This is a genomic window from Thermodesulfovibrio sp. 3462-1 (assembly GCF_040451425.1).
In the GTDB taxonomy this organism is placed as follows: domain Bacteria; phylum Nitrospirota; class Thermodesulfovibrionia; order Thermodesulfovibrionales; family Thermodesulfovibrionaceae; genus Thermodesulfovibrio; species Thermodesulfovibrio obliviosus.
In genome coordinates, this window is sequence record NZ_CP144374.1 from 634387 (window position 1) to 749729 (window position 115343).

The 115343-nt window shown below is 34.5% G+C and carries 116 protein-coding genes, 1 tRNA gene and 1 pseudogene (2 of these 118 only partly in view); 85 read left to right on the forward strand and 33 right to left on the reverse strand.

Annotation, left to right across the window (positions count from 1 at the left end; genetic code table 11):
* The 7 genes in view from V4D31_RS03195 to V4D31_RS03225 are tightly spaced (at most 21 nt apart) and all read left to right on the forward strand, a layout consistent with a single transcriptional unit that may run on beyond the window.
* Positions 1 to 307, forward strand: partial view of a molybdopterin-guanine dinucleotide biosynthesis protein MobB gene (locus V4D31_RS03195; protein WP_353686802.1) — the final stretch only. It extends 380 nt beyond the left edge of the window; the window shows 307 of its 687 coding nt (coding positions 381-687); its start codon lies beyond the left edge, outside the window; it ends in the stop codon at positions 305 to 307.
* Positions 307 to 1113, forward strand: coding sequence for a cytochrome c biogenesis protein (locus V4D31_RS03200; protein ID WP_353686803.1), 807 nt, complete (start codon positions 307 to 309; stop codon positions 1111 to 1113). The genes V4D31_RS03195 and V4D31_RS03200 overlap by 1 nt, the downstream gene beginning before the upstream one ends.
* Complete coding sequence (hemA, locus tag V4D31_RS03205) at positions 1110 to 2384, forward strand: glutamyl-tRNA reductase (RefSeq protein ID WP_353686804.1); 1275 nt, start codon at positions 1110 to 1112, stop codon at positions 2382 to 2384. Before V4D31_RS03200 ends, hemA begins: the two co-directional genes overlap by 4 nt.
* On the forward strand, positions 2371 to 3318 hold the full coding sequence (gene hemC, locus V4D31_RS03210; protein WP_353687077.1) for a hydroxymethylbilane synthase: 948 nt from the start codon (positions 2371 to 2373) through the stop codon (positions 3316 to 3318). Before hemA ends, hemC begins: the two co-directional genes overlap by 14 nt.
* Before the next feature lie 21 nt (positions 3319 to 3339).
* Positions 3340 to 4863 carry a uroporphyrinogen-III C-methyltransferase gene (gene cobA / locus V4D31_RS03215; protein WP_353686805.1) on the forward strand — a complete coding sequence of 508 codons (1524 nt, stop codon included), beginning with the start codon at positions 3340 to 3342 and terminating at the stop codon, positions 4861 to 4863.
* The gene (gene hemG, locus V4D31_RS03220; RefSeq protein WP_353686806.1) at positions 4845 to 6188 is read left to right on the forward strand and encodes a protoporphyrinogen oxidase; all 1344 of its coding nucleotides are present in this window, start codon (positions 4845 to 4847) and stop codon (positions 6186 to 6188) included. Before cobA ends, hemG begins: the two co-directional genes overlap by 19 nt.
* A 20-nt stretch (positions 6189 to 6208) precedes the next feature.
* Positions 6209 to 7129 carry an AEC family transporter gene (locus V4D31_RS03225; protein WP_353686807.1) on the forward strand — a complete coding sequence of 307 codons (921 nt, stop codon included), beginning with the start codon at positions 6209 to 6211 and terminating at the stop codon, positions 7127 to 7129.
* 1 nt (position 7130) lies between these two features.
* Here V4D31_RS03225 and V4D31_RS03230 read toward each other — a convergent pair whose 3' ends face one another.
* Both V4D31_RS03230 and V4D31_RS03235 read right to left on the reverse strand, forming a co-directional pair.
* The gene (locus tag V4D31_RS03230; RefSeq protein WP_353686808.1) at positions 7131 to 7625 is read right to left on the reverse strand and encodes a hypothetical protein; all 495 of its coding nucleotides are present in this window, start codon (positions 7623 to 7625) and stop codon (positions 7131 to 7133) included.
* The gene (locus tag V4D31_RS03235; RefSeq protein ID WP_353686809.1) at positions 7626 to 9695 is read right to left on the reverse strand and encodes a PEP/pyruvate-binding domain-containing protein; all 2070 of its coding nucleotides are present in this window, start codon (positions 9693 to 9695) and stop codon (positions 7626 to 7628) included.
* A gap of 279 nt (positions 9696 to 9974) precedes the next feature.
* Here V4D31_RS03235 and V4D31_RS03240 point away from each other — a divergent pair, with 279 nt between their 5' ends.
* The 3 genes from V4D31_RS03240 (at position 9975) to V4D31_RS03250 (ending at position 13256) form a co-directional block, all read left to right on the forward strand.
* Positions 9975 to 10493 carry a CBS domain-containing protein gene (locus V4D31_RS03240; protein WP_353686810.1) on the forward strand — a complete coding sequence of 173 codons (519 nt, stop codon included), beginning with the start codon at positions 9975 to 9977 and terminating at the stop codon, positions 10491 to 10493.
* 18 nt (positions 10494 to 10511) lie between these two features.
* Positions 10512 to 12236 (forward strand): ArsB/NhaD family transporter, encoded by a 1725-nt coding sequence (locus tag V4D31_RS03245; RefSeq protein WP_353686811.1) that lies wholly within the window; start codon positions 10512 to 10514, stop codon positions 12234 to 12236.
* 84 nt (positions 12237 to 12320) lie between these two features.
* Positions 12321 to 13256, forward strand: a complete 936-nt coding sequence (locus tag V4D31_RS03250; protein ID WP_353686812.1) for a universal stress protein — start codon at positions 12321 to 12323, stop codon at positions 13254 to 13256.
* A gap of 12 nt (positions 13257 to 13268) precedes the next feature.
* On the opposite strand, the gene V4D31_RS03255 is transcribed toward V4D31_RS03250, so the two are convergent.
* The 8 genes and pseudogenes from V4D31_RS03255 to V4D31_RS03290 all read right to left on the reverse strand — a co-directional run bounded on the left by V4D31_RS03255 (position 13269) and on the right by V4D31_RS03290 (position 19791).
* Positions 13269 to 13685 (reverse strand): hypothetical protein, encoded by a 417-nt coding sequence (locus V4D31_RS03255; protein WP_353686813.1) that lies wholly within the window; start codon positions 13683 to 13685, stop codon positions 13269 to 13271.
* 21 nt (positions 13686 to 13706) lie between these two features.
* The gene (locus V4D31_RS03260) at positions 13707 to 14651 is read right to left on the reverse strand and encodes a sulfite exporter TauE/SafE family protein (protein WP_353686814.1); all 945 of its coding nucleotides are present in this window, start codon (positions 14649 to 14651) and stop codon (positions 13707 to 13709) included.
* 84 nt (positions 14652 to 14735) lie between these two features.
* Positions 14736 to 14885: a hypothetical protein gene (locus V4D31_RS03265; RefSeq protein ID WP_353686815.1), complete on the reverse strand. Its 150-nt coding sequence runs from the start codon at positions 14883 to 14885 to the stop codon at positions 14736 to 14738.
* Positions 14882 to 15154: pseudogene (locus V4D31_RS03270) on the reverse strand (response regulator); the annotation flags it as partial. The gene V4D31_RS03265 and the pseudogene V4D31_RS03270, both read right to left, overlap by 4 nt.
* Positions 15155 to 15255: 101 nt before the next feature.
* Positions 15256 to 16359 carry an ATP-binding protein gene (locus V4D31_RS03275; RefSeq protein ID WP_353686816.1) on the reverse strand — a complete coding sequence of 368 codons (1104 nt, stop codon included), beginning with the start codon at positions 16357 to 16359 and terminating at the stop codon, positions 15256 to 15258.
* On the reverse strand, positions 16349 to 16960 hold the full coding sequence (locus V4D31_RS03280; protein ID WP_353686817.1) for a cache domain-containing protein: 612 nt from the start codon (positions 16958 to 16960) through the stop codon (positions 16349 to 16351). The genes V4D31_RS03275 and V4D31_RS03280 overlap by 11 nt, the downstream gene beginning before the upstream one ends.
* Before the next feature lie 25 nt (positions 16961 to 16985).
* Positions 16986 to 18329 carry a sigma-54 dependent transcriptional regulator gene (locus V4D31_RS03285; RefSeq protein ID WP_353686818.1) on the reverse strand — a complete coding sequence of 448 codons (1344 nt, stop codon included), beginning with the start codon at positions 18327 to 18329 and terminating at the stop codon, positions 16986 to 16988.
* 1 nt (position 18330) lies between these two features.
* Entirely contained in the window at positions 18331 to 19791 is a 1461-nt protein-coding gene (locus tag V4D31_RS03290) for an ATP-binding protein (protein ID WP_353686819.1), read from the reverse strand.
* 165 nt (positions 19792 to 19956) lie between these two features.
* On the opposite strand from V4D31_RS03290, the gene V4D31_RS03295 reads away from it, so the two are divergent.
* Positions 19957 to 20124 carry a hypothetical protein gene (locus V4D31_RS03295; RefSeq protein WP_353686820.1) on the forward strand — a complete coding sequence of 56 codons (168 nt, stop codon included), beginning with the start codon at positions 19957 to 19959 and terminating at the stop codon, positions 20122 to 20124.
* 23 nt (positions 20125 to 20147) lie between these two features.
* Here the strand turns inward: V4D31_RS03295 and lon are convergent, their stop codons facing one another.
* The gene (gene lon, locus V4D31_RS03300; protein WP_353686821.1) at positions 20148 to 22151 is read right to left on the reverse strand and encodes an endopeptidase La; all 2004 of its coding nucleotides are present in this window, start codon (positions 22149 to 22151) and stop codon (positions 20148 to 20150) included.
* 154 nt (positions 22152 to 22305) lie between these two features.
* Between lon and V4D31_RS03305 the strand changes: the two genes are divergently transcribed.
* The 5 genes from V4D31_RS03305 to V4D31_RS03325 all read left to right on the forward strand — a co-directional run bounded on the left by V4D31_RS03305 (position 22306) and on the right by V4D31_RS03325 (position 25657).
* Complete coding sequence (locus V4D31_RS03305) at positions 22306 to 22728, forward strand: hypothetical protein (protein ID WP_353686822.1); 423 nt, start codon at positions 22306 to 22308, stop codon at positions 22726 to 22728.
* A gap of 1 nt (position 22729) precedes the next feature.
* Entirely contained in the window at positions 22730 to 23023 is a 294-nt protein-coding gene (locus tag V4D31_RS03310; protein WP_353686823.1) for a hypothetical protein, read from the forward strand.
* Positions 23024 to 23047: 24 nt separating this feature from the next.
* On the forward strand, positions 23048 to 24133 hold the full coding sequence (locus tag V4D31_RS03315) for a sulfite exporter TauE/SafE family protein (protein WP_353686824.1): 1086 nt from the start codon (positions 23048 to 23050) through the stop codon (positions 24131 to 24133).
* Positions 24134 to 24211: 78 nt separating this feature from the next.
* Positions 24212 to 25066, forward strand: a complete 855-nt coding sequence (locus V4D31_RS03320) for a universal stress protein (RefSeq protein WP_353686825.1) — start codon at positions 24212 to 24214, stop codon at positions 25064 to 25066.
* Positions 25067 to 25657: a hypothetical protein gene (locus V4D31_RS03325; RefSeq protein ID WP_353686826.1), complete on the forward strand. Its 591-nt coding sequence runs from the start codon at positions 25067 to 25069 to the stop codon at positions 25655 to 25657.
* Here V4D31_RS03325 and V4D31_RS03330 read toward each other — a convergent pair.
* From V4D31_RS03330 to V4D31_RS03355, 6 genes are read right to left on the reverse strand one after another with little or no spacing between them, the layout of a single operon-like run.
* Complete coding sequence (locus tag V4D31_RS03330; protein WP_353686827.1) at positions 25646 to 26350, reverse strand: ABC transporter ATP-binding protein; 705 nt, start codon at positions 26348 to 26350, stop codon at positions 25646 to 25648. The genes V4D31_RS03325 and V4D31_RS03330 overlap by 12 nt on opposite strands.
* A complete protein-coding gene (locus V4D31_RS03335; RefSeq protein WP_353686828.1) occupies positions 26350 to 27093 on the reverse strand; it encodes an ABC transporter ATP-binding protein in 744 nt (247 codons plus the stop codon). Before V4D31_RS03335 ends, V4D31_RS03330 begins: the two co-directional genes overlap by 1 nt.
* 11 nt (positions 27094 to 27104) lie before the next feature.
* Positions 27105 to 28061, reverse strand: coding sequence for a branched-chain amino acid ABC transporter permease (locus V4D31_RS03340; RefSeq protein ID WP_353686829.1), 957 nt, complete (start codon positions 28059 to 28061; stop codon positions 27105 to 27107).
* A gap of 1 nt (position 28062) precedes the next feature.
* On the reverse strand, positions 28063 to 28941 hold the full coding sequence (locus V4D31_RS03345) for a branched-chain amino acid ABC transporter permease (protein ID WP_353686830.1): 879 nt from the start codon (positions 28939 to 28941) through the stop codon (positions 28063 to 28065).
* Between the two features lie 60 nt (positions 28942 to 29001).
* Entirely contained in the window at positions 29002 to 30204 is a 1203-nt protein-coding gene (locus V4D31_RS03350) for an amino acid ABC transporter substrate-binding protein (protein ID WP_353686831.1), read from the reverse strand.
* A 60-nt stretch (positions 30205 to 30264) separates the two neighbouring features.
* Positions 30265 to 31668 (reverse strand): NAD-dependent malic enzyme, encoded by a 1404-nt coding sequence (locus tag V4D31_RS03355; protein WP_353686832.1) that lies wholly within the window; start codon positions 31666 to 31668, stop codon positions 30265 to 30267.
* Between the two features lie 77 nt (positions 31669 to 31745).
* Here V4D31_RS03355 and sdhA point away from each other — a divergent pair, with 77 nt between their 5' ends.
* The 5 genes from sdhA to V4D31_RS03380 are packed head-to-tail and all read left to right on the forward strand — an operon-like array spanning position 31746 to position 36084.
* Positions 31746 to 33479: a succinate dehydrogenase flavoprotein subunit gene (sdhA, locus tag V4D31_RS03360; protein WP_353686833.1), complete on the forward strand. Its 1734-nt coding sequence runs from the start codon at positions 31746 to 31748 to the stop codon at positions 33477 to 33479.
* Entirely contained in the window at positions 33479 to 34198 is a 720-nt protein-coding gene (locus V4D31_RS03365; protein WP_353686834.1) for a succinate dehydrogenase iron-sulfur subunit, read from the forward strand. The genes sdhA and V4D31_RS03365 overlap by 1 nt, the downstream gene beginning before the upstream one ends.
* Complete coding sequence (sdhC, locus tag V4D31_RS03370; protein WP_353686835.1) at positions 34195 to 34539, forward strand: succinate dehydrogenase, cytochrome b556 subunit; 345 nt, start codon at positions 34195 to 34197, stop codon at positions 34537 to 34539. The genes V4D31_RS03365 and sdhC overlap by 4 nt, the downstream gene beginning before the upstream one ends.
* Positions 34539 to 34853 carry a succinate dehydrogenase, hydrophobic membrane anchor protein gene (gene sdhD, locus V4D31_RS03375; RefSeq protein ID WP_353686836.1) on the forward strand — a complete coding sequence of 105 codons (315 nt, stop codon included), beginning with the start codon at positions 34539 to 34541 and terminating at the stop codon, positions 34851 to 34853. Before sdhC ends, sdhD begins: the two co-directional genes overlap by 1 nt.
* Before the next feature lie 19 nt (positions 34854 to 34872).
* Positions 34873 to 36084: a type II secretion system F family protein gene (locus V4D31_RS03380; RefSeq protein ID WP_353686837.1), complete on the forward strand. Its 1212-nt coding sequence runs from the start codon at positions 34873 to 34875 to the stop codon at positions 36082 to 36084.
* Here V4D31_RS03380 and bioF read toward each other — a convergent pair.
* Entirely contained in the window at positions 36050 to 37225 is a 1176-nt protein-coding gene (gene bioF / locus V4D31_RS03385) for an 8-amino-7-oxononanoate synthase (RefSeq protein ID WP_353686838.1), read from the reverse strand. The genes V4D31_RS03380 and bioF overlap by 35 nt on opposite strands.
* Positions 37226 to 37295: 70 nt before the next feature.
* Here bioF and mraZ point away from each other — a divergent pair, with 70 nt between their 5' ends.
* Genes mraZ through V4D31_RS03475 form a run of 18 tightly spaced genes read left to right on the forward strand, consistent with a single transcriptional unit; the run spans position 37296 to position 57367 of the window.
* Positions 37296 to 37751, forward strand: a complete 456-nt coding sequence (mraZ, locus tag V4D31_RS03390) for a division/cell wall cluster transcriptional repressor MraZ (protein WP_353686839.1) — start codon at positions 37296 to 37298, stop codon at positions 37749 to 37751.
* On the forward strand, positions 37741 to 38619 hold the full coding sequence (rsmH, locus tag V4D31_RS03395) for a 16S rRNA (cytosine(1402)-N(4))-methyltransferase RsmH (protein WP_353686840.1): 879 nt from the start codon (positions 37741 to 37743) through the stop codon (positions 38617 to 38619). Before mraZ ends, rsmH begins: the two co-directional genes overlap by 11 nt.
* Positions 38616 to 38909, forward strand: a complete 294-nt coding sequence (locus V4D31_RS03400) for a hypothetical protein (protein WP_353686841.1) — start codon at positions 38616 to 38618, stop codon at positions 38907 to 38909. The genes rsmH and V4D31_RS03400 overlap by 4 nt, the downstream gene beginning before the upstream one ends.
* A 2-nt stretch (positions 38910 to 38911) precedes the next feature.
* Positions 38912 to 40642: a penicillin-binding protein 2 gene (locus tag V4D31_RS03405; RefSeq protein ID WP_353686842.1), complete on the forward strand. Its 1731-nt coding sequence runs from the start codon at positions 38912 to 38914 to the stop codon at positions 40640 to 40642.
* Positions 40639 to 42111 carry a UDP-N-acetylmuramoyl-L-alanyl-D-glutamate--2,6-diaminopimelate ligase gene (locus V4D31_RS03410; protein WP_353686843.1) on the forward strand — a complete coding sequence of 491 codons (1473 nt, stop codon included), beginning with the start codon at positions 40639 to 40641 and terminating at the stop codon, positions 42109 to 42111. Before V4D31_RS03405 ends, V4D31_RS03410 begins: the two co-directional genes overlap by 4 nt.
* Positions 42112 to 42114: 3 nt before the next feature.
* Positions 42115 to 43467: a UDP-N-acetylmuramoyl-tripeptide--D-alanyl-D-alanine ligase gene (gene murF, locus V4D31_RS03415; RefSeq protein WP_353686844.1), complete on the forward strand. Its 1353-nt coding sequence runs from the start codon at positions 42115 to 42117 to the stop codon at positions 43465 to 43467.
* Entirely contained in the window at positions 43467 to 44552 is a 1086-nt protein-coding gene (gene mraY / locus V4D31_RS03420) for a phospho-N-acetylmuramoyl-pentapeptide-transferase (RefSeq protein ID WP_353686845.1), read from the forward strand. Before murF ends, mraY begins: the two co-directional genes overlap by 1 nt.
* 4 nt (positions 44553 to 44556) lie before the next feature.
* The gene (locus V4D31_RS03425; RefSeq protein WP_353686846.1) at positions 44557 to 45546 is read left to right on the forward strand and encodes a D-alanyl-D-alanine carboxypeptidase family protein; all 990 of its coding nucleotides are present in this window, start codon (positions 44557 to 44559) and stop codon (positions 45544 to 45546) included.
* Positions 45518 to 46978, forward strand: coding sequence for a UDP-N-acetylmuramoyl-L-alanine--D-glutamate ligase (gene murD / locus V4D31_RS03430; RefSeq protein WP_353686847.1), 1461 nt, complete (start codon positions 45518 to 45520; stop codon positions 46976 to 46978). Before V4D31_RS03425 ends, murD begins: the two co-directional genes overlap by 29 nt.
* Positions 46975 to 48150, forward strand: coding sequence for a putative lipid II flippase FtsW (ftsW, locus tag V4D31_RS03435; protein ID WP_353686848.1), 1176 nt, complete (start codon positions 46975 to 46977; stop codon positions 48148 to 48150). Before murD ends, ftsW begins: the two co-directional genes overlap by 4 nt.
* A complete protein-coding gene (gene murG / locus V4D31_RS03440; RefSeq protein WP_353686849.1) occupies positions 48147 to 49256 on the forward strand; it encodes an undecaprenyldiphospho-muramoylpentapeptide beta-N-acetylglucosaminyltransferase in 1110 nt (369 codons plus the stop codon). Before ftsW ends, murG begins: the two co-directional genes overlap by 4 nt.
* The gene (gene murC / locus V4D31_RS03445; RefSeq protein WP_353686850.1) at positions 49243 to 50613 is read left to right on the forward strand and encodes a UDP-N-acetylmuramate--L-alanine ligase; all 1371 of its coding nucleotides are present in this window, start codon (positions 49243 to 49245) and stop codon (positions 50611 to 50613) included. Before murG ends, murC begins: the two co-directional genes overlap by 14 nt.
* Complete coding sequence (gene murB, locus V4D31_RS03450) at positions 50610 to 51497, forward strand: UDP-N-acetylmuramate dehydrogenase (protein WP_353686851.1); 888 nt, start codon at positions 50610 to 50612, stop codon at positions 51495 to 51497. Before murC ends, murB begins: the two co-directional genes overlap by 4 nt.
* Positions 51494 to 52405, forward strand: coding sequence for a D-alanine--D-alanine ligase (locus tag V4D31_RS03455; RefSeq protein WP_353686852.1), 912 nt, complete (start codon positions 51494 to 51496; stop codon positions 52403 to 52405). The genes murB and V4D31_RS03455 overlap by 4 nt, the downstream gene beginning before the upstream one ends.
* Positions 52395 to 53120 carry an FtsQ-type POTRA domain-containing protein gene (locus V4D31_RS03460; RefSeq protein ID WP_353686853.1) on the forward strand — a complete coding sequence of 242 codons (726 nt, stop codon included), beginning with the start codon at positions 52395 to 52397 and terminating at the stop codon, positions 53118 to 53120. The genes V4D31_RS03455 and V4D31_RS03460 overlap by 11 nt, the downstream gene beginning before the upstream one ends.
* Entirely contained in the window at positions 53113 to 54387 is a 1275-nt protein-coding gene (gene ftsA / locus V4D31_RS03465; RefSeq protein ID WP_353686854.1) for a cell division protein FtsA, read from the forward strand. Before V4D31_RS03460 ends, ftsA begins: the two co-directional genes overlap by 8 nt.
* Positions 54388 to 54408: 21 nt before the next feature.
* Complete coding sequence (ftsZ, locus tag V4D31_RS03470; RefSeq protein ID WP_353686855.1) at positions 54409 to 55743, forward strand: cell division protein FtsZ; 1335 nt, start codon at positions 54409 to 54411, stop codon at positions 55741 to 55743.
* Positions 55727 to 57367 carry a radical SAM protein gene (locus V4D31_RS03475; protein WP_353686856.1) on the forward strand — a complete coding sequence of 547 codons (1641 nt, stop codon included), beginning with the start codon at positions 55727 to 55729 and terminating at the stop codon, positions 57365 to 57367. Before ftsZ ends, V4D31_RS03475 begins: the two co-directional genes overlap by 17 nt.
* Here V4D31_RS03475 and V4D31_RS03480 read toward each other — a convergent pair.
* The 4 genes from V4D31_RS03480 to dapA form a co-directional block, all read right to left on the reverse strand.
* Complete coding sequence (locus V4D31_RS03480) at positions 57333 to 58502, reverse strand: radical SAM protein (RefSeq protein WP_353686857.1); 1170 nt, start codon at positions 58500 to 58502, stop codon at positions 57333 to 57335. The genes V4D31_RS03475 and V4D31_RS03480 overlap by 35 nt on opposite strands.
* Entirely contained in the window at positions 58492 to 59817 is a 1326-nt protein-coding gene (locus V4D31_RS03485; protein WP_353686858.1) for an MBL fold metallo-hydrolase, read from the reverse strand. Before V4D31_RS03485 ends, V4D31_RS03480 begins: the two co-directional genes overlap by 11 nt.
* 62 nt (positions 59818 to 59879) lie before the next feature.
* Positions 59880 to 61514: a DNA repair protein RecN gene (gene recN / locus V4D31_RS03490; RefSeq protein WP_353686859.1), complete on the reverse strand. Its 1635-nt coding sequence runs from the start codon at positions 61512 to 61514 to the stop codon at positions 59880 to 59882.
* Positions 61511 to 62386, reverse strand: coding sequence for a 4-hydroxy-tetrahydrodipicolinate synthase (gene dapA, locus V4D31_RS03495; protein WP_353686860.1), 876 nt, complete (start codon positions 62384 to 62386; stop codon positions 61511 to 61513). The genes recN and dapA overlap by 4 nt, the downstream gene beginning before the upstream one ends.
* A gap of 283 nt (positions 62387 to 62669) precedes the next feature.
* Between dapA and thrS the strand changes: the two genes are divergently transcribed.
* From thrS to mnmE, 7 genes are read left to right on the forward strand one after another with little or no spacing between them, the layout of a single operon-like run.
* Positions 62670 to 64559, forward strand: a complete 1890-nt coding sequence (thrS, locus tag V4D31_RS03500; RefSeq protein WP_353687078.1) for a threonine--tRNA ligase — start codon at positions 62670 to 62672, stop codon at positions 64557 to 64559.
* Positions 64560 to 64591: 32 nt separating this feature from the next.
* Positions 64592 to 65083 carry a translation initiation factor IF-3 gene (infC, locus tag V4D31_RS03505; protein ID WP_353687079.1) on the forward strand — a complete coding sequence of 164 codons (492 nt, stop codon included), beginning with the start codon at positions 64592 to 64594 and terminating at the stop codon, positions 65081 to 65083.
* A 59-nt stretch (positions 65084 to 65142) separates the two neighbouring features.
* Positions 65143 to 65343 (forward strand): 50S ribosomal protein L35, encoded by a 201-nt coding sequence (gene rpmI / locus V4D31_RS03510; protein ID WP_353686861.1) that lies wholly within the window; start codon positions 65143 to 65145, stop codon positions 65341 to 65343.
* Positions 65344 to 65358: 15 nt separating this feature from the next.
* A complete protein-coding gene (gene rpmH / locus V4D31_RS03515) occupies positions 65359 to 65499 on the forward strand; it encodes a 50S ribosomal protein L34 (protein ID WP_012545609.1) in 141 nt (46 codons plus the stop codon).
* Positions 65481 to 65705 (forward strand): membrane protein insertion efficiency factor YidD, encoded by a 225-nt coding sequence (gene yidD, locus V4D31_RS03520; RefSeq protein WP_353686862.1) that lies wholly within the window; start codon positions 65481 to 65483, stop codon positions 65703 to 65705. The genes rpmH and yidD overlap by 19 nt, the downstream gene beginning before the upstream one ends.
* A gap of 4 nt (positions 65706 to 65709) precedes the next feature.
* Positions 65710 to 67254 (forward strand): membrane protein insertase YidC, encoded by a 1545-nt coding sequence (gene yidC, locus V4D31_RS03525; RefSeq protein ID WP_353686863.1) that lies wholly within the window; start codon positions 65710 to 65712, stop codon positions 67252 to 67254.
* Positions 67251 to 68633 (forward strand): tRNA uridine-5-carboxymethylaminomethyl(34) synthesis GTPase MnmE, encoded by a 1383-nt coding sequence (gene mnmE / locus V4D31_RS03530; protein WP_353686864.1) that lies wholly within the window; start codon positions 67251 to 67253, stop codon positions 68631 to 68633. Before yidC ends, mnmE begins: the two co-directional genes overlap by 4 nt.
* Here the strand turns inward: mnmE and V4D31_RS03535 are convergent, their stop codons facing one another.
* Complete coding sequence (locus V4D31_RS03535) at positions 68634 to 69506, reverse strand: peptidyl-prolyl cis-trans isomerase (RefSeq protein ID WP_353686865.1); 873 nt, start codon at positions 69504 to 69506, stop codon at positions 68634 to 68636.
* Positions 69507 to 69607: 101 nt separating this feature from the next.
* On the opposite strand from V4D31_RS03535, the gene V4D31_RS03540 reads away from it, so the two are divergent.
* The 14 genes from V4D31_RS03540 (at position 69608) to V4D31_RS03605 (ending at position 85801) form a co-directional block, all read left to right on the forward strand.
* Positions 69608 to 70378, forward strand: coding sequence for an MlaE family lipid ABC transporter permease subunit (locus tag V4D31_RS03540; protein ID WP_353686866.1), 771 nt, complete (start codon positions 69608 to 69610; stop codon positions 70376 to 70378).
* Complete coding sequence (locus tag V4D31_RS03545) at positions 70375 to 71130, forward strand: ABC transporter ATP-binding protein (RefSeq protein ID WP_353687080.1); 756 nt, start codon at positions 70375 to 70377, stop codon at positions 71128 to 71130. The genes V4D31_RS03540 and V4D31_RS03545 overlap by 4 nt, the downstream gene beginning before the upstream one ends.
* On the forward strand, positions 71111 to 71554 hold the full coding sequence (gene mlaD / locus V4D31_RS03550; RefSeq protein WP_353686867.1) for an outer membrane lipid asymmetry maintenance protein MlaD: 444 nt from the start codon (positions 71111 to 71113) through the stop codon (positions 71552 to 71554). Before V4D31_RS03545 ends, mlaD begins: the two co-directional genes overlap by 20 nt.
* Positions 71535 to 72896: a TolC family protein gene (locus V4D31_RS03555; RefSeq protein WP_353686868.1), complete on the forward strand. Its 1362-nt coding sequence runs from the start codon at positions 71535 to 71537 to the stop codon at positions 72894 to 72896. The genes mlaD and V4D31_RS03555 overlap by 20 nt, the downstream gene beginning before the upstream one ends.
* Positions 72896 to 73501, forward strand: coding sequence for an ABC transporter substrate-binding protein (locus V4D31_RS03560; RefSeq protein ID WP_353686869.1), 606 nt, complete (start codon positions 72896 to 72898; stop codon positions 73499 to 73501). The genes V4D31_RS03555 and V4D31_RS03560 overlap by 1 nt, the downstream gene beginning before the upstream one ends.
* 1 nt (position 73502) lies before the next feature.
* The gene (locus V4D31_RS03565; RefSeq protein WP_353686870.1) at positions 73503 to 73979 is read left to right on the forward strand and encodes a hypothetical protein; all 477 of its coding nucleotides are present in this window, start codon (positions 73503 to 73505) and stop codon (positions 73977 to 73979) included.
* Positions 73980 to 73983: 4 nt separating this feature from the next.
* Positions 73984 to 76809, forward strand: coding sequence for a valine--tRNA ligase (locus tag V4D31_RS03570; RefSeq protein WP_353686871.1), 2826 nt, complete (start codon positions 73984 to 73986; stop codon positions 76807 to 76809).
* 9 nt (positions 76810 to 76818) lie between these two features.
* Positions 76819 to 77298 carry a hypothetical protein gene (locus tag V4D31_RS03575; RefSeq protein WP_353686872.1) on the forward strand — a complete coding sequence of 160 codons (480 nt, stop codon included), beginning with the start codon at positions 76819 to 76821 and terminating at the stop codon, positions 77296 to 77298.
* Positions 77299 to 78156: a carboxylating nicotinate-nucleotide diphosphorylase gene (gene nadC, locus V4D31_RS03580; protein ID WP_353686873.1), complete on the forward strand. Its 858-nt coding sequence runs from the start codon at positions 77299 to 77301 to the stop codon at positions 78154 to 78156.
* Positions 78153 to 79181, forward strand: a complete 1029-nt coding sequence (gene purM, locus V4D31_RS03585; RefSeq protein ID WP_353686874.1) for a phosphoribosylformylglycinamidine cyclo-ligase — start codon at positions 78153 to 78155, stop codon at positions 79179 to 79181. Before nadC ends, purM begins: the two co-directional genes overlap by 4 nt.
* Positions 79178 to 80341: a PAS domain-containing sensor histidine kinase gene (locus V4D31_RS03590; protein WP_353686875.1), complete on the forward strand. Its 1164-nt coding sequence runs from the start codon at positions 79178 to 79180 to the stop codon at positions 80339 to 80341. Before purM ends, V4D31_RS03590 begins: the two co-directional genes overlap by 4 nt.
* Positions 80319 to 81737 (forward strand): sigma-54 dependent transcriptional regulator, encoded by a 1419-nt coding sequence (locus V4D31_RS03595; RefSeq protein ID WP_353686876.1) that lies wholly within the window; start codon positions 80319 to 80321, stop codon positions 81735 to 81737. Before V4D31_RS03590 ends, V4D31_RS03595 begins: the two co-directional genes overlap by 23 nt.
* A 247-nt stretch (positions 81738 to 81984) precedes the next feature.
* Positions 81985 to 85047: a formate dehydrogenase-N subunit alpha gene (fdnG, locus tag V4D31_RS03600; RefSeq protein WP_353686877.1), complete on the forward strand. Its 3063-nt coding sequence runs from the start codon at positions 81985 to 81987 to the stop codon at positions 85045 to 85047.
* A 10-nt stretch (positions 85048 to 85057) separates the two neighbouring features.
* Positions 85058 to 85801: a 4Fe-4S dicluster domain-containing protein gene (locus tag V4D31_RS03605; RefSeq protein WP_353686878.1), complete on the forward strand. Its 744-nt coding sequence runs from the start codon at positions 85058 to 85060 to the stop codon at positions 85799 to 85801.
* Positions 85802 to 85839: 38 nt separating this feature from the next.
* On the opposite strand, the gene V4D31_RS03610 is transcribed toward V4D31_RS03605, so the two are convergent.
* The gene (locus V4D31_RS03610) at positions 85840 to 86814 is read right to left on the reverse strand and encodes a radical SAM protein (RefSeq protein ID WP_353686879.1); all 975 of its coding nucleotides are present in this window, start codon (positions 86812 to 86814) and stop codon (positions 85840 to 85842) included.
* A 17-nt stretch (positions 86815 to 86831) separates the two neighbouring features.
* Between V4D31_RS03610 and hemW the strand changes: the two genes are divergently transcribed.
* A complete protein-coding gene (gene hemW, locus V4D31_RS03615; RefSeq protein ID WP_353686880.1) occupies positions 86832 to 87971 on the forward strand; it encodes a radical SAM family heme chaperone HemW in 1140 nt (379 codons plus the stop codon).
* Here hemW and V4D31_RS03620 read toward each other — a convergent pair.
* On the reverse strand, positions 87907 to 89076 hold the full coding sequence (locus tag V4D31_RS03620; protein ID WP_353686881.1) for a PDZ domain-containing protein: 1170 nt from the start codon (positions 89074 to 89076) through the stop codon (positions 87907 to 87909). The two genes, hemW and V4D31_RS03620, sit on opposite strands and share 65 nt — an antisense overlap.
* Complete coding sequence (gene tilS, locus V4D31_RS03625) at positions 89043 to 90425, reverse strand: tRNA lysidine(34) synthetase TilS (RefSeq protein WP_353686882.1); 1383 nt, start codon at positions 90423 to 90425, stop codon at positions 89043 to 89045. Before tilS ends, V4D31_RS03620 begins: the two co-directional genes overlap by 34 nt.
* Before the next feature lie 102 nt (positions 90426 to 90527).
* On the opposite strand from tilS, the gene V4D31_RS03630 reads away from it, so the two are divergent.
* On the forward strand, positions 90528 to 91241 hold the full coding sequence (locus tag V4D31_RS03630; RefSeq protein ID WP_353686883.1) for a thioredoxin fold domain-containing protein: 714 nt from the start codon (positions 90528 to 90530) through the stop codon (positions 91239 to 91241).
* Here the strand turns inward: V4D31_RS03630 and V4D31_RS03635 are convergent.
* Positions 91231 to 92121 carry a selenium metabolism-associated LysR family transcriptional regulator gene (locus V4D31_RS03635; protein WP_353686884.1) on the reverse strand — a complete coding sequence of 297 codons (891 nt, stop codon included), beginning with the start codon at positions 92119 to 92121 and terminating at the stop codon, positions 91231 to 91233. The genes V4D31_RS03630 and V4D31_RS03635 overlap by 11 nt on opposite strands.
* Positions 92122 to 92187: 66 nt before the next feature.
* Here V4D31_RS03635 and V4D31_RS03640 point away from each other — a divergent pair, with 66 nt between their 5' ends.
* The 23 genes from V4D31_RS03640 (at position 92188) to V4D31_RS03750 (ending at position 110916) form a co-directional block, all read left to right on the forward strand.
* The gene (locus tag V4D31_RS03640; protein WP_353686885.1) at positions 92188 to 92979 is read left to right on the forward strand and encodes a hypothetical protein; all 792 of its coding nucleotides are present in this window, start codon (positions 92188 to 92190) and stop codon (positions 92977 to 92979) included.
* Between the two features lie 15 nt (positions 92980 to 92994).
* A complete protein-coding gene (tatB, locus tag V4D31_RS03645; protein ID WP_353686886.1) occupies positions 92995 to 93315 on the forward strand; it encodes a Sec-independent protein translocase protein TatB in 321 nt (106 codons plus the stop codon).
* 6 nt (positions 93316 to 93321) lie between these two features.
* Positions 93322 to 94113, forward strand: a complete 792-nt coding sequence (gene tatC / locus V4D31_RS03650; RefSeq protein ID WP_353686887.1) for a twin-arginine translocase subunit TatC — start codon at positions 93322 to 93324, stop codon at positions 94111 to 94113.
* Positions 94097 to 94360 carry a hypothetical protein gene (locus tag V4D31_RS03655; RefSeq protein WP_353686888.1) on the forward strand — a complete coding sequence of 88 codons (264 nt, stop codon included), beginning with the start codon at positions 94097 to 94099 and terminating at the stop codon, positions 94358 to 94360. The genes tatC and V4D31_RS03655 overlap by 17 nt, the downstream gene beginning before the upstream one ends.
* Entirely contained in the window at positions 94357 to 95406 is a 1050-nt protein-coding gene (gene ychF, locus V4D31_RS03660) for a redox-regulated ATPase YchF (protein WP_353686889.1), read from the forward strand. Before V4D31_RS03655 ends, ychF begins: the two co-directional genes overlap by 4 nt.
* Before the next feature lie 16 nt (positions 95407 to 95422).
* Complete coding sequence (locus V4D31_RS03665) at positions 95423 to 97057, forward strand: methyl-accepting chemotaxis protein (protein ID WP_353686890.1); 1635 nt, start codon at positions 95423 to 95425, stop codon at positions 97055 to 97057.
* Between the two features lie 24 nt (positions 97058 to 97081).
* A tRNA-Ser gene (locus V4D31_RS03670) sits at positions 97082 to 97173 on the forward strand.
* Positions 97174 to 97184: 11 nt separating this feature from the next.
* Positions 97185 to 97799 (forward strand): DedA family protein, encoded by a 615-nt coding sequence (locus tag V4D31_RS03675; protein ID WP_353686891.1) that lies wholly within the window; start codon positions 97185 to 97187, stop codon positions 97797 to 97799.
* 51 nt (positions 97800 to 97850) lie between these two features.
* The gene (locus V4D31_RS03680; RefSeq protein ID WP_353686892.1) at positions 97851 to 98423 is read left to right on the forward strand and encodes a 2-oxoacid:acceptor oxidoreductase family protein; all 573 of its coding nucleotides are present in this window, start codon (positions 97851 to 97853) and stop codon (positions 98421 to 98423) included.
* Positions 98420 to 98707 (forward strand): 4Fe-4S binding protein, encoded by a 288-nt coding sequence (locus tag V4D31_RS03685; RefSeq protein WP_353686893.1) that lies wholly within the window; start codon positions 98420 to 98422, stop codon positions 98705 to 98707. The genes V4D31_RS03680 and V4D31_RS03685 overlap by 4 nt, the downstream gene beginning before the upstream one ends.
* The gene (gene porA, locus V4D31_RS03690) at positions 98707 to 99888 is read left to right on the forward strand and encodes a pyruvate ferredoxin oxidoreductase (RefSeq protein ID WP_353686894.1); all 1182 of its coding nucleotides are present in this window, start codon (positions 98707 to 98709) and stop codon (positions 99886 to 99888) included. The genes V4D31_RS03685 and porA overlap by 1 nt, the downstream gene beginning before the upstream one ends.
* A 1-nt stretch (position 99889) precedes the next feature.
* Positions 99890 to 100846 (forward strand): thiamine pyrophosphate-dependent enzyme, encoded by a 957-nt coding sequence (locus V4D31_RS03695; protein ID WP_353686895.1) that lies wholly within the window; start codon positions 99890 to 99892, stop codon positions 100844 to 100846.
* Between the two features lie 97 nt (positions 100847 to 100943).
* On the forward strand, positions 100944 to 101321 hold the full coding sequence (locus V4D31_RS03700; RefSeq protein ID WP_353686896.1) for an NADH-quinone oxidoreductase subunit A: 378 nt from the start codon (positions 100944 to 100946) through the stop codon (positions 101319 to 101321).
* Positions 101318 to 101917: an NADH-quinone oxidoreductase subunit B family protein gene (locus V4D31_RS03705; protein WP_353686897.1), complete on the forward strand. Its 600-nt coding sequence runs from the start codon at positions 101318 to 101320 to the stop codon at positions 101915 to 101917. The genes V4D31_RS03700 and V4D31_RS03705 overlap by 4 nt, the downstream gene beginning before the upstream one ends.
* A complete protein-coding gene (locus tag V4D31_RS03710) occupies positions 101886 to 102425 on the forward strand; it encodes an NADH-quinone oxidoreductase subunit C (RefSeq protein WP_353686898.1) in 540 nt (179 codons plus the stop codon). Before V4D31_RS03705 ends, V4D31_RS03710 begins: the two co-directional genes overlap by 32 nt.
* Positions 102409 to 103602 (forward strand): NADH dehydrogenase (quinone) subunit D, encoded by a 1194-nt coding sequence (gene nuoD / locus V4D31_RS03715; RefSeq protein WP_353686899.1) that lies wholly within the window; start codon positions 102409 to 102411, stop codon positions 103600 to 103602. Before V4D31_RS03710 ends, nuoD begins: the two co-directional genes overlap by 17 nt.
* Positions 103602 to 104603: an NADH-quinone oxidoreductase subunit NuoH gene (gene nuoH, locus V4D31_RS03720; protein WP_353686900.1), complete on the forward strand. Its 1002-nt coding sequence runs from the start codon at positions 103602 to 103604 to the stop codon at positions 104601 to 104603. Before nuoD ends, nuoH begins: the two co-directional genes overlap by 1 nt.
* A gap of 7 nt (positions 104604 to 104610) precedes the next feature.
* Complete coding sequence (locus tag V4D31_RS03725) at positions 104611 to 105207, forward strand: NADH-quinone oxidoreductase subunit I (protein ID WP_353686901.1); 597 nt, start codon at positions 104611 to 104613, stop codon at positions 105205 to 105207.
* Complete coding sequence (locus V4D31_RS03730; RefSeq protein WP_353686902.1) at positions 105191 to 105703, forward strand: NADH-quinone oxidoreductase subunit J; 513 nt, start codon at positions 105191 to 105193, stop codon at positions 105701 to 105703. The genes V4D31_RS03725 and V4D31_RS03730 overlap by 17 nt, the downstream gene beginning before the upstream one ends.
* Positions 105700 to 106002, forward strand: coding sequence for an NADH-quinone oxidoreductase subunit NuoK (gene nuoK, locus V4D31_RS03735; RefSeq protein WP_353686903.1), 303 nt, complete (start codon positions 105700 to 105702; stop codon positions 106000 to 106002). Before V4D31_RS03730 ends, nuoK begins: the two co-directional genes overlap by 4 nt.
* Before the next feature lies 1 nt (position 106003).
* Positions 106004 to 107905, forward strand: coding sequence for an NADH-quinone oxidoreductase subunit L (nuoL, locus tag V4D31_RS03740; RefSeq protein ID WP_353686904.1), 1902 nt, complete (start codon positions 106004 to 106006; stop codon positions 107903 to 107905).
* Between the two features lie 24 nt (positions 107906 to 107929).
* Positions 107930 to 109543, forward strand: coding sequence for an NADH-quinone oxidoreductase subunit M (locus V4D31_RS03745; protein ID WP_353686905.1), 1614 nt, complete (start codon positions 107930 to 107932; stop codon positions 109541 to 109543).
* Positions 109540 to 110916: an NADH-quinone oxidoreductase subunit N gene (locus V4D31_RS03750; RefSeq protein WP_353686906.1), complete on the forward strand. Its 1377-nt coding sequence runs from the start codon at positions 109540 to 109542 to the stop codon at positions 110914 to 110916. Before V4D31_RS03745 ends, V4D31_RS03750 begins: the two co-directional genes overlap by 4 nt.
* 31 nt (positions 110917 to 110947) lie before the next feature.
* Here the strand turns inward: V4D31_RS03750 and V4D31_RS03755 are convergent, their stop codons facing one another.
* From V4D31_RS03755 to V4D31_RS03780, 6 genes are all read right to left on the reverse strand, one after another.
* Positions 110948 to 111364: a universal stress protein gene (locus V4D31_RS03755; RefSeq protein ID WP_353686907.1), complete on the reverse strand. Its 417-nt coding sequence runs from the start codon at positions 111362 to 111364 to the stop codon at positions 110948 to 110950.
* Complete coding sequence (locus V4D31_RS03760) at positions 111361 to 112218, reverse strand: universal stress protein (protein WP_353686908.1); 858 nt, start codon at positions 112216 to 112218, stop codon at positions 111361 to 111363. Before V4D31_RS03760 ends, V4D31_RS03755 begins: the two co-directional genes overlap by 4 nt.
* A gap of 17 nt (positions 112219 to 112235) precedes the next feature.
* On the reverse strand, positions 112236 to 113000 hold the full coding sequence (locus V4D31_RS03765) for a TIGR02186 family protein (RefSeq protein ID WP_353686909.1): 765 nt from the start codon (positions 112998 to 113000) through the stop codon (positions 112236 to 112238).
* A gap of 1 nt (position 113001) precedes the next feature.
* Positions 113002 to 113922 (reverse strand): sulfite exporter TauE/SafE family protein, encoded by a 921-nt coding sequence (locus V4D31_RS03770; RefSeq protein ID WP_353686910.1) that lies wholly within the window; start codon positions 113920 to 113922, stop codon positions 113002 to 113004.
* Between the two features lie 14 nt (positions 113923 to 113936).
* On the reverse strand, positions 113937 to 114356 hold the full coding sequence (locus V4D31_RS03775) for a hypothetical protein (protein ID WP_353686911.1): 420 nt from the start codon (positions 114354 to 114356) through the stop codon (positions 113937 to 113939).
* Between the two features lie 166 nt (positions 114357 to 114522).
* A protein-coding gene (locus V4D31_RS03780; protein WP_353686912.1) for a sigma-54 dependent transcriptional regulator crosses the window boundary here: on the reverse strand, positions 114523 to 115343 show its 3' portion. 517 nt of this gene lie beyond the right edge of the window; 821 of the gene's 1338 nt are visible here — the last part of the coding sequence; its start codon lies off the right edge, out of view; the stop codon is at positions 114523 to 114525.

Consider the following 115343-nt stretch of genomic DNA (forward strand, 5'->3'; position numbering starts at 1 on the left):
TGTTATAATATTTCTTAAAGGTCAAAATGATGAGCACATAAAACCTTCAGGTAAAGCTATTTTAGAGATAGCTGATATAGTTATTGAAGGAAAATACTCTATGGAGGAAGTTATGGAAGAGATTGAAACAATTCAGCAAAGAAAACTCATTGAAAAGCTTCTTAAAGAAAGAAGCAATAGCGGAAAGATTACATGTGCAGAAGCAAGAAAGATTGCTGAAGAAATAGGAGTTCCCTATATTGAAGTTGGAAGAGCAGCGAATGAACTCAATATAAAAATCCGTAAGTGTGAGCTTGGCTGTTTCTGATGGGAACAGTATTTTTTGAACTCGCTCTCACTTTTTATTTCGCTGGCTTTCTTTTAAGTCTTGCCGGAATTATTAGAAAAAAGGACGACCTTGACAGAGCTGTTTTTTTACTGAGCATGGGAGGTTTCACTCTTCATACGGTTTATTTTGCTATAAGATACATAAAATCAGGACAAGCGCCTGTTTTTTCAATGCATGAGGCGATCTCATTTTTTGCATGGAGCATTCTTTTAATATCTCTCTGCATTAGATTTTCATACAAAGCAAGGGTTTTAAATTTTGGAGTGATTCTGATTTTTACCTTCATGTTTGTAAGTGCTTTTTTCCCGAGAAACATTCCTTTTATTAAGCCTGAGTTAAAAAGTCTTTTAATTGATATTCATGCTTTGATGGCTGTTTTTGGCATAGCTTTATTCAGCATGGCATTTGTTTTCAGCGTTCTTTATCTTATTCAGGAAAGAGCAATAAAATTCAAAAAATTTGGAGGGCTTGATAGAATTCTTCCAAGTCTTGAGGTTCTTGACAAAATAAACTATCGTCTTATATTCTGGGGATTTCCCATTTATACCTTTGCCATTGTCTTAGGTATGATTAAATATATCAATTTACTTGGTTTTCATTTTGATCCGAAGGAAATATGGAGTTTCTTGATATGGATTGTTTATCTTACTATTTTTTATTTTAGAGTAAAAGAAGACTGGAGAAAGAAAAAAGCAGCCTATCTTACAATAATAGGTTTTCTTCTTGTTATATTTGGCTTTTTTGGTATAAATCTTTTAACAGAGAGTTTTCATAAAAGGCTATGAACCTGATAGTTTTAGGATTGAATCATAAGACAGCCCCTGTTGAGATAAGAGAAAAGCTTGCCTTTAATACACAGGAAAGTATCAGAGAAGGATTAAAGAGATTAATTCAGACTGAGGGTATTAATGAGGCTGTAATCTTTTCAACATGTAACAGGGTTGAAGTTTATGCTTACTCTAACGAGGGAAATGAAAAAATTATAGAAAACATTAAGCATTTTCTTTCAGTGTTTCACCATATTCCAGTAAAAGATTTTGAAAAGTATCTTTACATTTACACTGACAGAGATGCAGTAAGTCATCTTTTCAAGGTTGCATCAAGCCTCGACTCAATGATTGTTGGAGAACCCCAGATTACAGGACAGGTGAAAGACTCTTATGAGATAGCACTTTCAGAGAGGGCTACTTCTTTAATACTCAATCATTTAATGAATAGGGCACTTTTTACTGCTAAAAGGGTGAGAAATGAAACGAGAATTGGAGAAAATCCTGTTTCTGTAAGCTATGCAGCAGTAGGACTTATTAAGAAAGTTTTTGATGAGCTTTCAAAGAAATCCATTCTTCTTGTGGGAGCTGGTGAGATGGCAGAGCTTGCAATGCGTCATCTCATAGGAAGCGGAATAAAAAATGTTTATGTTACAAACAGAACATATGCCCGTGCAGAAGAGCTTGCAAGAGAGTTCAGTGGCAGTGCAGTTGCATTTGAAAACCTTAAAGAGCAGATTGCGAGGTGTGACATTATCATATGTTCCACTGGTGCTCCCAATTATGTCATAACAGAGCAGATGATTAAAGAAGTTATGCCTTTAAGGAAGTATAAACCTTTGTTTTTAATTGACATATCAGTGCCAAGAAATATTGACCCTGCCTGCAATAATCTGGACAATGTTTATCTTTACAACATAGACGACCTTCAGGATGTGGTGGACTCTAACATTCTTGAAAGAAAAAGAGAGGCAGAGAAAGCTTTAAATATTGTAGATGAAGAAACAGAAAAGTTCTTTCAGTGGCTTAATTCACTTCAAAGCGTGCCAGTTATTGTTTCAATCAGAAATAAGGCTGAACAGATAAGGCAGGAAGAGCTTAAAAAATTCAAATCCCGTTTTAAAGAGCTTCCGCCAGAGGTTTTATCTTCTGTGGATTATCTCACTCAAAGTATAATAAACAAGATAATGCATTCTCCAACAGTGGCATTGAAAAATAACTGTGATAGCAATGAAATTCTTATTTTTGCAGCAAGGAGGTTATTTGGACTTGACAGTGACGAGGAATAAGTTAGTCATTGGAACACGGGGCAGTAAACTTGCACTCTGGCAGGCAAACTGGGTTAAGGAAAAGCTTGAAAATCTTTATCCAGAATTAAGGATTGAGATAGAAAAGATTAAAACAACAGGAGATAAAATTCTTGATGCATCTCTGGCAAAAATTGGTGGCAAAGGCTTGTTTGTAAAGGAGATAGAAGAGGCATTGCTTTCAGGTAGAGTTGACATCGCAGTTCACAGCATGAAAGATGTTCCAGTAGAGATTCCAGAAGGATTACATATTTCTGCCATATGTGAAAGAGAAGACCCCAAAGATGCCTTTATAAGCATTAATGGGAAATCTTTAAAAGAGCTTGAGAAAGGAGCTGTTGTTGGAACAAGCAGTCTCAGAAGAAGTGTTCAGCTTAAAGCATTAAGAGGTGATTTAAATATAGCTTCCCTGAGAGGCAATGTGGATACAAGATTAAGAAAGCTTAAAGAAGGCAAATTTCATGCAGTTGTCCTTGCAATGGCTGGATTAAAAAGAATGGGTTTTGAGCACATGGTTACAGAGCCTCTTTCAGAGGATTTAATGATTCCTGCCGTAGGTCAGGGAGCAATCGGTATTGAAACAAGAATTGATGATGATTTTGTAAATGAAATTATAAAACCCCTTAATCATGAAGAGACAGCAATCTGTGTTCTTGCAGAGAGAGCATTTTTATCTGTTGTGGGAGGAGGATGTCAGGTTCCTCTTGCCTGTCATGCAAGAATAGAGAAACTTCAGTCTTCAGCCTTAAGCCTGAAAATAACTGCAATGATAGGTGATCCTGAAGGTAAAATGCCTATAATAAGAGGCTTTCGTCAAGGAAACATGTCTCAGGCTCAAAATCTTGGAGTAGAACTCGCAAAAGAACTACTTGAAAGGGGCGGAAGCAGGATACTTGAGAAAATAGGAGTTTCATGAAACTTATACGGAGAGAAAAAGATGAATAAAGGTAAAGTTTATCTTGTTGGTGCAGGCCCTGGAGATGCTGGCTTGATTACCCTGAAAGGTATCAGGGTAATTCAGCAGGCAGACTGTATTGTTTATGATTTTCATATAAATCCAAGACTTTTAACCTATGCAAAAAAAGATGCTGAACTGATATATGCTGGTAAAAGAGGTGGACATCATGAGATGACTCAGGATGAGATAAATAGAGTTCTTGTTGAAAAGGCAAAGGAAGGTAAGATTGTATGCAGACTTAAAGGAGGAGATCCTTTTGTATTTGGTAGAGGAGGTGAAGAGATTGAAGTTCTTGCAGATGAAGGAATTGATTTTGAGATAATTCCAGGGATAAGCTCTGTTATTGCAGTTCCAGCATATGCAGGAATTCCTGTTACCCATCGCAGAGTTGCTTCAGCATTTACAGTTATTACAGGTAATGAAGACCTTTCAAAACAAGAAAGGATTTTTACTCATATAAGGGCATCAAATCAGGCTGAAACAATGATTTTTCTTATGTGCGTGAGAAATCTTGATACGATTACAAACAAATTAATTGATGAGGGATTGTCTACAGAGACACCTTCAGCAATCATCCGCTGGGGAACAAGAGCTGAACAAAAAGTTATCACTGGAACAATCTCAGAGATTGCATCACTTGCAAAGGAGCACAAAATTTCACCACCTGCAATTCTTGTTATTGGCGATGTTGTAAGGCTCAGAGAGAAACTCGCCTGGTATGAAAAAAAGCCCCTTCATGGTCATAGAATTCTCATTACAAGGCAACTGTCCGATGAATATCTGAAACTTGAAGACCTTGGAGCAGAATTGTTTGTTTTTCCTACAATTGATTTTTTACCACCTGAGGATTTTAAAGAACTTGACAGAGCTATAAAAGAGATAGAGCATTACACCTTCATAGTGTTTCCTTCACCACGGGCAGTTAAATTTTTCTTTGAAAGATTCTTAACTCTTGGCAGAGATATGAGAGATTTAAAGGGAATTACAGTCTGTGCAATTGGGAAAGAAACTTCAAAGAGCTTAAGAACTTACGGGATAAATGCTGACCTGGTTCCTGATGAATATAATTCAGAGGCTCTAACAAAAATGTTTAAGGAAAAAATTTTAAATCTTCAACCTTCAGCCTGCCGAATCCTCTATCCTCGCTCTAATATTGCCCTTAAAGGCTTTGTTGAGACAATGCAATCACTTGGGATAAAAGTGGATGCACCAATTACATACAAAACAGTAAAACCATTTGAACATGGGAAAAGGCTTGTGAAATTCCTTAGAGAAGGCAGAATAACAATTGCCACATTTACATCTCCTTCAAGTTTTTTGAACTTGATTGATATCCTCAAGGACGATGTAAAGGAGATGCTTAAAGATGTAACGATTGTAGCAATTGGAAAAACAACAGCAAAGGCAATTGAAGATGCTGGCTACAGAGTCAGCATAATACCTGAAAAATCAACAATAAAAGACATGGTGGAGGCAATAATTAAATGGGTAAAGCAGAAGTAGTTATAGTTGGTGGAGGCATTTCAGGATTAAGCCTTGCATACTTTTTACTGAAAAGAAACCCTCAACTTGATATAAAAATAATTGAAGCAGAAAAAAGAGCAGGTGGAAAAATAGTTACTGAAAATGTATCAGGTTTTTTATGTGAAGGTGGAGTTAATGGATTTTTAAACAATAAGCCTTCAACAATTTGTCTTGCAAAGCAGCTGGGTATTGAACCATTAAAGGGAAGTGAGGATTCACAGGTCAGATACATCCTGATAAATGGCAGACTTGTAAAAGTTTTTCAGAATCCTGTTAAGTTTTTCCTTTCTCCGCTTCTTTCTTTTTCAGGGAAATTAAGAATGATAGGAGAGTATTTTATCCCTCCATTAAAAGAAGAAATTGATGAAACAGTTGAAAGCTTTGTATCCCGTAGAGTTGGAAGAGAGTTTTACGAAAAGCTCATTGATGCTATGTCAACTGGAATATATGCTGGAGATCCTTCACGAATGAGCATGAAAAGCTGTTTTCCTAAAGTTTACTATCTTGAAAAAAAATATGGTGGTCTTATAAAGGGCTTGCTTGCCTTAAAAAAAGAAAAGAAAGATGTAAAGGCTCAGCCTGAAGCTGTTTTAATGTCCTTTAAAGGCGGGATGTCAGATTTAATAAATGCTCTTGAAATTAAACTTTCATCAAAAATTATAAAGGCTAAAAAGGTTGTAAACATAAGCAAAAATAACAGCTTTTACACTGTTTATTTTAATGATGGACAGATTGATGCAGAAAAGGTTATTTTCGCATGTCCTGCTTATGAATCAGCAGAGATATTGAAAGAGCTTGACTGGGAAATTTCAGATATTTTAAAAACAATTCCCTATCCACCTTTAAGCGTTGTTGCCTTTGGTTTTAAAAAGCAACAAATAGGATTTGGCACATCCTTATATGGATTTTTAATTCCTTACAGAGAAAAAAGAAAGATTCTTGGCACACTTTTTGATTCAAGCATTTTCCCTAACAGGGCACCTGATGGTTATGTTTTATTAAGAAGCATGATAGGAGGAAGAAGATCACCAGAGCTTGCAATGCTAAATGATGAAAAACTTATTGATACAGCTTTGACAGAATTAAGAGATATCTTACAAATCAAAGGAGAGCCTTATTTTATAAAAATATTCCGATGGCAAAAAGCTATTCCTCAGTATGAACTGGGTCATGAAGAAAAACTTATGAAGATTGAGCAGAGACTTCAAAAATTTCCAGGGCTTTATCTTACAGGTAATGCTTACAGAGGAGTGAGCGTTAATGACTGCATAGAAAACTCTCTTAAGCTTTCTGAAAGAATTTAACTTCAGTTCTGCTAAAAAATATGCTTTTTGATATTTTTCTGTTTATACTGACAGGTTTAGCCCTGAGATTTCTTTTTACAGCCTTAGGTATTTGTCCTGAAAAAATTGATTCAATCCGTGATAGAATCAACTACTTTGTTTTTTATTACATTATCCCTCTTGTGTGTTTTAAAACCGCATATACAATGCCATTCAGTTTGAGTCATTTAAAGATTTCCCTGGTTGCAAATCTTACAATATTGAGTTGCGTTGCTTTATCGTGGCTGATTTACCGGAGGATTGCTTTAAAAAGAGCTATTAAGCCTGAAGTAATGGGTTCGCTCATTATGTGTTCTGCATTTGGAAATGTTCTTTACATAGGGCTTCCAATTTTAACAAAGCTTTATGGAGCAGAAGGCATGAGTTATGCCTTTACCTACGATTTTTTAGCAAGCACTCCTCTTACATGGACAGTTGCTGTTGCAGTTTGCATGAAGTATGGAAAGGCAAAGAGTTTTAAACTGAAAGATTCCTTCTTAACAATTCTTAAGATTCCGCCTATCTGGGGATTGCTACTCGGGCTCAGCTTGAGAGAGTTAAACATCCCGTTACAGGATTTATTAATCATTACTTTAAAAGCGATTTCAAGCTATGTTACTTATTTAATGCTCGTAATAGTTGGTATTTCAATTAAAGCAGTTTCACCTCAAAAGTTTGCTCTACTTTTGCCTGCTATAATAATTAAGATAATAATATCACCCTTTCTTGCGTTTTCTTTTGGCAGTCTTACAGGACTTTCAGGTGTACCATTTAATGTTTGTATTATAGATGCAGCAATGCCTTCAATGATTCTCAGTATGATTTTTGCGACAGCCTTTGGTGTGGATTTAAGAACTGCGATTGAGATGATTTTTCTTACCACCGTTAGTTTTTTATCATTGTTTGTAATATTTGCAATTTAACTTATTCATCCTGCATGTGTTTTTTTATAAATTCATCTATATACATCTGAGTAACTATGTCATTGAATAGTACCATATCAAGCTGTTTTGTGTAAGCTGTTAATTTTCCAAGTATTTCAAGTTTTCTTTCAATTGTTGGTATATCGTATTTTGTTAATATGGCGTCTATAAAATCTTCTTTTGTAGAAACTCTAAAACCCATTTTTTTAAGGATTTCAGTTATCAATTTTACTCTTCTTAGTCTTCTGTCAATGCCTGAACCTCCACCTTTAAAGAAAAATTTAATATAATTATCGTTTATATTTTCTCCTGCGTAAGCCTCAATCATTGAAAAGTGATAGCCAAGACGAATGCTGAAGTTCATATAATTTTTTGTAACAATGCAAAAACTTTTTTTACCTGTCTCTTTTAATTCATCTTCAGGGATGGAAACTGTATGAGCAACCATCTCAAGAAATCCTTTTGCATCTACAGGAGGAGGTCCTGGCCATTGCATTTAGCGCATTCCTTTTAGGATGGCTTTTAAGGGGATTGAATATATATCATTTGGAGTAGCCTTTTTTATTCCTTCTTTTAATCCTCCTTCAATGTCAAGCACTAAAACTCCGATAGGAATATCAGCTATAAGTGGGACAGCATGAACCTCACTTTCTTCATATTGATTCCACATTGTAAACATTTCATGCATAACCATTTCATGGCAGAATCTTGTAATGTCATGGAAAGTCTTACAATTTTCAGGTTTGAAATCTTCACTTGTAGGATCAACAAGATAAAGAGGTACAATAAATTTTAGGACTTTTTCAAGAGTTTTATAAATCAATGTTTCTTTAAATGGTTGTTTTTGTTCTTTAAAAAATTCAATGAGTTTTTCAACTTTTCCTTCATAAATTAAACAGTTTGTAGCATCTACTGTGATTTCCTGCCCATGTTTTATTATTTTTGTTGCAATCTCAGTATTAATTAATGTTGGCACGTTATATTCTCTTGAAAGAGATGCCATATGACCTGTTGGACTTCCGACATCAGTAACAATTGCTGATGCTTTGTTCATAACAATCACATATTTTGGATTTGTATGTCTTGCCACAAGGATATGTCCTTCAGGAAAATCATTAAGTTGCTCTTCATTTGTCAGAATAAAAGCTTTCCCATATCCTACTCCTTTACAAGCAGTAATACCTTTATTAAGAAGAACTCTATAGCCTTCTACTGGAGTTGGTAATACTTTTTTTTCTTTAAAGAGTTTTTGTTCAACTAACTTTAAAGGACTTATTTTAAGTGGTCTTGCTTGAAGAATAAAGATATTGTCTTGTTCATCAATTGCCCATTCAATATCTTGAGGGCATTTATAATATTCTTCAATTTTTATTGCAAATTTTGACAGTTCCAGAATTTGTTCATCACTTAAGGAAATTTGTGAAATACTGCCAGGCAAAGGAATTTCCTCTATGTCTCCGTGTTCTTTACAAATAAGCATTTTGTTTTGCTTTCCTGGAATTTTTTCTATAATTTCACCACTTCTGCTTACTATATAGGTTTCTGGTATTACTGTTCCATCAACAACTAATTTGCCAAGTCCTTTAACTGCATTTATTATTATATGGTCGCTTTCAGGATTATTTGGATTTTTTGAATAAATAACGCCTGCAGCTTTGGCATTTACCATAGAGAGAACTCCTACTGCCATAACCATTTCTGTTTCGAAAAATCCTTTTGTTTTGTAATAAAAAATCGCTCTTGGATTAAAAAGACTTGCAACAACTTTTTTGTAACTCTGAAGTATTAATTCTTCAGGCACATTTAAAAAGGAAGAGTACTGTCCTGCAAAGCTAAAGTCAGAGTCCTCATGAATTGCGCTACTTCTAATAGAGACCATACATTTTTTGTTAAGTTTTTTACATAAATTTTCATAGGCTAATTTTATTGAATCTTCAATTTCTCGAGGAATTTCTGAATTTAAAATTAATTCTTGAATTTTTTTACTTGCTGCATTAAGTTCATCAATTTTATTAATTTCAATATTGTTTAGGATTTCAGAGATTTGCTTTTTTAACTGAGCTTTCTCAAGAAATTGCATAAATGCGTATGATGTAATAGAAAATCCCCCTGGAGTAGGTATCTGGAGAATATTTTTAAGTTCTGCAAGATGAGCGATTTTGCCACCTGCAATTAATACAGAGTTTTGATCAAGTGATTCAATGGGTAAAGTGAAATCAGTTTTAGGAATTTCTATTTTTGAAGTTAAGATTTTTTCTATTTTTTCTTTAATTTGGGCATAAATTTTCTCTAATTCAGAATACTTCCCATCAGAAAGAGTATTTAAATTTTTTATTATTTCTAAGACTGCTTTTGATACAGCTTCCACATTACTTTGAATGTAATGTATATCAAAAATATATTCACCAGAGAGTTTTTCTTCAAGATCTGCCATTATACTTAAAGCATGATTATTTTCATTGAGAATATTTTGAAAGTATAAGTATTTTTCCTTTAAAAGTTGTTTCAACTTTTCCCTTTCTTCAATTTTTTTCTTTTTATGTTTAAAAAAACCAAAAAAATTCATTTATCTTAATTATAAATGATTTCAAAATTAATTTAAAATTATGCTACATTAAAAAATGGTTGAATTAATTAATAGAAGTAGACATGAAAAGCTTTACCTTCAATTATTTAAGCTTTTAAAGAAAAAATTGAAAGCGGGTAATGGACAGCAGGAATGCAGATTCCAGTTGAAGATGAATCATTTAAAATGTTTAATGTAATTAGAGCAACTGTGAGAGATGGTAACAAGTTATTTATAGCTTTACAGCTAAAAGTATTATAAAACTCAAGGAGGTATGGTATGTCCCATACAAAATTAGTAAAAGATGTAATGCTTGAAATATTTGAATATCCTCATATACCTTACTGGTTCAGTATTGAACAGACCATTAAAGTTGTTAAGGCTTCTTTCATTCAGCCTCAAAAGCATATGAATCCCCTTGCTGTATTAGTATTTGATGAAAAGTATAATCTTTTGGGAATTGTTACACTTAAGGATATTTTAAAGGGGCTTGAACCTGTATGTGTTAAGTCACATTCAAAAATAGAAGTTCCACAGAAGGAACAAACAGAACTTACAAATGTCTGGGACAGCCTTTTTAAAGAGGAATCAAAAAAGCTTGCTCAGAAACCTGTAAGTGAAATAATGGTTCCAGCGAAACATTTTGTTGATCCCAGTGATCCTGTTACAAAAGCTGCTTATTTGTTAATTTATTATGATTTGCCTTTATTACCAGTCATTGAAGACAACCGAAAGCTTATTGGCATTGTAAGAATGGTTGAGGTATTTGATGCAATTTCAGAAGAAATTGTTAAATAGCAAGGAGCAGGCTACTTAATGAAGAAGCTATTTATTTTAATAGTGATGGTTTTTATTTTAAATAATTCTGCATTGGCTGTAGAAACTCAAAAAGATGTGGATATATTTTATATTTCAGGGACAATTCTTGATTCCCATAAAGAGCCTGTAAAGGAAGCTGAAATCCGTCTTCTCGTAAATGGGCAGCCACATAAGATAATTACAGACCATAAAGAAATTGATAAAACTACTACATCTTCACATGCAACATTCCAGATAAAATTTCAACTTCCAAAAGATGCAATTGATACAGCAAAAATTCAGATTGAAATTGTAAAAAGCTCATTTAATAAAACAATCATTGACTTCAAAAAAGATGATTTTGCAGTTAAAGGAAACGAGTTTTATATAAGCAAGGATATAATTATTCAGCGTCATATTGGACCTGCTTTTTGGATTGCAACTGCAATATTTTTAATTGTCTATGCTTTGATTTCTTTTGAACTTCTTCATAGAACAGTGGCTGCCATGATTGGTGCGGCAACAATGCTTATAATTACCTATACACTTGGCACCTTGAATCCAGAGTTTCATATAATCTCCTTTGAAAGGGCAATTCAGGCAATTGATATGAATGTTGTATTTCTTCTTATGGGAATGATGATAATTATTGGAGTTTTGAAACACACAGGAGTTTTTCAGTGGTGTGCTTACATGTCCTATAAAATTGCAAAAGGAAATATAATGATTCTTGCAGTAATTTCATGCTTTTTTATTGCAGCGACTTCTGCATTTCTTGACAATGTGACAGCAATGCTTCTTTACACACCTGTTTTAATAGAGATAGCAATTGCTTTAAAAATTAATCCTTTATCTTTACTTATTCCCGGTATTATGGCATCAAATGTTGGTGGAACAGCAACCCTTATCGGTGACCCACCAAACATAATGATTGGCTCATATGCAGGGCTTACTTTTATGCAGTTTGTCTATGCTTTCACTCCTGTGTGTATTGCAGCTTTGCTTGCTCTTGTTTTATACAACAAATTTTTCTACTCAAAGGAATACAAAAAGGGTAGAGTTGAAGATGTCAATGGTTTTATTAGCCATCTTAGAGAAGAATACAAGATCACTGACAAAAATCTTCTTACTTATGGAGCTTTTATAATGGCAATTGTTATGGCTTTTTTTGCAACCCATGGGATATGCCATATGCAAGTAAGCATTCCAGCACTTTTTGGTGCAGGACTTCTTTTCACATATGCTGTTGTTACAAAAAAAGTGAAAATGCTTGAACTTATTGAAAAAGATATTGAGTGGAGCACGCTTTTATTTTTTATCTTTCTTTTTATAATTGTTGGTGCAGTTGAGGAAGTAGGGCTTCTTGCTACAGTTGCAGATTGGATTCATCAGCTTTCAGCAGGAAATCTTACTGTTGCCATATGCTTGATTTTGTGGGTTTCTGCAATAATGAGTGCTTTTGTTGACAACATTCCATTTACTGCAACTATGCTTCCTATTGTTGCCTATCTAAGCAAGATTATCCCGGGCGCAGAAAACAATGTTCTTTGGTGGGCAGTTGCACTTGGTGCATGTTTTGGCGGAAATGGAACAATGATTGGTGCCAGTGCCAATGTTGTAACAATGGGAATTGCAGAAGCTGCTGGATATAGGATAAGCTTTTTTGGTTTTTTTAAATATGCTTTTTTATATATGATAATAAGCGTAGGTATTAGTAATTTGTGGCTATTGCTTTTTTACTAAAAGGCTGTTTAATAAGATGAGAATTTACCTGTTATTCTAAGGGGTTTGATGCTCCGGGGAATTTTTTATAAGGAGGTCTAAAATATGATAAGCTGTCCATTTGAAAGGGTTTTACTGCCTGTTGACAGAAGTGATAATTCAAATAGAGCTATAAAATTTGCTGCCGCAGTCATTTCAAACATTGAAAGTGCAGATATTACAATTCTTTATGTAATGACTGGTGGATACTTGAGTGAACGCATGAAAAACATTGATTTTAGAGCAGAGCTAATAAAGGAGTCAGAGATTTTTAAAAAGATTAAAGCTAAACATATTGAAAACAATATTGTGCCTTTTTTGAATGAGTATGAGAGTATTCTGAAAACTGCAGGAGTAAAAGCCAGAATAATCAAGAGAATTGAAGAAGGTGATCCAGGGAATAAGATAATTGAAATTGTCACTAACGAAGGCTTTCAAACAGTAATGCTTGCCCGTAGAGGTATGTCAGAAGTTAGGGGTTTTTTACTTGGAAGTGTTTCAAATAAAGTTATTCACGGTTTGTTAAATCAAAATATTTATATTGTGGGAGAGAAAATTTCAGAACAAAGCCCTCTCTGCCGAATTTTAGTTCCTGTTGATGGTTCTGAGTATTCGATGAAAGCATTGGAACACTCAGTGGGTCTCGCAAAAACAATAAAAGGGATAGAAAACATCACAATTTTAAGGGTGATAAATATTTCTTTTTATTTTGAAAGAGTAAAACAGGGAATAGACCCTGAAGCAGAAGCAGAGGAGATACTCAATAAGGCAAAAAAGAGATTTATTGATGAGAATATATCTGATGAAAAGTTAGTCATAACAAAAATCAGAGTAGGATTGCCTGCTGTTGAGATTTTAAAGGAGATTGAAGAGGGTGGATATAGTCTGATAATCATGGGAAGAAAGGGACGCTCAGCCCTGCGAGACCTTGTTTTTGGCGGTGTAAGTTCAGCAGTTATAAATAAATGTTTTGAGCCAACAGTGGCAATAATAAATCAATAAATTCTGCTGTTTTTAATGTCCTCCTATATGTAGAATTCCGCTTGCAGCAAGAATTAATATAAAGCATTCAATTATTGAAAATATAAAATAGACAATATCTTTCTTTTTCAGAAAAATTGGTAAAATTCTTATATAACATAAAATTGTTATACCACCTAAAATTGCAATTGGAACAAAATTTAAAAAATCACTTTTTATTATAAGCTTTAACCATGCCCATCCAGGATGCAATCCTGCAGAGAGCAAATACTCATAAGCTTTCATTTTCCAGTATTTTGGTAATTCAGAAATTGGAATTTGCGGAGATAGTATTCCAGTTATATAAATAATGAATGTAAGAATAAGTAAAATCAAACCAATTTTCATTCCCCAATCAAGCCATTTTGCATAGACAATCTGTTCTTCTTTTACATTTTTGTCAACAGTCATGACTTTACCTCCTTTTTTTACTTATTTCCATATTCCAAGCCCTTTAAGAAGAGCTCTTAATCCAGCAAAAAGTAACATACCAATAACAATGTATCTGACGATTTTAGGCTTTGCAACAGCGAGAATTCTTACTCCAACAACAGATCCAAGCATTATCCCAATGATACTTGGCACAACAATCATTGGTAAAACTGCACCATTGTTAAGATAAATCCATGCAGCTGAAGTATCTGTTATTGAAAGAAGAAATTTACTTGTTGCAACAGATACTTTAAGTGGCGCTCCCATTAAAAGATTCAGCACAGGAACATTTGCCCACCCAGCACCAAGACCAAACATACCAGCCATTATTCCAATTGCTACAAAAAGAAAAAGAGCCTGAGGAGTTCTGTGAACCTTCCATTCAATTTCTTTTCCTGTTGATATTTCGTGATAAATTCCACTTATTCTTAATGCTTGAGAAAGTGCATCTGCTTTTTTTACTTCAGGGTATTCCGATTTTTTTGCAAGAAGCATAATTACAACAATCATTAATATTGTGATTCCTAAGGCAATATTGACAATGTTTGATGGAAGAGCAAGTCCTATCATTGCACCAATAATAGATGAAGCAGAAGCTATTAATGCAAGAGGCATGGCTAATCTTAAGTCAGCAAATCCTTTTTTTAGCAGCCCGGGTCCTGCAGCAAGAGCTCCTGAAAGAGCTACAAACAAGCCAGCACCTCTGACAAAGTCCATATTGAATGGGAAAAATCCTCCTACAATCGGGACAAATAAGACGCCACCACCAACACCGCCTAAAACAGCTAACACTCCAAGAATAAAGGTTGCAACAAATAAAATTAGAGGCCATACCCACCAGGGGATAGAACTGTCTGCAGGAGTTGCTGATTCTGCATAAGCACAGTTAATAAAAAGAAGAGAAAATAGCAAAAGGAAAACCACACCAAGAGCTCTTATTTTCATCCTAACCTCCTAATTTTTAAATATATAAATTATTACATAAATGAGCTCAAAAAAGGATATTATAATTTTTTATACTTTAATAATTTATAATTGCTTTACATTTATTGATTTTTTACCTTTGCATATATCACTAATCAATCCTGCGGATTCTTTTATTAAGGCAAGATGATTGTTAATTTCGTGTGTGAAGTCTGAGATAATTTTTCCAATAAAGGCAATAGGTTTTTCTATCATTCTATTTCCTCCTTTTTTAATCTCGCGGTTTCAATCTTCGAAACTAATTCTTCAATATCAACAGGTTTTATTAAATAATCAAATGCTCCGTAACTAAGGCTTTTCTTTATTTTTTCGTCATCTCCATATCCTGAAAGCATTATTAATTGAATAGAAGGATTGAATTCTTTTATTTTTTTTAAAACTTCCAAGCCATCTATATCTGGTAGGCCAATATCCAATATAATAACATCTGGAAATTCGGTTAAAAATTTAACTGCCTCAGCAAAATTTGTAACACCATGAGCATCATATCATCTTAGAATAAGTCTTTCAGTTAAAGTAGATACGAATTCAGTTTCATCATCAATTATTAATAATTTTGCTTTTTTCATTTAATTTCCTCCAGTTCTGGATTGATGGGAATTTTTATTGTAAAGATTGTTCCTTTTCCAACTTCGCTTTCAACATGAATATCACCTCCGAGTTTTTTAATGATCCCATAAGAAATGTACAATCCCAGACCTGTCCCTTTTTTCTTAGTAGTATAAAATGGTTCAAAGATATGTTTCAATTTATCCTTAGGGATTCCATGCCCATTATCTTTAATTGATATAGCTATATGATTCGTATCAATCTGTTGGGTTTTAATCTCGATCCTACCACCCTGCTCTACAGCATCAACTGCATTGTTAATAATGTTTAATAAAACCTGTTGAAGCTGCCCTTTATTTGAGGTAATTTTGGGTAAATTTTCTTGTAAATCATAAATCATATTTATCCCTCTTATCTGAATTTCTTTTTCTATAAATCCTATCACTTCTTTAATTGCTTCGTTTATATCAAAATCTTCTCTTACTGTATCAATTCTTTTTGAAAAGCTTAAAAGTCTATGAGTTATTGTTCTGCATCTTGCAACGCTATCTTGAATTGAACTTACAAGTTGAAGAAATTTATCTTTGTTTTGAGATAAATCATTGTATTCAATAAGGTCTTTCATGAGTCCTGCTTTTTCATTAATAATTGCAAGAGGATTGTTAATTTCATGAGCTACACCAGCAGCGAGTCTTCCAATTGAAGCAAGTTTATCAGCGTGTTCAGCATTTGCAATAGCAATTTCTCTTTCATGGTCTGCTTTCTGTATCCTGTTAATTAATGTGCTTATTGATTTTGTTATTACAATAAAAGTGATAACAATGCTCAGGATACTTATCAATGCTACTTCTTTTGTGAAGAAAGACGGAATTTTTTCATAAGGCTTTGAACATATTATTGTTACAAGCATCCATCGAGTGTTTTTAATAGGAACATAGGCTACATAAGCTTGCTTTTTATTGAACTCAGTACCATAAATTGTAACAGCTTTTTTGTCTGTTTGTAATTTAATATTATTTAATTGCAAAGGATCAAGAGCCTGACCAAACAGTTTTGAATTGGTCTGAAGAACGCGTTCTTTGTTTATAAGAAAAGCATCATCCTGAGGGTCAAATTTCAAGATTTGAAACAAATTTCTGCAAAATATCTATATTTATTGATACTCTAATAAGCCAGAATTTATTATGGTGGCTTGATTCTTTTTTTACAATAATAGAAAAATGGGGAAATTTTCTATAACTAAGAAATACATCTGTTACATAATCAGTTTTTAAAAGCATTGTTTTAAACCATTCTGTCTGAGAGTAATCTTTTCCTTTAAGTTTATAAGGACCTGCATATAATATCTGAATTCCTTCTTCATCTATTACTCCCATATCTACAATACCTTCAAATTCATTTTTTAAATTATAAAATAGTTGAGAAAAATTTCTTTCATCCAGAAAATATTCCTCAGGATAAGAAACAGCAAGAAATTTTAAAGCTGAAATTCGTTCAGAGATAAAAAACTCAAGAGAATGTCTTGTTTCTTCCATCTGCCATTTGAGATTATTTTTGAATTCCTCATGAACTATTTTATGAATTAAAAAGTAGGTGATTGTAATAACAATAATGAGTGGTATTACAGAGAAGAAAGTGTTTAACAAGATCAGTCTACATTTAAGATAAAAGTATCTATCTGATGTGAGTTTTGCAATAAAATTTTTTATTAGAACAAACATGTTTATCTTATTATATCAAACCTAATTAATCTTCTAAATCATAATTTTTCATCTTTCTCCACAAAGATACTCTGTCAATGCCAAGTATCTGAGCAGCTACTGTTTTATTGCCAACTTCTTTTAAAACCCATTTTATGTATTCTTTTTCTAATTCTTCCAGAGTCATGAATTTACCTTCTTTTTTAACAAAAACCTGAATTTTTAATTCCTTAAGATCATCTGGAAGATGTTCAACTTCCACTTGAGATGAATTGCAAATTACAACTGCTCTTTCAATGATATTTTCAAGTTCTCTTATATTACCGGGATAATCATAATTTATAAGTAAATTTAATGCCTCTTCTGAAATTTTAAAAACTTCTTTTTTCATAATTGAAGAATATTTTTTTAGAAAATATGCAACCAGTAAAGGAATATCATCTTTTCTTTCTCTTAATGGTGGAATTTCCAGATTAACTACATTTAATCTGTAATAAAGGTCTTCTCTGAATTTTCCTTTTTTGACCTCATCACGAATATCCCTGTTTGTTGCTGCTATAAATCTTACATCCACACTGATTGGCTGAGTGCCTCCTAATCTTAAGAATTCTTTTTCCTGAATTACTCTTAGAAATTTAGCCTGCATTGTTGGAGACATCTCTGTTATTTCATCGAGAAATAAAGTGCCTGAAGAGGCCATTTCAATTAATCCTTTTTTCAGGGTTGTAGCTCCTGTAAAGGCTCCTTTTTCGTGTCCGAAAAGCTCATTACTGAGGAGTTCTTCAGTAAAAGCTCCACAGTTTATAGCGAGAAAAGGGCCTGATTTTCTTAAAGAATTCAGGTGAATATATCTTGCAAAGAGTTCTTTTCCTGTGCCAGACTCACCAGTAATTAAAACATTGCAATCTGTTGGAGATATCTGTCGAGCAATCTCTAAAAGTTTGAGCATTTTAATGTTTTGAGTAATTATGTTGACTTTTTCACGAAAATCAAGTTGCTCTCTGAGTTGTTTAACCTCTTTTTTAAGATTCACTTTTTCAGAGGCTTCTTTGACAATTTTGCGAATAATTTCCAATTTAAAAGGTTTTGAAATATAGTAAAATGCTCCTTCCTTCATTGCTTCAACAGCGTTTTCTACTGTAGCATAACCTGTTATCATTATTACTTCCGTATCTGGATAGAGAGTTTTACACTTTCTTAATATTTCAAATCCATCAACTTTTTCCATTTTTATATCAGTTAAAATTATATCAAATGGTTGTTTTTCAATGAGTTTTAAAGCTTCTACACCACTCTGAGTAGCTGTCACTTCATAACCTTCTTTTTTCAGCACATGTTCCAGGTTTTTTAAAGTTATTTTTTCATCATCTACTACCAGAATTTTTGTCATTTTATCGTCTCGGAAGCATTACTATAAATGTTGTTCCCTGTCCAGGAGTACTGTCCACACATATACAGCCATCGTGGTCTTTGATTAATTCTTGAGTTATAAAAAGTCCTAATCCTGAACCTTTGTTTTCTTTAGTAGTGAAGAATGGTTCAAAGATTTTTGAGATGTTCTCTTGAGGAATGCCAGGTCCATTGTCTTTTACCTCTAAGATAACGAACTCTTTATTAAGAGAAATTTCTCCTACACATTTTCCTTCTTTTTTAAGAAACAGATATTTATCAAGAGCTTCCTGGCTGTATGAGTAAGCCCTGATTTTTACTTCTCCTTGTAGTGCAGATGCCTGGATAGCGTTTTTAATAAGATTCAAAAGAACCTGCTGAATTCGTTGTTTATCCGCATATATTGTAAGATTTTCTTCTACATCAATAATTAAGTTAATTTTTGTTGGGATTTCACCTTTAATTAAAACAATCGTTTCTTCAATTAAATTCTGTGCAGAAATGTTTTCCTTCTGCAGTTCTTTTCTTCTTGAAAAATCAAGGACTGTTTTTATAATGTTTTTAGCTCTCTCAGTCTGAGATTCTATTGCATGAAGAAGTTCTTTTTTATATTCAGTATCTGCTTCTTCAAATTCTTCAATAAGTATCTGACATGATGTTGAAATGTTAGATAAAGGATTGTTAAGTTCATGGGCAATTCCAGAAAGCAGTGTTCCAAGAGAAGACAGTTTTTCAGCCTGTATAAGCTGTTTTTGTTTTGATTCAAGTTCTTTTAAAACTTTATTAAAAGTATCTACAAGTGAAAGAATTTCTTTATCATTAGATTTAACTTCAATAGAATATATTTTACCCTCTGCGATCTTTTTCATTTTATCTTCAAGCTCTTTCAATGGTTTTGAAATTAATCTTGTAAGACCTAAACCAAAAGAAATAAATGGGATGACAAAAAATATGATTATCAAAAAAATACTGTATTTCAAGATGTTATTCAGACTGTCTTTTATTAATCTACGTTCTGTTGTTTTAATATTTTCTGCAATATGGGTAAGCATTTTACCTTTTTCCCTTATTGACTGTTCAAGATTATGAACCGAGGGAGAATTTATTTTTTCTTTTAACTGTAACATTAGTAATTCATAAATTTGCAGAGTATTTGATAATTCTTTAATTGATTTTTCTATTTTTAATCCTTCAAATTTTTGATCAGTGATAAAATTTTTAACAGTCTTAATGTACTCTAAGTTGTCACGATAGTCTGTTTCATTTCTATAAAGAAAAAAATTCTTCTCTGTTCTTCTTATTTCCTGAATTGTTTCAAATAAATTAAAGATACTCTCTTCCACCTCTATTTTTTGTTTGATTAGCCATATATCATATAGAACAACCACTGATAAACCGATAGTAACAAGGATTCCACTAATGTAAAAAAGCATTATTTTTTGTGCAATGCTTTTAGGAAACATAGTTTAATTTAAAATATATAGATTGCAAAATGCAACAATTAGTTTATTTCTGAAACAATTGATGAGAATTATTAATAGTAAAAACTTAGGTAATTTAAGAAGATTCTTTCTGGCATAAAAAATGCTAATTTATTTATTAGAAAATTTAAAGAGGGGGTTTAAAAAATGTTTAAAAAAATTGTACAACTTTTTGAAAATTTATTTGTAGCTATTAGTTTTGCTGAGGCAGGAGAGTTTGATACAGCCAGAGAAATTCTGAGACAGCAAGATATCCATAGAAAAAAAGACAGGGTAAGGCCTCAGCAGCATATAAGACCCAGTATGAGAGCTTAGTAAAAGGGGCTATATGCCCCTTCTTAAATCAACACTATATTAACTACATCTTCAATCTTTTCCATAAATATAATTTTCAATCCTCTTTTAAAGTCTTCTGGTAGATTATCAATATCTACTTTGTTTCTGTGAGGAACTATGACTGTTTTGACTCCTGCTCTTTTTGCTGCTAAAATTTTTTCTTTAATACCTCCAACAGGAAGTATTCTTCCACTCAAGGTAAGCTCTCCTGTAATTGCAATATCTCTTCTTGCAGGCCTATTTGTAAATAGGGAAATTAAAGCCATTGCTATTGTTGCTCCTGCTGAAGGGCCATCTTTGGGAATTGCTCCCTGAGGAACATGAATGTGTATGTCCTGATTCTCAAATATCTCCTCTGAAATACCAAACACAGAAGCATTGCTTTTTATATAGCTCAGCGCTGCCTGGGCAGATTCTCTCATTATGTTTCCAAGAGAACCAGTAAGAATTAGTTCTCTTTTGCCTTTCATTTTGGCTGCTTCCACAAATATTATGTCACCGCCTGTTTCTGTCCATACAAGTCCGGTAACAACGCCAACTCTGTTTTTTGCATCAGCCACTTCAAAGTAATATCTTCTTGGACCAAGATATTTTTCCACCATTTCTGGAGTTATTTTTACTGGAGTTTTTGGCTTACTTCCTTTTACAATTTCGGTTGCCAGTTTTCTGCATATTGTTGCGATCATTCTTTCAAGATTTCTTATTCCAGCTTCTCTTGTATATTCCTGAATAATTTTTAAAATAGCCTCCTCAGTAAACGCAGGAGGAAACTCAGTAAGACCCTGCTCAGTTATCTGTTTGGGAATTAAATGTTTCAATGCTATGTTTTTCTTTTCTTCTTCTGTGTATCCTGAAAACTCTATGACCTCCATTCTGTCAAGCAGAGCTGGTTGAATATTATCAGGTATATTTGCTGTTACTATAAACATAACTCCTGAAAGGTCAAAGGGAACATCAAGGTAATGGTCAATAAATGCATAGTTTTGCTCGGGGTCAAGAGCTTCAAGAAGCGCTGAAGCAGGGTCTCCTTTGAAATCCTGACAGATTTTGTCAATCTCATCAAGCATTAAAACAGGATTAGCAACACCTGTTCTTCTAATTTCTTCTATAATTCTGCCTGGTTTTGCACCTGCATAGGTTCTTCTGTGCCCTCTTATTTCTGCCTCATCTTTTATTCCACCGAGTGAGATTCTTGCAAATTTTCTTCCAAGAGCATCAGCGATTGATTTTCCGAGAGATGTTTTTCCTGTTCCAGGAGGACCTGCAAAGCATAGAATTGAACCTTTTGTGGAAATTGTTGAAACTCTGTCTTCTGATGCCTGTTTTATTGATAGCTTTACTTCTTCTATTTTAAAAGGTTTGGCAATATAATGAAAGGCTCCTCTTTTTATTGCTTCAACTGCATTGTCCACAGCAGCATAGGCTGTTATCATTATAACTTTTGTATTTGGATATTTTGCTTTTACTTTATCAAGTATAGCAAAGCCATCTAATCCCTCCATTTTGATATCAGTAAGCACTATTTCAAATTCTTGTTCATCAAGAAGTTTGAAAGCTTCTGCACCATTTTTAGCAGTAACCACTTCGTAGTTTTCTTTTTTTAAAATGTGTTCAAGGTTTTTCCTCGCTATTTCTTCATCATCAACTATTAATATTCTTGGATTCCGATTTGAAGATAAAATTTTTACCGCAAGATGCTCAAGAATTCTATTTTTTACTCCATAAAGACCATAATGTCTTTCATTCAAAATTCTTTCTGCTCTTTCCAGGTCAAGATTATCAGCTGTTTTTTTATTCCATGGAAGTGTTGTAAGGTATTCTATGTAGGTTAGACTAATAGTGTATTCTGCTGCTGTAGGATTCATCTTGGAAAGTAAATCAAGCTCTGCAAGTGCAATATCTCTTACCTGAGAAGGCATTTCGGATTGAAAAATTTTTCTTCTCAGTTCTTCAACTATAGTATTCTTGTTTTCTTCGCTATGATCTGTTTTTTTGAAAATTTTCATTTTTGTTCTCTTTATTGCATTTTACAAATATGGCGATGCAATTTGCAACATAAAATTTTTTGTTCTGAAAAATTTCTTAACTAAAATCAAATAATTTACTCAATTAAATTTCTGGCATAGTAATTGTTTATTTAAAAAAGTGGAGGGATTGAAGATGAGAATAAAAGATTTGATAAGCAAATTTGAAAATTATATGTCAGCCGTCACTTTTGCTGAGGCAGGAGAGTTTTATACAGCCCAGCAAATTTTAAGAAAAAAGCCTGATATTGTGGTAATTATTTCAGGAACTCAAGAGGATGAGTATTCATTAAAGTACGCTTTAAATTTAAGCAAAAGAGTGAGTGGTCTATTAAGAGTTTTATGGAAAAAAGAAGTTTCAACAAATCATATAAAAAAATTAAAGGATGGGGATGTGAACTATGAAATTTTGCAGTATGATAGTTTTTCAGAACAAAAGATAAGAAATCTTTTAGAGAAAGCTGATCTTATAATTACAGCAGATGAAAAAATCTTAGGAAGACTTTCAAATGGTTATGTAGTTTTTGTTCAACCAAATAAAAATTTAATAGGAGGTTAAGATGCCAAGAAAAAACAAATCTTTATTTAAGCTGTTGTTTTATGGTGCAATTACCGTAACTCTCTATGCAGGTTTATTTCTGAATGAGCCAATAGTAAAGTCATTATGTGCAAGAGGAGGCTTATATGCTTTATTTCCAGTGGTAACTGCTTTTATTTTCTCTTTTGTCCATGGTAACTTTACAAACTATTTCTGGCAGACGCTTGGAATTGAAGCAAAGAAGAAGAGAGTTGAATTGACAGAACATGACAGAGCTGTTGAGAGAAAAGAGATCAGAACTCAGTTACGAGCATAAAAAATAAGGAAAGGAGGATAAAAAATGATTGAACTTACAACAAATTTTGTTGATTTAAACTGGATGAATGTGATGTATTTATTTTTTGTAGGACTTGTAGGAGGACTTGTAAGCGGATTTATTGGTTCAGGTGGAGCTTTTGTTCTGACACCCGGCATGATGAGCATGGGTGTTCCAGGACTTGTAGCTGTTGCATCAAATATGTGTCATAAGTTTCCAAAGGCACTTGTAGGAGCTATAAAAAGAACTAAATTCGGTCAGGTTGATGTTAAACTCGGTCTTGTTATGGGAGCCTCTGCTGAGGCAGGAGTTTTGTTCGGTGCTCATGTTCAGGAATACATAAAGAAGACATTTGGTGATGTAGGTTCAAATCTCTATGTGAGTGCGGCTTTTGTTGTTGTCCTTAGCATTGTGGGTACATATGTGCTTTTAGATGCGATAAAGACCAAAAATAATGATAAAGCAAAAAAACCAGAAGAAACTACAAAAATTGCAAAGTGGCTTCAGTCAATCTATATTCCAGGAACTATGGTTTATTTCAGAAGCCTAAATGCAAAAGTCTCTGTTCTTTTTACAATTCCACTTGGCTTTGCAACAGGCATGCTTGCAGCCACAATAGCAGTAGGAGGATTTATCGGAGTTCCTGCTATGATGTATGTGCTTGGTGTACCAGCAATAATGGCATCTGCAACTGAACTTGTTATTGCCTTTGTTATGGGTCTTGTTGGTTCTTTCAAATATGCAATGAGTGGTTTTGTTGATATAAGGCTTGCAATGATAATTCTGGCAGGTTCTCTTTTCGGTGTTCAACTTGGAGCAATAGGAACAACCTATGTTAAAGATTATATGATTAAAATCGTCATGGGAGTTATCATGCTAATTGTACTTGTTAGCAGAGGTTTAATGATTCCAGTTTATCTCGGTCAGCTTGGAATAATATCTCCTTTATCAGTAGCTACAGTTACAACACTTAAAACTTTAAGTTTTGCTATTATGGTAACAGCTCTTGTAGTGGGAGCAGGAATTATATGTATGGCATTGTTTAAGGGTTTACGGGAAGAAAGGAAAATTCAGAAGATTGTTGCAACCTCTTCAGTCACAGTTAAGTAGAATTTTAAACCTAAAAAAGGGGTGGAATAAATCCCCCCCCTTTTTTATATAATTTTAAAAAATACATAGGAGGCAAAGATGGCTCTTTACAGAAGAATGCTTGTATGCATTGATGGCTCAGAGGAAAGTTTCCATGCTTTTGAAGAGGCTGTTAGATTTGCAAAAGAAAAAAACATTACAGTCTTTGTCCTGACTGTTGCTCCATCCTATTATGGAGATTTAAGTCTTGTAGGTATTGGAGTATCTGTTGAGGAGATCTGTAAACCTTATAAGGAAAATCTTTCAAAAGCTAAAGATATAGCTGAGAAACATCAAGTTCTCGTGAAAACTCTTTATGAAGAAGGAGAACCCTTTGAAAAGATTATTGATGTAGGTGAGGAAATCTCAGCAGACTTAATAATTATGGGCAAAAAAGGTATAAGCGCTCTTCAGCAGGTTTTAATTGGAAGCGTGACAGAACGAGTGATTGGTTATAGTAATACTGATGTTTTAGTTGTCCCGAAGAATTCAACGATCAAATGGAACAGATGCCTTGTGGCTGTTGATATTTCAAAATATGGAGAAAAAGTTTGCAATAAAGCAATAGAGATTGCAAGAGATTTTCAATCAGAGATAAATCTGATTTCTGTGGTAGAAGTTCCTTCAGCAGTTTTTGCAGTGAAGCCTGAACTTTATGATGAACAGGTAAATAAAACAAAAAAATATTTAAAAGAGCTTGAACTTAAATTTCACGGTGAAAACATATCTCCCAGAATTTTTATAGAAGAAGGAGAGCCTTATAAAAAGATTCTTGAGAAGGCAGATGAGATTCAAGCTGATATTATTGTTGTGAGCTCTCATGGAAGAACAGGACTTAAAAGGCTTCTTATGGGAAGCGTATGCCAGAGAGTAATCGGGCTTTCAAAGATACCTGTCTTAGTTGTGAAATCATAAATGAAATATTTCATATCAGGTTGGGCAGGATTTAGAGAAGCACTGAATGTGCCAGAGGACTGGCATTTTTTAGCTCCTTTTATTGATTTAGATGAAGTGGGGATTTTAGACTTTTTTAATGATAAATCAGGCAATATACTTATTGGCTGGTCAACAGGTGGACATATTGTTCTTAAACATTTTCACTTTTTTTCTGAAAAATTTGAAAAAATTTTTATTATTGCAGGATTCAAAAAGTTTACCGATTACATTCATCCAAAAATTATAAAAAGAATGATTCAAAAAATGGATAGTGAACCACAGGATGTTATAAAAGAATTTCATTTAAATGCAGGATTAAAACCTTATATTCCTGAAAATATCAATAAACATGCACTTATTGAGGGTTTAAAATTTTTAATTAATTCTGATTTTGAATATTTAAGCTGTGAAAAAAACAACATAACACTTCTTCATGGAAGCATGGATAAAATTCTGCCTCCAAAAGCTTTACATGATTTAAAAAAACTATGCCCTTTTGCTCAGGCTTATGTTATATCCGGTTTTCACTGGATTCCCTTTAAAGTTTTAAATTCTATTTTACATTCCTAAATAAGTTTCTTTTATTTGCGGATGTTCAAGAAGCTCCTTTGAACGTCCTGATATTTTTATTTCTCCAACTTCCATAACATATGCTCTGTCACTTATTTCCAGCGCCATATGAACATCCTGTTCAACCAGTAAAATACTTACTCCAGATTTATTGATTTTTTTTACGACATCAACAAGTATTTCAACTATTGTTGGAGCAAGTCCCAATGTAAATTCATCAATTAAAAGAAGTTCTGGCTCATTCATAAGAGCTCTTCCTATTGCAAGCATCTGTTGTTCTCCCCCAGAAAGGTCTCCTCCAAGATGATTTTTTCTTTCATAAAGTCTTGGTAAAATGGAAAAAACTTTTTCCATTCTTTCTTTTAATCCGTTTCTTCTGCGATATGCTCCTATTTCAAGATTTTCTTTTACAGTCATACCAGAAAATATCCTTCTTCTTTCCGGGCATAGACTTATTCCCATTTTTACAATTTTGTCTGGTGAAAGATTGGCAATGTTTTCATCTTTAAAAATAATTTCTCCACTCCATACTCTTAACCTTCCTACAATTGCTCTCATCAGCGTGCTTTTCCCTGCACCATTTGAGCCAAGAAGAGCAACTATTTCACCTTTGTTGATTTCAAGAGAAATATTTCTTAATATATGTAAATCACCGTAGCCTGTATTGAGATTTTTTATTTCAAAGAATTTCATTATGCCACCCCTTTTTGTGCGAATTTACTTCCTAAATAAGCTTCAATTACCTGAGGATGATTGCAAACTTCATGAGGTTTTCCATCGCAAATAAGCTCTCCTAAGTGTAGAACAACAACTCTATCTGATATCCCCATGATAACTTTCATAACATGTTCAATTGCTATTATCGTTATTCCTCTTTCTTTCAAAAGCAAAATTTCTTTCATTATATCATCAAGCTCCTTAGGATTAAGTCCTGCCATAACCTCATCAAGAATTAAAAGTTCAGGGTCCATTGCCAGCGCTCTTGCAAGTTCAAGTTTTTTACGCTGAGCAATTGGTAAGATGCTTGGTTCTTTATCTTTTTCATTTAAAAGTCCAACTATTTTTAAGGCTTCCATTGCTATGTCTTTTGCTTCTGCATTAGTTTTTGCATTTTTTCTACCATAAAATGCTCCGACCATGACATTTTCCAAAACTGTAAGACCCTTAAATGGCTTAACAACCTGAAATGTTCTTGCTATGCCCATTTTTGAGATCTCATATGATTTCTTATTGTTGATTAATTCTCCTTTGTAATAGATTTCACCTCTTGTTATGTCAGTCAAACGACATATAAGATTCATTAAAGTTGTTTTTCCTGCTCCATTAGGTCCTATTAATCCAAGGATTTCTCCTTTGTATACTTTAAGGTTTACATTATTTAAAACCTCAAGGCCACCATATTTTTTTGCAAGATTTTTTGTTTCAAGTATTATCATCTCTCAGCACCTCAAAGTTTATTTTCTTTCAGATTAATAATAATTTTTCTAAGAGAAAATCCTTCTTTAAATGTTTCAAATAGTCCCTTAGGAATAAAAATTACTATTAATATGATTAGCAGTCCGAGTATCATTCCATGAATTTCTATAAATTTGCTCCATACCAATTCTGAGATAAGCTCAAGAATAAAAGCTCCTATCATTGGACCCAGGACAGTTGTTCCACCACCAAGCAAAATCATTGCAAACATTTTTACAGAATAAGAAGTTTGAAAAACTGTAGAAGAATCAATATATGTTAACCAATAAGCATATGCTCCACCAGCTATGCCAACAAGAGCTCCACTTATAGCCCATGATATTGTTTTAAAAAGTGGTGTATTTATACCGATTACAGATGCCGCATCTTCATCGATTCTTATTGCTCTCAAGGCATATCCAAATTTTGAACGAAATATTAAAAAAGCTATCAAAACAGTAAGCAACATTATTGAAAGGATTGCATAGTAGAAAAATTTATATATATAAGCAGGGTCACCTTCCATAATAGGCAATGTAAGTCCCATACCTCCGCCTGTTATTTCTGTCATATTATCAACAATTTCTTTTATAGCTTCCATTACTCCAATTGTAGCAATTGCAAAATAGTGTCCTTTAAGTCTTAAAAGCGGTATGCCTAAAAGTGTAGCAATTATAAATCCTGATAATGCACAGAAAGGAAGAGTCAATAAAAAGGAGAAACCATATTTTGTCATCAATACTCCAGTTACATATGCTCCTATTCCAAAAAAGGCTATATTTCCAAATGCTGGATATCCTGTAAATCCTATGATTATGTTACTTCCTGTAGCAATTGCTGCAAACATAAATGTTTGAGTTAAAACCCTGAGCCAGTATCCTGATATTAAGAATGGCAGAATCGCCAATACAGCAATAAATATAAAAAATAAAATTACACTTTTTTTCATATCAATGCTTTACCTCCGCAAAGTATTTTTTCCCTAAGATTCCTGTAGGTTTTATTACGAGAACCAGTACCATTATTGCAAGAGTAATTGCATTTTTATAGCTTTCTCCAATAATGTAAGAACTCAGAGTTTCAACAATTCCAAGAATAATACCACCCAGAAGAGCTCCTTCAACTCTTCCAAGTCCACCAAGAATACTTACAATAAAGGCTCTTAGTGTTAAAGAGCCTGCTACTGATGGAGAAAATGCCTGCGTTAATGAGAAAAGACTTCCAGCAACGCCTGCCAATCCTGAAGCAATTGCAAAGGTTATTGCAAAAATTTTTGCTGGGTTTATTCCCACCATCATTGCAGCATCAATATCAAGAGATGTGGCTTTAATTGCCTTTCCAGTCCATGTTTTATTGAGAAATAGACTTAAAAGTAATGTAATTAACACACATATTGCAAATACACCCAATCTTATATAGGGTATAACAATATCTCCTACTATTAAGCTTTCTCCAGCGTAATCAGGAGTAACAGATCTGAAGTCAGCTGAGAAAAAGGTTGTCATAAAATTTACAAGGAATATCTCTACTCCAAAAGTCAGTATAAGAAGCATAAAAATCTGTGCTTTAACAACTAAATTGAGTAAATATCTTTGCAAAATATATCCAAAGATAAAAAGAGGTATAAAACTGAATGGAAGGCTTAAAAAAGGATCAAGTCCATAATGCTGAAACAAAAATAAAGTAATATATGCTCCTAAGAGAGCTATCGCTCCGTGAGCAAGGTTAATTATATTTGTTACTCCCCAGACAAGAGAAAAACCCACACCAATAAGAGCATAAAATCCTCCAAGAAGAATACCATTTAAAAGAATTTGTAATAATATCATATCCTCCCTCGTTTTAATTTAATAAAATAAAAAAGCCCGGAGCTTGCCGGGCTTTCAGGATTATCTCCATGCTGGCTTTGGATATACTGGTTTAGCTTCAGCAGCTGCCTCAGGATATACTGTTTTTTGTTGCCCTCTCAGTATCTGGATGACAGGCATTCCTTTGCCAACAACTTTTCCTGTTGCATCAAATCTGATTTTTCCAAAGAGAGTTTCTTCATTAAAGCTTGCAAGTGCATGTCTTATTTTGTTTATATCTGTAAAAGTGCCTGCTTTCTCAATAGCTCTCTGGAATATAACTGCAGCAGCAGCACCACCAGCAGCATGATAGTTTGGTTCCACGCCAAATTTTGCTTTAAAGGCTTTTACAAAATTTGCATTTGACCCAAAAACAGGATCTTTATATTTCAAAGTTGGAGTCCATTGAGCTGAACCAAAAATGTATTCAGCATCACCTTTAAGTGCTGTTACAAAATCTGGTAAAGTTGGGCCAACTGAAAATGCTATTGCCTTTGGATTTAATTTATAATCTTTACTCTGTTTAACTATTACAACAGTATCTTGAAAATGGCCACATCCAATAAGAATATCAGGATTTTTAGCTTTAATTTCCACAATAACTGTAGACAGATCCTGTGTTCCTTTTGGATAGTCCTTGTAATACACTACTTTATATCCATATTTCTGAGCTGAAGCATATGCACCCTGTGCAACCTGAGTGGAGAAAAGATCATTTGAGTAAACAATTGCAACAGTATTTGGTTTAGGAGTTTTATTTCTTAGCATTTTTAAAGTATCATCCATGTATTCAGTAGCTACTGTATAAATTCCAAATAGATTTTTAAAGCCTCTTGTGTAAAGTTTGTCTGCAGCAGCACCACCCTGAACCATTAAAGCTCCGTACTTCTCAGTAATCGCAGATGTTGAGAAAACTGACTCACTGCCGTATGGACCTAAAATGAGTTTAATACCATCTTCGGTTATGAGTTTTTCCACAAGCTTGGCTGCTCTGTTTGGATCACTTTCATCATCGTAGTATTTAATATCCACTTTGTAATATTTATTTCCTACCTTGATACCACCTCTTTTGTTTACAGTTTCTTTCCACAGTTCGTAACCGTTCTTTACGAGATTTCCTTCCTTTGCAAGTTTTCCTGTAAGAGACAGAGCTGCGCCAAATCTGATTACATCAGCTGAATAAACCTGAGCTACTAACAACAGAATTAAACTTAAAACTAACATCATCAAACCTGCCCTTTTCATTTTCCCCTCCTTTTTTAGATTTTAATGATGATATTAAAAATTTTTAAAAAATTTCAACATCTACCTCGCTAATCCAAGTTTTTTAGCTTTTTCTGCCACTGCATGAGAAACCATCTGAGCAACTTTCTTATTGAATATACTTGGAATAATATAGTCTTCGTTAAGTTCTTCATCTTTAATTATGTTTGCGATGGCATTAGCAGCAGCAAAGAAAATTTCTTTATCAACTCCTTTTGCACGCACCTCAAGTAAGCCCTTAAACAATCCTGGAAAAGCAAGAACATTGTTAATCTGATTGGGATAGTCAGACCTTCCAGTTGCCATTATTCTGACAAGGGGCATTGCAAGCTCTGGTGCAATTTCAGGGTCTGGATTGGCAAGAGCAAAAACAACCCGTGGAGGATTCATCCTTTTTAAATCATCTGGAGTTATTATATTTGGGGCTGAAAGTCCGATAAAAACATCTGCTCCTTCCATTGCATCAGAAATTGTTCCTTTAATTTTTCCTGGATTAGTCTTTTTTGCGAGCTCTTCTTTATGAGGATCCATATCCTTTGTTCTTCCCTCATAAAGAGCACCGGCTCTATCACACACAATTATGTCTTTTACTCCGTAGTCAAGAAGCATATAGACTGTGGCAGTTCCTGCTGCACCAGCTCCAGCTATAACTACTTTAAACTCTCTAATATCTCTCTTAAGAATTCTTCCCACATTTATCAATGCAGCTAAAACAACAATAGCTGTCCCATGCTGGTCATCATGAACAACTGGAATATCAAGCTCCTGCCTGAGTCTTTTCTCTACTTCAAAACAGCGTGGTGCAGCAATGTCTTCAAGATTTATTCCACCAAAGGGAGTTGATATTTTTTTGATTATATCCACAAGCTCATCTACATCAGTTGTTCTTATTGCAATTGGGAAAGCATCCACCCCACCAAATTCTTTAAAAAGCATACACTTGCCTTCCATCACAGGCATTGCTGCATCAGGTCCTATGTTTCCAAGTCCAAGCACTGCTGTTCCATCGGTAATTACTGCTACAGTGTTTCCTTTGATGGTGTATCTGTAAACATGTTCAGGATTTTTCTTAATATCAAGGCAGACTCTGGCAACACCTGGAGTGTAGACTCTGGAGAGGTCTTCTCTACCTTTAACATTAATTTTATTATAAGTTCCGATTTTACCACCTTCATGGACAAGAAATGTTTTATCCATTACCCTGAGGATTTTGATTCCTTCAATGTGTTTGAGTGCCTTGATAATTTTCTTTTCATGCTCTTCATCCCTTGCATTCACTGTTATGTCTCTTATTATTTTTCCTTTTTCCACTTTTACAATATCAATTGAACCAAGGTCTCCACCTGCTCCACTTATGGCTGAAGCAATTTTTGCAAACATTCCAATGCGATTTTCAATTTCAACACGGACCGTTATACTGTAACTTGGACTTGGTACATATCCCATTTTTGTCCTCCCATGCTTGACATTGTGTTATAAATTATACAAAATAAAATAATTTTTGCAAATAGGGAGGAGTATAGGTGGAGATTAACAGACACTACTTTGACACAATTATTATTGGTTCAGGACTTGCAGGTTGTCGTGCTGCCATTGAATGTATCAATCAAGGAACAGTTGGAGTTTTAAGCAAACTTTATCCAACTCGTTCCCATTCAACAGCAGCACAGGGAGGAATTGGTGCTGCTTTAGGTAATGAAGAAGAGGACTCTCCTGAGTGGCATACCTATGATACTGTTAAGGGAAGCGATTTTTTAGGAGACCAGGATGCCATTGAAATTATGTGCTATGATGCCATTCCAACAATAATTGAACTTGAACACATGGGTGTGCCTTTTTCCAGGACACCTGAAGGGAAGATTGCACAGAGAAGATTCGGGGGACACACAAGGGAGTTTGGTAAAGCACCTGTTCGCAGAGCCTGTTATTCTGCTGACAGAACTGGCCATGCAGTGCTTTTTGCCCTTTATGAACAGTGTCAGCTTAAAGGTGTAAAATTTTTTCAGGAGTTTGAAGTTCTTGATATTGTCATAGAAAACAATGCTATTCAGGGAGTTATTGCAATAAACATAAAGGATGGTTCAATTCATGTATTTGAGTCCAAAGCAGTGATAATAGCAAGTGGTGGATATGGAAAGATTTTTAAAGTCACCTCCAATGCTTATGCAAGCACAGGTGAGTGTCTGAGCATGCTTTTCAGGCAGGGACTTCCTCTTGAAGACATGGAGTTCTTTCAGTTCCATCCTACAGGACTTTACGGACTTGGAATATTGATTACTGAAGGAGCAAGAGGTGAAGGAGGAGTTCTAATTAATGGAAAGGGCGAGAGATTTATGGAAAGGTATGCACCAACCATAAAAGACCTTGCTCCCCGTGATATGGTGTCCCGTGCGATTCTTACTGAAATAAAAGAAGGAAGAGGTATTGATGGTAAAGACTATGTTTACCTTGATCTCAGACATGTGGACAGAAAAATTCTTGAAGAAAGGCTTCCAGAAATAACCACCTTCTGTAAAATCTACATGGGAATTGATCCTTCTCAGGCACCAATTCCTGTTGTTCCCACTGCTCATTATGCAATGGGTGGAATTCCAACAGACAATGATGGCAGAGTTTTAAGAGATGTTGATGGCTCTGTTGTTTACGGACTTTATGCTGCTGGTGAGTGTGCTTGCGTGTCTGTTCACGGAGCAAACAGGCTTGGATGCAATTCCTTACTTGATACTGTTGTATTTGGAAGAAGAGCAGGAAAAGCTGTCTCAGAAATTCTTAAATCAAACACAACAGGAAAGGTTAAGAAAGAAAGAATTCAGGCAGTTGTTGACTGCATTAATATGATTAAAAACTCCAATGGAAGAGAAAGTATTGCCTCTGTAAGAAAAGATTTACAATCAGTTATGATGGATAAATGCTCTGTATTTAGAACTGAGGAAGGACTGAAAACACTTCTTGAAGAAATCCAGAACTTAAAAGAACGATATAAAGAGATAACCATTACTGATAAATCAAAAACCTTCAATACAGAGCTTCTTGAAGCCATAGAACTCGGACACATGCTCACCCTCGCAGAAGTAATAACCTGCAGTGCTTTACAGAGAACAGAAAGCAGGGGCGCTCACTACAGGGAAGATTATCCAAAGAGAGACGACGAAAACTGGCTCAAGCATACCTTTGCTTTTCTTACTGATAAAGGCATTTCTTTCAAATTTAAACCCGTTAAAATAACAAGATTTAAACCAGAGGAGAGGAAATACTGATGGAAAAATATTACACCTTTAGAATCAAAAGATATTTACCAGATGAAGATCCCCCTCAAAGATGGGATGAGTTTAGAATTAAGCTTAACAGCATGGAAAGGGTTTTAGATGGACTTATTAAGATTAAAGAGACAAGAGATGGAACTCTCACATTCAGAAAATCCTGTGCTCATGGAGTATGCGGTTCCTGTGCAATGAAAATCAATGGTAAAAACAGGCTTGCCTGTCAAACACTGGTAAAGGATCTGCCAGAAGTTATAGAAATTGAGCCTTTACCTTCTTTACCAGTAATAAAAGATCTTGTTGTTGACATGACCTTATTTTTTGAAAAAAATGACAAGGTTCTGCCCTATTTGATAAATGATGAGCCTGCACCTGAAAGGGAAAGGATTCAATCACCAGAGGATCAGCATAAAATTCTTGAGTCAATAACATGCATTATGTGTGGAAGTTGCACCACATCTTGTCCAGTATTCTGGGCTGACAAAGAATATCTTGGACCAAGCGCTCTTCTTAAAGCTTACAGATTCATTTTTGACAGTCGTGACAGAGCAACAGAGCAAAGACTTGAGGCAATTACAGGAGAACACGGACTGTGGCGTTGTCATTCAATCTTTAACTGTGTTGAAGTCTGTCCAAAGGAGATTGACATTACAAAGCACATTTTAAAATTAAAACGACAGGCAGTAAAAAAAGGCTTTACTGGAGGTGAAAAATGAGATATAAATGGAATACAGGTTCAATTGCTTGGCTTGTGCACAGAGTTACAGGAATAATTCTTACATCTTATCTAATTGCCCACATTTATGTCTTAAGCCATTTAAAGGACGCTGCGGCATATAATAAAATAATGGCATTGATGAAAAATCCTGTTATTAAAATTGGCGAACTTGTTCTTTTTGCAGTGGTTTTGAAACATGTTTTTGCAGGAATAAGAATTACACTTCTTGAAATAGGAGTGTCAACAAAGTATCAAAAACAAATGGTTTATGCTGGAGCAGCATTTGTAGCAGTTTTATGGTTTATTGGTGCTTTTTACTTCTTAAAGGAGGTATTCTAATGTGGAGCTGGCTTTTACATAGAATAACAGGTGTGATTCTTGCTTTTGGTTTAGTTTATCATTTTTTTATGATGCACTTTATTCAACCTGAGGCATATTCCTATGAAGCTGTAATTCAAAGGCTGAGCGAGCCATCCTGGAAGGTTTTCAATATTGTTTTTCTTCTGTCAGTTTTATATCACGGTTTTTATGGATTAAATGGGCTTGTTACAGAGTATGTAAAAAACAATTCATTGAAAAGATTTTTGAAAATTATGGTATTTATTATTCCATTAGGACTTGCTTTCTTTGGGTTTAAAATTGTATTTTTATAAAAAATTGAGAGGTTTTTAAATGCCTACAACTTTTATCTGGAAAGGTAGAACAGAAGAAGGACTTCCAGTAACAGGTGAAACAGAAGCTGAAAACGAAGGAGAACTTCTTTTAGCCTTAAGAAAAAAGGGAATAATTCTAAGGTATGTAAAAGAAAAGGAAGAAAAGAAGTTTTTCAGTTTGAAAGGAGTCTCTCAGAAAGATATTCTGTTTTTTACTCGCCAGTTTGCAACTCTTTTTTCCTCAGGTGTGCCTGTTGTTCAGGCTTTTGATGCATTGATTGGTCAGGTCAAAAATAAAAGTTTTAAAAAAGTTCTTATAAATTTAAGAAACGATATAGAAAAAGGCTCCTCCCTGGCTGATGCAATGAAAAAACATCCAAGAGTATTTAGTTCACTTTTTGTAAATATGGTTAGAGCAGGTGAGGAAGGTGGAATGCTTGATAAGGTTCTTCAAAGAATGGCTGATTATTTTGAAAAAATGATAAAACTACGCAGAAAAATCATCGGCGCTATGATATATCCAGCTCTGGTAATAGCTGTTGCTGTTGTTGTTGTGGCAATTATTATGATATTTGTTATTCCAACATTTGCAAAGTTGTTTGCTGAAATGGGACTTGATCTTCCTCTTCCTACAAAAATCACCATTGCTATGAGCAATTTTATGGCAAGATCAGGAATTTTTATACTTTTAGGCGTTATTGGATTTTTCATATTTATAAAATTTTTGCGAAGCTCTGCTAAAGGTAAAAAAATAACGGATAGCATTTTTTTAAAAATTCCTCTTTTAGGAGTTATTTTGCTCAAAGCCTCTCTTTCAAGATTTTCAAGAACACTTGGAACACTTCTTGGCAGCGGAGTCCCCATACTTAACAGCATGGAGATTTCAGCAAGAGCCTCAGGAAATAAAGTTATAGAAGATATTGTTATTGAAATGAGAGAGGATGTCACTGCAGGTAAATCTCTTACAGAGGTTTTAAAATCAAGGCCTGTAATTTTCCCGCCAATCTTTGTTCAGATGGTAAGTGTTGGAGAGTCAACAGGTAAGACAGATGAGATGCTTAATAAAGTTGCTGATTTTTATGATGAGGAAGTTGACAATGCTGTTGCAAATCTTATGAGCATGCTTGAGCCTGCTTTAATAGTATTTCTTGGCGTTACAATAGGATTTATTGTCATATCTCTTTATCTTCCTATATTCAAACTGGGCGAAGTTGCTGGCAAAGGAGGTTAAAAGCCTCAACAAGCATTTCAATATCTCTGTCTGTATGTCCTGCACTTATGGTGATTCTGATCCTTGGCATTTTTACTGTAGGTGGTCTGATAGCAGGTGCATAGATACCTAAATCATTAAAGATTTTTGAAGCCTTTGTTGCTTCTTCTACATTATTGAAGAGAATTGGAATGATGGGAGTTTGTGTGTTTGTTGTTTTTAGCTCCAGGTTTTTTATGGCTTCCATAACTTTTTCAATATTTTGCCAGAGTTTTTTAATAATAGTTTTATCTTCCATAATGATTTTTACAGAAGCGTAAGCAGAGGCAATTACACTTGCTGGCAAAGCAGTTGAAAAAATAAGTCCTCTTGCAGAGTTTATAAACCATTGTATAAAAATGTTTGCTCCGCATACAAAAGCTCCAAAGCTACCAATTGCTTTTGAAAGCGTACCCATTTGAATTACCAGTTTGTCTTGAGGAAGATTAAAGTGTTTCCACGCACCATGTCCCTGTCCAAGAACACCTGTTCCATGAGCATCATCAATATAAAGAATTGCCTCCTCAGACTTGCATATTTCATAAAGCTCTTGCAGTGGCGCAATATCTCCATCCATACTGAAGACTGTATCTGTTATTATAATTTTTTTGCCATTACATGAAGTTTCTTTTATCTTTTTGCATAAATCATTCATATCAGCGTGTTTATAAATAATTTTTTTTGCTTTACTGAGTCTCACTCCATCAATTATGCTTGCATGATTAAGTTCGTCACTGAAGATTATATCTTCTTCATCAGCCAGTGCTGGAATTAAGGAAGTATTAGCTGTATAACCGGAGTTAAGAACAATGGAGCTTTCAGTGCCTTTAAATTCACATAAAAGTTCTTCCAGTTTTTTATGTAAAATCGTGCCACCACTCAGCAGTCTTGATGCAGAAGCTCCTGCGCCAAAGAGTTCAACTGCTGTCTTTGCTGCTTCTTTTACAACTGGATGCTGACTCAATCCAAGATAGTCGTTGGATGAAAAATTTATGTAGTTTTTTCCATCAATTGTAATCTCCATCATATTCCTTGATTCCATATCATTTATTGAACGGTAGATATTTTCTTGTTTAAGTTTTTCAAGCTTTTTTTCAAAAATTTCAAAAATTTTTTTACTCATATAAATAACCTCTTGACAAAAATTTCACCTTAGTATAATATTGGTGGTAAATAGTGGTGGAAAGTGGAGCATGATATCTTTCATAGGAAAATATTACCATAATCTTGATCAAAAAGGAAGAGTTATTCTGCCAGCTCCTCTTAGAGAGGTTTTGTCAACAAAGTACTCTTCAGGCAAACTTTATCTTACAAATGCTCCATTTGATAAGGCGTTGCATCTTTATCCTCTTGAAGAATGGCTAAAGCTTGAAGAAAAAATAAGGCAACTTCCAAAGTCTGACGAAGCAGTAATGTATTTTTTAAGAAGAGTTATAGCTTCTGCTGTTCCATGCGAATTAGATAAACAAGGGAGGATTCTTATTCCCTACGAACACAGGCAGGATGCTGGAATTAATTCAGAGGTTGTTATTGTTGGGCAGATTGACAGAGTAGAAATATGGGATAAGCCTACATGGGATAGCATTACAGATCCTTCAAAGGTAGATATAAAGAGGATACAAGATGGTCTTGCAAAGTATGGATTATAAAATACATGTTCCTGTGATGGTTAAAGAAGTGATAGAACTTCTTAATCCTGTATTTCATGGAGTCTATGTTGATGCAACTGTAGGCTGTGGTGGTCATTCTATGGAAATACTTAAAAGACTCGGCTCTAACGGAAGATTAATTGGCATTGACAGAGATGAATCTGCAATACAGATAGCACAGCAGTATTTAAATGATTCAAGAGTTATTTTAAAAAGAGCAAGATTTTCTCAGCTCAAAGAGATTTTAAAAGAGCTGAATATTCAAAATATTGATGGAATTCTTTTTGACTTAGGAGTTTCAATGCTTCAGCTAAAGGATTTTTCAAGGGGATTTAGTTTTTATTCAGATGAAAATCTTGATATGAGAATGGATCAAACAGGTTCTTTAACAGCCTGGGATGTGATAAACAAGTATTCAGAGAGAGAGCTTGAAAGAATTTTAAGAGAATATGGTGATGAACCCTTTTCAAGAAGAATAGCAAGAGAGATTGTGAGACAGAGAGGCAAAAAAACAATTGATACATGTAAGGAACTTGCAGGCTTGATTAAAAGAATCATTCCAAGACATGGAAGGCTTCATCCTGCAACTCAGGTTTTTCAAGCAATAAGAATAGAAGTGAATAAAGAAATTGACGAATTAAGAGAAGGACTTTCCCAGGCATTGGAATTATTAAAATCAGGTGGAAGGATATGCGTTATTTCCTACCATTCAGGTGAGGATAGAGTTGTAAAGAATTTTTTCAGAGAAAAACAACATGCAGGTATTCTCAGGATTGTCACTAAAAAACCTATTTTACCATCTCTTGAAGAAGTTTCCAGAAATCCTTCATCAAGAAGTGCAAGACTCAGAGGAGGTGAAAAAATATGAAATATTTTATTTCAATAGTTTTTGTTCTCTTTGCAATTTTTGCCATTTTATGGGTAAGGTCAAATGTAATTTCTGTAGAGTACAGACTAAGCAGTCTTGAAGAGAAAAAAAAAGCTTTACTCAGGGAAAACAAGAATTTACTTGCTCAAAAGTCAAGCTTAACATCCTTTGTAAGAATTAATAATGCCGAGGAGCATTTGCTGGTATTTCCTGACAGAAAAAAAGTTGTTTATATAGAAGGGAGACCTGAGAATTTAGTAAAAACAATAAGTTTTAACAAAAAGAATTAAAAATGCAGAAAAGGTTTATTTTACTGAAAATAATCCTTTTAATATGTTTTGCTTCTGTTATTTTTCGTCTTGGTTTAATCATGTTTGTTGAACATGAGGCTTATTTTGCAAGAGCAAAAATTCAGCAAATAAAAAAGGAAGAGATTATTCCAAAGAGAGGTAACATATATGACAGAATGGGCAGGGAACTGGCAATTTCTCTTGAAAAGGAGTCTCTATTCATTGATCCTGCATCTTTAAAGTCAGTCCAGGCAGTTAATGTTTTAAAAAACTATGTTAAAGTTAACCCTGAGCAGATAGAAAAATTGTCAGAAAAAAACATAAGATTTTTATGGCTTCAGAGAAAAGTTGATTCAGATCTGGCAGAAAAAATAAAAGCTTTAAAGATTGAAGGAGTTGGTTCTGTAATAGAAGGCGCAAGATTTTATCCAAAAGGATTTTTAGCATCTCATGTGATTGGATTTGTGAATATCGATGAACAGGGCATGGAAGGATTAGAAAGACAATATGATCAATATCTTAGAGCAGAAAAAACTTTGAAAACAGTTACTGTAGATGCCAGAGGGAAAAAACTTTCTCAGGGAGATTTAAAAGATGTAAAAGGAAATGATGTTTTTATAACAATTGATGAAGGTTTACAATACATTGTTGAAAAATACCTTGATGAAGCAGTAAAAAAATGGCAGGCTTCTTCTGCTACTGCAATAATGATGGATCCATTTACAGGTGAGATTCTTGCTCTTGCAAACAGACCAACCTATGATCCCAATAATTTAAAATCAATAAAAAATATTGGTATAATAAGAAATCGAGCAATAACAGACCTGTATGAACCAGGTTCAACATTTAAAATAGTTACAGCAACTGCAGCACTGGAAGAAGGCATTGTAAAGCCTTATACTAAATTTGATTGTTCTCAGGGTTATATAGAAGTAGGGGGTAAAAAAATAAAAGATGTTCACAGAAATGGAGTTCTTACTTTTGAAGAAGTTATTCAGAAGTCTTCAAATGTGGGAACAATAAAGATAGCAATGATGCTTGGAAAGGAAAAACTTTATCAATACATAAAAAAATTTGGCTTTGGTGAAAAAACCGGAATAGACCTTCCCGGAGAGATATCAGGCTATATAAGAGCCCCACAAAAATGGTCTGGCACATCCATAGGAGCCATTCCAATTGGACAGGAGGTGGGAGTTACAGCATTGCAAATCCTTAGAGCCTACTCTGCAATTGCCAATGGAGGTTATCTTGTAAAGCCTTTTGTAGTGTCTGATATTCGCTCTCCTGATGGAAATATTTTATACAAAAGCGTTATTCAGAGACAAAAAATTATTTCCGACAAAACAGCGAAAATAATGAGAGAAATACTTAAAAAAGTTACAGAACAAGGAGGCACAGCTACTCAAGCAAAGCTTGATGGAAATGACGTTGCAGGTAAAACAGGAACTGCTCAAAAATATGATCCAAAAACTCACAGATACTCAAAAGACAGATTTGTAAGCTCTTTTGTTGGATTTATTCCTGCTCAGAATCCCCGTATTGCCATGATAGTTGTAATTCAGGATTCAAAAGGTGCTCACTATGGAGGAGTTGTTGCTGCGCCTGTATTCAAAGCAATTGCTGATGAAGCTCTGGCTTATCTTAATGTTCCAAGAGATGATGCCAGACAAAAGGGTCTTGTTGTAACTTTTGATACACAAACAAATGAGAAAGTTGCGGTAGTAAGACGATGATCTTAAGAGAACTTTTAAGAAAAGATTTTGATGTTAAAGGAGACATAAACAGGGAAATATTAAATCTATGTTACAATTCGAAGGATGTAAAAGAAGGAAGTATTTTTGTTGCAATATCAGGTGGAAAAACCGATGGTCATCTTTTTATTGAAGAAGCAATAAAAAATGGTAGCATTGCAATTGTTTATGAGAAGGGAAAAATTTTACCTCAAAACGACTCTGTTACATGGATAGCTGTTAATGACACAAGGAATGCTCTTGCGTGGCTTAGTTCAAGATTTTATGGAAATCCCTCTGAGAAAGTTAAAATGATAGGGATAACAGGAACAAATGGAAAAACCACCACTTCTTATCTCATAAGAGAAATATTGAAGAAATACGGGAAAAAAACAGGAATTATTGGAACAATTAAATATTTGATCGATGAAGAAGAAAAAGCAGCAATTCATACAACTCCAGAGGCTCCTGAGTTTCAAGGACTTCTTCATGAGATGGTCCAAAAAGGTGTGGAATATGTTATTTCAGAGGTTTCTTCCCATGCTCTTGCTTTAAAAAGAGTTGATTATACTCAGTTTGATGTAGCTGTATTTACGAATCTTTCAAGAGACCATCTTGATTTTCATAAGGATATGGATGATTATTTTCAGGCAAAAAAAAGACTTTTCACTGATTTACTTAAAGAAGAAGGCATTGCGGTTATAAACATAGACGATGAATATGGAAGAAGGCTTGCGCAAGAAATAAAAAATGAAAAAATTCTGTATTCTCTGCAAAATCCTGAGGCACATATTTATGTGAAAAATTATAGATTGAAGTTTAAAGAAACAGAGATTGTTTTTTCCATTAATGATGAAGAATTATTTGTTAAAACATCTCTTTTAGGAGTTCCAAATATTTATAATGTTGCCTCTGCTGTGTCTGTTGCTTTTAGCTTAAACATACCACCTGATATTATTGTGTCTGCTCTCTCAGAGGTCTGCTCTCCAGAGGGAAGATTTGAAAAAGTTGATGTTGGGCAGGATTTTCTTGTTTTTGTTGATTATGCACACACACCTGATGCTCTTGAGAGATTGCTTTTAAGTGTAAAAAAATTAAAAGAGAATTTATCAAAGGATGGCAGAATAATAACAGTCTTTGGTTGCGGTGGTAATCGTGATAAAGGTAAAAGACCTGAGATGGGAAAAATTGCTACAGAGTTAAGCGATATGGTTATTCTTACTTCTGATAATCCAAGATGGGAAGAACCAGGAGAAATAATTAAAGATATAGAAGAAGGCATCTCAAAGGATAACTACATTGTTGTTCCAGACAGGGCTATGAGTTTATGGATCGCTACAAGAATATGCAAAAATGGAGATATTTTAATTGTTGCTGGTAAAGGGCATGAAGACTATCAGGAAATAAAAGGGAGGAGATACCATCTAAGTGATAAAGAAGTTTTGACAAAGGCTTTGAAAGGATTGAAATAAGCTATGTTTACTCTTGAAGATTTAATAAAAGCCACAGCAGGAAAGTTAATTTCCTTAGGGGAAGAAGCATTCAGAGGAGCATCAATTGATACAAGAACAATTACAGAGAATGATTTATTTTTTGCTTTAAAAGGTTCTAAAAGAGATGGTCATGATTTTTTAATTGAGGCATTACAAAAATCATGTGGTGCAGTGATTTCTAAACAAGCAGATATAAGTTTTCAAAATAAAACAGTAGTTGTGGTTGATGATACTCTAAAAGCATTACAGAATCTGGCGAGATATTTAAGAAAAAAATTTAGAGGAAAAGTTATTGCAGTTGTTGGAAGTAATGGTAAAACTACAACAAAGGAATTAATTGCTGGCATGTTGTCAAAAAAATATAAGATTCTTAAGACAGAGGGAAATTTCAATAACAATATAGGAGTTCCTCTCTGCCTTAGTAAAATTGAACATGATACCGAGATAATGGTTCTTGAACTTGGAACTAACAGACATGGAGATATAAAAGAACTTTGCGAAATAGTGTATCCAGATTATGCAGTAATTACAAACATTGGATACGAGCACATTGAAGGATTTGGCTCAATTGAAGGAGTAAGAAAGGGAGAGCTTGAAATACTTCCTTTTGTTAAAACAGTTTTTGTAAATGGCGATGATGGCTTTCTCATGGAGGGGCTTAAAGATTACAAGGGAGAGATTTTAACATTTGGATTGGGAAGTCAGTGTGATTTTAGAGCTGAAAAAATTAATTTTTATGATGACTATGTTGAATTTGATTTTTGCACTGATATTCTGAGCTTTCCTGTAAAAACTTCTTTAACAGGAATATACAACATTTATAACATAACAGCAGCTGCTGCTGTTGCAACCTTCTTGGGTGTGTCAAAATGTATTGTCCAGAAAGTTTCAGAGCTCTTCAACCCTGTAGCCATGCGTGGAGAAATAATAAAAATTAATGGAATGGAAATATTTTTTGATGCTTACAATGCTAATCCTTCTTCAATGAGGGTAGCTTTAGAGGAACTTGCAAGGAGAAAAAAAACAAGAAAAGCAGTTGCAGTGCTCGGTGATATGCTTGAACTTGGAGAGTTTGCTCCAGTAGCTCATGAAGAAATTGGTAAATGGATTCATGAGTTAGGGATTGAAGTTTTTGTTGGAGTAGGCACATTTATGAAGAATGCTTTAAGATATGTTAAAGGAGAGGTTTTTGATGAGCCTGCCCTGGCAGCTCAGTTTTTAAAAGAACAGCTTACAGGTTCTGAAATTATTTTAATAAAAGGTTCAAGAGCCATGAAAATGGAGCAAATTCTTGATATATTACTTGAACAATCTAAGGAAAGAGGAAAAAGGTAATGCTTTATGAAATTCTTTACAGTTTAAGTGACCAGTTTTCAGTACTTAATGTATTTCGCTACATTACTTTTAGGACAATGCTTGCAATACTTACATCTTTCTTTTTTACATTTATTATTGCTCCTTCTTGCATAAGATGGCTTAAAAGATTAAGTCTTACCCAGCATATAAGAGATGATGGGCCAAAAACACACCTTAAGAAAGAAGGGACTCCTACAATGGGAGGAATAATAATAATTGCATCAGTTTTCCTCTCAGTCCTTTTATGGGCTAATCTGAGAAATCATTATGTATGGATTATGATTGTTAGTTTTTTAGGCTTTGGTTTTATAGGATTCGTAGATGATTACTTAAAAATAACAAGAAAAAATTACAAAGGACTACCAGGTAGATATAAATTGGTTGCTCAATTTTTACTTGCTTTATCTGTAACTCTTTTTCTCTATTTTAATCCAAAGGATCCTTATACCACTGTTTTAAGTATTCCATTTTTCAAACAATGGCTTATTGATCTTGGAGTATTTTATCTGCCTTTTGCTATTTTTGTAATGGTTGGAACTTCAAATGCTGTTAATCTTACAGATGGAATGGATGGACTTGCAGCAGGTCTTGTAGGAATTGCCTCTATTGTAAATGCTGTTCTTCTTTATATATCAGGTCATGCTGTATTTGCTAAATATCTCTATGTTCTTTATATCCCGGGCACAGGGGAACTGGCAGTTTTCTGTGGAGCAATGCTTGGAGCCTGTCTTGGTTTTTTATGGTATAATTCTTATCCTGCTGAAGTTTTTATGGGAGATGTAGGCTCACTCAGTCTTGGAGGAGCTCTTGGAAGCCTTGCAGTTATAACAAAACACGAGATAGTTCTGGCTCTGGTTGGTGGAATATTTGTTGTGGAGGCTTTATCTGTAATTCTTCAGGTGAGTTATTTTAAATTAACGAATGGCAAGAGAATTTTTCGCATGGCTCCCCTTCATCATCATTTTGAGTTAAAAAAGTGGCCAGAGCCGAAAGTTATCGTTCGATTCTGGATAATAGGAATAATACTTGCTCTTTTAAGTCTTTTAACTTTAAAACTGAGGTGAGGACATGTTAAACCTTTCAAGTATTTTAGGAATTTTTTCAAAGATGGTTTTTTTATTTGTATTTTTGCTTTATGCTTCTGCTGCATACTCTTCTCAGGATATTGATGCTCCAAGTGCTGTTGCAGTGGATGCTCAGACAGGTAAAATTCTTTATGGTAAGAATCCTCACATGAAACTTCCACCAGCAAGCACAACAAAACTTGTCACAGTTATGGTTGCTCTTGAAAAACTTGACCCCGAGCAGAAAGTAACAATATCAAAAAAAGCAGCTCAAACCCCAGGTGTTTCACCTAAACTGATGCGAGGAGAAGTTTATACAGTGCGAGATCTTGTTTATCTTGCCTTGATGCGTTCTGTAAACTCTGCAGCAGTTGCTCTGGCAGAAGCTACAGCAGGAAGTGAGCAAAATTTTGTAAAGCTTATGAATGAAAAAGTAAAGTATATTGGAGCAAAGGATACGAAATTTATAAATGCCAGTGGGCTGCCAGGTAAAGGACAGTGCACAACTGTTTATGACTTAACAAAAATAATGTCTCATGCTCTTGCCTATCCACTTATAAAGGAAGCTATAAATACCCGTGTTTATCTGGTAAAAGCTCAAAATGGCAGAGAACACTTTATTCAAAATACCAATCATCTGCTATGGTCAGAGGATAATATGATAGGAGGTAAAACAGGATACACAAGAAAAGCAAGGCATTGTTTTGTTAGTGCTTATAAGGTAAAGGATAGACTTGTTTATACAGCAATTCTTGGAGATACTAACAGGGAAAAACTGTGGGAAGATACCCAACAATTAATTGCCAGAGCAGAAGATGTTCTTGCAGGTAAAGGAGAGCCTGTGGTCAAACTTTCAGAAGAAAAACCAGTAATGCCAGTTTCTTACAAAAGCAAACAAAAATTAAGTAAAAAAGTAAAGGTAAATAAAAATAAAGTGAAAAAGACTTCCAAGAAGAGGGTAAAAAATGCAAAAAATAATAAACGAACTATCTGAGCTGGAAAACAAAAAAGTAGCAATCATAGGAGCTGGTAAAAGTGGCCTGGCAGTAGCAAAACTTCTATTGAGTCTTGGTGCAACATTAACAATAAATGATAAAAAAAGCGAAGAAGAAATCTTAAAAGATATTGAACAACTTAAAGAATTTGAATGCTTTGAACGCTTTAAAATAATAGGAGGTGGACATCCACCAGAAGCTTTTGAGGATGCTGAAGTGGTTGTTGTAAGTCCAGGAGTTCCATTAAGTACTCCTTCAATTGTTTCAGCAATCTATAAGGGAATTCCAGTTATTGGTGAGATAGAACTTAGCTGGCAGATACTGAATTTAGTGAATCCAGAGGTAAAGACAGTAGGCATTACAGGTTCTAATGGAAAATCTACAACTTCAACACTTGTTTATGAATTTTTAAGAAAAGATGGTAAAAGAGTATGCCTTGCAGGAAACATCGGGTATCCCATGGCAGATGCTGTTTTAAAAATTTTAAATAAACAGCTGGATATTGAATATCTTGTTTTGGAGCTTTCAAGTTTTCAACTTGAAGGAATAAAAAACTTCAAACCAGAGCTTGCAACAATTTTAAATATTACTCGAGATCACATGGATAGATACTGTCAAATGAAAGAATATATTGAAGCAAAAGCAAAAATTTTTCAAAATCAGACAGGAGATGATTATTTAGTTTTAAATATGGATGACAAAAATACAGTAGCTGTTATTGAATATTTAAGAAACGTTTATCTTAAAAAAGGTAAACTTCCACAGATTTTTTACTTTAGTAGATTTCAACGTGTCTATGGAGCTTATTTAAAAGACAATGAAGTTCGGTTCAATCCAAGAGAAGAGATTCCTCAGAGCATTTTTTCAGAGATGGAAAATACAGTGCTTCCTGTAAGCACATTTAAAATAAAGGGAGTTCATAACATTGAAAATATAATGGCAGCAGCTTTACTTGCTTTTTGTGCTGGATGCAGAGCAGAAAGCATAAAAGAAGTTGTTAAAGAATTTCCAGGGCTTCCGCATAGAATGGAATTTGTAAGGGAAATAAACGGGGTAGTCTATGTAAATGATTCAAAGGGAACCAATGTTGATGCAGTAGCGAAGTCTCTTGAAAGTTTCCCTGACAATGTGATTTTAATTGCCGGAGGAAGAGACAAAGATGGAGATTTTTCTCAGTTAAGGGAGATTGTAAAAAAGAAAGTAAAGGCTTTAGTGCTTATTGGTGAGGCAAAGCAAAAAATAGCAGATGCTCTTGGAGATTTAGTACCCTATTATTTTGAGAACGATATGAAATCTGCTGTATTGAAAGCAAAAGAAATTGCCAGTGAAGGAGATGTAGTGCTTCTTTCTCCTGGATGCGCAAGCTTTGACATGTTCAGGAATTTTGAACATCGGGGAGAAGTATTTAAGGATATTGTGAACTCATTATGAAAAGAGGCTCTATTGATAAAACACTTATAATTGTAGTGGCTTTGCTTGTTGTAATCGGACTTATTGCAGTTTACAGTTCTACTTCTGTTTTAGCCTCTGTTAAGGCAAAATATGCAAATAAGGGAGGAATGATTTATTTACAAAGACAACTTTTTACATTAATTATAAGTTTTTTCTTTATGATTGTGTTTATCTTTTTATCACCAGAAAAATTAAAAAAAATTGTTTTCCCATTGCTTATTATTTCTTTTATAATGCTTATAGCAGTTTTTACTCCTCTGGGAGTTACTGCAGGAGGAGCCAGAAGATGGCTCAGATTGTGGCCCAGTTCATTTCAGCCTTCAGAGCTTGTAAAGCTTGCAATGGTCTTTTTTCTTGCATGGTATTTGAGTAGAGATGGCTACAATAAAGAAAGTATCAAGCATTTTATAATTCCCATAGGATTGATGGCTATTTTTCAGTTGATTTTTCTAAAACAGCCGGATTTTGGTGCAGCAATGACGCTGGGAATAATTACTTTCCTTATGCTTTTTATAGGAGGAGTAAGCTTAAGATTCTTAGGAGGCACTGTTTTGCTTGCTATTCCTATTGTGTTCTATCTTGCTAAGGAGCCTTACAGGTGGAAAAGAATAATCTCTTTTCTTGACCCCTGGGCTGATCCTCAGGGAAGTGGATTCCAGCTTGTTCAATCATTGATTGCACTTGGAAGCGGAGGTCTTACAGGCCAGGGACTTGGAGAAGGAAAACAAAAGCTTGCCTTTTTACCTGAAATACATACTGATTTTATATTTGCTCATATTGGAGAAGAGATGGGATTTATAGGAGCAGCTACGGTGGTTGTTTTATTTTTTTTGATATGTCTCAAAGGATTAAGCATTGCTATGAAACAGTCAGAGCCTTTTTATTACTTTCTTGCTTCAGGGATTACAATTATGATTTCTATTCAGGCATTGATAAACTTTGCTGTTGTAACAGGTATGGCACCAACAAAGGGACTTCCTCTGCCCTTTATAAGCTATGGTGGTTCTGCTCTGGTTATTAATTTTATTGCTATTGGAGTTTTGCTTAATCTTTCAAGATTCAACTCGGATAAAGGCTTGACAGAGGTATTACCTCAGAGAAAAACAAAATTAAGAACATATAAATACTGGAGAGGTAAAAGATTTTCATGAAAGTTATCATAGCTGGTGGTGGAACAGGAGGACATCTTTTTCCTGGATTGGCTCTTGCAGAATGTATTGATCAGAAATATCCTGAAGCAAAGATTGTTTTTGTAGGAACTCAAAGAGGATTGGAATCAAAGGTTATTCCTAAGACAAAATATGAATTAAAATTTATATCTATTCAAGGATTTGTTGGAAAGTCCGCTGGACAAAAACTAAAGAGTATTATAACTCTTTTTAAATCCATATCTGAATCAAAAAATATTTTAGAGGCTTTTTCACCGGATGTTGTTTTTGGTGTAGGAGGGTATGCTTCTTTTCCTGTTGTTTTAACAGCTGCTTTAAAAAAAATCCCTACAATTATTCTTGAACAAAATACTGTTCCAGGACTTGCAAATAAGATACTTGCAAGAGTTGCTTCAGCAGTTGCAGTAAGTTATCCTGAAACCATTGATTATTTTCCAAAACAAAAGGTTTATCTTACTGGAACGCCAATTAGAAAAAAAATCTTAGAAGGCGATTTAGAAAAAGCAAAACAACTTTTTAATATAAAAGAAGGAAAACTCACTATACTGATTTTTGGAGGAAGTCTTGGTGCAAGAAAAATAAATAAAGCTATGACAGAAGCTCTTCCATATTTGCTTCCTTTAAAGGATAGGATTCAGATAATTCATCAAACAGGACAGAACGATTTAAACTGGGTTTCTGCTGAATATAAAAATCTTTCATTCAAAGCCACTGTTTTACCCTTTATATATGATATGGCAGAGGCTTACAATGTAGCAGATTTAGTAATTTCAAGGGCAGGAGCCTCTACTGTAGCAGAGATTACAGCTATTGGCAAAGCGTCAATTCTGATTCCATATCCCTATGCTGCATATAATCATCAAGAGATGAATGCTCGAAGGCTTTTTAGTCGTGGTGCCTGTGAACTTATTCTTGATAGAGATTTAAATGGACAGAACCTTGCAAAAAAGATTAACGAGATTTTAAATAGTCCAGAAGTCATAAAAGAGATGCAGAGAGCAAGTCTTGCCTTTGGGAAACCAAAAGCAGGAGAAAAAATTATAGAGATTGCTGAAACCCTGATAAGGAGGAGAAATGTATCATTATAAAAAAATTCATTTTGTTGGTATTGGTGGAATTGGGATGAGTGGTATTGCTGAGGTTCTTCATAATATGGGTTATATTGTAACAGGCTCTGACATAAAAGAGTCTGATACTGTTAAAAGATTAAGAAATTTTGGAATAAAAGTATTCATCGGGCATAGCAAAGACAACATTGATGAAACAGATGTGGTCGTATTTTCTTCAGCAGTAAAGCCTGATAATCCTGAAATTGTCAAAGCAAAGGAGTTTGGAATTCCTGTTATTCCAAGAGCTGAAATGCTTGCTGAACTCTGCAGACTGAAATATTCAATTCTGGTTGCTGGTGCCCACGGAAAAACAACAACCACTTCCTTAATTGCCACTGTTTTGACTGATGCTGGATTTGATCCCACAGTGATTGTAGGAGGAAAGCTCAAGTCAATTGGAAGCAATGCAAAGCTTGGTCAGGGTGAGTTTCTTATAGCTGAGGCTGATGAAAGTGATGGGAGTTTTTTAAAGCTTACTCCAGCTATTTCTGTGATAACAAACATTGATAGAGAACATCTTGATTATTTTAAAAATCTCAGAAGAATTAAAAAGGCTTTTGTTGAATTTGCAAATAAAGTTCCCTTTTATGGTCTTTCAATTCTCTGTGGAGAGTGCAGGCATATAAGGGATTTAATTCCTCATTTAACAAGAAGATATGTGACATATGGATTTGATAAAGCCTTTGATTTTTATGCAAAAAATATTGAGTATTCACCACCAAAGGTTTCCTTTAATGCCTTTTTCAAAGAGAAATCTCTTGGAAGATTTACTATTACTGTTTTAGGAAAACACAATGTTTTGAATGCTCTGGCAACAATAATTGTGGCAAAGGAGCTTTCAGTGCCTATGCAAAAAGTGAAAGAATCTTTTGAGAGTTTTAAAGGAATTGGCAGAAGATTTGAGTTTAAAGGAGAAAAAAAGGGTATAAAATTTTATGATGACTATGGACATCATCCAACAGAAATAAAGGCTGTAATAAAAACTGCTTTATGGTTGAAACCAGAAAGACTCTGCGTGATCTTTCAACCTCACAGATACACAAGAACAAGGGATTTAATGGAAGAGTTTATTAAGGTATTTAAAAGCACATTGCGGAAGACTGATGTTTTATTCCTTATGGATATATATCCTGCCAGTGAACCTCCTATTGAAGGAGTGAGTGGTGAAATTTTATACGAAAAACTGAAAAATGCTGGTGTAAATGTTAGATTTAATCCAGACAAAGAAAAGATTAAGGATGATATTTTAAAAGAAATAAAGGAAGGAGATGTTGTTTTTACCATTGGAGCAGGAGATGTTTATAAAATTGGTGAAGCTTTGCTGGAAAGGCTATGAAAAATATTGAAATTTTCTGTAAAGAAAAGGGATTGATTTATAAAAAATATGAGCCTCTATCTGAATATACCACTTTGAAAATTGGAGGGCAGGCGGATTTAATAGCATTTTCAGAGGAAGACAGTATTGTGGATTTGATTGAAGTAATAAAAAACGAGGGATTAGCCTATTATGTTATAGGAGGAGGTAGTAACTTACTCATAAGTGATAGTGGATTCAGAGGAGTGATAATCAATACAAAAAGAATGAACAGAATAGATATTGAAGAATTTAAAATCAGGGCTTCAGCTGGAGTAAAGCTTCAAAGGCTTGCTGCCTTTGTTTTGAAAAGAAATCTTTCAGGTATGGAAGGACTTGTTGGTATCCCGGGAACAGTTGGAGGTGCTGTAAAAGGCAATGCAGGCTCTTTTGGATATGAAATAAAGGACAGTCTTGAGGAAGTGGAAGTTATTACTGATCAGCTGGAGATAAAGGTTTTAAAAAAGCAGAATATGAATTTTAAATACAGGAGTTCAGGGCTGCCTGAATCTTGGATTATTAAATCTGCCAGATTCAGCTTAAAAAGTGGTGAGCCTTTTAAAAAAATGAAGGAATTTCTTAAGAAAAAAATAGAAACACAACCTTTAAGAGATAGATCTGCTGGTTGTGTATTTAAAAATCCCGAGGGGCATTCAGCAGGTGCCTTAATAGATAAAGCAGGATTAAAGGGAATGAGAATCGGAGATATAGTTGTAAGTCCTGTTCATGCTAACTACTTTATAAATACCGGCAGAGGTAAGGCAAGTGATTTTCTTAGATTAATGGATATTGTTAGAGAAAAAGTATTCAAACTTTTTTCTATTGAATTAGAACCTGAAATAAAAATTTTAGGAGGACAGTTATGAGAGTTGGTGTAATAGCAGGAGGAATATCATCTGAAAGGGAGGTTTCTCTTAAAAGTGGGCAGGCAGTTTTTAATGCTTTAAGGGAACTTGGATTTAATACAGTTTTTATAGATGCAGGCACTGACCTCTGTGAGAAAATAAAACAGGAAAAAATTGATGTAGCCTTTCTGGTTCTTCATGGAGGATGGGGAGAAAATGGCGGAGTTCAAGGAATGCTTGAAGTTATGGGAATTCCATACACTGGTTCAGGAGTTCTTGCTTCAGCTCTGGCAATGGACAAAGAGGCAACAAAGAAAATATTTCTATATCATAGCATCCCTGTGCCTCCATTTAAAACAGTTTATAAAAGTGATTATCTTTCTTCAGCTTTTAGCCTTCAGTCTCTCAGTTTTCCTCTTGTTGTAAAACCAGCACATGAAGGCTCTTCAGTAGGAGTAAATATTGTTCGAAGCGAAAAAGAACTTGATGAAGCTCTTAAAGAAGCCTTTAAATATGGCAACAGGGCAATTTTAGAAAAATATATTGAAGGTAAAGAAATTCACATTGGTGTTCTTGGCAATAGAGCTCTTGGAGGAGTTGAAGTTCGACCTAAAAAGGAGTTTTACAGTTATGAAGCAAAATATACAAAGGGGCTCACTGATTATATACTTCCTCCAGAGATAGATGCTTCTGTTTATGAAAAACTTAAAGAGCTTGGGCTTAAAGCTCATCAGGCATTGGGCTGTAAAGGTGCTACAAGAGTTGATATGCTCGTTGATGAGAAGAATAATGTCTATGTTCTTGAGGTAAATACAATTCCTGGAATGACAGAGACTTCGCTTTTACCCAAAATAGCGTCTCTTTCAGGCTATGATTTTAAAAGTCTTGTTAAAGAAATTCTTGAGCTTGCACTGAAAGATGAAGAATAAAAAATGGATAATTCTCGTGGGAGTTTTTTTCATTTTAATGGCAGTATTTTTATATTCTGAAGGACTTACTGTAAGGCATATTGTCATTATTGGCAATAAACATCTTAATGAAAAAGAAATCAGGTCAATCATAGGCATAAAGGAGGGAAGTTCTATAATTTATCCATCATCTAAGAGCTTATATGAAAGACTAAAAAAAACGCCTTGGATAAAGGATGCGATAATAAGAAAAGATTTAAATGGTACAATAACGATTTATATAAAAGAATCCAGTCCAGTTGCTGTTGCCATGTTTAATGAAAAAGCCTATTTAATTGATTATGAAGCTCAGATTCTTGAGGATTTTACTCAAGAGATTCAGGCATCAGCAAACCATAAGCCTTTATTATTGCCAGTTATAAAAAATATTGATCCCTTTAAAAACAGGGAAACTTTTGAGGAAGCTGTGAAATTACTGAATTTTATTAGCAATAAAGGCTTTATAAAAACTGAAGATGAAATAACCATAACAGGCAATAATCCAGATACTCTTACTCTTTACATAAATGATTTTCCAATTATTGTAGGTAAAGGAGACTTTGAGATAAAGTTTGCCAAGTATCTCATTGTTAATGCTGAAATTCAAAAAAGAGGACTAAATGTGCAATACATTGATTTAAGATTTCCTGATAGAGTAATAGTAAAACCAGTTCAGCAGGATTTGAAAGATGAGTGAGATTGCAGTAATAGATATTGGAACAACAAAAATAGCTTTTGCTTCAGCAAAAATTGAGAATTCAAGAGTAAAGATCAATTTTATGAGAAGTTATCCTTCTGCTGGTTTAAAGAAAGGTAAAATAGTTGACATGGAAGCAATGAGCACTTCTATTAAAAGAGCTTTACAGGAGATAGAAACCACTACAGGATTAAAGATGAAAAAAGCTTATGTCTGTGCCTCAGGAAATGATATCAAAGGTATTTACAGTAATGCAGCAGTCAAGGTAAGAAAAAAAGAAGTGACAGAGCAAGATGTTGATTTAGCAATTGAAGCAGCAACTGCCATGAGAATTCCTTCTGACAGACAAGCGGTTCATATTTTGCCTGTTGAGTTTATTGTAGATGGAGTAAATGGAATAAAAGACCCTGTTGGCATGAAGGCATTAAGGCTTGAAGCAAGGGTTTATATTATAACTGCTTCATCATCTCACATTCAGAATATTGTTACTTGCTGTAATAAAGCAGGAATTGAAGTTGAAGAAATTGTGCTGCAGAGTATAGCATCCGCTGAAGCTACTCTTACAGAACATGACAGAGAAATGGGAACTGTGGTTGTTGATATTGGTGGAGGAAGTACAGACATTGCTGTATTTCAAGATGGTTATTTAAAGCATGTGGCAACATATGGCGTTGGAGGTAATCACATTACAAATGATCTGGCAATAGGGTTAAAGATACCATTCAGAGAAGCAGAAAGAATAAAAACCCAGTTTGCAGTGGCAATGCCTGATATTAGCTTCGGAGATTTGAAGTTTGAAAAAGATAAGGATGAAATAGAAATTGTCGGGATTGATAAGCATTCTATAAAAATTCCCATGACTGTAATAAAAGAAATAGTTTATGCAAGATGTGAGGAAATTCTTGAAATCATTAAAAAGGAGCTTGACTCAATTCCTCTTGATTCAATATCTTCAGCAGTATTTACTGGTGGAACTTCTCTTTTGCAGGGTTTTGTTTCTCTGGCTGAAGGATTTCTATCAATTCCTGCAAGAATAGGAAAACCTGATGCAGGACTTATGGAAATGGCTTATGAACTTGGGTTAGATGAGACTCCTTTTAATGAGGAAGAAATAGAAGGAATTTACAATCCTGAGTTTTCTTCAACCGTAGGCACTTTTATTTATGTATTAAAAACAGGACACTATAATGAATCAAATTCAGGCTTTGAAGGAGTTTTTAATAAAATTCTAACATGGTTTGAAAAGGGATTGAAAAAATTTGTATAAAACCAAAGAAGGAGGGACAAGATGTTTGAAATTGAAGAAGTGGAAAGACCTGTAGCAAAGATAAAAGTTATAGGAGTTGGAGGAGCCGGGACAAATGCTGTAAATACAATGATTTCTTCAGGGGTTTATGGAGTTGAGTTTATAGCAGTCAATACTGACATACAGCACCTTGAAATATCCCTGGCTCCTGTAAAGGTTCAGATTGGAAAGGAGCTTACAAAAGGTCTTGGAGCAGGCTCTGACCCTGAACTTGGTAAGAAGTCAGCGCTGGAAGACAAAGACACTCTTCTTTCCTGTATTGAAGGCTCAGATTTAATTTTTATAACAGCAGGGATGGGGGGAGGAACAGGAACAGGCGCAGCGCCTGTGATCGCTTCTTTAGCAAAAGAACTGGGAATACTGACAGTAGCAGTTGTCACAAAGCCATTTTATTTTGAAGGCAAAAAAAGGCTTCAAAATGCTGTTGTGGGAATAAAAGAGTTGAAAAAATATGTGGATACAATCATTATTATTCCCAATGACAGAATTCACATGGTTGTTGAAAAAGGAACTCCTCTTGTAAAATCTTTTGCAATTGCCAATGACATTTTAAGACAGGCTGTTCAGGGAATTTCAGACCTCATTTTAAGTCCTGGCTTTATAAATAGAGACTTTGCAGATGTAAGGACTATTATTGAAAACTCTGGTAAGGCAGTAATTGGGCTTGGAACATGCACAAAACAGGAAGGTGCAGCTGAGGCCGCTCGCCGTGCAATTAATAATCCACTGCTTGAAGAAACATCAATAGAGGGAGCAAAAAGAATATTGATAAACATTACAGGAGGATTTGATCTTACTCTTGATGAAGTACAGGAAATTGCAGGAGCAATTTACGATGTTGCCCATGAAGAGGCAAACATAATATTTGGAACTGTAATAAAGTCTGAAATAGAAAACGAGATATATGTTACAGTTATTGCAACAGGATTTGAAGACAAAACTGAGGAGATAAATTTAAGCTCCACTGAGAAGTGGATGCCAAAAGGTAGTAGTATTTCTTTAAAACAAACAAAGAGAATCATCTCAAAAGATATTCAATCTCTTTCTTCGTTAAATCTTCATTCAATAAATGAAAAAGTGGAAAATCCACCAAATTCAGAAAAACATTTATCTACTTCCTCTGAAAATAAGGAAGTTGATATCTCTTGTGAGACGGAATCAAATTCCCCAGAAGAAAAATTAAAAATACAGTCCTCTGAAGACTCTATAATTTTAAAGGAACCCTCAAAAGAGATTCCTACAGATATTGAAGATGAGATTGATATACCAGCTTATTTGAGAAAGAAATATAAAATTCTGAATGAGAAAAATATTTAACAGAATTGATGCTCTTCTGAAAAAAGAAAAGGGTACGATTTTTAAGGAGCATGGTGGCAGAATAAAGATATGTCTCATATATCCAAATCTATACCAGGTTGGCATATCAAACTTGGGGTTTCAAGCTGTTTACAGGCTTTTTAATCAAAGAAAGGATGTTGTCTGTGAAAGAGCTTTTCTTCCCGAGAAAGAGCAGGATTTTATAAATCATCCCCTTGTGTCATTTGAATCAAAAACACCGCTTTATGAGTTTGATATAGTGGCTTTCAGTCTTTGTTTTGAAAATGACTATCCAAATATTCTAAAAGTATTAAAACTTGGCAGAATTCCTCATTATACTTCAGAGAGAGACTTTAATCATCCCCTTGTTGTTGCAGGTGGAGTTGGAGCTTTCAGCAATCCTGAACCTGTTGCAGAAATTTTTGATGCTTTATTTATCGGTGAGGCTGAAGAAGTTATTGATAAATTCATAGAAGTTTACAGAACTATTAAGGAAGGTTGCTATCTGGAAGATTTTAAGGAGAATTTAAAAAAAGAGCTTATGAACCTTGATGGTTTTTATGTTCCTGAAGCATACGAAGAAGTATATTTTCAGGGAAAATTAAAAGGAAGGAGAATTTTGTGGAAAAATGCTCCAGAAAAAATTAAGAAGGTTTACTGTAAAGATTTTGCAGAAAAATTCAATTTTTCCCAGATAATTACTGAAGAGGCTGTATTTTCCAACATGTTTCTTTTAGAAAGTATGCGTGGATGCCCTTTCAGTTGCAGATTCTGTCTTGTGGGATATGTTTATAAGCCTGTAAGGAAAGCTTCTTTTGAAAAATTAAGAGAAATAATTGAAAATCTAAAACCCATTAAAGCAGGAATAATAGCTCCTTCTCTGACAGCTTACAGTGAGCTAAAAGAATTACTCAAAATTCAAGGCGTTGAATTATCTTTTACTTCCCTGAGGGCAGATAAAACAACCATTGAAATCCTAAAAAATCTTGTATCACAGAAAACCGTTACTCTTGCTCCAGAAGCAGGTTCTCAGAGATTAAGAAAAATAATAAAAAAAGAAATCAGTGAAGAAGATCTTCTCACCATAGCAGACAAACTTAAACAAACCAGTGTAGAAACTCTGAAGCTTTATTTTATGATAGGCCTTCCTTTTGAAAAAGATGAAGAGATTGATGAAATAGTTAAACTCATTAAAAAAATCAGAGATGTTTTCCCTCGCAGGACAGTAGCAAGTGTAAGCATATTTGTTCCAAAGCCTTTTACTCCCTTTCAATGGCACAGGATGGAGGAGTATGAGAAAGTTAAAGAGAAATTGAAAAAATTGAAAAGAGATACATTGCAGATTAAGGGATTCAAGCTTGTTCATGAAGTTCCAAAATACTCTTACATGGAGGGATACTTTGCAAGAGCATCAAGAAAGGCAATTTCAGTGATTGAGAGGATTTCAGAGGGAGAAAACTTCGGGAAAATCTTTGATGAAGTCAAGGACAGCCTCTATGAAATTAAATCTTTTAGAGATTATCTACCATGGGATTTCATTGAACATGAAGGATTAACTAAAGAGGCTTTATGGAAGGAATATGAAAGGGCTAAGGATTTAGCCTGCCAAACTGGTAACATTTAAAAAAATCTGGCGCATTTTTTCTGCCAGTTAAAGCCATTGCTCTGAATCTGCAACCACCTCTGCATTCCTGAAGAAAGGGACATTTGATTTTTGCACATTCAAGCTCACTTAATATAATCTGTTTTTTCTTTTTCCATAGATTCTCCAATCCTTCATCAATGCTACCTATTGGTTCCTCTTCATAGAAAGAGCAAAAGGCTACAAGACCGCTTGAAAGCACAGTAAGCAAATGACTACCACACCCGTATTCTTCTGCTCTTGGATGGTCTTCCATAGAGAATCCGTATCTTTGCATGATTTTATATGCCTCTTCTGGAGGTACCCACAGTTCCTGATGAAGCCTTAAATTCCCTGTTATTGTGAGGGCATCCACTGTCCATTCCCTTATTTCTAAGGTTTTAATAAGGTTTTCCAGCTCCTTAAAATCTGTAAGATTGCCTTTATGAATTACTGTTGCCACGGATACCTGAAATCCGTATTCAATTGCCCTTTTTATTGCCTGCAGAGTTTTATCAAATGTTCCTTTTCCTCTTAAAATTTCATGTCCCTTTTTCATTCCGTCAAGGCTTATTTGGATTTCTTCAACATTCAGATTTTTCAATACATCATCAGTAAGCAAAACTCCATTGGTAAAAAGAATTTTTCTTATGGCAAGGTTTGTTATAAAATCATTGATTTTTTCAAATTCAGGATGTAGCAGAGGCTCTCCACCTGTAATTAGAACTCTCAATCCCTGCATCTGTTCAAATTCTTTGAGAATTTTTTTAATTTTTTCAAAAGACAGACTTTGCGGTTTATCTCTCTCAACGAAACAGTGTTTGCATCTGAGATTACATTGATTTGTAATCTGTAACTCAAGATATCTAAGTGAGGGAATTGGTGATTGTTTAATTACAGTTTTAATTCTTTTTTGAGGCTTTTCAGTAAGGATTCCTTCGTTTATGCAGTATGTTATGAATTCTTTTTCATCTTTTCCGTTGATATTTAAGAGGTTGCCGGTTTCAATACTTTTAAGTATTTTTAATGCCTTTTCATCAATGCTGTAAAGCTCGTCTGTTTTTATGTTATAAAGTGCTGGAAATTCAATAAGTTTTATAAAGAAATTTTCATTGATGAAGTATCTGTTAAATTTCATAAACGGAGAGTCTTTCTGGAATCCTGCATGGAAATCCGAATTTTTCTTCTATGGAGTTTTTGAAAGCTTCAATAACTTCTGCTTCACCGTGGACGAGAAAGATTTCCGGTTTTGTTTTTATTGACTGAAGCCACTTGAGAAGTTCATCCCTGTCAGCATGGGCTGAGAAACCACCAATTGTGTAAACCTTTGCTCTTACAGGTAGCATTTTACCGAGAATTGAAACTTCTTTTTCTCCATCAACAATTTTTCTCCCAAGAGTTCCTTTAGCCTGAAATCCTGCAAAAATGATACTACATTCCTCTCTATCAATGTTATGATAAAGATGATATACAATTCTTCCACCCTGACACATTCCACTTCCAGCAATAATAACAGCATTTGATTTGATTGAGTTTAGCTTTTTTGATTCTTCCACAGTTTTTACAAAGTGAAGTTTTATAGATAAACGATTGGAGTTTTTCATTTCTCTTAAAGCTTCATCATCAAAAAGCTCTGGATGGGAGAGATATATTTTAGTTGCTTCTTCAGCAAGAGGGCTGTCAAGATAGACATTTACAGGCTGAAGAAGTCCCTGTCTTACGGTTTTGTTAAGAATGTAAAGCAAATCCTGAGTTCTTCCTACAGCAAAGGCTGGAATTATTACATTTCCACCTTTTTGAAAAGTATCCTTTATTGCCTGAACAAGCTCGTTAATGCTTTCATCAAGACTTTTATGAACTCTGTTTCCATAGGTGGATTCTAAAACAAGCCAATCTGCTTCCTCAGGAGTTTCGGGATCTCGTAAAATAGGATAACTACTTCTTCCAATGTCTCCTGAAAATACAACTTTTTTACCATTAATATTTAACTGAACAGTAGCTGCTCCAAGAATATGTCCTGCATCAAAGAGGGTTATCTGTATTTCGTTGAATTTTAAAGTTCTTTGATAAGGCAGTGTTTCTATTTGTTTTAATGCCTTGTATATGTTTTCTTCATCGTAAAGGGGCTTTTTGTAGTTTTCATTTTTTTGTACCTTTAATGCATCAAAGAGCATTATTTCAAGAAGGTCCTTTGTAGCAGGAGTTGTTATAATTTTGCATCTCAAGCCCTCTCTTACAAGTTTTGGGATAAGGGCAGAATGGTCCAGATGGGCATGAGTAAGAATCATCAGGTCTATTTTCTTTGGATTGAAGGTGAAGGGTTCGTAGTTTAAATACTCTTTTTCATCTTCTTGAAACAGTCCGCAATCAATGAGGATGCTATGGTTTTCAGCTTTAAGAAGAAAGCAGGAACCAGTAACAGTCTTTGTTGCTCCGAAAAATTGAATTTTCATAATATAAATAATAACATAAATTTAATGATTTATCTTGACTACAGTGCAACAACTAACTTATTTCAATCCTGAAGCAGTTCTTCAGCGTGAAAAAGGGAACTTTCTGTGATTCGTCCACTCAGCATTCGGGCAATTTCCTCTTTTCTCTTTGCCTTATTTAGCAATTCAACCTTTACAACTGTTTTTTCATCCGATATAACTTTCTCTACCTTTAGATGATGCTGAGCCTTTGCTGCAATCTGCGGAAGATGAGTTACGCAAAGCACCTGATAATACCTTGCAAGCTCACTAAGTCTCTTCCCAACATTTTCTGCCACACTTCCTCCAATTCCAGCATCAATTTCATCAAATATCAAAGTCATTGATTTTATATCCTTTTTTGCTTCCTTAAGCTCAACACATTTAAGAGCGAGCATTAAACGAGACAGTTCTCCTCCTGATGCGACCTTGCTTAAAGGTTTTGGAGGTTCTCCTGGATTTGCCGAAAAATAAAACTCCACATCATCCTTGCCTTTTGATGAAATCTCTTTTTCGCTGATTCTTATTTCAAATTGAGGATTACTGAATCCAACCTCTTTAAGCTCTTCATTGACCTGGGCTTCAATTCTTTTTGCCAGATTTTTTCTCTTTTGTGAAAGTTCCTCTGCTCGTTTATGCATCTCTGCTTGAGCAGTGTTAAGTTCTTCTTGCAGTTTTTTAATTTCTTCCTCTGAAATACTGACAATACTGAGTTCTTTCTCAGTGTTTTTTGCGTATTCAAGGATTTCTCTTATTGAGCCTCCATATTTTGACTTAAGTTTGTTCAGTAGTGTAAGTCTTTCCTCTATCTTTTCAAGAGTAAATGGGTCTGGCTCATAGCTTTCTTTAAGTTTTCTTAAGGAGTAAATAGCTTCATCAATCTGGGCAAGAGCTGATTCTACGAGATTTTTTATCTCCTCTGCTTTTGAGTCAAAACGAGCAAGCTCTTTAAGAGTTGTTAGCGTTTGAGAAAGATTTTCATGAACCGAGTTTTTTTCATCATAAAGAAGACTGAAGGCGTTTTCAGCAAGCTCTTTAAGCTTTAAAACATTTTTAAGTATCTTTCTCTGTTCATTTAGTTCTTCTTCCTCTCCTTCTTTAAGTTGAGCAGATTCAATCTCTTTCAGTTGAAACTCCATAAGCTCCTTTTTCTGCCTTTTTGTTATGAGTTCCTTCTTAAGTAGCTCAATTTTTTCTCTTATTGTAAGAACTTTTTCATAAATTTCAGCAAAGGCATTTACTTCTTCATTTAATCCTGCAATTGTGTCAAAAAAATCAATGTGATTTTCCTTTTTTAAAAGATAGGTATGTTCATGCTGTCCATGAATGTTTATAAGCTGAGAAGCAATTTTTACAAATCCCTGAGATGTGTAAATTGAATCATTTATGTATGACTTTGTCTTTCCATGAACTGGAAGAACTCTTCTAAGAATTACAAGATTATCCTCTGACTCTGCAATCTTTACATCACTGAGTGCCACTTCTATGACAGCCTCATTTTTACCGTGTTTCACAAAATCAGAGGCTGATACTTTTTCCTTAAGCAAAACTCCTATAGCATCAACAATTATAGATTTTCCAGCTCCTGTCTCACCTGTAAGGACATTAAATCCCTCTGCCAGCGGAATTGAAAGACTGTCAATAATTGCAAAGTTTTTAATTATAAGCTCTTCAATCATTTAATAAGACCAGCGCTACGCAAAACCTCCGCAAGTTTTTGTTTGTTCGCTTCCGACATCTCACATAGAGGAAGCCTGAATTCCTCTTTTATTTTACCCATCATTGCAAGGGCTGTTTTAACTGGAATGGGATTTGTTTCGATGAACATTGCTTTGTTAAGAGGCTCCAGTTTGTAATGTAATTGTCTCGCAAGATTAATGTCTCCTCTTTCCCATGCATTAAATAGCTCTGCCATGTCTCTTGGGCAGATGTTTGCAGTTACTGATATAAAGCCTTTTCCACCAAGCGACAGGAGAGGCAGATTTGTAAAATCATCTCCTGAAATAACAGCAAACTCAGCTCCACAGAGTCTTATAAGTTCGCTTACTTGCTTCATATCTCCTGTAGCCTCTTTAATTCCAACAATTCTCGGATGCTCAGCAAGGCGAGCCACTGTCTGCGGTAACATATTCACTGAAGTTCTTCCAGGAACATTGTAGAGAATCATCGGCAGTCCTGTTTTGTCTGCGATTTCTTTAAAATGTCTATACAGTCCTTCCTGAGTAGGTTTATTATAATATGGAGTTACTGAAAGACAAGCGTCTGCGCCGAGTTTTTCTGCTTTGCGGGCAATCACTATTGCCTCTTCTGTTGAGTTTGAGCCTGTTCCTGCAATAACAGGAATTCGTTTGTTTACGACTTTTACAGTAATTTCAATAACTCTGTAATGCTCTTCATAATCAAGAGTTGATGCCTCACCAGTTGTGCCACATGGAACAATAGCATGAGTTCCTTCCTTTATATGCCATTCTATAAGCTCTTCAAGAGCCTTTTCATCCACTTTGCCTTTCTTAAAAGGTGTTACTATTGCAACCATTGAACCTTTAAACATCTTTTCCCTCCTTACTTAGTTTTGTTTTTGTCTAATTCTTTTATATCTGACCCGACTTTGTCAAGTGAAATCTTTTCATGACACTGAGTTTTCTTTCTCTATATTTCCAACAGTAGTAGCAAAGGATAATCTCTTCTGTTGAACGCTCTGCTACTCGAGATTTATAACCCAAAAACGCTACAGTCATTCCAATAGATTATTTTCTATCAGTAACATTAGGTATTGATTATTACTTGAGTTTTAGATTAATATAAAACTTGAAAAAAATTTTAGGAGGTTGAGCATAAAAGTAAAAGTTAACGACAGTATTTTTGAGTTAGAGCCTGAGCAATTAGAGAAACTTTTTAAGGAAAAGCAGGCAATAGCAATCAAAATTAATGGACAGCTTAAAGATTTATCTTCATTATTTTCTCTCAATAGAGAGGAAGAAATTGAATTAATCACATCTGAAAGCAAGGAAGGGCTTGAAATCCTCAGGCACAGCACTGCCCACATAATGGCTCATGCTGTAAAAGATTTATTTCCTGAGGTAAAAGTTACAATAGGACCTGCCATTGAAGATGGATTTTACTATGATTTTGACAAAGATGAACCTTTTACAGAAGAAGACCTTAACAAAATAGAAAAAAGAATGCAGGAGATTATAAAAGCAAAAAACCCCTTTATCAGAAAGGAAATCTCAAAACAGGAAGCAATTAAAATTTTTGAAAGCCTTGGTGAATCCTATAAAGTTGAGATTCTTAATGAAATAGAAGATGACCGGGTATCAGTATATGAAGAAGGCGGATTTATTGATCTATGCAGAGGACCTCATATACCTCATACTGGAATGGTCAAGGCTTTTAAACTTCTTAGTGTTGCTGGAGCTTACTGGCGTGGCGATGAAAAAAATAAGATGTTACAGCGAATATATGGAACAGCTTTTCAAACAAAACAGGAACTTGATGAGTATCTTAAATTTCTTGAAGAAGTTAAAAAGAGAGACCACAGAAGACTTGGTAGGCAACTCAAACTTTTTGAAATAAGCGAAGAAGTAGGTCCTGGACTTATAATATGGCTTCCCAATGGAGCAATTGTCAGAAAAATCATAGAGGATTTCTGGAAAGATGAACATTTAAAAGCAGGATATCAACTTCTTTATACGCCTCATATTGCAAAACTTGAGCTATGGAGTAAAAGCGGGCATCTTGATTTTTACAGAGAAAATATGTTTTCTCCCATGCATATTGATGAAATTGCCTACCAGCTTAAACCAATGAACTGTCCTTTCCATATTCAGGTATATAAATCTGAACTTCGCAGTTATAGAGATCTTCCATTAAGATTTGCAGAACTTGGAACAGTTTACAGATACGAAAGATCTGGAGTCTTACACGGACTGCTCCGGGTGAGGGGATTTACTCAGGATGATGCTCATATATTCTGCACAGAAGAACAGCTTGAGGAAGAGATTCAAAAAGTTCTTGATTTTACAATATTTATTTTATCGACCTTTGGATTTGACAATTATGAAATATACATTTCTACAAGACCGGAAAAATATGTTGGAAGCCTTGAAAACTGGGAAAAAGCAACAGAAGCTCTGGAACTGGCACTTAAAAAAAGAAGTCTCCCCTATCAGATTGATCCTGGAGAAGGAGTTTTTTATGGACCAAAGATTGATATCAAAATAAAAGATGTATTAAACAGAGCATGGCAGTGTAGCACAATTCAAGTTGATTTTAATATACCAGAAAGATTTGATATCACATATAGAGGAAAAGATGGTAAAGAACATAGACCTATTATGATTCATAGAGCTTTAATGGGTTCTCTTGAGAGATTTATGGGAGTGTTGATTGAGCATTATGCTGGTGCCTTTCCATTATGGCTTGCTCCTGTACAGGTTGAGGTTATGTCTATTTCTGAAAAACATGTGGACTACGCAACACAGGTTTATGAAAAGCTTATGGAAAAAGGTTTTAGAGTAAAACTCAATACTGAAAATGAAAAAATAGGTTATAAAATAAGGCAGGCAATTTTGAATAAAGTGCCCTATATGGTAATAGTTGGTGATAAGGAAATAGAAAGTGGTAAAATTACAGTAAGATTGACAGAAGGAAAGAATCTTGAACTTATAACAATTGATGAGTTTTCACAGCAGCTTTTTGAAAGAATACAGCAGAGAAAATAAATTGAGGAGGTGAGAAGATAGCAACAAAGGAAATTAGAGTAAATGAAGCTATTAAGGCAAAGGAAGTAAGATTGGTTGATGAAAATGGTAAACAGATTGGAGTGATAAGCACCAGAGAGGCTATTCAGATAGCAAGGGAAAGAGGTTACGATCTTGTAGAAGTAGCACCAAATGCAAATCCACCAGTTTGTAGAATAATGGACTATGGAAAATATAAGTATCAACTTGACAAAAAGAGCTCATCAAAGAAGACTCCTACAGTAAAAGAAATAAAGATAAGGCCACAGATTTCAGACCATGACCTTCAACTAAAAGTAAAACATATTAAAAGATTTCTTGAAGACGGAGATAAAGCAAGAGTAACACTTTTTTTCAGAGGAAGAGAAATTGTTCATCCTGAACTGGGGATTAAAGTTTTTGATAAAATAAAGGCTCTTCTTATAGGTTTTGCTCATAGAATTGAGCAGGAACCCCGCCTTGAAGGTAATAACATGAGCATGATTATAGCTCCTGGAAAAGATTGATAATTTCATTAAAATTTTATTAAAATATCCATCTAAACTCAGTTAGGAGGAGATTATTTATGCCAAAACTCAAAACACACAGAGGAGCGGCAAAAAGATTTAAAGTTACAGCAACCGGCAAGATTATGCGCAGGAGAGCTAACAAGAGCCACTTACTTACAGGCAAACCTTCAAAGAGGACAAGACATTTAAGGCATCCAGCTCAGGTTGACGAAACTCAATATAAGGCTATAAGAACTCTTATTCCTTACAAATTTTAAAAGGGAGGTTAAAAATTGGGAGCCTATACAACCTATCATCCCCATAAGCTTAAAAAGAAAAGAACTCACGGTTTTCTTAAAAGGATGAGCACTCCGGGTGGAAGAAGAGTAATAAAAAGAAGAAGAGCGAAAGGTAGATGGAGATTAACTCCTTAATATCCAGAGTTTCTTTATTTTTAATAAGATTTTACAGGAGGTTTATATCACCACTTATGCCTCCTGCATGTAGATTTTATCCAACTTGTTCAGAATATGCTGAACAGGCTATAAAAAAATATGGAGTAAAGGGGATTTTACTCGCAATTAAAAGAATACTTAAATGTCATCCATTTCATAGAGGAGGATATGATCCATTAAGGTGAGGACATGGAAAAAACAGGATTAAGAGCATTTTTAGCAGTAATTTTAAGTATGGTTATACTTTTTGGTAGCCAGTATTTATACACAAAGTATTATAAGCCACAAAATCAGCCAGTTCAGCAAAAGGAAGAAGTTAAAAAAGAGGAAAAACCTGTTACTTCACAAATCCTTCATTTTCCTTCTGACAAAAAAGAAGAAACAAAACCAATAGTCAAAGATGTAAAGTATAAGGAAGTGGTTGTAGAAAATGAAGTCTTCAAAGTGGTTCTTTCAAATGAAGGTGCAACTATTAAATCAGTGGAATTGAAAAAATATAAAGATTCAAATGGTAATCCTATTAAACTTTCTTCTGGTCAAATTCCAGCAATTTCAATAATTAAGGACGGTAAAGTTGATTATGCAAAGATTATTTTCAATGTAGACGATTCAAAGGCAACATTTAAGAATTCCACGGAAGCAGTGGTTGTATTTAACTGGAGCGATGGTAGCATTTCAATTAAAAGAAGTTTTATTTTTAATAAAGCTGATTATTCAATGGATGTAAAAGAAGAAGTAAGTGGTATAGGTTCTTATTATGTAACACTGGGAGAGGATTTTGGAATTTTTGATAAAACAAATGCACCTCACTGGGGTCCTGTAATTTTAAAAGAAGCTCAGAGAATTGAGCTCAATCCCTCAAAAATAAAAGAACCTGTTACATACAAAGAAGGTGTAAAATGGATTGCTCAAGAGGATAAATACTTTTTTTCAGCCATTGTACCTGTCAGTAAAGCTCAACAATTCGTTGTTTTACCTTATAATGGAAATACTCTCATAGCAGCAGAGTTTCAGGATGGAATAAATCAGTATAAAGTATTCACTGCACCGAAAGACTATGATTATCTCAAAAAATTCAATGTCGGGCTTGAGCACATTGTTGACTTTGGATTTTTCTCAATTATAGCCCGTCCTCTTTTCTGGTTTTTAAAGCTTCTTTATAGTTTTGTTGGAAATTACGGAATAGCCATAATAATTCTCACAATACTTGTAAGAATTCCCTTTATTCCCATAGTTAACCGCGGGCAGAAGTCAATGCAAAAGCTTAGTGAGCTTCAACCCAAGTTACTGCAATTGAAAGAACAATACAAGAATGATCCTCAGAGACTTCAAAAGGAGATGATGGAACTTTATAGAAAATACAAAATCAATCCAATGAGTGGATGTCTTCCAATACTTCTTCAGATTCCTGTATTTTTTGCTCTCTATAAGATCCTTACAATAGCAATTGAGCTCAGGCAGGCTCCATTTATGTTATGGATTCATGATCTTTCAGCAAAGGATCCCTATTATATTCTGCCCATTTTAATGGGTGCTACAATGCTGATTCAACAAAAGATGACACCTTCTACTGCAGATCCAACTCAGCAAAAAATAATGCTGATTATGCCAGTAGTTTTTACATTTGTATTCTTGAGTTTCCCTTCAGGGCTTGTTCTTTACTGGCTTGTAAACAACATATTTGGAATAGCCCAACAATTTTATATTAACCAGAAGATAAAAAAAGCTAAGTGATTTCTTCAGAGTTTGACACAATTGCTGCCATAAGCACGCCCTTAGGAGAAGGTGGTATTGGAATAATCCGTATAAGCGGGAAAGAGGCAATTTCTATTGCAAACAGAATATTTCAGAGCTCAAAGGGAGTGAATCTCTTGGTGGTAAAAACTCATACTATTCACTATGGTTTTATAATTGATCCTGAAACAGGGCAAAAGATTGATGAAGTACTGGTAACTGTTATGCGAGCTCCAAATACTTATACACGAGAAGATGTAGTTGAAATAAACTGTCATGGTGGATATGTAACTTTAAAAAGAATTCTTGATTTGGTTATTTCGCAGGGTGCTCGTCTTGCTGAACCAGGTGAGTTTACAAAAAGGGCATTTTTAAGAGGAAGAATTGACCTGAGTCAGGCTGAATCAGTAATAGACCTTATCAGAGCTAAAACTGAACAGGCTCAAAAAATTGCTTTAGAGCATTTAAGTGGAAGGCTTTCAAAAAAAATCAATGAATTGAGAGATTCTTTGATGAGAGTCTGTGCTCATGTGGAAGCTTATATAGATTTTCCTGAAGAAGATATAGATGGATTAACACAGGAGGAGATTCAAACTGAAATAAATCGTATAAAAGAGGAAATTAACAAACTCATTGAAGGATATGAAGAAGGAAAAATTTACATGGAAGGCCTTAGAGCTGCAATTGTTGGGAAACCAAATGTGGGTAAGTCATCTCTGCTGAATGCTCTTTTAATGAAAGACAGAGCTATTGTTACAGAAATTCCAGGTACTACGAGAGATATTATTGAAGAGTATGTAAATATTAAGGGCATGCCTCTTAAAATAGTTGATACTGCTGGTATTCGTGAAGCCCATGACCTTGTAGAAGCAGAAGGAATAAAGAGAACTCTCAGAGCTGTTGAGCTTGCTCAGCTTGTTCTTCTTGTTCTTGACAGCAGCAGACCCATTGATAGTCTTGATGAAGAAATAATAAACAGGGTAATTCATAAAAAAATTATTGTTGTAATAAATAAAAAAGACATAAAAAGTAAGGAATTTTGTTTGCCGGAGGTTTTAAAAGATAAGCCACGAGTTGAGATTTCAGCCTTAAAAGGAGAAGGTATAGAAGAGTTAAAGGAGCTTATTTTCAATACGACGATTTCAGGTAAATATGAACAGGAAGGTGTAGTTATAACAAAAATGAGGCATAAAATAGCACTTGAGAATGCACTGCAGGCATTGAATAATGCCCTTCAAAGTTTTAAAGAAAAAGAGCCTCTTGAGATAACTGCCATGTTTCTCAGAGAGGCTCTAAGTTTTCTTGGTCAGATTGTAGGTGTTGTTACTACTGAAGATATATTAAATTTAATTTTTAGTGAATTCTGCATTGGTAAATAATTATTTAGCCTGTTGTTCAGGTTTGCCTCCAATCAAAGCTTGATTTAGTATTTCCTGTAAAGCCTTTTCATTTACTTCTACTTTATATTTTTTCTTTAGTTCTTCAATGTAACTCTGAAACCACTCTTGCTGTTTTTTTGCCTTAAGCTGCTCCATTAATTGTGGTTTAATCTGTTCAAAATCAATTGGAACCCCTTTTACATCAGTAACTTTGAATATGTAAAGTTGTCCCTTTAAATTCAGTGGCATACTTACCTGTCCTTTTTTTAAGCTGAAGGCAACATTTTCAATTTGTGGATTTAGTTGACCTTTTTTAAAAAATCCTATATCTCCTCCAATGGATTTTGTTTTTTCATCCCTTGACAGCTCATTGGCTATTTTGGCAAAATCTTCACCTTTGTCTATTTTTTCATAGACTTTTTTAGCCTCTTGTTCATTTTTTACAACTATTTGGCTTAATCTCACCTCTACTGGTTTAATAAACTGGTCCTTGTTTTTTTCATAATAATCTTTTGCATCCTTTTCAGTCACCTGAGGTAAATTTTTCAATTCCTGTTCAAGCAACATATTAATAAGTGTAATTTTTTTAAATTCTTCAACTCGTCTTTTAAAGTCCTCTGATTTTGCCAGGTCTTTTTTCTTTGCTTCTTCATATAAAACTTCTCTTTTAATTAATTCATCCTTGAGACGATTTATACCTTCTTGAGTGGCAAGAAAGGCTTTTGTTTGGGGAGGAAGGCTTTTAAGGTCTTCCTGAAGCTCTTTTTTTGTTAGCTTTGATGAGCCAGCTTTTACAACCACTTCATCGCTTTTACTGCAGGAAAAAACCATTAAAGAGATTGTTAAAAAAATAAAGAATTTTAAATATTTCATTGGACATCTCCTTTTTTAAAAATTTTTTTACTTTAACATTAAATTAGAATTTTAAGCAAATATTGACAAAAAAAGACCAAAATATATATTTTAAAAATTCAATGACAAAATTTATAAAATTTCTCGGTAAATACGCAATAGAGCTTTTTATATTTCTTGGAAGAATGTTTATTTTTCTTGTTGATTCAATTTATTACATTTTTACCCCTCCATTTAAATTTAAAAATTTTCTCAGACAGGTAAGGTTTTTTGGAAATAAATCAATGATTGTTGTGATTTTTACAGGTGCTTTCAGTGGAATGGTTTTGGCTCTTCAAGGATTTTACGCATTAAATAAATTTGGTGCAGATGCTTTACTCGGTCCTGTTGTTGCTCTTTCTCTTATAAGAGAGCTTGGTCCTGTTTTATGTGCATTGATGGTTACAGGAAGAGCTGGTTCTGCAGTAACAGCTGAAATTGGAATTATGAGAATCACTGAACAGATTGATGCTCTGACTGTTATGGCTGTAAATCCCATGAAATATGTGGTTGTTCCAAATATTCTTGCAGGGATAGTTACCTTTCCTCTTTTAACAGCAATTTTTGATGTTGTTGGAATTTATGGTGGCTATGTGGTTTCTGTTCATGCTCTTGGACTCAGTGAAGGCACCTATTTTTCTCAGATGGAGTTGTATGTGGATATGGAAGATATAAGAATTGGCTTATACAAATCACTGAGTTTTGGTTTACTTGTTACATGGATATGCACATTTATGGGTTATTATGCTGGTTATGGAGCAAGAGGAGTAAGCAGGGCAACAACAAATGCTGTTGTTCTTTCTTCTGTTGTTATACTTATATGGGATTATATGCTTGGAGCCTTTTTATTGTGATTGAAATAAAAGAGCTTTACAAATCATTTGGAAAACAACAGGTTTTAAAGGGTGTTAATTTAATTATAAATGAAGGTGAAGTAACTGCTATAATTGGAAGAAGTGGGGGTGGTAAATCTGTTCTTCTTAAGCATATTGTGGGATTATTAAAGCCAGACAAAGGAAGTGTTTTTATAAAAGGCATGGACATAACAAAGCTTAAAGGCAGCCAACTCGATGAAATAAGAGCAGACATTGGAGTTGTTTTCCAGGGAGGAGCTCTCTTTGATTCAATGACTGTGTATGATAATGTTGCCTTTCCTCTTACAGAGAAAACAAAATTGAATAAAAAAGAGATTAACGACAGAGTTATGAAAGCTTTAAGTGATGTAGGACTTCAGGGCATGGAATACAAATATCCCGCTGAGCTTAGTGGAGGAATGCGTAAAAGAGTTGCTCTTGCAAGGGCTTTAATAGCTCATCCAAAGATAATTCTTTTTGATGAACCAACAACAGGACTTGATCCAATTCTGGTTCGCTCAATTCATAAGCTTATAAGAGACACTCAAAGACAGTATGGATTTACTGGATTAATAATAAGTCATGAAATTCCAGAGATTTTTGAGATTTCAGACAGAGTTGCTATGCTTCATGATGGAAAAATTGTTGAAATTGGAACTCCAGAAGAAATTCAAAAAAGTGAAAACATTGTTGTAAAAAATTTTATAATGGGAATAGAAAACGGAGGAAGCAATGAAAAGGGAAAATCTTGAAATAATAGTTGGAGTATTTGTTTTGATCGGCATTCTTGCACTTGGCTGGCTTTCTTTCAGACTTGGTAAGATTGATATGTTTCAGAGTGGTTATTACACTGTTTATGCAGAGTTTGACAAAGTAGGAGGAATTAAAAAAGGCTCTGTTGTCGAGATTGCAGGAGTTCCTGTTGGTTCTGTTGAGAAGGTTACTCTTAACAATAGATACCAGGCAGTGGTAGAGCTTAAAATACTAAATTCAATCAAACTTCCCGAGGATTCTATTGCTTCTGTAAGAACAAAAGGATTAATTGGCGAAAAATATATTCAGATTACACCTGGTGGTTCTGAGCAATATATTGCACACAATGGTAAAATTAGAGAGACAGAGTCATCTATAGATATAGAGGAGGTATTATCAAAATATGTGTTCGGGAAAATTTAAAATTTTAATTATTTTTACTGTAGTTCTGCTTTCTTCAGTTTGTTTTGCAGAAGACAAAGTTATTGTTGACCTTAAAGGGTGCATTGAAAGAGCTGTTAAATTTCATCCAGAGCTTGGTGAATACAAACAGGACATTGAAATCTATAAAGCAAAACTTAGTGAGGCTCAGGCTGCAGTATTTCCACAGATTGAGCTTATGGCTTTAGCAGGTCCATCTCCTGAGGCACGCAAAGAAGCAATATCTCCAGAGATAAGAACTGATGTTAAATCAACCACAATTAATGGTGTTTTTGGCATGATTACAATGCAGCTGCTTCAGCCAATTTATACCTTTGGAAAGATTTCAGGATACAAGAAAGCAGCCCAAGGAGGGATAAAGGTTTCAGAGGCAGAGCTTGAAAAAAAACGTTCAGAAATTATTTTAAAGACAAAGGAACTTTACTGGAGCCTTTCTATGATAAGGGATTTGAGGATACTTGCCAATGAGATAAAGGATGAACTTGAAAAGGCAATAAAAAGAACTGAAGAGGATTTAAAAAAAGATATTCCCTCTACTGATGAACTCACTCTTTACAAACTTAAAACTTATTTAGGTGAAGTTAAAAGAAATTTAAATGAAATTGACAAAAATGAAGCAATAATAATAGAAGCTTTGAAATTCATGACAGGAACTCCACAGAATACAAAGCTTGAGATAATTACAGAACCTTTAAAATATGAAGAAGCATACATCAGACCGGATGAGTTAATTGCAAAGGCTTTTCAGCTAAGACCTGAAATGATACAGATCAAAGAAGGACTTAAAGCAAAACAGGCTCTGGTTGATGTTGAAAAGAGCAACTTTTATCCTCAGATATTTTTCCTTATTAAAGGCTCTCTCGCAGGTGCTACAAACCGAGACAGAATACATAATCCCTACATTTCTGATCCTCTTAATGACTCAATGCTGGCTGCAGTAGTTGGTATGAAACTTAACATTGATTTTGGAATAACAAAGGGAAAAGTAAGAGAGGCTCGGATTGAGTATCAAAAAATTCTTGAAAAGAAAAAACTTGCTGAACAGGGAATTCCAGTTCAGATTATGAAAGCCTATTATGAACTCGAGGAAGCAACAAAATCTGCCAGGGATATGGAGGATGCTTATCAAAATGCGAAAAAATGGCTTATAACTGCTCAGGCAAATCTTGATATGGGATTGGGAGAAACAAAGGATTTAGCTGATGCTGTGCTTGCATATGCCACTACAAGAGTAAATCACTTAAAAGCACTTTATAATCAAAAAATGGCTATTGCAAATTTGCTTCAGGCATCTGGACTTGACAGAGAAAGGGAGGTTAAATAATGAAAAAATCTTTAATAATTTTGTTAATTTTAATTTTTACCATATCCGTTGCTTTTGCTATTGTTTCGCCAAAGGAACAGATTAAAAAAACTGTGGATAAGGTAATAAGCATTCTCAAAGACCCTAAGTACAAGGGAGAAAAGAGGCAGCAGAGAAGAGCTGCATTGAGAGCAGAAATCAGTAAAGTTTTTGATTTTGATGAAATGGCAAAACGTTCTCTTGGTATTTACTGGAGAGACAGAACACCTCAGGAGAAAAAAGAGTTTGTTGAACTTTACAAGGACCTTCTTGAAAGGTCTTACAGTGGAAAAATTGAGTCTTACACTACTGAGGAAGTAGTTTATACCGATGAAAGAATTGAAAATGGTAAGTATGCTGAAGTAAAAACAAAGATAATTACAAAAGACAAAAAAGAGATTCCAATTGACTACAGACTTTATTTCAATGGAAAAGAATGGAAGGTCTATGATGTGGTTATTGAAGGAGTCAGCCTTGTAAGTAACTATCGCAGCCAGTTTAACAAGATAATTCGCACTCATTCATATCAGGAACTTGTAAAAAGGATGAAAACAAAACAAGCAGAAGAATTGATGAGGGAGAAGTGATATGTATAAAATTTTTTTATTGGAAAAATTACCCTTTTTGTCGGATTATTTAGGCAGTTTAAAGGAGGATAATTTTTCAATTATAACCTTTTCAGAGACTGATAAAGCTTTGCAGAGCATTGAAGAGCTCAGTCCTCAGTTAATAGTTTTAGGTGTTGATGTAAAAGAGTCAGATTTAATAAACTTTCTTCAAAAAATCAGAGAAAAATACTCTCTTTTATTACCTGTTCTGGCAGTTCTGAATTTTTACTCTTCCATAAATTTTGAGCAATTAAGAAACCTGGGAGTTGATTTCATTGTTAAACCATTTACTTTAGAAGAATTTAAGCAAAAAATACAATCTCTACTGGGCATAAAACAACAGTGTTTTGTTGGGGAAAAAGAAGATGAATTAATTAATAAGCTCAGACCTTATATAAGCAGGGAAGTTAAAAGAGAAATGCAAAATATTTTCAAGAAAATTCTGGAGGTTCTGTAGCAGCATGCTTAACAAAGAACTCATTAGTGAAACCTATCAGCCTCAAGAAGTTGAAACAAAGCTTTATGAATTTTGGGAAGAAAATGGTTTTTTTAAACCCGATCCTGATCCCAAGAAAACGCCTTACTGCATTGTAATTCCGCCTCCAAATGTAACAGGCAGTCTTCATATGGGACATGCTTTAAACGCCACGCTTCAGGATATATTAATCCGGTGGAAAAGAATGCTCGGATATGCTGCTTTATGGGTTCCAGGCACAGACCATGCTGGAATTGCCACTCAAAATGTTGTGGAAAGAGAACTTTTAAAGGAGGGACTGGATAGGTATCAACTTGGTAGAACCGCTTTTCTTCAGAGAGTATGGAATTGGAAGGAATCCTGCGGTGGAAGAATTATAGACCAACTTAAAAGAATAGGTGCATCCTGTGACTGGTCCCGTCTTCGCTTTACAATGGATGAAGGACTTTCAAGAGCTGTTAAAGAAGTTTTCTTAAGACTTTTTGAAGAAGGCTTGATATACAGAGACTTAAGACTCATAAACTGGTGTCCAAGATGTCATACGGCTCTTTCTGACCTTGAAGTAGAACATGAAGAAATTGAAGGAAAGCTTTACTATATAAAGTATCCTTTAAAAGATGATCCTGAGCAATTCATTACAGTTGCAACAACTCGTCCAGAGACCATGCTTGGTGATACAGCTGTTGCTGTTAATCCTGAAGACAAAAGATATAAAAATTTGATTGGTAAAATTCTCATTCTTCCTCTTATGAACAGGGAGATTCCTTTAATTGCAGACAGTGCTGTTGATATGGAGTTTGGAACAGGTGCTGTAAAAGTTACTCCATCCCATGATTTCAATGATGCTGAGATTGCTCAGAGACACAATCTTCCCTACTTATGTGTAATTGATGAAGAAGGAAAAATGACAGAGGAAGCTGGTAAGTATAAGGGACTTGATAGATATGAGGCGAGAAAGCGAATAATTGAAGACCTTGCACAACTTGGACTTCTTGAAAAAATAGAAAAGCACAAACATGCTGTTGGACATTGCTACAGATGTAAAACAGTTATTGAACCATTTCAAACAGTTCAGTGGTATGTGAAAATAAAACCTTTAGCTGAGGAAGCAGTAAGGGTTGTAGAGGAGGATAAAATAAGATTTATTCCTGAAGGATGGGTTAACAACTACTATGCCTGGATGCGTGATATAAAGGATTGGTGCATTTCAAGGCAGCTTTGGTGGGGGCATAGAATTCCTGTATGGTATTGTGCAAAATGCAAAACAGAAAAAGGCGTTGAACATGGCGATCTGATAGAAATTTTATTCTATAAACCCTTTATCTTTAATGGAAGACAAATATGGAGCGGTACCTACAATGAATTAAGAAGACTTGGCATTACTAAAGAAGACATTGAACAGACAGCAAAGATGATCAAAATTCCAAAGGAAATTTCTCATTTTGCAAGCAGAACCGAACCCCGGGTTTGTCCAAAATGTGGCAGTGAAGAATTGATACAGGATCCTGATGTCTTAGATACATGGTTTTCGTCAGCACTATGGCCTTTTTCTACACTTGGATGGCCTGAGGAAACAGAAGATTTAAAAAGATTTTATCCTACAAGTGTTCTTGTTACTGGTTTTGACATAATATTTTTCTGGGTTGCAAGAATGATAATGATGGGAATTAAGTTCATGAAGGATGTTCCATTTAGAGATGTTTACATTCATGCCCTTGTTAGGGATTCAAAGGGACAAAAGATGAGCAAATCAAAGGGTAATGTAATAGACCCTCTTGTGATGATTGAAAAATATGGAGCAGATGCATTTAGATTCACCCTTGCAGCCTTTGCAGCACAGGGCAGAGATATAAAATTTTCAGAGGATAGAGTAGAAGGATACAGGCATTTTATAAACAAAATATGGAATGCCATGAAGTTTATAATGAGCTTTGCTCATCTAAGAACAAAGGAAAAAGTTACACTGCAAGAGCTAAGTCTCAAAAACAGATGGATTCTGTCAAAACTTTCAGAAACCATAGAAAAAACTAATCAAGCTTTACATGCATATAGATTTAATGATGCAGCAAACTCAGTTTATCAATTCCTGTGGCATGAATTCTGTGACTGGTACATAGAGCTAAGCAAGGTTGTATTGTACTCTGAATCTGAAAACAAGGAAGAAACTGTTAATTGTTTATTTTATGTTTTTGAAAGTGTTTTAAAACTTTTGCACCCCTTTATGCCTTATGTAACAGAATACATATGGCTTAATGTATTAAAGAAAGAACAATCAATCATGATTTCTTCTTATCCATCTATTGAGTCAGTAACCACAGATGAAGAAGCCATTAAAAAAATGGACTACATAATAGAGGCAATCTCTGGAGTAAGAAGCATTCGTGGAGAATTGAATATATCTCCATCAGTAAATCTAGAAGTATTTATCAAGCCAATATCTGCAGAGGCTGAGCAGGTTTTAAATGAGGGATATCAATTTATTTTAAAACTTGCCAGAGCAAAAACATTAAAAATCAGCAAGGACATTGTCAGGCAAAAAGGCTCAGCAGTTTCAGTAAAAAAAGAGTTTGAAATTTATATTCCTGTAAAAGAAATGATAAACATAGACGAGGAAAAAAAGAGGCTTTTAAAGGAACTTCAGAAGACTGAAGCAGACATAAAATTTCTTAACAAAAAATTGATGAATGAAGATTTTATAAAAAATGCACCTAAAGAAGTAGTTGAGAAAGATAGAGAAAAATATGAGGAGCTTTTGGTTAAAAGTGATAAAATAAAAGAGAATCTCAAGGTTCTTGAAGAATTATCAGATTAGGAGGAAAAGATGGAAGAAAAAATAGAAATTGAAGGACAGAGTATGGATATAGTTGAAGCAGAGTTTCTCACTATAAAACAAAGTACAGCAAGGGCTGTTGAAGCAGGCAATGCAGAAATGCAGCAAGTTTGTGCATTAAGTATTGATTCAGAAAAAGCGGAAATTACGCAAGGAGCAATAGGATTTGTAAGAGCTAATGAATTGAGTATGAATCAGTGCATAAGTGGAGTTTCAATGGCAGAGAAAACTGATGTTAACTTTTCTCTCTGTCCTGTGGCTATTGGTAGAGATGAAGCTGAAGTGAAAAGATCAGCAGCAGGCATAATTATAGGAAGTAATGTTGAGGTTAAAAATTCAGCCAGTGTTATTTTAATAGGTAAAAACATTCAGGGAAATGTTACCACGCTTTTTGACTGGAAGAGCGCTCTTGCAATTACAGCAGTTGCAGGAGGAATTTATGGATTTTTAAGACTTCTTTTAAAAAGATAAATGTATACTTCACTGATTGATGAAGTTTTCAGAATAGCCATCTTAGAGGATATTGGAAAAGGTGATATAACTTCAGAAGTAATTGTCCCTGAACAGTGTAATGCTGTTGCTCAGATAATATGTAAAGAAAATTTGATTCTTGCAGGAATGCCTTTTGTAAAAAGATTTTTCAGTATACTGTCTTCAGCCTTCGGTCTTCAGCCTGACAACTTATGCTTTGAGGAATACTACAGAGATGGTGATTTTATTGAAAAAGGCAATGCAATTGCCACACTTAAAGGCAATGCAAGATTGCTTCTTGCAGGAGAAAGAACAGCCTTAAATCTTTTACAGAGACTTTCAGGGATTGCCACTTTAACAGGAGAATTTGTTAAAAAAATCAAAGACATTCCGGTAAAAATTCTTGACACAAGAAAAACAACTCCTGGATTAAGATTTATGGAGAAATATGCTGTAAGAATTGCAGGAGCACACAATCATCGTTTTGCTCTTTACGATGCAGTTTTAATAAAGGACAATCACATTAAAATCGCAGGCTCTGTAAGAGAGGCAGTGTTTAAAGCTAAAAAATCATGTATTTATCAAAAAATTGAAATTGAAGTAAAAAGTATTGAAGAGCTTGAGGAAGCAATTGATGCAGGAGCAGACATTGTGATGCTTGACAATATGAATATTGAAACAATGAAAAAGGCTGTAGCAATTGCAAAAGGCAGAGTCTTACTTGAAGCCTCAGGTGGTGTTAATCTTGAAAATGTAAGAGACATTGCTTTAACAGGTGTGGATTTTATTTCTGCTGGAGCCTTAACTCATTCTGCCAGAGCTGTTGATATAAGTATGAAAATTAAGGAGGTTTTATGAGCATTACATATAAACAGGCTGGTGTTGATATTAATGAAGCAGACAAATTTATAAAAATGATTTCTCCTCTGGTGAAGACAACTTTCCGGAAAGAGGTTCTTACTGATATAGGGCTTTTTGCAGGATTATTTAGGCTGGACATGAAAAAATACAGACAACCAGTGCTTGTCAGTGGCACAGATGGAGTTGGGACAAAGCTTAAAATTGCCTTTGAAGCAAACAGACATGATACAGTTGGAATAGACCTTGTTGCCATGTGTGTGAATGATATTTTAACATTAGGTGCAGAGCCTTTATTTTTTCTTGATTATTTTGCTGTAGGTAAGCTTAATGCTGAAAGAGCAACTCAGGTCATAAAAGGCATTGTTGAAGGATGCAGACAGGCAGGTTGTGCTCTCATAGGAGGAGAGACAGCTGAGATGCCAGGATTTTATAAAAAAAATGAATATGATCTCTCAGGTTTTGCTGTTGGAGTAGTGAATAAAGGTGAAATTATTGATGGAACAGAAATAAAAGAGGGAGATTCAATAATAGGTGTTGCTTCTTCAGGACTTCACAGCAATGGCTTTTCTCTTGTAAGAAAAGTTCTTTTTGATAGAGCAAAAATGAAAATTGATCAATATGTTGCAGAGCTGGGTTGCAGTCTTGCTGATGAATTACTGAAGCCAACAAAAATTTATGTTAAAGCCTATTTTGCTCTTAAGGGAAGGGTTAAAGTTAAAGGCATGGCACATATAACAGGTGGTGGAATTCCTGGAAATCTGCCAAGAATTTTTCCTGAAAATAAAACTGCTGTGATATATAAAAATCAATGGCATATTCATCCAGTATTTCAGCTTATTCAGACAGCAGGAAAAGTTAAAGAATCAGAGATGTTTAAAGTTTTCAATATGGGAATAGGCTATGTTTTTATCATTGACAGTAAAGATGTGAAAAAGGCATTGAATATTTTAAATAAAAAAGGATACAGAGCTTATTTAATCGGTGAAGTAATCAAAGGTAAAGGAAAAATCAAAATAGAATGAAGATATTTCATAGAGAAATCCAATTAAGAGAAGTTTTTTTTAAATTTATAGATTCCTATTCAGAGCCGTTAGTTCTCTTTGATCCTGAAAGAATAGATATAATCTACCTGAATCAGTCTGCAAGAGATTTTTTAGGTGAACATTCAGATTTGTCGGAATTTTTTGAAGAACAGGAGTATAGAAATTTTATAAAATTAATTCATGATTGCCATAGAATAGAAGAGCAAAGGGTTATAAGTTATAGAAAACATGATGGCAGTAAAGGAGTTTTGCTTTTCAGTTTATATCCAGTGATGTGGGAGGACCAGAGGGTTGTGTTTTTTAAATTTAATGACATAACGGCAAAGATAAAGAAAAAGGAAGCAAAGAAAAGAAGAAATGCTCAATTGATACTGAAGGATAAACTAAAATCAATTGATTTGGTTACCTCAAGCATATCACACGAAATAAACAACATATGTAATTTTATGGTTAATAATCTCAGAATTACATTGCATACTTGGCATGATGTTTTTAAGCTTATTAAAGAATATGAGAGCGAAAATGGTGAATTTTTATTGGGAGGAATTTCTTCTAAGGAAGTTGATAAAATTGTTCCAAGACTTATGCTGTCAATTATGGAAGGTATAACAAGAATTTCAGATACAATTGATGACTTCAGAAAATACATTAAAGAAGGTTTAAAATCTGAATATTCAATTATTGATGTAAATGAAGTGATAAAGAGAGTAGTAACAATACTCAATCATCATATTTTTATGCATACTGAAAATTTTAATCTTAATCTCCACGAAGAATTGCCAAAAATAAGAGGTAATACGCAAAAGCTTGAGCAGGTTATAATAAATCTGTTAATGAATGCCTTACAGGCATTGCCAGATAGAGGAAGAGGAATTTTCCTATCCACAGGGATAAAAGGAGACAAGATATATATTGAAATCAGAGATGAAGGTATTGGAATTTCTAAGGATATAATGCCTTATATTTTTGAACCATTTTTTTCAACAAAATATGCATCAGGTGGCTCTGGGCTTGGACTTTATCTTTCAAAGTCTATTATAGAAGAGCTTGGCGGAGAAATCACCATCAAATCAGAAGAAAGCAAAGGTACGCAAATAATTATTTATCTGCCTTGTTATGACAGAGATGGAAAATTTTAATTATTCTGTTGCAATAATAGATGATGAAAGGGAGTCTTTATATACCTATTCGTTAATTCTGAAACAGTCGGGAATTAATGATGTTGTTTTGATTGAGGATCCACGGGAACTTCCTGTTGTTCTAAAAGAAAGATCATTCTCTATTTTACTCCTTGACCTTTCAATGCCCCATATCTCAGGTTTTGAACTTTTAAAATACTTATCACTGGAATATCCAGAAATTCCTGTAATTATATTAACAGCAATAAAAGACATAGAAACAGCTGTTGAGTGCATAAAAATAGGTGCTTCAGATTATCTGGTAAAGCCTGTTGAAAAAAATAAGCTGATTTCATCAATAAAAAAAGCACTGGAAATGAATCGTCTGAAAGAGGAAATTTTAGGATTAAAACACCGATTAATAGAAGATAAACTTGAATATGAAGAGGCTTTTTCAGAAATTATTACTGTAAATCAGAAAATGAGAGGTATTTTTAAATACATAGAAGTAATATCCAAAACAGAGCAACCTGTTTTAATAACAGGTGAAACAGGTACAGGAAAGGAACTTGTAGCAAGGGCAATTCATAAAATAAGTGGCAGGAAAGGTGAGTTTGTGGCAGTAAATGTTGCAGGGCTTGATGATACAATGTTTTCTGATACTTTGTTCGGTCATAGGAAAGGAGCATTCACAGGAGCAATATCCAACAGAGAAGGAATGATTTCAAGGGCAAGAGGTGGAACTCTTTTTCTTGATGAGATTGGAGATTTGTCTGAAGCCTCTCAACTCAAGCTTTTAAGAGTTATTCAGGAAAGAGTTTATTATCCTCTTGGTTCCGATATTGCAAAAAGCACTGATGCAAGAATTATAGTTGCAACAAATCAGGATATACATGATATGGTTAACAAAGGAGCCTTCCGAAAGGATCTATTTTACCGACTCAAAGCACATCATGTTCATCTTCCTCCTTTAAGAGAGAGAAAGGATGACATACCTGTTTTGCTTGACCATTTTATTGAAGAATCTGCAAAGGAACTGGGAAAGAAACCACCTAAATATCCAGAAGAATTAATAATTCTTTTAACAAATTACTCTTTTCCAGGCAATATAAGAGAGCTTAAAATGATAGTCTATGATGCAGTTGCTCGGTGTAAATCCTCTATTTTATCATTGGAAGTCTTCAAAGAGATGATAGACATAAGCAATTCCATTGATAAAGAGCTTAAAAATGAGATAGTAAAATTTTATATACAAATGAGATTTCCCGATAAACTTCCCACATTAAAGGAGATGGAAGAACTACTTATCAATGAAGCATTAAGAAGAGCCAAAGGAAATCAGGGAATTGCAGCTTCAATGCTTGGTATAACAAGGCAGGCATTGAATAAAAGATTGAATAAATTGCATAAAAAATAACCCCCTGAAAAAATTTTTTATAAATCATCTTTTTAGCAACTATAGTTGCACCCTTTTTATTTAAAAGTCTCTGAATTATTTAGAAATTTTATTTGGCATATAGATTGTTAATAAAGTAATTAGATGAACCGATTAACTTTTCCATACAGCCCCCTGATAAGTTTAATCGGTGGACAGGAGAAGTACTTGAGGTATGAAAACTCAAGGCTTCTCTCTTTATTATTAAAAAAATTAAGGAGGAGGTTATATGGAACTTACCAGACGAAGTTTTCTGAAAATCTCCACAGGTGCCCTGCTTCTTAGCTCACTGGGGCTTAATCTTGAGCCTGCAAAAGCCTATGCAGCAGAGCTAAGAACAAAGGGCGCAAAGGAGATAACCCACATTTGTCCTTACTGTGGTTTTGGCTGCGGAGTAATTGCTTATGTAAAAGAAGGTAAGGTTCAGAGCATAGCAGGTGATCCTGATAATCCTCAAAATGAAGGTTCTCTTTGTCCAAAAGGTGCAGCACTTTATAAACTTGTGAATAATCCTAATAGAATAACCGAGCCAATGTATCGTGCACCTGGAGCAACAGAGTGGAAAAAAATCAGTTGGGAAGAGGCGTTAAACAGAATAGCACGGCTTGTGAAAAAAACAAGAGATAAGTATTTCATTACAAAAAATTCAAAGGGCCAGGTAGTAAACAGAGTTGATGCAATTGCTCATGTTGGCTCAGCAGCCTTAGAAAATGAAGAATGCTATCTTCTTCAAAAATTAATGCGTTCATGGGGGCTTGTCTATATCGAACATCAAGCGCGTATATGACACTCCCCTACTGTAGCGGCTCTGGCAGAGTCGTTTGGTAGAGGGGCAATGACAAATCATTGGATTGATTTCAGAAATGCAGATGTAATACTTAACATGGGTGGTAACACTGCTGAATGCCATCCAATGTCAATGAAGTGGATAATGAAGGCAAAGGAACAAAGAGGAGCTAAGCTTATTGTTGTTGATCCTCGTTTTACGAGAACAGCCTCAAAGGCAGACCTTTATGTTCCAATTCGTCCAGGAACAGACATAGTATTTATTGGTGGATTAATAAAATACATAATTGATAACAATCTTTACTTCAAGGATTATGTAATAAACTACACTGATGCATCATTCCTTGTTGATCCTAACTTTAAGACTGCTGAAGACCTTGATGGAGTATTTTCAGGATATGATGAGAAAAAGAGAGCCTATGATAAATCAACATGGAAATATCAGCTTGATGAAAATGGAATTCCAAAGAAAGACCCAACACTTCAGGATCCTCATTGTGTATTTCAACTACTTAAAAAACAATACTCAAGATACACTATAGATACAGTATCAAATATTACGGGAGCACCAAAGGATAAAATTGAAGAAGCTTATAAAATTATTGGTTCAACAGGAAAGCCTGATAAAACATGTGTTTCCTCTTATGCAATGGGATGGACTCAACATACAATTGGCACTCAAAACATTAGAGCTTTTTCAATTGTTCAGCTACTTCTTGGAAATATAGGAGTAGCTGGCGGAGGAATTAATGCACAAAGAGGTGAACCCAATGTTCAAGGTTCTACTGACCATGCTCTTCTTTTCCATATACTGCCTGGTTATAATCCTACACCTGTTGCCTCTGATGTTGATTTAAAGACATACATTGAAAAATACACACCAAAGACAAAGGAGCCAAAGAGTGTTAATTGGTGGTCAAACAGACCAAAATATATTATCAGCTATCTTAAAGAGCTTTATGGAGAAAGAGCAACTAAAGACAATGATTTTTGTTATAGCTACCTGCCAAAGAGAGATGATAATCAAAACTGCTCATGGTTAGTGCTATTTGACGAAATGTATAAGGGAAACATTAAAGGATTCTTTGCATGGGGGCAGAATCCTGCATGCGGATCTGCAAATGCAGGAAAAGTAAGAGAGGCTCTTGGAAAGCTTGAATGGCTTGTATGTGTAAATCTATGGGATACTGAGACTTCATCATTCTGGCGCGGTCCTGGAATGGATCCAAAGAAAATTAAAACAGAAGTATTTTTACTACCTGCAGCATCATCCCTTGAAAAAGAAGGAAGCAGAACCAATTCAAGTAGACTTGCTCAGTGGCTGTATCAAGCAGTAAAACCAATTGGTAAATGCAAACCAGATGAGGAGATAATAAATGAACTTTACTGGAGAGTAAAGAAACTTTACGAAAAAGAAAAAGGAGCCTTCCCTGATCCAATAATTTATCTTACATGGGATTATGGAGAAAAAGACAAAAGCGGCAAAGTAAAACATATTGATATTCATAAAGTTGCAAAGGCAATAAATGGATACTTTACAGAAGATGTGCCAGAGCATCCAATAGACAAAAAATCATATAAAAAAGGTCAGCAAGTTCCGTCATTTGTATATTTGCTTGCTGATGGTAGGACTGCTTGTGGTAACTGGATATACTCGGGTAGTTACACAGATGCTGGCAACATGATGGCAAGAAGAGGGAAAGAAGATCCAACAGGACTGGGGCTTTATCCAAATTGGGCATGGTGCTGGCCTGTAAACAGAAGAATACTTTACAATCGTGCAAGTGTTGATCCACAGGGTAATCCATGGGATCCAAAGAGAGCAGTTATAAAATGGGATCCTGTTAACAAGAAATGGATAGGCGATGTTCCTGATGGACCGGCACCACCACTTGCAATGGAAGGAGGAAAACTTCCATTCATAATGAAGCCATCAGGAGTTGGAACAATATTTGGGGCAGGACTTGCAGATGGACCATTCCCGACACATTATGAGCCTTTAGAGTGTCCATTTATGGAGAATCCTCTTTATAAAAAGACAAGAATCAATCCTACGATAAAAATATTTGGAACAAAAGCTGATGTTTTTGTTTATTGTGATTCAAGATATCCCTATGTCGGAACAACCTATAGAGTAACAGAGCATTGGCAGACTGGAGCAATGACAAGACATCAAGACTGGTTAATGGAACTTGAACCCCAGATATTTGCAGAAATAGATCCTGTGCTTGCTAAAGAAAAAGGAATAAAAAGTGGAGACAAAGTAATAGTTTCATCTCCAAGAGGAAAAATCTGGGCAATCGCGATTGTTACTCCAAGACTTCAACCATTTAAGGTGATGGGTCAGACTATTCATATTGTAGGAATTCCATGGCATTATGGATGGAGATTTCCAAAAGATGGTTCTGGTGGTGATAGTGCAAATCTTCTTACTCCAACAGTAGGTGATGCAAATACCATGATACCTGAGACAAAGGCATTCATGGTAAACATAGAAAAGGCATAGGAGGTTGAACATGGCACGCAAAGCATTATTAATAACACCTGATATATGCATAGGATGTAGAGCCTGTCAGATTGCATGTAAGGACTGGAATCAACTTCCTGCAACAAAGACAAAAAATAGAGGAACCCATGAAAACCCACCTGATCTTGATGAAAATAATTTCAATAGAATTCGTTTTATTGAGAATACTGATTCAAAGACAGTTCGCTGGCTCTTTGTAAGCCAGCGGTGTATGCATTGTGGTGAGCCTGCCTGTGTTCAGATATGTCCGGTGGGTGCACTTCAGAAAGACAAAGAAACAGGCATTGTTTACTATGACAAAAACAAATGCATAGCCTGTCATGCCTGTCGTTCAGCCTGTCCTTTTGATATTCCAAGATATGATCAAGGTGGAAAAGGCAAAATTGCAAAGTGTCACATGTGTATTGATAGAGTTCGTGCTGGACTTACACCTGCATGTGCAAGAACCTGCCCAACAGGAGCAATAAAATTTGGAGACAGAGATGCATTGATTAAAGAAGCAAAGTCAAAGGGATTCAAACTCTATGGAGAGACAGATCTTGGAGGATTAGGAGTTGTGTATGCACTTAAGGATTCACCAAAGGTTTACAGGCTTGCTGAAAATCCTCGTATATCCGAGTCTGTCGCATTCTGGGGCTCTGTGTTAAGAACACTTGTTGGAAGAAGTGGTTCAACAACTTCATCCTTCATAAGATATCTCACTCAGAAAACTAAAGAAGAAGTGAAGAAATAATTTTGACTGAGGGGAGGTTATTAAGTCCTCCCCTCAATTTATAATTCTAATATCCTGTGTTTTGGACAATTATTGCATGGCAAAGTGGAATTATTCGAAATAAATTTTTTCCTGAAATCCTTTGAGTTTTTCAAAATAGATGGTAGAGTTTTTTCAGTTATATTACCAAAATAAAGATTATTAAATCCTTCTGCAGGAATTCCTGTGAAAACACAGGCAGAAACATATCCAAGAGAGTTTATAAAAATTGCTTTCAATGGGTTTTCAGAACAGCTTTCTCCCTTTTTAAATGGATGTGGAATATTAAAAGATATTGATAAATTAAGTTTTTTACCTTCTTTTATAACATTGACTGCTTTGTTTTTTAAAGTATTGAATTCTTCCTCTGTTTCAGGAATAAGGGATTCATTTTTAAGAGAAGAATCAGGAATGAAATCAAGAAGGCTAACTACAACATGATCAATTCCTATTTTACTGAAAATCTCAGGAATTTGTTCCAATTCATCAAGATTTGACCTTAGAAGCATGTAGGCAATGTGAATTTTTGGCTTTGAGATTCTATTTTTTCTTTTTCTTTCATTTAATTGTTCAATTACTTTAAAGACTTTGTCAATTTTTGTTCCTGTACGTAATATGTCGTTTTTTTCTATCCCTGTGAGAGAAAAGGCTATTATATCCATCTCAAGCTCAATTATTTTGTCTATGTGGGAGTTTTCAATTAACATTCCGTTTGTTGTTGTTCCAATCATGCATCCTGATTTTTTTGCAATCTCTACAAATTTAAAGAAATTGGGATTACAAAAAGGTTCACCCCATCCTTGAAGATAAAGAAGTTTGACTTTTTTAAGATAAGGCACAATTTTTAAAAATTCATCTATAGTTAAATTTCTGCCTTTCCATGATTTTCTGTGTGTTGTATGGGGACAGTAAAAACATGAAGCATTACAAAGTCCTGAAACTTCAATTTGAATCCAGTCAAGATGAGGCATTAGGATTTTGTCAATGAGTTTCATCTAAGTTATTATAAACTATGGCTGCATTTTTTTCATCTCTTTATGTGCATGTTCCTTTTTGCATTAAAAACTGTAAATACTGCAGTTTCTATTCATTGCGCCATAATGAAGATTTAGAAAAGCTCTATATTAAGGCAATTTTGAAAGAAATGGAAATAACAAAACAGATTCCCCATTTTCTTAAAACAATATACATAGGCGGAGGAACACCTTCCTGTTTGAGCATTTATAGCTTAAACAGTCTTCTTTCAGATTTGACAAAAAATTTTAAAACAGCCCGAGATGTGGAGTTTTCAGTGGAGATAAATCCTAAAACAATTGATAAGGAAAAAATTGGTTTAATGAAAGCCTGTGGAGTTAATAGATTAAGCATAGGAGTTCAGTCATTTAATGATAAAGAGCTTTTATTTTTAGGAAGGATTCATAATTCAGATGAAGCAGCTCGAACAGTGGAAGTTGTTTACAAGGAAGGCTTTGAAAACATTTCAATTGATTTAATCTATGGTATTCCTGGACAGACACTAAAAAGTTGGCAGGAAACTCTTAAGCAAGCAGTGAGTCTTCCTGTTAAGCACGTTTCAGTGTATGAATTGTCATTGGAAGAAAATACTTTACTTGGAAAAGAGCTTAATGCTGGAAAAATTTCACTTCCTTTACAGGATGATGTTGCGTTTATGTATGAATTTGCTTCAGATTTTCTCAAAGAAAATGGCTTTAAAAAATATGAAATATCAAACTTTGCCCGAAGAGGATTTGAATGCAAACACAATATTTCATACTGGTTAAGAAAACCATATCTTGGGCTTGGTCCTTCAGCTCATTCATTTTTTGATAAAAAAAGGTTTCACAATCCTCCGGATTTATTTATTTATGCCAGTTTTTTTATTGATGGTAAAGCAGGATGGGTATTTGATTATTCTGTTGATAAGGTGGAAGAATTAAAAGAAAAGATTTTTCTCGGGCTGAGAATGACAAAAGGCATTACTATCAAAAAAAAATGTTTGCTTGAGTTTTTTAAGGATTTTGAAAAGGAAAAACTGCTTACCATTTCAGGCAACAGAGTGAAACTTACACTCAATGGAATGCTTCTTTCTAATGAGATTTTTGCGCAGGTATTATTACATATTGAAAACTGTCCTGTCTGTAAACAAGAATAAGAAGGTCAGATCCAGCTAACTTTGAAATAATCTCATTGAAATCTTCAATATTATTTACAGGTTTTTTATTTATTTCCATAATTATATCTTCCTCTTTCAGTATTCCTAAGGCAGGGCTGTCTTCACTCAATTTTTTAACATATACACCCTTTATAGATTTTTTTAAATTTGCCTTTATTTTTTCAGGAATTTCTGTAATTTCAACACCTTTTATCCGGGATGTATAAGATGATTTTGTTTGAAGCAATGCCTCTGGAGGTTCTTCAAGAATTATGGAAAAAAATTTTTGAATTCCATCTCTTAAAATTTTTAAATTTATAATATCTCCGGCAAATTTTGTTGACATAATATTTTGCAAATCCTTTAATTCTTTGATTTTGAAATTATCTGCTTCAACAATTACATCTCCTCTTTTTAATCCTGCTCTGTCAGAGGGACCGCCTTCATAAATATTTGTAATTACAACTCCCTGAGAAGTAAGCAGTATTTTCCCAAGCTCAGCAGTAACTGTCTGTCCTTGAAGCCCTAACCAGCCAGGTGTTCTTTTTATTAATTTGTTGATCTCTGAATAAACTGGTTTAATTAACAAAACTTCTGAAACATTGCCACTTTCAGTTACAACTCCAAGAGGCACTAAATCAAGAGAAACAACAAGAGAGCCTGGAATTTGTTTGCCCTGAATCTGGATTTTATTGTCTTTTACGATTCCTTTTACAATTAGTAAAGACGGTTCTTCAAAAACCGTTACGAGAAAAAATATTTCATCTTTTGTTGAAGGCAGAGCAAAATTTACTGGATTGAAATCTCTATCGAGTTTTATTACTGCTATATTTAATTTTGAATCTACAGCCACTACAGGATTTTTTACTTTTTCAACAATTGTAGCAGGAAGTATGGCATAGTTCTTATCTATTGCAACAGCCACTGCTTCCTGAAGAGGAATAAGAGAATTTGAAAATTTTTGATAGATTGTATCAAATTTATTTTTTATTGATGTTGAGAAATTTTCTTCACAATGAACACAATCAGTTGAAAATGAAATAACAGCAACTATAATGATGAAAATTTTAGTTACAACTTTGGTAAGATTTTTATCTGTAAGCATCTTTTTGTATTATCATCAATTTTAAATCTGTCGTCAAGTCTGTAGCCTGCAATGCAAACAATTGCTCCATTGCTTTCAATTATTGGAACAGCATCTCTTTCATCTCTTGGAATCTTTTCATCAACAAAGAAATCCTGAAGTTTTTTCCTTTTACCAAAACCAAAAGGATAGAAGTAATCTCCTGCTTTTCTTGCTCGGACAATTAATGGAAATTTAACTTTGTCCATATCAGCATAAATTGTATGTTTTCCATCGCCAAAATCTTTAACTTCCTCTTTTTTTATTTCTTTTAAACTAACAACAACATTGGTTTCTTTAAGATACACATCCTCGGGTTCAGCTATTTCATAGGTAGACAGTTTTTTTGGAGCCTCTGCAGTGATTGTTAAAGTTGAATATCCCTTTATAGCTCTAATTCCTTTTGGAAGATAAATTCTGTCTCCTGGTTTGCCAGTTTTTATAAGTTTTATTATTTCTTCTATGTGATCAAAACTCAATCCTTTTAAATCTCTCACGCTATCAATGGCAACTCTTAAAGCTCTTCTTAATATAACTATATTAAGCACTTCCATGGGATTACAGAAAAGTTCAACTGTTTTATCTGTTTTTCTGCTCATAAGCCGCATTAAAGCCTTTGTTACTGCTATATTTATGTAATCGTTTTCTTCTCTTAAAATATCAGCTGTTCTTGAAATGATTTTTGTCGCCTGCGGAGAGATTGATTTTATGACAGGCATTAAAGTTTTTCTTATTTTATTTCTTAAGTATTTTAAGCTTTCATTTGAAGCATCAGTAATATAGGAAATGTTTCTTTCAGAGAGAAATTTTTCAATCTCACTTCTTTCAATTTCTATAAGAGGCCTTATTATTTTTTTTCTTACAGGTGGAATTCCGCTCAGTCCAGCAGGCCCTGCTCCTCTGAGAAGTCTCATTATAACAGTTTCAGCCTGATCATCAGCATTGTGTGCTACTGCAATTTTGTGTGCCTTAATGTTGAGGCTTATTTGTTCTAATGCTGCATATCTCAAGATTCTTGCTGCTTCCTGGATATTCATTTTTTCATTTTTTGCAAAGTTTTTGACATCTATTGATTGAGTATAAAAAGGGATATTGAGGGATTCGCACAAATGCTTACAAAATTCAATTTCTTCTGGAACATCCTCAGGCCTTAATCCATGATCTATGTAGGCTGCTGAGATTTTTAGTCTGTATTCAGGTTTAAGCATGTTTAAAATATAAAGAAGGCAAACAGAATCAGGACCTCCTGAAAGACCAACAAGAACATGATCTCCTATTGAAAGCATGTTATATTTTTCAATTGTCTGTTTGACTTTTTTGATGATGTCCATCTATCAATTTTAACAAATCTGTCTTGATTTTTTTGAAACATTTGTTTTTAAACTAATTAAAATAACAAAGGAAATGAGATGAGAAAAGCAGGATTTTTTTTAATGTTTTTGTTTTTAATTTTTACACTTTCATCTTGTAATCTATCCACTAATCCTTGTTCAAACATTAAAGAAAAAAATTTAAAGGACGCATTAAAGATTGATTTTGACAGAATTATTGAAAAAAATGAGATTAAAGGAACAAATCTCTGCCAGATTGTAATTCAAAGAGGTGGTGGATTAAATATTTTTTATGCATATCCTGATGGTAAAACTTTTATATTTGGAGATATTTACAAAGATGGTGTATTTTTAAGTAAAGCAACCTTAGAAAGAATTCAGGAAAAGAGTTTTAAAAATTTTCAGTCAGAAATTGAAAAAATTGTCGCTTTTTCCTACAAACCAGAAGGTGCGAATAAATATGTTTACATGATTACTGATCCAGATTGCCCCTTTTGTGAAAGAGCAAAAAACTCAATTAAGCAATGGGCAGATTCAAGAAAAGTGGAAGTGAAAGTTATATTTTTCCCTCTTGAAAGACTTCATCCTCAGGCAAAAGACAAGGCTGTCCGAGCAGTCTGTTCAGGAATGCAGTTCAATGATTATCTTAATTCAAAATGGACAGGACAGCAATGCTCTCAGGGAGTTAAAAAGATAGAAGAGTCAATTGCTCTTATGAATAAAATTAATATAAATGGTACGCCTTCTTTTATTTCCTTTAATGGAAAACGCATAATAGGTTTTTCACCTGAAGGACTTGACAGTATTATAAACTGAAGGCTTTTTCCTGCAAAAATTCGTAAAAAAGCCTGTATATGTAAGATAGAGTTCTTTTTGCATGGGTAGCTATGTAAAATGTTCTACTCATTGTATAATTCTTTATTCTTACAATTTTAAGTGTTCCATATTCTGTTTCATCCTTAATTGAATGGATTGAAAGGATTGAGATGCCTATGCCATTTTTAATTGCCTCTTTTACAGCATCTGTACTACTCAGAGTACATGCTACATTGAGCTTTTCAATATCAATTCCCATTTCATTAAGCCATCTTTCCATTTCTTTTCTTGTTCCAGAGCCTTCTTCTCTCATTATAAATGGATATTTCAGAATCTCATGGGGCTCAATAAAGGATTCTTCAATAAACTGAGGACTGACAATTACAAGTTCGTCATTCATGAAGGGAAGATAATCAATTTTTGATTTATGGAGTTTTGTTCCTACAATTCCTAATGTAACCTTTCCTGAAAGTAAGCTTTCTATAACAGTTTTTGAATCTGAAATATCAATTTGAATTGAAATTTCAGGATAAATTTTTCTAAAAGATGATATTAACCTGGTTAAAATATAAGTTCCAGGAATACTGCTTGCTGCAATATGGAGATTGCCTGAGGGTGCGGATTTTATTTTTTGCAAAACCTCTTTTAAATTTTCTAACTTTTCCACCACTGCACATGCATGTTCATAAAGTATTTCTGCTTCTTTTGTTGGGATAATGAGTTTGCCGAATCTGTCGAACAACACGCAATTTAATTCTTCCTCAAGGGTTTTTATATGTTCACTTATTGTTGGCTGTGTGAGGAAAAGTTCTCTGGCAGCTTTTGAAAAACTTTTATTTTTGAATACGGAAATAAAAATTCTTAGTTGATGAATATCCATAAAAAATTTTAACAGAATTAATAATTAATTTGACAGATTTTGCTTTTTTTGATATTCTTTCTTTAAATGAAACGATTGGTCATTTTGTCAATTTTTATTTTGCTGTTAACTCCCTGTGCCTATGCCTTTGACAGAAAAGGATTTTCACCCACTGCTCCCTTTTCAGTAATCTCTACTTTTTCTGCAGACTCCCCAAAACAGAATCAGGTAGCCATTGATTTAGGTTTTGAACTTACAAATGATCCTGATATAAAAAGAATAAATTTAAACATATCCTATGGATTAACCAATAATGTTGAAATTATTGCTAATCTTCCCTATAACCTTTCATACCATAATTCTTTGAATGGCAATGGTCCAGAGGATATTAATCTTGGTTTTAAACATAGAATAATTGATGAGACAACATATTTGCCAGCTTTTGCATATATGCTTTATGTTTCAGGTGATTTTGGAAATGAGGAGTTTTCAACAGAAGGTGGAATTGGTGGAGGCTTTATTGTTACAAAGAAGGTAGGACCTGTGAAGGCTCATGGAAATATAATTTATTTTCGTCCAGAAAAACAGGGATTAAAAGAGACATGGAACATGAATTTTGGTTCAGAGCTTAAGGTAAGTTATAACTCAAGCATTCTTTTTGAAATTATAGGAAGAAAAGCCATTGATAAAAATAAAATAGACCTTGTAGAATGGAGGCTTGGCTACAGAGTAAAAGTAACAGATTTTTCCTACACAACTGTGAGCACAGGTTTTGATATAAAAAACAGAACTCCTGATATTAGATTTATGTTTGGCATAAGTGTTGTGCTACCTGGAGAAAAAAATAAAATAAAAAGAATTGTAGAATATGTTGAATAGTGTTATAATAATTTTATGTTTGATTTAGGATTTCAGGAACTCATTGTAATATTTATCGTTGCTTTGCTTGTATTTGGTCCAAAAAGACTCCCTGAGCTTGGATATACTCTTGGTAAAACAATTAATGAAATAAGAAAGGCTTTTCAGGGTGCAAAATCCGAGATGGAAAAAGAGCTTCAGGAAGTTAAAGAGACTGTTGAAGAAGCCAAAAAGGACATAAAAGACCCACTTCAGTTAAAAGAAGAAGTTTTTAAAGATTTGCCTTCTATTTCTGATTTAAGAATAGACAAACACATTGAAAACATTGCCAGAAAAGAGATTGAAAAAAAGGAGTAATAATGAATGGAAGAGCAAAAGATGTCTTTAATAGAACATCTTTCAGAGCTCAGAAAGAGAATTATTATATGCCTTGTAGCTTTGGTTATAGCTTTTATATTTACATTTAGCTATTCTGAGTATATTTTTAAGCTTTTGCTTTTCCCTCTTCAGTTTACTCCCCAAATTTCATTAAAAGAAGGATTGGTTTTTGTTCCTGATCAAAAGCTTCATAATACAAAGCTTGTATTTTTAGGTCCTGCTGAAGCTTTTTGGATGAATATGAAGATTGCTCTTGTATCAGGATTTGTTCTCACGATTCCAATAATTTTCTATCAACTCTGGAGATTTGTCTCTCCAGGGCTTTATTCCCATGAAAAAAAATATGTCATGCCCTTTGTTTTAAGTGCAACAGGTCTTTTTTTAACTGGTGTTGCTTTCTGTTATCTGATTGTTCTTCCCTTTGCAATGGGATTTTTACTTAATTACAAAGTTGGAGATTTTTTAATGCCCATGCTTTCTGTGGGACTTTATGTAGATTTTTTGTTGAAGTTTCTTCTTGCCTTTGGATTGGTTTTTGAATTACCAATTTTGATTGTAATTACAACAAGAATGGGATTGATAACTCCTCAAACACTGAAAAAATACCGACGTCTTGCAATAGTTCTTGCTTTTGTGGTTGCGGCGATAATAACACCAACTCCTGATGCTTTCAATCAGACACTTATGGCAGTTCCCATGATTATACTTTATGAACTTGGAATTTGGGTTTCAATACTACTGAATAAAAAAGGTAAAAACAATGGAGGGCAGAAGTAAATCACTTTCAGCTATTGCTTCTGATATTGCAGAAGGATTTATCACAGTAAATCCTCTGTTTTTGAAAAAATTTTCAGAAAAAGATTTAAAGGAGCTTCATGATGTGATAATTAAAAAAGAGCGGCAGATAAGAGCAGAGCCTTTCCCTTTTAATGAGCCTCTGCAAATAAGAAAAAGAAATATGAAGCTTCAGAGACTTTATCAAGCCATGGTAGTTATCAAAAACTTTATGGAAGGAAGAATATGAAGATTGCTTTAACAGGTTTTTTTAATTCAGGTAAGACCACGATTTTTAATGCACTTACCACACAAAAGATTGAAACTTCTTCATATCCAACACCTGCTGATATTTTTCACAGAGGAGTTCTCCATGTTGATGATCCGAGATTAAGGAAAGTAAGCGAAATTGTAAATCCTAAGAAGACAACCTTTGCTCAGGTCGAATGCATTGATGTAGCAGGATTAATAAAGGACAATCCAACGCATAATTCAAAAGTTATAAAACAGCTAATGGATGCTGATGCATTAATATATATTTTGCGTGGGTTTGACAATCTTTCAGTACCCTATCAATTTGATAAAATTGATCCTTTAAGGGATTTAACCGAACTTGAATATGAATTGATTATGCTTGATTTAGATCTTGTAATTAAAAGAATTGAAAGAATGGTCGAAAATAAAAAGAAAGGACAGAAGATAAACGAGGCTGAAATGGAGATTCTGGAGATTTTAAAAAATCACCTGGAGAATGGACAGTCTTTAAGAACAATAAAAATTACAGATGAAGAGCTTAAACAGATAAGACATTTAAATTTTTTAACTTTAAAGCCTGCTTTCGCTGTTATAAACGCAGATGAGAAGTCTTTTAATGAAAGAAGATTTAAAGATGCAGATTTTTTAACAATATGTGGTTCTCTGGAAAGTGAAATCATTCAACTACCTCAGGATGAAATCTCAAATTTTCTTGATGCTATGGGAATAGATGAGCCTGTAAGTAAAAAAATAGTGAGAAAAGCCTATGAAATTCTTGATTACATATCTTTTTTTACAGCAGGTCCGCAGGAAGTAAGAGCCTGGAGTATTAAAAAAGGAACTAAGGCTGTTGATGCAGCAGGGAAAATTCATTCTGATATTCAAAGAGGATTTATTCGGGCAGAGGTAATATCTTACAATGATTTTGTCTGTGTTAACGGAGATTTAAATTTAGCCAGACAAAAAGGACTCTTAAGACTTGAAGGAAAGGAATATGAAGTAAAAGATGGAGACATAATAACTTTTAGATTTAAAGTATAATTTGGGGGTGGGGGGGATGAAAAAATTTTTAAGTGAGCTTGACAGAAAGGTAAAATTACGCTGGAAAATGGTTATTCCTCTGGGTTTTGCTATTGCTTTTGGAGTTATTGCAACGGTTATTGTGACTGGCTATGGTGCTTACAAAATTGCTTATGATGCGGCAATTCATTTTGGTGCTAAAGAAGTTCCTAAGGAAATAATGAATGAAGTAAGAACTCTTCAAATTATTTTTGCTGTGCTTGGTTTTTTGGGTATTATTTCAGCTTCAGCAATAGTTTATGTAACTTACTTAGTTACTCACAGACCTGTTAATCTTCTTGCTCAAACATTACAAAAAATAGCTGATGGAGATTTAACTGTGGATGTTGGTTTTAAAGACAGGGTTGATATTGTAGGAAGGCTCGCAACAAGTATTGACAAGGTTTTACAAACCTTTATAAATCTTACTGACAAATCTTTTGAGTACTCACAAAAGCTTGCTGAAAATGTAGACCGATGTAACAGAGTAATTGATGAGACCATAGAGGGTGCAAAAAAGCAGTCCCAGCAGGCAAGCCAAATTGCAACAGCAGCTGAAGAGATGACGCAGACAATAACTGATATAGCAAACAATGCATCAAAAGCTTCTGAAACAGCAACGGAAACAATGGAAATTGCCAAAAAAGGACAGAGTATAGCTCATGATGCTGTGAAAAAGGTAGAGGTTGTTTATCAGACAACGAACGAACTTGGCGCTATGGTGGAAAAACTTAACAGTTCTGCCTCTGAAATAGGAGAAATTGTAACAGTTATCAAAGATATTGCTGATCAGACAAATCTTCTTGCCCTCAATGCAGCAATAGAGGCAGCCAGGGCAGGTGAACAGGGTCGCGGATTTGCCGTTGTTGCTGACGAAGTTCGTAAGCTTGCAGAAAGAACAATAAGAGCTACTGATGAAATTGCTCAGAAAATCAATATGATTCAAAGAGAAACTTCAGATACTGCTCAATCAATGAAAAAAGAGCTTACAGAGGTTACTGAAGTCACAGAATCAGTTAAAAGCATAGGAAATGCTCTGGGAGAGATTGTATCTGCTGTTACAAAGCTTAAAGATCAGATAACTCAGATTGCTACTGCAGTGGAGGAGCAGTCTGCAGCAAGTGAGGAAGTAACCAGAAATATTGAAGACTCTGCAAAGATAGCCTCACAAATAGAGCGACTCGCAGAGACAATAGTTAAGGATTCCTATGAAATTTTGCATGTCTCATCTGATTTAAGACATACAGCATCTCGAGTAAAAACGAAGACAACACAGGAGATGCTTTTCGACATATTTAAAGGAGATCATGAACGCCTTATGATAAGAGTTCATGCTCATATAAAAGGTATTGACAGACTTGATCCAGACCGTCTTGCAGATTATCGCTCCTGTGCAGTGGGTAAGTGGTATTATAGTGAAGAAGCCCAGAGATTTAGGGACCTGCCAGGTTTTATGGAGCTTGAGGATGTTCACAGAGCCTGTCACAGTCTTGCTAAAGACATAGTTTTAGCCCATAATGCAGGAGACCATGAAAAAGTAAAGAAACTTCTTGATGAAGCCAAGAGAAACTTTGAAAGATTAAACAGGCTCTTAGATCAGCTTAAGAATGGCTATCTTGCAAGATTGAGATAAACAGTGTTATTATTAAAAAGACTTGGAGAGGTGGCCGAGTCAGGTCGAAGGCAGCCGCCTGCTAAGCGGTTGTGGGGCCAAAAGCTCCACCCAGGGTTCAAATCCCTGCCTCTCCGCTCTTTATAACATGATGGATTCTTATTCAATTATAGAGCAATTTTCTTATCCAGGTTTATTTTTTCTCTTAATTCTCGGCGGATTAGGAGTTCCTTTCTTTCCTGAAGATTTAATTCTAATTGCCTGTGGGGTAATGATTTCAATGGGAATCATCAAACCTGTTCCTGCAGTCTTGATTTCTTACACAGGTCTTATTTTTTCTGATTTTATGCTTTACTTAGCTGGAAGGAAGTTTGGAAGAAAGATAGTAACAAATAGGAGATTTGAAAAAATTCTGTCACCTTCCAAATTTTTTTTAATTGAAAAAAAGTTTCGACGACATAGCACTCTTATAATGTTGCTTGGTAGACTTCTTGTTGGTTTCAGAGCTCAGGTTTTTTTACTTTCAGGAATTACAAAGGTTTCTATGGCAAAATTTCTTATCATTGATTCTGTCGGTTCTGCAGTTGTACTTTCAATTATGGTTACTGCAGGATATCTTGGAGGAAAATTTTTAGAAAGTGTGCAAAAAGGTATGTTGTATATAGAATACATTATTGGCTTTTTAGTTGTCATTGCTGTTATTTTGATGATAATTTATCTTTCCTATAAATACCTTACAAAATCAAATAATAAAATACAGTAAAAAGTGATTTTTTGTTATAATATTTAAAAACTCTTTTTTGAGAGGTGTTTTATGGAAAAGATGGAGATAAGATGGCATGGAAGAGGAGGGCAGGGGACTGTTACTGCAGCAAAAGTTTTTGCAGATGCATGTCTTAGTGGAGGTAGATATGTTCAGGCATTTCCAGAGTATGGGCCGGAAAGAGCAGGAGCTCCTTTACGGGCATACAATAGAATAAGCTCAAAAGAGTTAAGAATGCATTGTCCTGTTACACATCCAGATGTGGTTGTAATTGTTGATCCCACATTAATAGAAAGCATTGATATTACTGAGGGAGCAAAAGATGATGCTAAATTTATAATTAATACTTCTAAGGACCCTGCTGAATTGAGAAAAAAACTTAACCTTAAACCAACTCAAAAGCTTTACACAGTAGATGCTACAAAAATTGCCATTGAATGTTTTGGAAGGCCAATGCCAAACTCTCCAATGGTTGGCGCTCTAAACAGAGTCACAGGCTTGGTAGATTTAGAAACACTTCTTGAAGATGTGAAGAAAAGTTTTGGGAAAAAATTTTCACAGAAAATAATCGATGGTAACCTTCTTGCTGTAAAGAGAGGTTACGAGGAGGTGAAAGAAGGATGATGGGATGGAAAAGCATACCACCAGGAATGGTAATACTTGAGCCAGGAAGTGCTCTTAAGTTTAAAACAGGGTCGTGGAGAGCATTTAAACCCCGCTGGATAGAAGAAAATTGTATTCAATGTTTACTTTGTTGGCTTTACTGCCCAGACAATGCAGTTAAAGTTAAAGACGGAAAAAGAATGGATTTTGACTATGACTACTGCAAAGGCTGTGGTATATGCGCTCGGGAATGTCCGGGGAAAAAAGGTAACAAAGCAATTGTGATGGAAGAGGAGGTAAAATAATGACGAAGGTTGTGGCAGTAACAGGAAATGAAGCAGTTGCAAATGCCTTTCGTCAGGTAGAACCTGATGTATGTGCAGCCTATCCAATAACTCCCCAAACAGAGCTTATGCAGAGATTTGCAGCATTTGTATCAAATGGACAGGTAAAGACTGAGATGATTCTTGTTGAAAGTGAACATTCTGCTTTGAGTGCCTGTGTTGGTGCTGCTGCAGCAGGTGGAAGAGTAGTAACAGCTACATCTTCACAGGGTCTTGCTTTAATGTGGGAGATTTTATTTATTGCTTCTGGATTAAGACTTCCAATTATTATGCCTGTTGTAAATAGAGCTCTTTCTGCACCAATAAACATTCATTGTGATCATTCTGATGCAATGGGTGCAAGAGACAGCGGATGGATTCAGCTTTGGAGTGAAAATGCTCAGGAAGCCTATGACAATACAATTCAGGCATTTAGAATTGCTGAGCATATGGATATAAGGCTTCCTGTAATGGTCTGTTATGATGGTTTTATAATAAGTCATTCAATAGAAAGAATTGAATATCTTGATGATGAAGTTGTAAAAAATTTTGTTGGACAATATAAGCCTCTTTATCCACTTTTAGATGTTGACAATCCAAAAAGCTATGGTCCGTTGATTCTCACTGATCTGTATCATGAGGTAAGAAAAGCTCATGCAGAGGTTTACAAAAAAGTACCAGAGGTTGTCTTAGAAGTTGCAAAAGAATTTGAAAAAATATCAGGAAGAAGCTATGGACTTTTTGAATCCTACAGACTTGAAGATGCTGAGATAGGAATTGTAATTTTAAACTCTGCAGCTGGAACAACAAAAGATGTGATAGATGAATATAGAGATAAAGGAGTTAAAATCGGATTACTTAAACCAAGACTTTTTAGACCTTTTCCTTATGAAGAGATTGGAAATGCCCTTAAACATCTGAAAGCAGTTTGCGTTCTTGACAGAGCAGATGCCTTTGGAGGTTCATTTGGTCCCCTTTACCTTGATATAGCTGCAAGTTTGTGTAATTTTAAAGAAAAACCTGTTTTAATTAACAGAATATACGGACTTGGTGGAAGAGACTACATGCCAGAGCATGCTGCACAGGTAATTGATGAATTAATTGAAATTACAAAAACAGGAAAACTAAAAATTCTTAAAGAATACATTGGAGTGAGGGAATAAAATGGCTACACCATTAAATTTAAAAGAACTTTCAAAACATGAATTAAGATTCACAGCAGGACATCGTCTTTGTGCAGGATGTGCAGCACCGACTGTGGTTAAAATGATTCTTCTTGCAGCCTGTGATTGGTCTGTTGTTGTAGCATCTTCTACAGGATGTCTTGAAGTCTCATCCTGCATATCTACATATACTGCATGGAAGGTGCCATGGATACATAATGCTTTTGAAAATGCTGCAGCCACTCTTAGTGGTGTTGAAACAATGTACAGAGCATTAAAAAAACAGGGAAAGATTGACAAAGACATTAAATTTATTGCTATTTGCGGAGATGGTGGAACCTATGATATAGGATTTCAGAGTCTTTCAGGAGCAATGGAACGATGGCATAACATGCTTTATGTATGTTATGATAATGAAGCATACATGAATACAGGAATTCAGCGCTCTGGCGCAACACCAACATATGCTGATACTACTACATGTCCTGCAGGCTCAGTTATACCGGGAAAGCCTCAGCAGAGAAAGGATTTAACAAGGATTATGGCTGCTCATGGAATTCCATATGTTGCCCAAGCCAGTCCAAGTCACTGGGCTGATTTAATGAAAAAGGTTAGAAAAGCCCTTGAAATTGAAGGACCAAAATTTATAAATGTTTTTACTCCATGTAATCGTGGATGGAGAACAAGAACAGATGATGCCATACTTTTAAGTAGACTTGCAGTGGAAACCTGCTTCTGGCCTCTTTATGAAGTTGAAAATGGAGTTACAAGAGTTACTTTTAAACCAAGAGAGAAAAAGCCAGTTTTAGAATTCCTTAAAGCACAGGGAAGATTTAAACATCTTTTTGAACCTGGAAGAGAAAAAATGGTTGCTGAGATTCAGGAAATGGTTGATAAAAACTGGGAGAGACTTTTAAAAGAAGAAGAAATGTTTATTTCAAAACAAGACAGTCAATAAAACTTATCAGCTCTCTGTGAGAACATTGCAGAGAGCCCTTCTTTTTTTTTAAGCATTTTTTGTTATAATGTTTAGTACTATTTTTGAAGGATGGTAAATGGGCTTGGAGGCTTTAACGCAAAGATATTTACCTGTTCTGATAGTGATAATTATTTCAATTGTTATTGGACTGTCCATGCTTTTAATTAGCAGTTTACTGCGTCCAAAAAGAGCTTATACCCTGAAACTCACTCCTTATGAATGTGGAATTCCTTCCATAGAAGATACATGGGAAAGATTTAATGTTAAATTTTATATTGTTGCCCTTGTTTTTGTTATTTTTGATGTGGAAACTGTTTTTCTTTATCCCTGGGCATTAGTTTATAAAAAAATCGGTTTTTATGCATTGATAGAGATGTATCTTTTTATTTTTATTCTTTTAATTGGGTATTTTTACGCTATTGGTAAAAAAGTTTTTAACTGGAGCAAAGAATGATTCAGGTTGTTGACACAATTACAGAGCCTGTAGAGGTAGAGGAAGGCATTAAAGTTATTCCAGCAGCTAATACAATTATCACAACACTGGATAAAATAGCAAGCTGGGGTAGGCGTTCTTCTCTCTGGCCTCTTACATTTGGACTTGCCTGCTGCGCTATAGAAATGATGGCAACAGGTGCATCACATTATGATCTTGATAGATTCGGAATAATTTTTAGAGCTACACCGAGGCAGGCAGATGTAATGATTATTGCGGGAACAGTAACAAAAAAAATGGCACCAATAATAGTTAATCTATATCATCAGATGGCTGAACCAAGATATGTTATTGCAATGGGAAGTTGTGCTTGCAGTGGTGGAATTTTTAATACCTATAGCACTGTTCAGGGTGTTGATGAAATTCTACCAGTGGATGTTTATATTCCAGGCTGTCCACCAAGACCTGAAGCTTTAATTGAGGGATTATTGAAATTGCAGGAGAAAATAAAAAATGAATCCCATAAAAAAAGAGGTTGCATTTCAGGTGTTTGTTTAATTGATAAATCTCAGAGAAGGTGCAGTTATGAATCCTGCCGAAATAGTGAAAAAGATTAAAAAGCAATTTCCTGAAAATATTTTATGGTTTGTATGCTTCGGAGATGAATGTTCAATTACAGTAGAAAAAGAAAAAATAAAAGAAATCCTTGCTTACTTAAAAAATACTCCAGGATTGGATTTTAACTATCTCATAGACATTACAGCAGTTGATTATCTTGGTTTCAGAGAGCCTCGTTTTGATGTAGTTTATCATCTGATGTCCATTAAACACGGACATAGAATAAGAATAAAGGCACAGGTGCCAGAGCAAGGATGTTGTATAGATTCTGTTACAGATCTCTGGGCAACTGCAAACTGGTTTGAAAGAGAATGTTTTGATATGTTTGGCATACAATTTACAGGACATCCAGACCTTAGACGAATTCTTATGCCTGAGGACTGGAATGGATTTCCTCTAAGAAAAGACTATCCTATAAGAAGTGATCTGGGAGATAAAGAATGGGAAGTCTATAAAGAATTAAAAGAAGCTGCAAAGGCTTGGAAGGAAAATGCAGAACAGAGTTAAAACAGTAAAAGAACTTGTAGTAAATATGGGACCGCAGCATCCTGCAACTCATGGAGTTTTACGGCTTGTCCTTGAACTTGAAGGAGAGGTAATCAAAAAATGTACTCCCTATATTGGTTATTTACATAGAGGAGTTGAAAAACTCTCTGAAGATTTAACTTATGTTCAGTCTCTTCCACTTACTGACAGGCTGGATTATCTTTCAAGTATGGTAAACAATGTAGGTTTTTGTATTGCTGTTGAAAAACTTGTTGGTATTAATGTTCCTGAAAGAGCAAAGTTTATAAGAACAATGATGTCTGAGATGGCAAGAATATGCAGCCACCTTGTCTGGATTGCTACCCATGCTCTTGACATTGGAGCAATGACAGTATTTTTATATGCCATGCGTGACAGAGAATCACTCCTTGAATTATTTGAAATGGTAACAGGTGCAAGACTGACTGTAAGTTATCCAAGAGTTGGTGGCGTAAGATGTGATGTGGACAATGAATTTCTTGATAAACTTTATAAATTTACAGAGGAATTTCCAGGAAAAGTTGAAGAGTATGAAACATTAATTGACCGTAACAGAGTGTGGTTAAAAAGAACAAAAGGAGTTGGAGTAATTACTGCAGAAGAAGCTATAAACTGGGGACTTACAGGTCCAACTCTTAGAGGTTCAGGTGTTTACTATGATGTTCGTAAATTTTTCCCCTATGATGCTTATGATAAAGTGGACTTTGAAGTTCCTATTGGTAAAAATGGTGATATATATGACAGGTATCGTTGTAGAATGCTTGAGTTCAGACAATCCGCAAAAATCATAAAACAGTGCATTCAAAAACTTCCAGAAGGTCCTATTCTTGCTGAAAATGCTTTAAGAATAAGGATGCCGGAATCTCCTCTTAAGATTGATAAAAAAGATATTCTTTTTGAAATATACACTGAAGACAAACAAATTCAGGAGTTTATTCAAAAATTTACAGAAGTTTATGCCTCGGTAGAGTCTCCCCGTGGAGAGCTTGGATTTTACATTGTTTGTGATAGCTCTTCAAAGCCTTATAGAATGAGAGTTCGTGCACCTTCTTTTGTTCATGCAGGTGTTTTACCAAAATTATGTGAAGGCTCCCTGGTAGCAGATGTTATAGCAAACATAGGTTCAGTAGATATAGTTTTAGGAGAGTGTGATAGATAATGAAAACACTTTATATTATCCTGGTAGCGACTCTTAAAACATTAATTTATTTTGGAATTCTTATGCTTCATGTTGCCTATGCTACATATGCAGAGAGAAAGGTGATAGGACATATTCAATTGAGACTTGGACCAATGGTTGTTGGTCCCCATGGACTACTTCAGCCAATTGCAGATGTTGTTAAACTCATATTCAAAGAGGATATTATTCCGATAAAAGTAGATAAAGCAATTTTCAGAATAGCGCCTCTCATAAGTCTGTCTGCAGCTTTGAGCACCTTTGCTGTGATCCCTGTTAATAAAAATTGGGTTATTGCAGATATAAATGTGGGTTTACTTTATGTGATTGGTATAGCAGGGATTGGAACATATGGAATAATTTTTTCAGGATGGTCATCAAACTCAAAGTATGCTTTCTTAGGTAGTCTTCGTTCAGCAGCGCAGATGATAAGCTATGAAGTCGCTCTTGGTTTAAGTCTTGTTGGTGTTATTTTAATGGCAGAGTCCTTTAATCTGACAGAGATAGTTAATAAACAAGGTGAATACTGGTATGGAATGTTTTTATTTCCACAGATTATTGGATACTTTGTTTTTGTTGTTGCTATGCTTGCAGAAACCAACAGACTTCCCTTTGACTTACCAGAAGCAGAAACAGAACTTGTTGCAGGATATTTTGTTGAATACTCTGGAATAAGATTTTCACTATTTTATCTTGCTGAATACCTCGCAATGTTTTGTATGTCTGCCCTTGCCACAATATGCTTCTGGGGAGGATGGACAATTCCTCCAGTTTTAATAAAAGCTTTACCAGTTCTTGGATTTGTTCCGGGCATTGTGTGGTTTCTCTTGAAGGTCTATTTTCACATATTTCTGTTTTTATGGTTGAGAGGCACTTTACCAAGATACAGATATGACCAGCTAATGGCGATTGGATGGAAGGTTTTGATCCCTTTGGCTTTGTTTAACATTGTAATTACTTCAATTTTCAAGTATTATTTGTGAGATGCCTATGAAACTGAGAGAAATTATAAATAAGATTTTTCTGATTGAAATATTTAAGGGACTTTTTCTCACATTAAGGATGCTTTTCAGTAAACCTGTAACTATTCAATATCCTTTCCAGAGAAGAAAAATTTATCCTGGATTTAGAGGCAGACATGCTCTTGTGAGAGACCCATTTACAGGAGATGGAAAATGTATTGGTTGTATGAGATGCACCACAGTATGTCCATCAAGATGTATTTACATTAAAAGAGAAAAAACAGAAAATAAAATGATTGTAACAGACTATGTTATTGATGCTTCAAGATGTATATTTTGTGCCTATTGCGTTGAAGCCTGTCCAGTATGTGCTCTGGTGCTGACAGAGGATTTTGAATATTCTGACTATATGAGAAAAAACCTCATTTTTAACAAAGAACAACTCCTTAAAAATTGGGATGAATTTGCAAGTAAATGGCCCCATGATGTTTATTTTAATAAGTTCTGGCAACCTCCAGGAATAGACCCATCAAGATGGCCCAAGACTAAGAGAGAACAAAAACCTATTCCAATTAAAAGGTTTATTGAGATAAAGAAGGAGGAATCGGATGAATCCAGCCGTTGAGCATGCTTTTTTCATATATTTTTTTGTAAGCCTTTGTATTTTAAGTATCGCTGTAATTGCCTCTAAAAATATCATTCACAGTGCTTTTTATTTATTGATTTTTCTTTTTCATGTGGCAGCAGTATTTCTTTTCTTAAATGCTGAGTTTTTAATGGTTATTCAAATTATTGTTTATGCAGGAGGAGTTCTTGCTTTATTTATTTTTGCTATAATGGTAATGAATATCAAGGAAGAGCTAAAACATAAAAGATTTGTAAAATTTTCTACTGCTGGATTAGCTGCAGTTATCATATTTTTTATAAGTCTTTATATTTTCTTAAGCCATGTAAAATCCTATGAAAATGTTTTAATTGAGTCTAATACAACCTTACTTGGTAAACTTTTATTTTCTTATTATCTTTTGCCATTTGAAATACTTTCTTTAGTTTTACTTGTTGCTCTTATAGGTGGAATTATTATTGCAAAAAAGACTCCTGTTGATAGGGAGGGCAGATGACGCCTCTTAGCTGGTATTTAATTCTGAGTGCTACGGTTTTCAGTATAGGTTTGATAGGTTTTATCATAAGGAGAGACTTGATTGTAATGCTTATGTGCCTTGAAATTATGTTTAATGCCGTAAATATTGCTTTTGCCTCATTCAGTTATTATAATGCAAATCTTACAGGTCAAATTTTTGTTTTATTTTCAATAGCTATTGCTGCATGTGAGGCTGTTATTGGCCTTGCTATTGTTCTTGCTGTTGTGAGAAATACAGGAATAAATCATTCTGATGAAATTAATAAAATGAGAGGTTAAGATGAAAGAATACTATGTTTTGATTCTTCTTTTTCCTCTTGTTGGATTTCTTTTTAATATTATAGTTGGCAGATTTGTAAACTCAAAATGGGTAAGCTGGGTGGGGACTTTTTCAATACTTGGGTCTTTAATTATTTCACTTTTTGCAATTTCAGAGGTAATACATGGTAAAACCATTGAATACAATTTATATACATGGATACTTTCAGATGATTTAAAAATCAGCTTTGGATATCTTATAGATCAACTTACAGCTGTAATGCTTTTTGTTGTATGTTTTGTTGGCTGGCTTATTCATGTTTACTCTGTTGGATACATGCATGGTGATCCAGGATATGCAAGATATTTTGCCTATTTAAATCTTTTTGTGTTTTCAATGCTTATGCTTGTTATGGGAAATAATCTTGTTATGCTTTACTTTGGATGGGAAGCAGTGGGATTGTGTTCATACTTTTTAATTGGTTTCTGGTATGAGAAAAAATCAGCAGCTGATGCAGGCAAAAAAGCATTTATTGTTAACAGAATAGGTGACTTTGGCTTTGCTCTTGGAATATTTCTTCTGTTTATCAATGTTTATGCTTTGAATTATAATGAAGTTTTTTCAAAAATCCCGGGGCTTCAGGGTTATACAGTGAATTTACTTGGATGGAATATTGATTTAATTACTCTTATTGCCTTACTTCTTTTCTGCGGTGCCATTGGGAAATCAGCTCAGATTCCACTGTATGTATGGCTTCCTGATGCAATGGAAGGTCCCACTCCAGTGAGTGCCCTCATTCATGCTGCCACAATGGTTACTGCTGGAGTTTTTATGGTAAGCAGACTCAGTCCTTTATACAATCTCTCTGAAACTGCTCTAACAGTTGTAGCAATTATAGGCGCTGTAACAGCCTTTTATTCAGCGACTATAGGAGTTGTTCAAAGAGATATGAAGCGTATTATTGCCTACTCAACAATTAGCCAGATTGGATACATGTTTGCTGCCTGTGGAGTTGCTGCGTATGGTGCTGGTGTCTTTCATCTTTATACCCATGCTTTCTTTAAAGCTCTGTTGTTTCTTGGAGCAGGAAGTGTAATGCATGCAATGGCTGGTGAGCTTGATATATATAAAATGGGTGGATTAAAAAAGAAAATGCCCATTACCTATATCACTTTTTTAATTGCTGCTTTAACTATTTCTGGGATTCCCGGGCTTTCTGGCTTTTTCAGTAAAGATGAAATTCTCTGGTATGCCTTTGCCTCTGCAAAACCTTACGGAAAATTTGTCTGGATTCTTTTGACAATTACAGCTGCTCTTACAGCTTTTTATACTTTTAGAATTGTTTTTGTGGCTTTTCATTGCAAATTTAGAGGTTCTGATGAGGAATTCAGACATGTTCATGAATCACCTGCAATAATGACTATTCCTCTGATAGTTCTTGCAATTGGCTCAATCATTGTTGGATACTTTTCAGTTCCTCACTTTCTTGAACCTCTGGTTAGCGAGCCAGGGATTGCAGTGCCTCATGCATATGAAAAAATCGTAATGGCAATTTCAATTATTGCAGGTTTGCTGGGAATTGGTATTGCCTGGTACATGTATATTTTAAAACCTGATGTTCCAAAAAAGCTGACAGAGTCTTTCAAAGGAGTATATAACATCCTGTGGAATAAATATTATGTTGATGAACTTTACAGCTTCCTGTTTGTAAAACCAACCTTATGGATTTCCGATAAATTCATTGAAAGATTTACAGATATAAAAATCATTGAAGGCATAGTCAATGGAATTCCGAATCTTATCTATAGATTTGGTTCATGGATAAGACCAATTCAAACAGGACAGCTTCAGCAATACGCAATATTTATGATTGCTGGAGTGGTTGTTTTTGTTTTAATAATTCTGTATCTTGGAAAATTTTAAACATGGAATAAACGAGGTTAAAAAATGCATGAAGAATTAGCCCTTAAAAATAACAGTAATATGGAACTAAGAAAACATCTTTTAATCTCTCTTGTGCTTATTATAATTGTTGGTGGAGTTAGTTTATTTTTTGCAATTGCGGTTAAAAATTTTGAGTTTCCAATACTTTCAACTCTTATATTCTTTCCTGTTGCTGGTGCAGCTCTGCTCACTATAATTCCAAGAGAAAGAGAAGAACTTATAAAGTTTTCAGCACTTATGATTTCAATTGCTGAGTTTATTTTTAGCATTCCTTTGTATATCTCATTTAACAGAACCACTCATGCGATGCAATTCAGAGAGGAGCATTTATGGATTCCTCAATGGGGAATCAAGTATTCTCTGGGAGTTGATGGAATCAGTGTTTTATTTATTCTTCTCAGCAGTCTTCTTACAATTCTCTGTGTAACAGTTTCCTGGAAAGAAATTGATAAAAAAATAAAGGAGTTTTATGCTGCTTTACTTCTTACTCATGCAGCCATGATTGGTGTTTTCATGAGTCTTGATATTTTCCTTTTTTATATTTTCTGGGAAGCAATGCTTATTCCAATGTATTTGATTATTGGAGTATGGGGTGGTCCAAGAAGAATTTACTCAGCAATAAAGTTCTTTTTGTATACCTTTGTTGGAAGTGTACTTATGCTTGTTGGAATTCTTGTTTTATATTTCCATACTGGAACTTCAGATATTCTTACATTAATGAAAATACCGTATCCTTATAAGATGCAGCTTTGGCTGTTCTGGGCTTTTTTTGCAGCCTTTGCAGTAAAAGTTCCAATGTGGCCAGTGCATACATGGCTACCGGATGCCCATACAGAAGCACCTACTGCAGGAAGCGTGATCCTTGCTGGAATTCTTATTAAAATGGGAGCATACGGTTTTTTAAGATTTAATCTTCCAATGTTTCCAGAAGCTACACTGGCAATGAAGCCTTTTATGATGATTCTTTCAGTTATTGCAATAATATACGGTGCTTTAATATGTCTTGTCCAAAAAGATTTAAAACGACTTATTGCTTACAGTTCTGTAAGTCACATGGGATTTGTAACACTTGGAATTTTTGCTCTCAATCAGCAAGGAATTCAAGGTGGAATCCTTCAGATGCTCAATCATGGAATTGTTACAGGAGCTTTGTTTTTATGCGTAGGAATTGTTTATCAAAGAACCCATACGCGTCAGATAGCTCATTATGGAGGAGTTGCCACAGTAATGCCTGCTTATTCAGCATTTTTTATGGCCTTTACTCTTGCTTCAATTGGACTTCCAGGAACAAATGGATTTATTGGTGAATTTTTGATCCTTCTTGGAGCATTTAAAGCATGGAAATTAATGTGTGTTTTTGCAGCAACTGCATTAATAATAGGTGCAGCTTATATGCTCTGGCTTTACCAGAGAGTTTTCTTTGAAAAAACAAATCCAGAGTTTCTCCATCACATCCAGGGCTATGGAGATTTAAATGCAAGAGAAATAATCACACTTTTTCCCCTTCTGGTAGCAGTGTTATGGATAGGGTTCTATCCAAATGCTTTGTTAAGCTTTATGGATCAATCAGTTAAAGAACTTATTAATCATGTAATTCAAGCGGGGGCGATAAAATGAATATACCTCAGATTCCTTTAAATTTTGATGCCTTAATTCCTGAAATTGCTCTTACAGGTTTTGCTTCATTAATTTTACTTGTTGGTTTATTAAAAATTAGAAATGAAATTTTAATATGGAGCTCTGTAATATTTTTACTGTTTCTTGCTCTGGTTGTTCCATACTTTGAAGGAGAAGCATTTGGAGAAATGTTTTTAAATGATTTCCTCGCAGTATACTTAAAGCTGATAATAATTTTTGGAGCCATAATTTCTCTGCTTGTGCTTGCTTCTTATTTAAAAGAAAAACTTATTTTGCTTAATGAAAGTATAGCCCTTGTTCTTTTTTCAGCAATTGGCATGATGCTTCTTGTATCTGCAAGAGAACTGATAAGCTTTTTCGTTTCTTTTGAACTTATGTCTCTGAGCATATATATTCTCGTTGGTATAAAAAAATATGATTCAAGGTCAAATGAAGCTGCGGTTAAATATTTCATGCTTGGCGGGCTTTCTTCAGCAATTATGCTTTTTGGAATAGCTTTTCTCTATGGAGCAACAAATACAACAGATTTTTCAGTTATGATAAAAGCTCTTTCAAATCATGTTGCTCTGGCTTATACAGGTCTTGGACTTTTCCTGATCGGACTTTGTTTTAAAATAGCACTTGTTCCATTTCATATGTGGGCACCAGATGTATATGAAGGGGCTCCAACTCCTGTTACTGCTTTTATATCAACTTTACCGAAAGTTGCTATTCTTGGTGCCTTTGGTAGAGTTTTAGTTGAAATTTTCAAAGGCTACTACATTGACTGGAGCAACTTTCTTATTGTGCTTTCAATTGCTACAATGGCAGTGGGAAATCTTTTTGCTCTTGTTCAGAAAAACATAAAAAGAATGCTTGCCTACTCCAGCATTGCCCATGCAGGTTATATAACAATTGGGTTAATTGTTGGAACATATGCAGGATTTAATGCAGTGGTTGTTTACATGCTGATTTATACATTTATGAACATTGGTGCCTTTGCGATGGTAGAAGCTTTTAATGAAGAAAATATAGAAAATTATAAAGGACTTCACAAATTTCATCCTGCCCTTGCCCTGGCAATGTTGATATTTATGTTTTCACTTACAGGAGTGCCTCCAACAGCGGGATTTATAGTAAAATTTAATATTTTTCTTCAGGCAGTAAAAGCAGGATTTACATGGCTTGTGGTGATTGCCGTTCTTTTTACAGTTGTTTCAGCTTATTACTATTTGAGAATTGTGATGTATATGTATATGAAAGAGCCCGTGAAATCACCTGCCCCAATTTATTCAAAAGACCTTGAGATAGCAGTTGTTGTCTGTGCAACAGGTGTGATATTACTTGGTATTCTGCCGATATTTTTAATATAATCAATCTTTTATTCAATAATTGGCTGGAAATCTATCTTACAACGAGAACAGGACATGGTGCTTGATTTATAATTTTAGTTATCAGGTCTTTACCAAATAACTTTTTGATTGGATTGGTTTTTTCTGCCTGTAAAATTATTAAATCAACATTTTCCTCAACTGCGGCTTCCAGAATTTTTTCCTCAATATCACCTTCTTGTACTTTTATTTTTACTAAAGCTCTTTCAGATTCAGCAATATCTTTTACTTCATTAAAAAAAATCTTTATATTGCTATTTATTATATCAGCAACATTTTTAATTCCTGTTAAATGTAAATCTCCATCATAAGGTGGAATTATTTTTAAAATAGTTACCCAGCATCCTTCGTCTTTTGCCAGTTTTATTCCGTATTTTAAAACATCATTTGAACCATTTACTGCAATTAATAATTTTCTGTAACCTTTCATTTTACAATTATTACAGGTACAGATGAATTAATAATAACTCTTTCTACATTGCTACCCATGATTGCCTTGTCAACACCTTTCCATCCATATGTTCCCATAATGATTAAATCGCAAAGCATTAAATTAGCTATTTGAACGATTTTTTCCGATATTGAACCTTCATGAACAATCTTTTTTACAGGAACATTAAATTTTAAAGCAATTTGCTCAGCTTCTGAAAGAATTTTTTTTGCCTCCTCAATTAAAGCATGTTTTATAGATTCGGTACTGAAAAACTCCATCATTTCCTGATACTTTGGAATTACATAAATTACAGAAATTGTAGCATTCTCTATTTTTGCAAGTTCACACGCTCTTTGAAGAGCCTTTTTACTGTATTCAGATTCGTCAAAGGCAACAAGAATTGATCTGTAACTTAATTCATCAGATGTAGAAGTCTTTTTTACTACTATTACATCTACTGGGGATTCCACAATAACTTTATAGGTAGTGCTACCTAAAATAAGCTTCTTAAGTCCTTTTTTACCATAAGTTCCCATAATTATTAAATCTGCTTTTTTATCTTCTGCTACTTGTAAAATTACATCAGGAGCATCTCCTTCACATATTATAAGTTCTGCCTGTATGTTGTATTTCTCTGATACTTCCTGTGTCATCTGATAACAGATCTGTTTACCCAGTATTAATCTTTGTTCCCTCTGTTCAGGACTTATAATAAATTCTTCTTCGTCAAAATATACTGCATGAACCATTATTATGTGACCCCCATGCTTTTTTACCCATCTGACAGCTTCAAACAGAGCAGCTTTGCTGAAATCTGAACCATCAAAGGCTACTAAAATATTGCTATACATTAATTTGCCTCCTTAAATTAATGAGCTTTTCCAGCTTTCTTAAACAGTACACCTACTGAAAAACCAGCCAGTATTGCAATTAATATACAAACAATTCCATAAAACAGTGAGTTATTTTTTGCCATATTTGAAAGCATTTTTAATATTCCAACTTTTTCTACGTTAATCTGGGCTTGAGCAGTATCAATAACTTTTCCATCTTTTATTTCATAAGCAGTAACAGTGTATATGCCAGGCGGAGCCTGATAGGGCCACTGAATTAAAGTATAATAATGAGTCTGTCCGTTTTCCTCGTTTTTTGCAATATCTGCTTTCACATTATATAATTTTGACTTTTCTTTGAATTTAATAAAGTCATTCCACAATTCTTCTTTTTCATTTTCATTTGAAACTGGAGTAATTTGTGCAAAGTTTTTAAGTGCTGAGTAACCTATTTTATTTTTTACTGCTTCCTGTTCGTTCAAAATGTCTTTTAACTCTTTAGTGCTTCTTAATATATAAAGATTTGGAACATTGTCAAATTGAAGATTTTCCACACTCATCCATACAAAATCAAGAACTTTCCCCTTTTTTCTTAACACCTGAGATACATCAGGAGATGTTATTTTAACAACAATATCTGAGCCAGGTTGAGCTTGCCCCTTCACACTTACCGTAGAACCATGATAAAACAAATCAATAGTAATATGATCGTGATTGGCAATCACCGAAATTTTAGCCCATGCATTTGTTGATATAGTGATTAAAAAAATTAAAGACAAAAAAATCATTAATTTTTTCATTTTAATGTCCTCCTGCAGGTGATAATAAAATTGATGGTGGTGTAATTAATTCAATAATTATTTTTACTGTAACCATCAATACAAGAATTGCCATTAGAATTCTTAATTGCTCACCCTTTATTTTCTTTCCTATAATTGCACCGATCTGGGCTCCAAAGCTTGAGCCAATCAAAAGGAGTATAGCAAGTAAAATATCCACTGTGTGATTTATGTATGCCTGAAGAAATGTTACCTCAACGCATGTAAAAAAAATCTGAAAAAGACTCGTTCCTATAACAATGTTCATGGGCATTTTAAGAAGATAAAACATCACTGGTACCATTAAAAATCCTCCTCCAACACCCATTATTGCTGCAAGAATTCCCACAATATAACCAACTGTAGCGGTTACTAATATGGAATGGGTAACACCTGATTTCTTATAATGAATTTGAAAGGGAAGCGATTTGAAAAATTTTGTAATAACTGACTCTTTTTTCTCTTTTTTTTCAACGGTTTTATTTTTGTTTTTGAATTTACTAAGACTTTCTATAAGCATGAAAGTTCCTATTACACCAAGCATTATTACATAGGTAATTTTAATTAAGAAGTTTACATTTCCGAGTACTTTAAGAATTTTGATTATTTCCACACCTGTTAATCCACCAAGAAATCCTCCAATTAACAAATGAAATCCCATTTTGAAATCAACATTTCCCAACCTCCAGTGAGCATATGTTCCTGAAGTGGATGCTCCTACAATCTGAGCTGCGTCAGTTGCTGCTGCTACAGCAGGTTGAATTCCTAACATCATCAAAAGAGGTGTCATAAGCCAGCCTCCTCCTACACCAAACAATCCTGAAAGTAATCCAACAGCCAATCCGAGACATACAGGTAAAAATACATTAATACTAGTTAATGCTACAGGTAAGTAAATATACATGTTTCCTCCTATTTTTATTTCTTTGTCATTGTTATAACCGGACAACAAGCATGTTTTATAAGGTTTTTCAATTTTCTTGCTGATAGTTCGCCATTTACAGTAATTTCTGGGCTCAGCAGTACCATTTCAATATGCTGGTTTTTTCTTAAAAAGTTATCAATTGCATTGTAAACTGTATTTTCTGTGTAAACTATATCAACCTTAATTCCTGACTGATTGTATTTTTCTTTTAAGTCTTTGAGATTTCTTTGAATTATTTCATTCTGATTCGTTTGTAGTAACTCCACTGCAGTATTTGATTCACTTGCTTCTGCAAATGTAACTGCAGTCATTAAATCTTCAAATTTTCTTTTTTTAGGATGAATTAACAGCATAGTTATATCCTTATTCATAATTTTTGCCAGTTCTTTAGTGTACTGAAAGATTTCATCCATTTTTTCTCCCCACAATACTGTTAGCAAAAGGTGTTTTTTGCTCATTTTATTTTCTGTATATTTATAAAAACAAAAATTGTGCCACCTGGATTTTTTTGATATTATTTAATTTTTGAAGGAAGGGAACGAGAGATACTGTTTTATTTTGAAACAATAATGAACAATTTTATTTATTATCCGATTTCAGTATTCTCCATAAACTTGTTCGTGAGATGCCAAGAAGTTCTGCAGTTTTAGTTTTATTGCCTCCTGTAATTTCTAAAATTTTTTCTGCATATTCTTTATTTAATTCATCTATAGTTTTTATATTACCATGCTGTATTGTTTCTATTTTAAACAGTGAAAGAGTAGGTGGGAGACTTTCTACGGTAATATATTGAGTTTTTTCAAGTATTATGGCTCTTTCAATTATATTTTCAAGTTCTCTTACATTGCCTGGAAAACTATAGTGTATCAGAATATCCATTGCTTCTTTTGTAAATCCTTTGATTTTCTTGTTGTATTTTGGTAGATGTTTCTGTAAAAAGAATTTGCTTAACGGCTCAATGTCTTCTTTTCTTTCTCTTAAAGGTGGAATATAGATCTCCATCACATTAAGACGATAATAAAGGTCTTCACGGAATCTTTTCTCCTGGATAGCTTTTTTCACATCCTGATTTGTTGCTGCGATAAATCTTACATTAACCTTTATGGGTTTTGTGCCTCCAACTCGGAAAAATTCTCCTTCTTCTATAACCCTAAGAAGCTTTGCCTGGAGATTGGGGCTCATTTCAGCAATCTCATCCAAAAAAAGACTGCCTCCGTCAGCTACCTCTATTAATCCCTGTTTCTGTTTTATTGCTCCTGTGAATGCTCCTTTTTCATGACCAAAAAGCTCGCTGCTGAGTAATTCTTCTGTTAAAGTAGCGCAGTTGATAGACAAAAAAGGCATATCCTTTCTTTTACTTGTATAGTGAATAAGTTTTGCTATGAAACTTTTACCGACTC

Coding starts and splice junctions, on each gene's coding strand:
- V4D31_RS03200 (WP_353686803.1), top strand. CDS start 307: ATGGGAACAGTATTTTTTGAACTCGCTCTCACTTTTTATTTCGCTGGC.
- hemA (WP_353686804.1), top strand. CDS start 1,110: ATGAACCTGATAGTTTTAGGATTGAATCATAAGACAGCCCCTGTTGAG.
- cobA (WP_353686805.1), top strand. CDS start 3,340: ATGAATAAAGGTAAAGTTTATCTTGTTGGTGCAGGCCCTGGAGATGCT.
- hemG (WP_353686806.1), top strand. CDS start 4,845: ATGGGTAAAGCAGAAGTAGTTATAGTTGGTGGAGGCATTTCAGGATTA.
- V4D31_RS03225 (WP_353686807.1), top strand. CDS start 6,209: ATGCTTTTTGATATTTTTCTGTTTATACTGACAGGTTTAGCCCTGAGA.
- V4D31_RS03230 (WP_353686808.1), bottom strand. CDS start 7,625: ATGCAATGGCCAGGACCTCCTCCTGTAGATGCAAAAGGATTTCTTGAG.
- V4D31_RS03235 (WP_353686809.1), bottom strand. CDS start 9,695: ATGAATTTTTTTGGTTTTTTTAAACATAAAAAGAAAAAAATTGAAGAA.
- V4D31_RS03240 (WP_353686810.1), top strand. CDS start 9,975: ATGTCCCATACAAAATTAGTAAAAGATGTAATGCTTGAAATATTTGAA.
- V4D31_RS03245 (WP_353686811.1), top strand. CDS start 10,512: ATGAAGAAGCTATTTATTTTAATAGTGATGGTTTTTATTTTAAATAAT.
- V4D31_RS03250 (WP_353686812.1), top strand. CDS start 12,321: ATGATAAGCTGTCCATTTGAAAGGGTTTTACTGCCTGTTGACAGAAGT.
- V4D31_RS03255 (WP_353686813.1), bottom strand. CDS start 13,685: ATGACTGTTGACAAAAATGTAAAAGAAGAACAGATTGTCTATGCAAAA.
- V4D31_RS03260 (WP_353686814.1), bottom strand. CDS start 14,651: ATGAAAATAAGAGCTCTTGGTGTGGTTTTCCTTTTGCTATTTTCTCTT.
- V4D31_RS03265 (WP_353686815.1), bottom strand. CDS start 14,885: ATGATAGAAAAACCTATTGCCTTTATTGGAAAAATTATCTCAGACTTC.
- V4D31_RS03280 (WP_353686817.1), bottom strand. CDS start 16,960: ATGTTTGTTCTAATAAAAAATTTTATTGCAAAACTCACATCAGATAGA.
- V4D31_RS03285 (WP_353686818.1), bottom strand. CDS start 18,329: ATGACAAAAATTCTGGTAGTAGATGATGAAAAAATAACTTTAAAAAAC.
- V4D31_RS03290 (WP_353686819.1), bottom strand. CDS start 19,791: ATGTTTCCTAAAAGCATTGCACAAAAAATAATGCTTTTTTACATTAGT.
- V4D31_RS03295 (WP_353686820.1), top strand. CDS start 19,957: ATGTTTAAAAAAATTGTACAACTTTTTGAAAATTTATTTGTAGCTATT.
- lon (WP_353686821.1), bottom strand. CDS start 22,151: ATGAAAATTTTCAAAAAAACAGATCATAGCGAAGAAAACAAGAATACT.
- V4D31_RS03305 (WP_353686822.1), top strand. CDS start 22,306: ATGAGAATAAAAGATTTGATAAGCAAATTTGAAAATTATATGTCAGCC.
- V4D31_RS03310 (WP_353686823.1), top strand. CDS start 22,730: ATGCCAAGAAAAAACAAATCTTTATTTAAGCTGTTGTTTTATGGTGCA.
- V4D31_RS03315 (WP_353686824.1), top strand. CDS start 23,048: ATGATTGAACTTACAACAAATTTTGTTGATTTAAACTGGATGAATGTG.
- V4D31_RS03320 (WP_353686825.1), top strand. CDS start 24,212: ATGGCTCTTTACAGAAGAATGCTTGTATGCATTGATGGCTCAGAGGAA.
- V4D31_RS03325 (WP_353686826.1), top strand. CDS start 25,067: ATGAAATATTTCATATCAGGTTGGGCAGGATTTAGAGAAGCACTGAAT.
- V4D31_RS03330 (WP_353686827.1), bottom strand. CDS start 26,350: ATGAAATTCTTTGAAATAAAAAATCTCAATACAGGCTACGGTGATTTA.
- V4D31_RS03335 (WP_353686828.1), bottom strand. CDS start 27,093: ATGATAATACTTGAAACAAAAAATCTTGCAAAAAAATATGGTGGCCTT.
- V4D31_RS03340 (WP_353686829.1), bottom strand. CDS start 28,061: ATGAAAAAAAGTGTAATTTTATTTTTTATATTTATTGCTGTATTGGCG.
- V4D31_RS03345 (WP_353686830.1), bottom strand. CDS start 28,941: ATGATATTATTACAAATTCTTTTAAATGGTATTCTTCTTGGAGGATTT.
- V4D31_RS03350 (WP_353686831.1), bottom strand. CDS start 30,204: ATGAAAAGGGCAGGTTTGATGATGTTAGTTTTAAGTTTAATTCTGTTG.
- V4D31_RS03355 (WP_353686832.1), bottom strand. CDS start 31,668: ATGGGATATGTACCAAGTCCAAGTTACAGTATAACGGTCCGTGTTGAA.
- V4D31_RS03365 (WP_353686834.1), top strand. CDS start 33,479: ATGGAAAAATATTACACCTTTAGAATCAAAAGATATTTACCAGATGAA.
- sdhC (WP_353686835.1), top strand. CDS start 34,195: ATGAGATATAAATGGAATACAGGTTCAATTGCTTGGCTTGTGCACAGA.
- sdhD (WP_353686836.1), top strand. CDS start 34,539: ATGTGGAGCTGGCTTTTACATAGAATAACAGGTGTGATTCTTGCTTTT.
- V4D31_RS03380 (WP_353686837.1), top strand. CDS start 34,873: ATGCCTACAACTTTTATCTGGAAAGGTAGAACAGAAGAAGGACTTCCA.
- bioF (WP_353686838.1), bottom strand. CDS start 37,225: ATGAGTAAAAAAATTTTTGAAATTTTTGAAAAAAAGCTTGAAAAACTT.
- mraZ (WP_353686839.1), top strand. CDS start 37,296: ATGATATCTTTCATAGGAAAATATTACCATAATCTTGATCAAAAAGGA.
- rsmH (WP_353686840.1), top strand. CDS start 37,741: ATGGATTATAAAATACATGTTCCTGTGATGGTTAAAGAAGTGATAGAA.
- V4D31_RS03400 (WP_353686841.1), top strand. CDS start 38,616: ATGAAATATTTTATTTCAATAGTTTTTGTTCTCTTTGCAATTTTTGCC.
- V4D31_RS03405 (WP_353686842.1), top strand. CDS start 38,912: ATGCAGAAAAGGTTTATTTTACTGAAAATAATCCTTTTAATATGTTTT.
- V4D31_RS03410 (WP_353686843.1), top strand. CDS start 40,639: ATGATCTTAAGAGAACTTTTAAGAAAAGATTTTGATGTTAAAGGAGAC.
- murF (WP_353686844.1), top strand. CDS start 42,115: ATGTTTACTCTTGAAGATTTAATAAAAGCCACAGCAGGAAAGTTAATT.
- mraY (WP_353686845.1), top strand. CDS start 43,467: ATGCTTTATGAAATTCTTTACAGTTTAAGTGACCAGTTTTCAGTACTT.
- V4D31_RS03425 (WP_353686846.1), top strand. CDS start 44,557: ATGTTAAACCTTTCAAGTATTTTAGGAATTTTTTCAAAGATGGTTTTT.
- murD (WP_353686847.1), top strand. CDS start 45,518: ATGCAAAAAATAATAAACGAACTATCTGAGCTGGAAAACAAAAAAGTA.
- ftsW (WP_353686848.1), top strand. CDS start 46,975: ATGAAAAGAGGCTCTATTGATAAAACACTTATAATTGTAGTGGCTTTG.
- murG (WP_353686849.1), top strand. CDS start 48,147: ATGAAAGTTATCATAGCTGGTGGTGGAACAGGAGGACATCTTTTTCCT.
- murC (WP_353686850.1), top strand. CDS start 49,243: ATGTATCATTATAAAAAAATTCATTTTGTTGGTATTGGTGGAATTGGG.
- murB (WP_353686851.1), top strand. CDS start 50,610: ATGAAAAATATTGAAATTTTCTGTAAAGAAAAGGGATTGATTTATAAA.
- V4D31_RS03455 (WP_353686852.1), top strand. CDS start 51,494: ATGAGAGTTGGTGTAATAGCAGGAGGAATATCATCTGAAAGGGAGGTT.
- V4D31_RS03460 (WP_353686853.1), top strand. CDS start 52,395: ATGAAGAATAAAAAATGGATAATTCTCGTGGGAGTTTTTTTCATTTTA.
- ftsA (WP_353686854.1), top strand. CDS start 53,113: ATGAGTGAGATTGCAGTAATAGATATTGGAACAACAAAAATAGCTTTT.
- ftsZ (WP_353686855.1), top strand. CDS start 54,409: ATGTTTGAAATTGAAGAAGTGGAAAGACCTGTAGCAAAGATAAAAGTT.
- V4D31_RS03475 (WP_353686856.1), top strand. CDS start 55,727: ATGAGAAAAATATTTAACAGAATTGATGCTCTTCTGAAAAAAGAAAAG.
- V4D31_RS03480 (WP_353686857.1), bottom strand. CDS start 58,502: ATGAAATTTAACAGATACTTCATCAATGAAAATTTCTTTATAAAACTT.
- V4D31_RS03485 (WP_353686858.1), bottom strand. CDS start 59,817: ATGAAAATTCAATTTTTCGGAGCAACAAAGACTGTTACTGGTTCCTGC.
- recN (WP_353686859.1), bottom strand. CDS start 61,514: ATGATTGAAGAGCTTATAATTAAAAACTTTGCAATTATTGACAGTCTT.
- dapA (WP_353686860.1), bottom strand. CDS start 62,386: ATGTTTAAAGGTTCAATGGTTGCAATAGTAACACCTTTTAAGAAAGGC.
- rpmI (WP_353686861.1), top strand. CDS start 65,143: ATGCCAAAACTCAAAACACACAGAGGAGCGGCAAAAAGATTTAAAGTT.
- yidD (WP_353686862.1), top strand. CDS start 65,481: ATGGAGATTAACTCCTTAATATCCAGAGTTTCTTTATTTTTAATAAGA.
- yidC (WP_353686863.1), top strand. CDS start 65,710: ATGGAAAAAACAGGATTAAGAGCATTTTTAGCAGTAATTTTAAGTATG.
- V4D31_RS03535 (WP_353686865.1), bottom strand. CDS start 69,506: ATGAAATATTTAAAATTCTTTATTTTTTTAACAATCTCTTTAATGGTT.
- V4D31_RS03540 (WP_353686866.1), top strand. CDS start 69,608: ATGACAAAATTTATAAAATTTCTCGGTAAATACGCAATAGAGCTTTTT.
- mlaD (WP_353686867.1), top strand. CDS start 71,111: ATGAAAAGGGAAAATCTTGAAATAATAGTTGGAGTATTTGTTTTGATC.
- V4D31_RS03555 (WP_353686868.1), top strand. CDS start 71,535: ATGTGTTCGGGAAAATTTAAAATTTTAATTATTTTTACTGTAGTTCTG.
- V4D31_RS03560 (WP_353686869.1), top strand. CDS start 72,896: ATGAAAAAATCTTTAATAATTTTGTTAATTTTAATTTTTACCATATCC.
- V4D31_RS03565 (WP_353686870.1), top strand. CDS start 73,503: ATGTATAAAATTTTTTTATTGGAAAAATTACCCTTTTTGTCGGATTAT.
- V4D31_RS03570 (WP_353686871.1), top strand. CDS start 73,984: ATGCTTAACAAAGAACTCATTAGTGAAACCTATCAGCCTCAAGAAGTT.
- V4D31_RS03575 (WP_353686872.1), top strand. CDS start 76,819: ATGGAAGAAAAAATAGAAATTGAAGGACAGAGTATGGATATAGTTGAA.
- nadC (WP_353686873.1), top strand. CDS start 77,299: ATGTATACTTCACTGATTGATGAAGTTTTCAGAATAGCCATCTTAGAG.
- purM (WP_353686874.1), top strand. CDS start 78,153: ATGAGCATTACATATAAACAGGCTGGTGTTGATATTAATGAAGCAGAC.
- V4D31_RS03590 (WP_353686875.1), top strand. CDS start 79,178: ATGAAGATATTTCATAGAGAAATCCAATTAAGAGAAGTTTTTTTTAAA.
- V4D31_RS03595 (WP_353686876.1), top strand. CDS start 80,319: ATGACAGAGATGGAAAATTTTAATTATTCTGTTGCAATAATAGATGAT.
- V4D31_RS03605 (WP_353686878.1), top strand. CDS start 85,058: ATGGCACGCAAAGCATTATTAATAACACCTGATATATGCATAGGATGT.
- V4D31_RS03610 (WP_353686879.1), bottom strand. CDS start 86,814: ATGAAACTCATTGACAAAATCCTAATGCCTCATCTTGACTGGATTCAA.
- hemW (WP_353686880.1), top strand. CDS start 86,832: ATGGCTGCATTTTTTTCATCTCTTTATGTGCATGTTCCTTTTTGCATT.
- V4D31_RS03620 (WP_353686881.1), bottom strand. CDS start 89,076: ATGCTTACAGATAAAAATCTTACCAAAGTTGTAACTAAAATTTTCATC.
- tilS (WP_353686882.1), bottom strand. CDS start 90,425: ATGGACATCATCAAAAAAGTCAAACAGACAATTGAAAAATATAACATG.
- V4D31_RS03630 (WP_353686883.1), top strand. CDS start 90,528: ATGTTTTTGTTTTTAATTTTTACACTTTCATCTTGTAATCTATCCACT.
- V4D31_RS03635 (WP_353686884.1), bottom strand. CDS start 92,121: ATGGATATTCATCAACTAAGAATTTTTATTTCCGTATTCAAAAATAAA.
- V4D31_RS03640 (WP_353686885.1), top strand. CDS start 92,188: ATGAAACGATTGGTCATTTTGTCAATTTTTATTTTGCTGTTAACTCCC.
- tatB (WP_353686886.1), top strand. CDS start 92,995: ATGTTTGATTTAGGATTTCAGGAACTCATTGTAATATTTATCGTTGCT.
- tatC (WP_353686887.1), top strand. CDS start 93,322: ATGGAAGAGCAAAAGATGTCTTTAATAGAACATCTTTCAGAGCTCAGA.
- V4D31_RS03655 (WP_353686888.1), top strand. CDS start 94,097: ATGGAGGGCAGAAGTAAATCACTTTCAGCTATTGCTTCTGATATTGCA.
- ychF (WP_353686889.1), top strand. CDS start 94,357: ATGAAGATTGCTTTAACAGGTTTTTTTAATTCAGGTAAGACCACGATT.
- V4D31_RS03665 (WP_353686890.1), top strand. CDS start 95,423: ATGAAAAAATTTTTAAGTGAGCTTGACAGAAAGGTAAAATTACGCTGG.
- V4D31_RS03675 (WP_353686891.1), top strand. CDS start 97,185: ATGATGGATTCTTATTCAATTATAGAGCAATTTTCTTATCCAGGTTTA.
- V4D31_RS03680 (WP_353686892.1), top strand. CDS start 97,851: ATGGAAAAGATGGAGATAAGATGGCATGGAAGAGGAGGGCAGGGGACT.
- V4D31_RS03685 (WP_353686893.1), top strand. CDS start 98,420: ATGATGGGATGGAAAAGCATACCACCAGGAATGGTAATACTTGAGCCA.
- porA (WP_353686894.1), top strand. CDS start 98,707: ATGACGAAGGTTGTGGCAGTAACAGGAAATGAAGCAGTTGCAAATGCC.
- V4D31_RS03695 (WP_353686895.1), top strand. CDS start 99,890: ATGGCTACACCATTAAATTTAAAAGAACTTTCAAAACATGAATTAAGA.
- V4D31_RS03700 (WP_353686896.1), top strand. CDS start 100,944: ATGGGCTTGGAGGCTTTAACGCAAAGATATTTACCTGTTCTGATAGTG.
- V4D31_RS03705 (WP_353686897.1), top strand. CDS start 101,318: ATGATTCAGGTTGTTGACACAATTACAGAGCCTGTAGAGGTAGAGGAA.
- V4D31_RS03710 (WP_353686898.1), top strand. CDS start 101,886: ATGAATCCTGCCGAAATAGTGAAAAAGATTAAAAAGCAATTTCCTGAA.
- nuoD (WP_353686899.1), top strand. CDS start 102,409: ATGCAGAACAGAGTTAAAACAGTAAAAGAACTTGTAGTAAATATGGGA.
- nuoH (WP_353686900.1), top strand. CDS start 103,602: ATGAAAACACTTTATATTATCCTGGTAGCGACTCTTAAAACATTAATT.
- V4D31_RS03725 (WP_353686901.1), top strand. CDS start 104,611: ATGAAACTGAGAGAAATTATAAATAAGATTTTTCTGATTGAAATATTT.
- V4D31_RS03730 (WP_353686902.1), top strand. CDS start 105,191: ATGAATCCAGCCGTTGAGCATGCTTTTTTCATATATTTTTTTGTAAGC.
- nuoK (WP_353686903.1), top strand. CDS start 105,700: ATGACGCCTCTTAGCTGGTATTTAATTCTGAGTGCTACGGTTTTCAGT.
- nuoL (WP_353686904.1), top strand. CDS start 106,004: ATGAAAGAATACTATGTTTTGATTCTTCTTTTTCCTCTTGTTGGATTT.
- V4D31_RS03745 (WP_353686905.1), top strand. CDS start 107,930: ATGCATGAAGAATTAGCCCTTAAAAATAACAGTAATATGGAACTAAGA.
- V4D31_RS03750 (WP_353686906.1), top strand. CDS start 109,540: ATGAATATACCTCAGATTCCTTTAAATTTTGATGCCTTAATTCCTGAA.
- V4D31_RS03755 (WP_353686907.1), bottom strand. CDS start 111,364: ATGAAAGGTTACAGAAAATTATTAATTGCAGTAAATGGTTCAAATGAT.
- V4D31_RS03760 (WP_353686908.1), bottom strand. CDS start 112,218: ATGTATAGCAATATTTTAGTAGCCTTTGATGGTTCAGATTTCAGCAAA.
- V4D31_RS03765 (WP_353686909.1), bottom strand. CDS start 113,000: ATGAAAAAATTAATGATTTTTTTGTCTTTAATTTTTTTAATCACTATA.
- V4D31_RS03770 (WP_353686910.1), bottom strand. CDS start 113,922: ATGTATATTTACTTACCTGTAGCATTAACTAGTATTAATGTATTTTTA.
- V4D31_RS03775 (WP_353686911.1), bottom strand. CDS start 114,356: ATGGATGAAATCTTTCAGTACACTAAAGAACTGGCAAAAATTATGAAT.